Raw genomic sequence first — 112,315 nt, 5'->3', positions numbered from 1 at the left:
GCAAAAAGCCGATTGATCGTTGCTAACAGGGCGGGTGCGGATGGATCTACTTTTGTCTCATAAAAACATAAACGATGAAAAAGCGCGTTTTGGGGAAAAGTGGCCTGGAGGTCTCGGCCATCGGCCTGGGTTGTATGGGGATGAGCTATGCCTATGGTCCCGCGCCGGATAAAAAGGAGATGATCTCGTTGATCCGGGCGGCGGTGGACAAGGGCGTAACCTTTTTTGACACGGCCGAGGTATACGGTCCTTTTATCAATGAGGAACTGGTGGGAGAGGCCTTGGCGCCGGTTCGCGATGGCGTTGTGATCGCCACGAAATTCGGCATGCAAATACAGGAGGGCAAGCCGACGGTAGACAGTCGGCCGGAGGGGATACGAGCATCGGTCGAGGGGTCGTTGAAGCGGCTGAAAACCGACTATATCGACCTGTATTACCAACACCGTGTGGATCCGGCCGTGCCCATTGAAGAAGTGGCCGGCGTGATCCAGGCATTGATCCGCGAAGGCAAGATCCGGCACTGGGGCTTGTCGGAAGCCGGTGTAAACACCATCCGCCGCGCGCATCGTGTGCAGCCGCTGGCGGCGGTGCAAAGCGAGTATTCCCTGTGGTGGCGGCGGCCGGAGGAGGCGGTGCTGCCCGCACTGGAAGAGCTGGGTATCGGCTTTGTGCCGTTCAGCCCGCTGGGGAAAGGCTTTCTGACAGGCACCATCGGCAAGGACGCCACCTTTGGCCATTCAGACTACCGCCGTATCGTGCCTCGCTTTATGCCGGATGCCCTGGAAGCAAACCAGGGGATTGTCGATCTGTTAAGGCAGATCGCTGTTCAACTGCAAGCGACGCCTGCGCAAATTGCGTTGGCCTGGGTGCTGGCGCAAAAGCCATGGATCGTTCCGATACCCGGTACGACGAAGATGCACCGGCTGGAGGAAAATATCGGAGGGGTTGACATTGACCTGGCGGGTATCGGGAGGGCTTTGGAGAAGATAGAAGTGGTGGGGGCGCGGTATCCGGAGGAGTTTGAGAAAAGGACGGGGCTATGATAACATGCCTTTGGGCTTATAGACCGATAGAAGGGTCGCTGTGATCAGGGCCGTCAGGGAGGCGGCTGAGGCGATGACGAGGTGGATACGGTCTCCGTGGAGGGGCGTTGCGGCGGTAGCTACGCGGTGAATCATGCGGGTGTGCAGGACAAGAAGGGGAAGGGAGACGAGGCTGATCCCGAACTTGACAATGATCCAGTAGTGGCGGAACAGCCCCCACCTGGTGCCCAGCGATAGCAAAAGGCCTGTCGCCAGGGAGGTGATGGCAAGGGGGACGATGACCGGCCAAGTGATGGGATCCATGGCGGCGTAGACCACGGGATGGGTCAGTCCGGTGATGGCCAGGGCCAGGAAGGCTGCGACGGCGCCGAGCCAGCCGACGGAACTCAGGATATGGACCAGGAGAACGGGTTTGCGGGGCATTTTTTTTTGCCCTAAAGTTGGACCGTTGTCCGCATTCGGACTTGACAAAACTGGGGAATCTGTTAGCGGATATGCTCGATGGGGATGTGGATGTGTCGTTGGAGCTGGTCGTAGGGATTCTTTGCCGGATGTCGGTCGAAGGTCTCAAAGCCCGCGATGCCGGCGATTTTGAAGCCGCTGTCGGGTAGCCACCGGCGGTAAAAATAATGGGCAGCCTTGTTGGTGGTTCGAAGACCGCCGCTGACGGTAAAACGGGCATAGGTGCCCGCTGGGATCCGGTAGGTGGGCGTTTGCCCTGTAGGAAGGAAGGCCCGGTAGGTGTTGCGCAGGTGCGGGGTGAGGATGCCGTAGAAGGGCGCCTCTCCCTGGGGGAGGGCCTGGAAGGCCTCCGTAATCTTTTGGGGGTCGTTGAAGGGGGCGAGGACGAACACGCCGCTCACGGATTGGTGTCTTATGACGTCGATCTCGGGCGGACTCGCCGGTACGGCCGGACTGTTCCATTCGGAGGGTGTACCCTTGTGCAGCAGTTGCATTTGCCTCGCGTGGGACAGGCAGCGTATTTGTTCGGGGGAATGGCCGAAGTAGGTTTTTACGGCCCTCGAAAACGTCGAAAGGGAGGTGAACCCGCTGTCCAGACCGATGTCCTCCACGGATTTGTGGGGATGGATGACGAGGTTATGGAAGGCGGTTTCCAGGCGGAGCTGGAGGCTGTATTGCTTGGGTGTTTCCCCGGTCATTTGTTTAAAGAGCTTTGGAAGATGTTCCGGGGAATAGCAGGCCAGTCCGGCCAGGGTTTGGCGGGAGAGGTCCTGGTCGGGGTGGGCGAGAATATAATCTATGACCCGGGCTATCCTTTCGTCGCGGTCGCTCATGGCGGTTGATTGACGTATGCTAAGGTAGTGTAACTTTATTCCAAATGAAATTTATGGGATGGATAGGGGTGATGCTCGCGCTGCTGGGTTGTGGAAACCCGGTCGACACCACACACCTGGAAAAAGACCTGCTGCACCTGGAGACAAAAATACCCCTCACAGGGGTCAGCGGCAGGATCGACCACCTGGCCTATGATTCGGTGGGGCGCCGTGTTTTCGTGGCGGCGCTGGGGAATGGTACGGTGGAGGTGGTGGACCTTTCATCCGGGAGGCGGCTGTATTCGATTACGGGGTTGCGGGAGCCGCAAGGGGTGGTGTATGTTTCGTCGCGTTTGGTGGTGGCGGATGGCGGTTCCGGCGATTGTATCGTGTATGATGGTGGGCGTTATTTGGAGTTGGGGCGCGTGGCGCTAGGGGATGACGCGGATAATGTGCGGTATGATGGAGCGCGGGTATATGTGGGATATGGAAGCGGAGGGATTGCGGTGATCGACCCGCTGGCGATACGGAAGGTCGGCGATTTGCCCCTGAAAGGACACCCGGAGTCTTTCCAGTTGGACGATTCCGGGCGGGTATGGATCAATATTCCGGACGAGGGTGAGGTGGTTACAGCGGATATGCGGACGTTGCGGATCACGGGTCAATGGAAGAATCGTGGAGGTGCCGCCAATTTCCCGATGGCGCTGGATAAGGCGCGGCTTTTTGTAGGGTACCGGCACCCGGCGCAGGTGAGGGTATTGGACAATCGGACCGGGTCGATGGGGGCGTCGCTGCCCTGCGTTGGGGATGCGGATGATGTGTTTTATGATAACGGGGTGCTTTTTGTATCTGGTGGGGAGGGGTACCTAGACGTATTCCGAGGGGATACCCTGGTGAATCATATTCCTACGCGTCGGGGCGCACGTACCTGCCTTTGGTTGCCGGGGGAGCGGAAGCTGATATTGGCGGTGCCGGCTAGGGGTGGGGAGGAGGCGGCGTTATGGGTGTATGGGATGTAGAGGGAACTATTTCCTATCCTTTAGTTCGTTCATCATATCCAATATTGGGATGGCAGTGATCTCTTTTGTCACGGGAAAGCGCTCCTTACCCGGATAGACAATAAACCGTTTTGTGGCGTTGAGGTCCTCGCAACCTAAGTGAAAGCCTTTAGAGACGGAAGGCGCTTGTGAGCGTTTTATTTCAATGGCATATTTTTCCCTGCTATTCTTCTCGATGACCAGGTCTACTTCCGCTCCGGCCGACGTTCGGTAAAACCACGGTGTGACTCCTGTAGGGAGGCATGACAAAAGGTTCTCAAGAACAAAACCCTCCCAACTGGCTCCGACGACCGGATGCCCTAGCAGATCATCCATCGATGTCAAATTGAGCAGCGCATGCGTGATACCACTATCCCTTATATAAATTTTAGGCGCTTTGACGAGTCGTTTACCTACGTTCCCGGACCAGGGGCGAAGGGTGCGGATCAAGAGCAGATCTTCCAACAATTCTACATAGCGTTTTGCAGTAGGTGCAGCAACATCGAGGTTATTTCCGAGCTGAGCAATATTCAGCTGGCCCCCTTGACTGTGGGCCAGCATGGTCCAAAGATTGCGTAATGTCACGGCGGGTATACGGGGGCCAAGCTGTGGGACATCTCTTTCCAGGTAAGTACTGATGAAATTCAACCGCCACCTTAGACTGGCTTCGTCACTTTTTGACAGAAAGCTGTCGGGAAACCCTCCTCGAAGCCATAGTCGTTCGAAGTCGGCGGACGTTTTGTGATCGATTTCAGCTACTGTAAGACCCGACAACTCCTTATAAGCTATTCGACCGGCTAGCGATTCCGAGGATTGTTTTAGCAGGTCAAGCGATGCGGAGCCCAGGATTAAGAACTGACCTGTCCTGAATCCCTCACGCCGCCGGCGGTCAATTACACCCCGAAGGATTTGGAACAACTCGGGGACGCGCTGAATCTCATCGAGGATAATCAGTTTTCCCTTATGAATTTCAAAATATTCTTCCGGTTCATTAAGCTTAGCTGCCTCAGAAGGTCTTTCCAGGTCGAGATAGATGGGCTCTGGTTTTTCGGCGGCCGCAATTGTCTCGGCCAGGGTCGTTTTTCCGATCTGACGGGGCCCAAGAACCCCAACAGCAGGGAATTCCTCCAATAACTGGGTTAATTCTGACTGAGCTTGTCTTTTAATCATCCTTGCAATTATAATATAAAATATTCGATTTGCAAGGACTATTTTTGATAAGGGGTATACCCTTCCCACTCCCACGGGATCGTCACGCCCGTGAGGTCGTGAAACAGCTCCTTAAAAATACTTTCCCCGTTGCTGCTGTTGGTCATGACGATGACGGCCTTGCCCTGGTCGGGGAAGCATAGCGCATAGTGCTCCCAGCCGTCGTCGTGGCCCTCTTTGAAAAACGCGCGCCCGTACGGGCTTGTAAACAAACCCCAGCCGAGGCCGTAGGAGAGGTGGATGCCGAGGTTGGCCATGGTCGTGGCGGTATCCAGCGAGGGGAACTGTCTGCGGGAGACAATCGCGATCTGGGGGGACAGCATCTCATTTTTGGCTTTGGCAGAGACGCCGTCTCCGCGGAGCACGGCGGCTACGAAGCGGGTGTAGTCGGCAATGGTCGTTTCCATGGAGCCTGCGGCATTGGCCTTTGTCCGTCTGTTTTTGGGGAGGGCGTTCTCGTTTTCGAGGTGGCCGAGGGCGTAATCGCTTTCAAAAGCGGGCTGCCAGATATAGCTGGTCCGCCGCATGCCGAAGGGCTGGAAAATATATTCTTGCGCGAGGTCTTCCAGGGGGCGGCCGGTGACGGTCTCGACGACCATTTGCAGCAGGTACAGCCCTTCCCCGGAATAGGCGAATCGCTGGCCCGGGGTAAAAAAGAATTCCAGTTTATTGTTGTCTCTTGGGTTGAACCTTCGCCAATTGGGAAAACCGGTGGTGTGATCGAGGCAGTTCCTGGCGGTGATCAGCTTCCAGCGGTCGTCGCCCGCCAGGTCTTTATAGTTGTCGTATTCGGGGATGGGCTTGGGCAGGTAGGTGTATAGCGGTTTGTCGAGGTCGATCTGGCCGCGGTCTACGAGGTGCATGACCAGGTAGGCGAACAGCGCTTTGGACAGGGAGGCGCCATAGAAACAGGTGGCGGTGTCATTTAGCTTGTGTGCGGGTTTGTCTTTGTAGCCGTAGGCATGTATGTAGGCGGGCTGGTTGTTGTCTATGATACCCAGGCAGAGGCCAGTCACTTTGCCGGTTTCCATGAGCGTTGTTACCAGGCTGTCGATGGCGGTGGTCGTCAGTGGCCGGACGTATTGCGCGTTGGCGGCAAAGGAGAACGACGCCGCCAGCAGGACGAAGAGGACGCTTTTCATGTAATGAATATAAGCAAAGCGGGCGGCCCTGCAAAAGGCCGCCCGCTGCAAAAAAACTACGAAGTGCGGAGCTCCCGGGCGGTCTCGACCATGGCGACGAGTGCGGCCCTGGTCTCGGGCCAGGCCCTGGTTTTCAGACCGCAGTCGGGGTTTACCCAGAGTTGGTCGGCGGGCACGACGGACCGGGCTTTATCCATGAGGGCGCGCATTTCGGTTTTGGAAGGCACGCGGGGGGAGTGGATGTCGTAGACGCCGGGGCCGATTTCGTTGGGGTAGCGGAAGTCGGCGAAGGCGTCGAGCAGTTCCATCTGGGAGCGGGAACACTCGATGGTGATGACGTCGGCGTCCATGTCGGCGATGGCCTGGATGATGTCGTTGAATTCCGAATAGCACATGTGGGTGTGTATCTGGGTGGCGTCGGCTACGCCGCTGGCGGAAATGCGGAAGGCGCGGACGGCCCAGTCGAGGTATTCTTTCCAGTTGGCTTTGCGCAGGGGAAGGCCTTCGCGGATGGCGGGCTCGTCGATCTGGATCACGCGGATGCCGGCCTTTTCAAGGTCTGTGACTTCGTCACGGATGGCGAGGGCGATCTGGGTGCAGGTCGTACTGCGGGGCTGGTCGTTGCGGACGAAGGACCATTGCAGAATGGTCACGGGGCCGGTGAGCATGCCTTTGACCCATTTGTCGGTGAGGGACTGGGCGTAGGCGGACCAGCGGACGGTCATGGGTACCGGCCGGGAAACATCTCCGAAGATGATCGGGGGCTTGACGCAGCGGCTGCCATAGCTTTGTACCCAGCCGTTTTCGGTAAAGGCGAAGCCGTCGAGCTGCTCGCCGAAGTATTCGACCATGTCGTTGCGCTCGAACTCGCCGTGGACGAGGACGTCGATGCCGATGGATTCCTGCCAGCGGATGGCTTCCTCGGTTTCTTTTTCGATAAGCACATCATACTCCCGGGCCGTCAGTTCTCCTTTTTTCAGGCGGGCGCGGATGCCCCGTATTTCCGTTGTCTGGGGGAAGGAGCCGATGGTAGTGGTGGGGAACAGGGGCAGACGCAGCGTTTCGCGCTGACGGTCCCGGCGTTCGGGGAAGGCGTGCTGACGGCGGGCGTCTTTCTCGGTGATGAGGTCCACCCGGGACTTTACCTCCGGTTTGTGGATCAGCGGGGAGGCGCGCCGGCTATTGATGGCGTCGATATTTTCCTGTAAGAGCGGGTTGGCGCCACCGGCGGCCAGTGTACGAAGGGTGGCCACCTCCTGTACTTTTTGTTTGGCGAAGGCCAGCCATGGTTTGAGCATCGTGGTTTCCAGGTCCAGGTCGCAAGGGCTGTGGAGCAGGGAGCAGGAAGGCGCGATCCAGATCCGGTCTTTACCGATCTTACCGGCCGCCTTTTGGATGAATTGCAGGCTTTGGCGGAAATCGTTTTTCCAGATATTCCGACCGTCGACGACACCTAAGGAAAGTTTTGTACGGGTGTTGACAAAGGAAGTGGTCAGTATGTCGTCCAGTTGGGAAGGGCAGCGGACCAGGTCCAGGTGGAGTGTTCCTACGGGAAGGGCGAGGGCGGTGGACAGGTTCTCCCCATAGCATTCGAAATAGCTGGCCAGGATGATGTGCAGGTTTGGAAATGTAGCCTTGATCTCCGCATACGTTTTGACGATGGCCTGTTGTTCAGCAGTGGTAAGATCGAGGGAAAGACAGGGCTCGTCGAACTGTACATAGTACGCACCGGCCTCGTCGAGTTTTTCAAGAACGTCGAGGTAGACGGGCAGGAGTTTCTTGAGGAGATCCAGGCGGTGGAAGCCTGCCTCTTTTTCCTTACCTAATAACAGATAAGATACCGGGCCAAGCAACACGGGTTTGGCGTTGATGCCGGCTTCCCTGGCTTCGCGGTATTCATTGATCAGCTTCTGGCTGAAGAGACGGAAGGTCTGGCCGGCCGTAAATTCAGGGACGATGTAGTGGTAGTTGGTGTCGAACCACTTGGTCATTTCCATAGCGGTGACGTCATAACCGTCCTTTTGGTAACCCCGGGCCATGGCGAAAAGAAGGTCGATGTCGGGGAGCTGTTTGTCCACCGTGAGCGCATGATAGCGGTCGGGTATGGCGCCGACCATCAGGCTGGTGTCGAGCACCTGGTCATAGTAGGAGAAGTCACCGACGGGAATAAGGTCGATGCCTGCCTCCTGTTGGAGTTTCCAGTTTTGTTCACGAATCGTCTTGCCCGTGGCCATCAGCTGTGCCGCGGGGATTTTGCCGGCCCAGTATTGCTCGGCGGCTTTTTTGAGTTCACGTCGGCTGCCAATCCTCGGGTAGCCTAGGTTGTGTGTTTGCATGTCTTGCTTTTTAATGTTTTTGTAAACCGTTAAAAAGCGCTTGCTGAACCGCACAATGCTGCCTATGGAATGAAGTAGAGATGACGTTGCATCACACGACAATCGGCTTCTGTCCACGAAAGCATTGTCATACGGTGAAGGCAGGTCTCCTGGCTTGTAACATTTTCGCCGTCCTTCCCACCTCCCGGGGGAGGCAGTGGACTACGCGGGCAAAAACGGTGTCGTTACTTACAGTTGCGGGACAGCTTGTGATTTACACACAATTCCCTATTAACCCCGGTGCGGGACCGGGGACCTTCTCCGTTGATGAGGGATAAAGAAAGAGCTTCGGGCGGCAAAGATACAAAAAAAGCGGTCCGCTTGCTTAGCTGTTTTTAGGAGAGAGGTCGAATGGGACAATGACCTTGAAGGTGATGTTCCGCCCCATGTTGAACATCCCGGGCTGGATACCGGGGGGAACGACGGGGTTGTCGAAATACTTTAACCGGCTCATGTTCGACTGGTAGTTGATGTTGGCCAGGTTGGTGCCCTCGATGAAGAGCTGCACGATATTTTTGCCGGCGGCGTTCACCAGGTTGACGCCGAGACCGGCGCTCAGGAGGTTATAGCCGGCCGTATAGGTTTCCGTACCATAGGCGGCAAAGAAACGGTTCTGGGCGTCATAGTGATCAAAGCCGACGTATATATACCCTTTCTTGAAACGGCCAAAGCCCTTTTTGCTGTCCACGGTGCGCAGTTCCGTGTGGGTATGGAGCGGCGGGATAAAGGGCAGGTATTTCAGGCTGTCGGGGGCATGTCCTCCGTTGGAAAGATTGGTGCCGTAGGTCAGGGTGAGGGCGTTTTCGAAATGGAGCCAGGAGACCGGGTGGATGTCGAGATAGGCCTCGCCCCCGTCGATGCGCGCCTTGCTTTGGACATAGGAGAACTCGCTGTACTGGCCGTTGGGATTGGGCGATCCGTCGGCGTTGACCCGCTTGGGGTTACCGTTCGCGTCGAGCAGTTGTTCCTGGAAGATATAGTTTTGGATATTGTTGTCAAAGAAGCTGACGCTGGCGGTCAGGAAGGGATAGCTCAGCGCGACGCCGAAGTCTCCCTGCACACTGAATTCCGGTTTGAAATTGCTGTTGCCCACGTGGTAGATCTGCGAGCCCGGGTCGGGTCCGTTGGCGGACAGTTCGGCGATGCTGGGCGCGCGGTAGCCACGGGCAATGTTGGCCTTTACCAGGAAGTGGTCGGTGACGTTGTAGGTGGCCCCGATGCTGCCGGTGAGCCCGGAGAACGTCTTGTTCAAGGGACTGAATTGCAGGGCTACGTTAGGCGTCGTGGTGGGGTTTGGTCCTTTGTAAAGGGAAGGGTAGTAGGCTACGGATGTATCGATATAGGCACCCTGCCCGGAGAAGGAACGGGTGTCAAACCGGACACCGCCCAGCAGGTCGAATTTCTCATAGGTTTTCTTTTCCACGAGGAAAGCGCCGATGTCGAATTGGTGGTAAGCAGGGATCGGGAAATCGGTGCTGTAGCCTAAAGCATTGTTCTGGTACATCCCGTTGACACCAACGCTGGTTTCGTAACCACCCAGGTCGAAATTGTACTTGATGTCATAGTTATAGGTAGTGAGCTGGAGGTTAAGACCGGGGATATCCGGCGCGGTGGGGTGGGTAAACTCCCGCCGGTGGCTGTATTGCCAGCCAAGGTTGACATTGAGGTTACCATTGCCCAGGGCGAAGCTGCTGACGTCGTAGATGCGGTACAACTGGACGTGTTGGTGTAGGGTAGGGAGCGAATAGGAATTGAGCATCGAATTGCTGACGATCGGGCGGGTGGTGTCGGCGTCGGTGATCTGGTAGGTGAATTTGCGGGTGGCCGAGTCGCGGCTCCCGTCGGGTATTGCCTGTAGGTCATCGAACAAAGAGGCATTGAGGTAGGAATAGCCCCATTTTTTGTTAAGACCCAACATGACCCGTGCGTCTTTTTCGTTGAAGTTCGTCGCCCAGTTGCGTCCGTCCCGCTCGTTCTGGTAGTCTTTGGCCGCCTTTTGGGAAGCCTGAAGACCCCAGACAAACCCGTTCTCATTGCCTTGCAGGCGGACGGAACTATTGATCATCCCGTTGTTGGTGCCGTAGATGCCGCTGACATAGCCGAGTATTTTGCCTTGGGGCACGGGAGAGGGCGTGATCAGGTTAACGACACCCCCGATGGCGTCGGAGCCATAGCTGAGGCTGGCGGGGCCTTTGATGATCTCGACGCGGTCGATCGAGTTTTGGTCTACTTCGATGCCGTGTTCGTCGCCCCATTGCTGGCCCTCCTGGCGAATACCGTCTTCAGCCGTGACGACCCGGTTATAGCCCAGGCCGTGGATAAAGGGTTTGGAGATGTTGGGGCCCGTAGTGACGGCGCTGACACCCGGTACGTTGGCCACTGCATCGATGATATTGGTGGCGGCCGCGTGTTCCTGGAGGAAAGTTTTACTCAACGCGACAATGGGGATGGGTGTTCTTTTTAATTCCGTGGCCCTGCTGACACCGGTGACGACGACTTCATCCGTTTCGATGTTGGATATGGACATTTGAATATCCAGGGTAGACGTTTTGTTTAGGTCGATGGTCTTATAGACGGTGGCGTAGCCCACAAAGCTGATCTCCACCAGGTGAAGACCCTTGGAATTGAAGTTGAGGGTGAAATTCCCCTCCGCGTCGGTGAAGGTACCTATCTTAAGGTCGGGGATCGAAATGGAAGCACCGGCGATGGGCTTGCCATCGGTTTTTTCCTTGACGGTGCCGGATATGGAGCCGAAGAGGACGGTATTCCCTGCCATCAGGGGTTGGATATAAATTAAGGCAACAAATAGATATATGATCCGGTTCATGTTCCGTTTTGATTGTGCAGTAAAATAGACGTGAGGTCAGACTGGGGGTCTGAGATCGATTGGAATCAGGCGCAAACAGGAGTGACCGGAGGGCCTTTTAGGGAATAAAACACCTTTTCGGTATCAGGAACCGTCGTAGAGGGAATGTCTCCCAGCGCAGTAGCATTTTGGCTGGGGATAGTAAGGGTGAAGACGGTGGATTCCTCCAGCGGTAACATGGTATCGCTGAAGCAATCACAAGCCTGTTGAAGTTGTACGGGGGCTGCGGCAGAAGCGGTATTGTGCTCATGCAGCCAATGGTGCATCCACAAACGCAAGCCTACATGCTGGCTTAGGGCCAGCAGGAGAAGCACTGCAATAATCTTGGGATGCCGTCTGAACATGGGCAAAATTACTCCAAATGCAACAATATTTCAAATTTGGGAGAAAGTCGAACCGTTCATCAAAAAACGCAAGGGACTGAAAATTAATGCCCTTACCTATTTTCGATCCAGCATACTTTCAATTTTCGTTCGGCGAACAGCCAGGCGCCGCCTTGTTTGACCATTGTGTCGTAGTACCGGATACCGGCAATCATCAGCTTTTGCACCCCGTCGGGGACGGTCAGGTGATAGGCCCGGCAATAGGTGATGCCTGTTGCCCGGTCCCCGTCTACCTTGAGCGTACTTTGGCCGTTGAAGTGCATCGTTGAAAAGTATTGGTTCAGATCATTGAACACGGGGTAGAGGTTGTTTCTACCCATGACGACCTGGGTCGGCGTAGGCGATTTTTCGTCATAATATACCTCAAAGTTGGTGTCCTCGGTAAAGAGGGCTATATGTCCCTGGATATTGCGCGTATCGGCGCAATACGTGTAGGCGTCGATGAGTTCCCGGATGGCGATCCGGTCTTCCAGTTGTTGTAGCCTTTGTTCAGTGGTCATGGTTTTGGGGTTTTATTTCTGCGGGGGTCATTCCGTATTTATGCTTGAAGGAGGAGTAAAAGTGGGAGAGGTTTTCAAAACCGAGGTCGAGGTAGAAATCCTGCGGTTTCCGGTTTTTTTGCCTGATCAGGTAATAGGCTTCCGACAGGCGTTTGTCTTTGAGCCATTTTGCCGGTGAGGTCTTGAATGTTTGGGCGAATTCCCTTTTGAAACCGGTCAGGCTCCTGCCGGACAGTCTGGCAAAGTTCTCCAGCGGCGCATTGTACTGGAAATTCTTGAGCATGAATGCTTCGAGGTCTTGTTTGTGCGGGTCCGCAAAGTCAAAAAGAAAGGATTGCAGGCCTGGGCGTAGGTGTACGAGCAATGCTATGGCTTCATGGACCTTTAGGGTCGCCATCCTTGTGCTCACGTTTTTCCACTCCTTGATGTACGGCGTTATGGAATCGAAATAGCTTTTGAAAAAGGAATCGGGTTCGAGTATGATATTTTTCCCCCCACTATATTTTTCGGCACAGACAATGTCATTCTCCGACGCGAATTGTCGCAGGCGTTCGGTGGTCATCACCACGGAAAGGCATTTGTATTCATTGTTGGCGCCGGGGACCTTTTTGCTTTTGGCAAATTGATTCCCCCTGGCAAGCAACAGTTGCCCTTCTTCCAAAACCAGCTCGCCGCGCTGGTGATAAATATGGGTCTGACCCGATAGTTGATACGCCAGGAGGTGCTCAGGGACGAATTGTTCGTAGGCGTACGTTGTATCGAACGTACACGAATAAACGAAGGCGTCGCCTAGGCGCTGGAAAACGGGCCGCATATTGTAAAATTAAAAATTTAACTACGTCTCCATTTGCTGTGCGGGCCAAATTCATTTGCTGTGCGGGCCGCCTGGTCGAGGTACCCGGCGGGCAAACTTGCCGATGGTAAGGCCTTGTACGAGAATCGAAAAAAGAACGACCATGTAGGTGATGGCGACGAGGAATTGTCCCTGCATCGAGGCCGGGACAGACAACGCCAGCGCCACGGAAAGTCCCCCGCGGAGTCCGCCCCAGGTAAGGATACCGATGGCTTTTTTTTCAAAACCGGAGCGAAAGTGCAAGAGGCTTATAGGGATCAGTACGGACAGGTAACGGACGGCCAGGACGATGGGGATGACGCAGCATCCGGTAATAAGAATGGCGGTGGTGAAGGGTATGGCGATCATTTCCAGGCCGATCAGGAGGAAAAGAAGCGCGTTTAAGAGGTTGTCGGCCATGCTCCAGAATTGATCTATATAGTCCCTGGAGGTATCGGTCATGCCTTTCAGACGGGTTTTGTTACCGGTGATGAGGCCGGCCATGACCATGGCAAGGGGGCTGCTGACGTGTAAGTATTCTGCCAGGAGACTGCCACCCATGACAATGGCGATGGTGATGAGCAGTTCTACCTGGTAATAGTCAATGGTGCGCAACAGGTAGAAACCGGCGTAACCGAGGAGGACACCCAGCAGAATGCCGCCGCCCGCTTCCTGGGCGAACAGGCGCAGGACGTCTGTCAGTTGAAGATGGCCCGGCCCCGCTTGTGCGATCTGGTAGATGCATAGAAAGACAACGATGCCTACCCCGTCGTTAAAGAGCGACTCCCCGGTGATCCTGACTTCCATGGAAGGAGGTATGCCGGCTTTCCGGAGAATGCTCAGGACCGCGATGGGGTCGGTGGGCGAAATCAAGGCGCCAAAAAGAAGACAGTAGATGAGCCCGATAGGGTGGTGTAAAAGGCTACAAACGAAATATAAAAGCAGGGCGACCAGCGCGGTGGAAATTAAAACACTGATGGTCGAGAAGGTGAGTACGTAGCCGCTTTCTTTTTTTAATTGGTGGCCGTCGATGTGAATGGCGCCTGCGAAGAGCAGCAGGCCAAGCATATACCTCACGAGGATCTTATAGAAATCGATCCCGCGGATGAGGTCGGTGGCCTGCCGGAACAGGACGGGTTTTATGCCTCCCAGGATGATGATGCCCAGCGAAACGACGAGTGAGATAAGCATGACGCCGATGGTGTCGGGCAGGCGTAGGAAACGGTAGTTCAAATAGCCGAAAAGAGCGGCCAGGACGGTGAGGAGGGCGAAAACGTCGTAGAGTTGCATATAGATGACTAAAGGTATCCGATATTTCATTTATTTTAGCTGCACCTGCGTCAAATGAATTATTGGAAACATAGCCTTTTGTCAAGGAAAAAATTCCTGGGAACCCCGGAAGACTACTTGCCTATCCATAAGTTCTTGGATTCGAGCAAATTGTTTTACTTCGATATCAGGCATAGGATCCTTCTGCACCATACGTATGGGATAGATTTATGCATCGAAAAGTTTGGCGAATTTGTTTGTAATTCCGATGGGCGAAGAGTGCTCGTTCGCGATATTGCCGCGGAGCATTGTAAAGAAGATTTGCTGGGGGTTGTCCCCACTTTAAATAACTGGTTTAAATATGTAGATGATGACCTGCTTGGACATATTAAGCCGGTTCAGACGGCAGATGCCAAATTGAAGGAATTTATGTTGCGCCCGCTGTTGATGTCCGGGCTGAAGTCCACGTTGATGATCACGCACAGCAACTTTGGGATTTATCTTGCAAAGGAGTTCCTGGGAATCGATTATGCCTTGGAACTTGCATACCATCTTCAACCAACCGGTATTAATGAATTGCTGCCGTATATTAAGTTGGTCGACAGATGGCAGTATACCCCCGATATTAAACAATTGAAAGACCTTGACAATGAATCCAATTAAACAATTTTTTGCGCGGTTGTTTGGACAAGATCGTGTCGAAAAACAGGACCCGGCGAGGGCGCAGCCGGTGATCGTTCCAAACCGGACCGGGATAAATGTATTGATGGCGGGACGGGAAAAAGAGCGTATGGAAAGAATCGCAACGGGCGAAAGGGAACTTAAGGATTGGATTGTAAAGCGCGTAAGCGATAAGACCAGCCTGGTTTTTTCCTGGGAGAGCGGTGGTGATGAAGCTTTTGTTCATTTTGATGATGACATCACGGAAGAGGATGTTTCCGAGGATTTGGAGGAATATATCGTGAACAAATTGGATATACCCGATGCCGGAGAATTTAAAATGAATGGAAATGGGGTGATCTATATCGCCGATAATTTTGTCAGGGCGAAGTATAGCTCTACCATGAAAGAAATCATTGACTATAACGAGGACACAGACGAGGAGGTTTTTGGGGAAGTCGAAGTGGACAGCAATGATATTGCGTTGTTTGCTCTTTAGTTAACTTATAAACCCGGGTGGCTCTGGACTCCAGGGCCACCCGGAACGTTTACCGGGCAAGGTTGGCCTTGACGTAGGAAAAGCTGTTGGAGATGGCATCGTACACCGGGCGGCTGACCTGGTCTTGCTCGACGTAGAAGTATTCCATACCGGATTCTTTCTTGTAGCGGAATATTTCTTTATAGTCGATGACGCCGGTGCCGACTTCGGCGAAGTATTGCTGTCCGCCGGTGGTGTAGCTGGGGTCTGCTTTTACGGACATGTCTTTTACGTGCCACATTTTGAAGCGGCCGGGATGGTCTTTGATGAGCTGTATGGGGCTGAGACCGGCCCGGGTGACCCAGTACATGTCCATTTCAAAGAAAACCTGGGCCGGATCGGTTTGGTGTAGAAAGACGTCGAAGCCGGTTTTGCCACCGCCCCAGTCTTTGAATTCAAAGTTGTGGTTGTGGTAGGCGAGTTTCATGCCCGCTTTTCGGGCTTCCGTCGCTGCGACGTTGAACTTGTCGGCCAGTCGTTTGTAGTCGTCGAGGCTGGTGCGCATATTGTCCAGTAAGAAGGGGATGACGAAATAGCGGTGTCCCATGGCGGCGGCGGCGGCGATGTTATCCTTTAGTTCGTCCATGTCCCCTTTTGTCAGGTAGTTGACCATCATATAGTGACCGCTGGGGGTGGCGAGCTTGTATTTTTTGAGCAACCCGAAGAATTGTGCCGGGGTCTGGCCAAAGAATTTGCCGTTGCCATAGCCAAAAAGCTCCACCGAAGTATAGCCGATCTGGGCTATTTTGGCGAGGGTTTCTTCGGGGTCCTTTGCAATTTGGTCGCGAACGGTGAACAATTGAAGACCTATAAGCGAGGAAGGGGGAAACAGAATTTTCGGGGTGAAGAGGAGCCCGGTGGTGGCCAGACTGGCTTGTTTTATAAACGTGCGTCGGGTTTGCATAGTCAATCGTTTTGAATTTGGGTAAATGTAAAATTATTTTCTATGAAATCCTGACAGTTGTCCCTGGCGGAAAGGTAAAGTTGGTGATAATCACAGAAACCGTCCTGATCCCGTACGGACGCAAAACCCGAGCTCAGGGACGTGAGCCCCGGATAGGCCTTTTCGATCAGCGCCGGATCGTTTTGGAAATGGGCGCAGTGTTGGCAGGCGGGCGTTTTCATACATCAATGGGTGGCAACCGCCGCCCAATAGTGGCCAAAAATGAGGACCGAGAGGACATAGCCCAAGGCCACGTTTACAATAACCCCGATCGTGAACGCAATAATGGGTTTGGCCCCGGCGCCCGCCAATTCCCGGAACCGGGTCGTCAACCCGATACTCAGGAAGCTGAAGGTGAACGCCCAGGTTCGCAGTGACGTGATGGGCGTGATCAGGGAGGGTTTTACTATTTTATTGTATTCGGAGAGCGTATTTCCATGGACGATAACGGTCGTTAGTATCGAGGCTATTAGGAATCCGATGACGAATTTGGGAAAGCGCCACCATATCTGACCGGCATCGGCCTTCGCGTTGGTCTCCGTGCGTTCCCAAACGGTAACAGAAATGAACGCCAGGACAAACGCCCAGATGCCGATCCAGATGTCTCTGCCGATGACTTTGATCAGAGTGTAGGAGGCCAGCGCCTGGTCGGCCGTACCCGAAATACCCAAACCCTTACCGGCCAGGTTTCCATAAGATTGGGCCGCGGCCAGGCCGGCTGCGTCCGCGAATTCCGATGTTCCGATCCAGGCGCCGCCTACGCCTGTCGGCAGGTGGAGCACCCGTGATACCAGCGGCAACGCGAAAATGAAGATGATCGCCCAAAAGACGACAAGGCTTATGGCAATAGGGGGATGCTCTTTCTTAGCCCGCACGGCGCCGGCAACGGCAATCGAAGCGGACACGCCGCAGACAGCGCCACCCGCGCCCAGCACTGCCGCCAGGCGGTGATCCAGCCCCAGCTTCCGGGCCGTGAAGAAGATGGTCAAAAAGGTGATGATGGACACGACGGAGGCTTGTAAAATTGCCACCGGCCCGGCCCAGATGATGAGCGTGAAAGGCAGGGTGGCGCCCAGCAGGACAATGCCCAGTTTTATATAAAACTCGACCCGGAAACCGGCATCGAGCCAGCGGGGTAACCCGATGACGTTTGACAGGAGAAGTCCTAGCAAGAGGGCCACCAGCGGAGGTTCCAGGTTATAACGACTGGCCTGGTCCCAGGCACCCACGAAATAGATAATCGTCGAAAGAACAAAAACAAGGATAAATGACGGGATGAATTCCTTTGGTTTTTGCCCGATAAAGGACGTCACGATCGTGAAAAGGATCAGGCAGGCGCCGAGCAAAGCGAGGTACCGGGGTGCTGTTGCCGAAAGTTGCGTCCCCAGTTGTGACAGGGTCGACCATTTGGCCGGTGCCACCGCGATCCAGGAAATGCTGGAGCCGCCCAGATAAAAGATATAGGCCAGGATAATGATCCCCAGACCAAGCCAAACAGCCCACCAGTCTTCCTTTGACCAGGATTTCATAAGCGTGGTTTCATTTGTTTACCGAAAGATACAGGAAAAATAATAAGTCTACAAAATCAGTGGGGTATTATTTTCTGAGGCCGTACCAAAGCTCCACCATTCCGTTTTTGTAGGCGTTCACGTCTTTCAGGTGTAAGGCTTGTTCTTGTTCCAGGTGGTCAAAAAGCGGGGTCCCGTCCCCCAATATAACGGGCACAACGGTCAACCTGATGTCGTCGGCGAGCTTTGCACGGATGAAATCCCTGACCAGCATAGCCCCGCCGACGACCCAGACGTTCTTGTATCTGGGTTGTAATCGTTCGTGGACAAGTTTTTTTAAGTCACCCGAATAGATGTCGATGTGTGGTCTGTCCATAGGAAGGTTCCTATGCGTCAGGACAATGACCGGTACGTTGCCATAAGCCCAACCGTAAGATTTTGAAAGCTCCAGGGCGTGTTCATAGGTCCGGGCGCCCATGACATAGCAATCGATCGTTTTGAGAAAGGCTGCCGCCTCCTCCTGGCTGACGGTTGTTCCTTTTTCATAGTGTTCCGGTGTGTCGAACCAGGACACACTGTTGTCTCTTTTGGCAATGATGCCGTCAAGGCTGGAGACGATATGTATCGTTATTTTTATAACGGCCTTTTATAATGTGTGAGATCGCATTCAAGGCTCTCGTCCCAGTGCCCGGTGACGGCAGCCGCGCGGTACGTCGCCTTCAGAAACCGCATCAGCGTGGCTTCGGGGTCGGTGGATTGCCGCACGGCTTCATAAGGAAGAAAGAATTCGCCCATGGCCTCGCTGTAATAAGCCTCCGAAGGCTCGACGGGCTGGCGGCCAAAGTCGGGGGGCGTCGGATAACAATAGGAATAAAAGACCGGCGTCGGAAAATCGCCGGAGCCCGGCCAGAAACCGCAACTGCTGACTTCATGGGAGTAGGCTTCCTGCATGACATCGTCCGGTATATTGGGCATCCCGCCCGGGTGTATGGGCGCCTTTCGGCCTGAGAAGCGGGTGACCGCCAGATCGAAGGCGCCCCAGAAGAAGTGGATCGGGCTTACCTTGCCCCTGAACCCGGCCCGGAACCGGTTGAAGACAACATCCGTCTTTGCGAGCGCCTGGAAAAGAAGATGCATCTCCTGCTTGTCATAGCTGGCATGCAGATGGTCTTCGGCGAAAGGGATGGCGCCGGCAATTTCATTCGGCTTTCCAAATATCCTGACATCAATGCCCAGGTTGTGGAGCATATCCAAAAGCGACGCGTAGAAGTCGGCCACTGAACGTGGATATAAGGGTATGCTGCGGGTGGCGCCATCATTAGTGGCGACTTTCACTTCGTGACCGACAAAATCCATGAGGATCTCGAAGGTGCCGCCCGTATAGGGCATGGTGCCGGTCGTGAGACCGCGGGGGTTTACGTACAAGGTGACATGCCAGGAGTGGTTCAGCCAGGGCATTTGCCGGAGCCGTATCTTGCCTACGATCTGTGTCCAGAGATGGACTGTCTCCAGTGTATCTCTATACCGGTCGAAATTCAGAAGAGGCCAGGGCGTCATATTTTTCGTTTTGTTACATTATCGATCCAGCCAGTCTTTAAATTCGGCTGCTTTGTTCTTACTGATGATGATCTCCTCGGGCGCCTGGGGATGCATGACCAGTTGCAGTTGGTTCTTGCCGTAGACCAGGATGGTCTTGATGGCATTGACGTTCACGATACACTGTCGGTTGGCGCGGTAAAAAATGTCGTTGTCCAGTTGTTTCATCAATTCATCGAGGCTGGTGTTCACGGTGTGGCGCTGGTTCAGGAACGTTTGCACAAAGACGCTGTTTTCCGATAAGAAGATAAACGCAATGTCGCCGACTTCTAAAGATACCATTTCATCCCGTTGGTAGGTCACCAGCCGTTTGCGGGTGCTTTCGGCGACTTTTTTTGCCGCAAGGTCTTTATTGAGCCGGAGGATTTCCTGGTCCATTTGCCGTTCGTATTTCCCATAGATCAGCCTTATCAGCAAAAAACAACTGCCCGAGATCAGTAATACCATCAAAATGATGCCGACCATAAACTGGTGGTAGAGGTTGTCCAGTTGTGCCTGCAATACTGTCACATTGGCGTGCGCGGCCACCATCCAATCGCTGCCTTTCACGGGATAGACGGTTACGATTTCCGAGCTGCGGTGTTTTGCCACCGGGAAGCTCCGCAGCCCCGTGCCGGCTTTCCCCAGATGCAGGATGTCGCTGAAGGGCGCCGGGCTGCCGTTCCGGATAAACAGCGAGTTACCCGCGTCGATCTTTTGCCCGACGAGGGCCGGATCGGGATGGCAAAGCTCGATGCCGTTGGTGTCGTACATGCATACAAACTCGCTTTGCGCATCGGTATTGACGATACTCTGCTGGAGGTTGTCAATGACTTTTTGAGGAGGTTGTCCATTGTCAAGTTGTTCTTCCAACAGCCGGCCGATTTCGCGGGTTTCACGCCGGCCCGATTCCATTTTATGGTTCCAGATTGCTTCCCGGGCTGTATGGTAACAATAACTACACGCACCGATCCCTGCTACAAGCGTGACTATGCTTATGCCGACAAATAATAATATGTATAGCCTGACTTTTTCCATATCTTTTACGATGGGCTAAATTAAGCACTTCCCTTTCGCGGCCCGATATTCTTCTTCGGGAGCAATTTTATCCCTTTCACGACTATCGGATCTAGTAACCCAATGATTATGAGCAATTTTGAAGTATGAAAAAAGTCCTCATTATCGCCGCTGTCGTCGGCGGATTTTTCGGGTTGATGCAGTTGGTTCGTCCGGAAAAAATAGCCAGTGCACCGGTGGGTGACCTGGCAGGGGTTCCCAAAGAGGTCGATGACATCCTCCGGAAATCCTGTTTCGACTGCCATTCGTCCCAAACCAACCTGCGCTGGTACGACCAGATAAGCCCGGTCAATTTTTTGGTATACCGGGATGTCCGGGATGGACGCAAAGCCCTTGATTTCTCCAATTGGGATTCCATGGCGACCCCCGCACAAAACAGCACCTTATATTATGCACTGAACAAGGTGTTGGAGAAGGGGATGCCGCTGCCGGCCTATACGTTTGTGCACGGCCCCGCCCGGTTAAGCCCGGAGGAGGTAGATATACTAAAGAAATATACCTTGTCACGAACGCCGCGAATATTAACCGATACCGCGGAAGTGGTGACACCGGTCTCCCTTGCCGCGGCAAAACCGGCGCCCAATGGCATTGCCTATGTTCCCGGCTATCGCAGCTGGCAGGTATTGAATACTTCCGACCGGTTTGACAATGGGACCCTGCGGATCATTTTTGCCAATGATATTGCTGTGAAAGCCATACAAGCGCATCAAACAAACGTCTGGCCGGATGGGACCATTTTTGCCAAAACCGCGTGGAAAGAACAGGTACACGCGGATGGCCGTGTGACAGCGGGGGCCTTCTTCCAGGTGGAGTTTATGATAAAAGACGCCAAAAAATATGCAAAAACGGCGGGTTGGGGCTGGGCGCGCTGGCGGGGGGACAGTCTGAAACCTTATGGCGCCAACCGGCTTTTTGCCACGGAATGCGTCACTTGTCACCAGCCCATGCATGACAATGATTTTGTATTTACAAGGCCTTTGGACCGTAGCTTTGCGGACGAGCTGCCGGAAAACCCTTTGTTGCTGCACACCATCACCGGCATGGTCCACTCCAACGACAGCACGATGTCCATGTTGTATGGCAACGACGCGGCATTTGCGTATGCCGGCAGCCACAGCGACGGTCATTACCCCGGGGGCGCCCTTTTGTATGAGGTGACCTGGAGGCAGCAGCCTGATGAACGGTGGACCGGTGCCAATATTCCGGAAAGAATCCTTTCTGTCGAGCGGCTGGCGTTTTGGGTAGACGGTCAACCGGTGTATACAATGTATAAAGGTACACCTTTGAGGGGGGGAAACCGGGTTTCGGCTATTGCCGGGGAAAGGATGGCGGTGGCGCCGTGATTGCCGTCATCTCAAATCATCCTACTTTTTCACTTCTTCTCTCTAACAAAACGGTATCGCGCCAGCGGTCGCCCATCTTGCCGATGCGCTGCCGGATGCCGACCTGGCGGAACCCGGCGCCCTCATGTAACCGGAGGCTGGGGGTGTTTTCGGGGAAGATGCCGGCCTGGAGGGTCCAGATGCCGTGGGCTTCGCTTTCTTCTACCAGCGCTTCCAGCAGCGTCTTGCCAATGCCCAGGCCCCGATGGCCGGCGGCAATATAGATGCTTACCTCGGCCACCCCTGCATATACGCAACGCCCGGAAACCGGGCTAAGCGCGACCCACCCGACAATGGTGCCGCTATTTTTTGCAACGAGACGGCTATGGATCAGGTGGGATTTGTCCCATTCCTCCCAGCCGGGGGCGCTGGTTTGGAAGCTGGCCTGTCCGGTGGCCAAACCGTCCTCATAGATGGCTTTGACGACGGGCCAGTGTTCGGGGAGGAGGGGGGTGATGGTCATCATTTAATGTGCTTGGCGTAAGGCGTCGGCGTATGCGTTGGGAAGGGGGCTGTCTTCCACGGCTTTTGCGGCTTTTTCGATGTCGTAGGTGAAGCGGACGAATTCCACCTGGATGTCGTTGTCTATGTGCAGCAGGACGTAGCCGCCTCGTGGATCGCCGTCTTTAGGCTTGCCTACGGAACCGATGTTGATGGCGTGGCGGTAGTGGCCGGCGTCATTCAGCACACGGTGGTAGGGTTTGTGGGTGTGGCCGAAGCACATGATGTCGGCGCCGGCGTCATGCATGATGCGCAGGAGGCTTTTTTCGTCCCGGTCTTCGAAGAGGTATTCGTTAATCTTTCGGGGGCTGCCGTGGACGAGGAGGAGGTTGAGCTTGTCGTGGTTGAGCTGGAATTCTACTTTGATGTGGGCCGGCAGCGTGCGCAGGTATGCGCGTTCCTCGACCTTGACAATCTGGTTGGTAAAAGATATGGATACGGCACCATTGGCCTTTTCTTCAACGGTTTTGTAGGCACAACCACAGTCGTCACTGGTGCGGCCGATGCCGAAGTCATAGTTACCGGCAATCGTGGGGATGCCGCGGCGGCGGACTTCATTGATGACTTCATTGGGCCAGATGTTATAACCCACAAGGTCACCCAGGCAATAGATGGCGTCGGGCCTTCTTGCTTCTACGTCATTGAAAAAGGCTTCGAGGGCGGGGAGGTTGGCATGTATGTCGGAGAAGAGCGCGATGGTCATTATTTTGTGTTTAAATATTTCCAGATAGGTATGGCGATGGCTGCACCTGCGACGGGGGCGGTAAGGTAGACCCATAGATATTCCAAATGGCCGGATACAACGGCGGGAGCCAGCGATCGGGCCGGATTCATCGAAGCGCCGCAGATCGGTCCGGCAAACATTGCCTCCAGTAACACCACGGAGCCTATGGCGATGCCCGCAAATAAGCCCTGTTCCTTTGGACCGGTGGATACCCCCATGATCACCAGCATCAGGAAGAAGGTGAGGATGACTTCCAGGATGAAGGATTGCAGGGCTGTCCCGGCCGGCATTGTCGCGCCCAGGAGTGCGTTCGAAGGGAAGAGGAGGCGAAGCGTCAGGCTTGCCAGCAGCGCGCCTGTCAATTGGCTGGCTATGTAAGGCCATAATGCTTTCATGGGTAACCTGCCGGCAAGGGTAAAGGCAATACTAACGGCAGGGTTCAGGTGTGCGCCGGATATTTCCCCCAGGCCATAGATCATGGCCATGACCACCAGCCCGAAGGTAATGGCGACACCGGCATGCGTTACCGCGCCTCCGGTTTGCTTGTCAATGACGATGGCACCTGTTCCGCAAAAGACTAACGCGAATGTTCCTATTATTTCCGAGAGGGATTTTCGTAGCATTAAACGGGTTTTTCCGCGTAGACGGTGACGCTGTATATACCGGAGACGTCGGGGATGATGATGGGCTTTTCCTTCTGGAGGTTGATCCCGGTAAAGCCGGCGGCCTCGATCAGACCCAGGTACTCGGTCTTCTGGATGGCCCCTGCCACGCACCCGGCATACATTTCGGCGGATTCGCGGATCTCGCCGGGTAGTTCGCCCGAAAGGACAATGTCGGATATGCTGAAATGGCCGCCGGGTTTCAGGACGCGAAAGATTTCCTGTAAGACACCATATTTATTGGGGACCAGATTCAGGACGCAGTTGGAGACGATGACGTCGGCGACATTTGAGGTGACGGGCATTTTTTCAATATCCCCCTGGCGGAACTCGACATTGTTGAAACCGAGTTTTTCAGCATTGGCCCGGGCTTTCTCAATCATGGCGGGTGTGAAGTCGATGCCGATGACCTTGCCGGTCTCCCCGGTCTCCGCACGGGCGACAAAACAGTCGTTGCCGGCACCGGAGCCGAGGTCGATCACCACGTCGCCCTTTTTGATCCGGGCGAATTGAGTGGGCAGGCCGCACCCCAGGCCCAGGTCGGCGTCGGGGTTGTAGCCTTCCAGGGTGCTGTAATCGTCGCTCATGATGTTGGCGGTCTCGATGGAGCAACAGCCGGAGCCGCAGCAGGAGGCTATCGCGCTGTATTTCTCGCGGACCAGGTCCTTTATTTCTTCTGTTGTCTGCATGATGAATTATTTAATCCAATAGCTGACGTGCCGGGCTTCCTCGGCGAAGTTTTTTACGCTTTCTTCGATCTCATCCCGGACTTTCCGGGTTTGTTCGAGGACCTCCTCGTGTTCCCCTTGAAAGGCCGAAGGATCGGGGAAGGTCCAGGTAAGGCGTTTGGTCATGCCGGGAAACATGAGGCTGCGTTCGGCGATGGCCTGGTCGCAGACCGTGATAAGGGCATTATAAATCCGGCCTTTCCGGAGCAGGTCGTAAACGTCCTGGGTGATCCTTTGGCTGAGGTCGATACCCACCTCATTCATGACCTCGACAACATTGGGATTGATGCTTCCGGGTGTGAGGCCGGCACTCTCCACCTCAAAGAGGTCGTCGCCGTATTTTTTCAGGAAGGCCTCCGCCATCTGACTCCGGGCGGAGTTGTGTACACAGACGAAAAGGATTCGGTAATGGCTTGCCATAAAGGTGTTTTTAACAGTTACAGCTTTCTTCACAGGTATAGGCGGCGAACAGGGCGCCGATTTCCTTTTGGTAGATGGCCCAGGTTTTGGGTTCGATGCAGTAGCAGACGCTCGTACCTTCGATGGTACCCTGGATGAGGCCCGCGTTTTTTAGCTCTTTCAGGTGTTGTGAAATGGTGGGTTGCGCAAGGCCCAGGACCTCGACCAGGTCGCCATTGATACAGGCACTGGTCTTGATCAGGTGTTGAATGATGGCGATGCGCGCGGGGTGAGCCAACGCCTTCATCATGGAGGCGAGTTTGTTTTGTTTGTCGGTGAAAATTTCGGATTTTGTCAGGCCCATGATTATCGTTTCATTGCAATGTTACGATAAAAAGGGCTAAGCACAAAATTTATTTAAAGACCCCAGCGTGAGGCGGCAGCGGAGGCATGCCGGAGGCTGGGGGCGGTATCGGCCGCCCAGGCGACAATGCCATCGGGGCGTACAAGGAGCGCCGCCATGCCCAACTGGTCTTTTGCCGGACGATGGACATAATGAAGGCGGCCCCCGGCCAATGGTTGCAGGGGCCTGTCCGGACTAAAGTCCAGGAGTAGCCCCCGGCCATCGTACATGAGCTCACCTATCTTCGTTCCATCTTCCCACTCAAGGTTTGGAACGCTATGGCCTACCAAAGGATGATCGCCGCCGAGGTCGTAGTGTGTGTATATGCCCCACACCCGTCCGGCAAAATAGGTAGCGCCATCGCGCGTATCTATCAGATCGCGGAAAATTGCATGCAACGCGCGGGCCTCGGGGTTTGGTTTCATAATGGCGGCCTGGGCGCGCGACCAATCCAGCACCTGGGCGCCGATGGGGTGCCGTTCGGTATGATAACTGTCCAGCAGGCCTTCCGGCGCTTTGTGGTGGATGGTGGCGGCGAGCTTCCAACCCAGGTTCATGGCATCACCCAGCCCAAGGTTGAGTCCCTGGCCGCCCAAGGGCGCATGAATGTGTGCGGCATCCCCGGCCAACAATACCCGTCCATTGCGGTAGGTCGTCGCCTGCCGGGCCCTGTCCGTCCATGTGGTGGCGATATGCAGGGCGCTAAGCGTAACATCGGTGTTCGAGACGCGGCGCAGTACCTCTTGAACGTGTTCGAGCGTGAGGGGCGCTCCTTCTTTATGAAATGCCCCTCCATCAAAATCTTGCAGGACCAGGTACCCTGGTTGTGATTGCAGGTACATGCCTTGGGCTGTAACGTTTCGGCCTGGTCTGAGTTTCTCCGGGTCAACGATGTCCACCTGGGTGGAATAGCCGGTGAATGCCGGTTCCGTACCGGCGAAGTCAAAACCGCCGGCTTTGCGGACAGTGCTACGACTTCCATCACAGCCTACGAGCCAACTGCTTTGAAATATCTGGTCGGTTGTCTGAACGGTTACCCCGTTCCTGGTCTGGTGAAAGCCGGTTACGGCAATCCCTCGCTTTATGGCTACGCCCAGGGCTTCTGCACGGCGGGTCAGCACCGTTTCCAACTCTTTCATTTCAGCTATTATACTGGTGTCGGTGTCGCCGGGCAGGCGATACTTCCACTGTGTGGTGTCGATATTGCCTTCGTGAAACGGAATGCCGGCGAAGTGTCCCACTTGACGACGCGGCCCTTGCACGGCGCCGGAGTGGGGGTTTTTGAGGCGTTTGGGTACCTCCAGCTCGTGGAGCAACCCCCGGCGGTAAAGCGCTTCAATCGTAGGCGCCGAGAGCCCCCGTATCCCGAAAGGAAGCTGCTTTAAGGGGGAGTGCGGATGCTCCGCCTTTTCCAGTATCAGGACGGAGCAGCCCGCCAGGGCCAGTTCGCAGGCAAGGAAAAGACCCACCGGGCCGGCCCCGGAGATAATAACGTCGTGTTTCATACCGCAAAATTCCGGGGTGCCGCTGTGTCAGGCTAGTATAAATGCGACAAAATCATGGTTTCTTTTTCCGCGCGAAGGCCGCCGGCGTCGTGCCGCTGTAGCGTTTGAATTCCCTGCCGAGGTGGGATTGATCCGTATAGCCCAGCTCATGGGCCAGGCCGGCAAGGTTGGAATCCGGATAATGCCATAATCGATTCCGCACCTGCTCAAAGCGCATCAGGCCGGACACGTCTTTCACCGTATGGCCGGAGGATTCCTTGAATTTCCTTTCCAAGGTACGAACCGTCGCATGAGCGGCCTCCGCGACTCCGCTGACCGGAAGGGTACCGTTTGCTTCCCGCATAGCGGCGCCCGCTTTGAATAACATACTTTCCATGGTCACCTGCGACTGTGCCTGCAGGAAAAACTGTTTTACCCGGGCCAGCGCTTCGTCTATCTTGCCGGCCTGAATCCAGTTGTTCAGCGCGGGTTGAAGCTGGGCAATAGGATGCTCAAATATGCGCACCCCGTCTTTGCCAGCCGGTAATCCGAGTAAATCGAGCACCGTCCACGGAAAGCACCTGATGCCAATGATCTCTATATGGTTTTGGGTGTAAAAAACAACGGGCTGATGGAGCAGCCCCATCATAAATGGAGATGGCAATGGTTCTCGGTCAGAAGACATACTACAGGGACCGCCGAAATAAAAGATAATTTCGGCATAGCTGTCCGGCACTACCTCAAAATTCGATGGTTGTTCTCCGAAGTCTTTTCTGTTGTACCAGAAGCACTTTATGGTGTTGCGGAGCGCTTCGGGAGGGTCAAATTCTTCGTGGTGCATTTTAGGCTGTTGTCGGTAATTGAAACCAAAACACGGTGCCGGAGCCCGGAAGGCTGCGGATATTGATCACCGAATGGTGAAGTTCGATGATTTTCTTTACAATGGCCAGACCCAGGCCCATCCCCTCCTTGTTTTGCAATTCATGGGCGGGGAATTGTTTGTATCGCTCAAATATGTAGGGCTGGTCTTTGAGGGGAATACCGGTTCCCGTGTCCGCTATCGCTATTTCCACTCCTTTGGTTTTGGCCAGGAGGGTGATGGTGATCTTGCCCTTGGGCGGTGTGAATTTCAACGCATTGTCCAGCAGATTCTGGATGGCACGTTCCACCAGCGCGATGTCGGCCAGTACGGGGGGGAGGTCCCGGGGGGCTTCAAGGCGGAGTGTCACGTCTTTGCCCCTGGCGATTATATCGTAGTGCTGGACCATGTCGGATACCAGGTCGGTCATGAGGAAGGGTTCTTTATTGGGACGGATTTGGTTGGCTTCCAGTTTGGAATATTCAAAGAGCTGTCCGACAAGATGCGAGAGTTTTTTCAGGCTGTTCAGGATGATGGCCAGGTAACGGTCTTTTTCGATCCCGGTGATGTCGTTGCCCTTAATCATAAGGGTTTCTACGTAGCCCTGCGTGATGGCCAGGGGGCTGCGGAGGTCATGGGAGACGTTGGCGATGAGCTCCTGCCGGAGTTTGTCCATGGAAGACAGTTGTTGCATGTTGTCCACGATGGTATCGGCCATTTCATTAAAGGTGGTGGCGAGGATGCCAAGGTCGCCTTCGATTCGTGCCGTATGGTCACCGTCCTTAAAACGGTTGACGATGGCGGACATGCGGCGGATGCTGCCGGTGATCAGGTAGAAGATAACGACACCGACCAGGAAGGCCCCGACAAGGGTGCAGAAAAAAAGGACGGTGCCCAGGCTGTAGAAGAAATTGTGGTTCAGGGCGGCAGCGATCTGAGACTGTTTCTCGCTGGCGAGGATGGCATAGACATAGCCTTTCAGGAGGGGGCCGTCGAAGATGGGTGCGGCGGAGAAAATGCTTTTTTGCTGAGGGTTTTTGGGGTTGTCGCCGGTGAGGTACTTCCTGCCTTGTTCGCTGATATATTGTTGGATGGGGTGGAGGTCGACCCGGGGGATCCTGACGGACCGGTCCGGGACGACAAAATCTATGATCCTGCCCGTGGTATCCAGCAGGTAGACTTCCACGCTGGGGTTGATGACCATAATGGAGTGGATGATGTCGTGGGTGACGGCGGTGTCGGGTTTGCCGTCTTTCAGCGGATGGGTGGAACTGGCCAGGTGGGGGGCGATATCGCCGTATAGTTGTTCGTTGATGGCATTGAAATTCCGTTTCGCCATCCAGGAAGCGACGACGATGTAGGTGACGCCCAGGATGACCAGCAGGGAGGTAAAGACACCCGTTATTTTCCAGAAAAGGAGGTTGCTCTTCATCTTTTAATATTCTTCGTTAAACCGGTAACCGACACCCCAGGTGGTGAGGATGTATTGGGGATGGGAGATGTCTGCCTCTATTTTGCCCCGCAAGCGGTTGATGTGTGAGTTGACCGTGTGTTCATATCCATCGAAGTCGTATCCCCAGATAAGCGTCAGCAATTGTTTCCGGCTATAACTTTTGCCGGGGGATGACGCCATCAGGGTAAGGAGTTCGAATTCTTTTGGGGAGAGTTCTACCCGCGTGTTGTTGAGGGTTACTTTTCGCTTGTCCATATCGATCTCCAGTTTGCCGAATTTCATTTGGATCTTGCCAGGCCGGTCGGCTTCTTCAGGCCAGTCGTCTTTTCTTCTGAAGATGACCTTTACCCGTGCCGTCAGCTCCCGTATGCTGAAGGGTTTTGTCAAATAGTCGTCGGCGCCGGTTTCGAGCCCCAGTACCTTGTCGAATTCTTCCGATTTGGCCGACAGAATAAGGATCGGGGTGGTGTTACCGGCTTGCCGGATGCGTCTGCATATATCCATACCGTTTAGCCCCGGCAGCATGATGTCCAGCACGACGAGGTCGAAGGTTGTTTTCAGGGCGAGGGCCAACCCTTCGTTGCCGTCACGAACACCGGTGACGGTACAGGACAGGTCAGTGAGGTGAATGTCAAGTAATTCGATGATCTGCGGATCGTCTTCGATGATGAGTACCTTCTTCATGGAACAGTTCTTCCAAAAGGTCAAAATTCCGGAAATTAATCATACGGCGGCCGGTGTGATACAATTGTTATAACTCGGCAATCTTTGCGGGATGAGGGGGTTCTAGTTTTGCGGTATCAAAATAATCACCTCATGAAAAGATCGTTTTTTTTCTCCGGGCTTTTATTTCTTGCGCTGGCTTCCTGCAAAAAGAGCAATTCGAATACAGCTGAGGCGAAAGACCCCAATACGGCCCCACAGGCTTCTATCGACAGGTTTAGCAGTGCTGCGGGTCATTTGCAGGTAAGGACCGCTACAAACGGCCTGCCCGCTGCCAACGCACCCGTGAATTTTGACCAGGGCCCCTTTATTACGCAGGGGTTTACGCCTTCCGGACAGGTGGTCCAATATTATAATTTCGATGTCCAGCCGTTGACACCGGCGCCGATCTATGTATTTTATAAGGCCGGGGAAAGCACCTCGGTTCCGGGGCAGTTGAATGTCATAGACGTGATCCCCGGGGATACGGGGTACAATGATTTCTGGCAGATTTATAAGGTGACCGTTCCGTCCGACTATGTGGCCAATTCGGTGACCAGTTACCAGGAGATCATGGCCAAAGGGTACGCGGTCAGCATGACCACTCAGCTGGTGAATTGCCCGGTGGTTCCCAAGGGTTCTACGGCGTCGAAAAGGTTACCTGCGGGCAGTGATACGTCGTTGACGACAGGCTGGTACCGGGATATGGTGGTGTTTTACTTTAATTTCTTTGAAAAAACGCTTTCGGTGACCGCCAATGGCCAGGTGCCCCTGGCGCCCATTTATGTTACTTTTAATATCAATCCCAACCAGCCGGGTGGCGGACCTGCTTCCGGATTTAAAATGGAGACGGGTTCGGTACAAACCCATAATGTCATCAGCGCGATTCCGACCGATCCGGGGTATTCTCCCCTGTGGGCGGTGTCGGTGTATGACAACAGCAGCTTTGCCAGCGTAAATAACCTTTCCACGGCTACGGCAGCGCCCTTGTTGGGAGCTGATGTTGCTAATGTGAATTGTCCGGTGGTGAGCATTCAGTAGACGGCCGGGTGGTCGAATTTTGCAATTTTTTCCCATTAAAGTATAACAGGGATTCGGGGAAAGTGTATAGCTTTGGAGGAACATCCATGAAGAAGGTTGTCGCATCCATATTAGCTGTTCTTTACCTGTCGACCTCGATGGGGGCTACGGTGCACCTGCATTATTGCATGGGGCACCTTGTGGCTTGGGGGTTGATGGACCGGGAGAGCAAGGATTGCATGACCTGCGGCATGGCGATGAAGACCGAGATGCCGGGTTGCACGGTGGGGATGAAGCACTGCTGTCATGACAAACACGTGCACCTGCAAAGCGACCAGGCGCAAAAGCCCGCCCAGACCTGGGTGGAGTGGTCTCTTGCACCGGCGCTGGTTCCACTGTCTTTTTCCGGGTTGAGTTTGCCGGTGGTGATCGATCCTGCGATTGCCCGGCCGGTGGCCAATGGGCCGCCGTTAGCGCAAGGGGTTTCCATTTTCCTGCGCAATTGTAATTTCCGTATTTGATTTTTATCTCCTGATGCCTGGCGTCCTGCCGGGCTTTGTCGTTTGCGATGGTCTGCAGACGGCTGATAACTATTACATATACACTCCAAAATTTAAAAAAATGAAAAAGTTATTGATGATAACGATGGCCCTGTTGTTGGCTGTCGGTGGGGTTTTTGCACAAACCGTACATGCGGACCGGAAAGGCTCGAAGAGCGCAGCGGTCGTTTATACTTGTCCGATGCACCCGGAGGTCGTGAGTGATAAGCCAGGCAAGTGTCCGAAGTGTGGAATGACGCTGGTGGTGAAGAAGCCGAAGAGTGCGAAAAAGGATACGACCTCGATGAAAGGAATGAAAATGTAACCTTACCAATATGGTGCAAAAATTAATCGGGTGGTCGCTGCAAAACCGGGTAATGGTATTGCTGGCTGCCGCGGGGCTGCTGGGCTGGGGTATTTACTCGGTCCGGCAGAACCCCATCGATGCGATCCCGGACTTGTCGGAGAACCAGGTGATTGTATTTACGGAGTGGCAGGGGCGGAGCCCGCAGATCATGGAGGACCAGGTGACGTATCCGTTGGTGAGCAACCTCCAGGGGATCCCCAAGGTGAAGAACGTGCGGGGGGCTTCGATGTTCGGGATGAGTTTCGTATACATCATTTTCGATGACGACGTGGATGTATACTGGGCCAGGAGCCGGGTGCTGGAGCGGTTGAGCTATGCGCAGCGGCTGCTGCCTCCGGATGTGGTGCCGACGCTGGGGCCTGACGGGACGGGCGTGGGGCATGTGCTGTGGTATACGCTGCAGGCGAAAGGGATGGACCTGGGGGATCAGCGGGCGTTGCAGGACTGGTACGTAAAACTGGCCTTGCAAACGGTGCCGGGGGTGGCCGAGGTGGCTTCCTTTGGAGGGTTTGAAAAACAGTATCAGCTGGTGGTGGACCCTATAAAACTGCAATATTACGGGTTGTCGATGGGGGATGTGGCGCGGGCGGTCCGCGCGGGAAATAACGACGTGGGGGGACGGAAGATGGACCTGGGGGATGCGGCGTATATCATCCGTGGACTGGGCTACGTAAAGGATCAAACAGATTTGGAAAATATCGCCGTGGGCAACAACAAAGGCATCCCCATACGGGTAAAGGATATTGCCGCGGTACAAATGGGGGGCGATTTACGGTTGGGGATATTCGACGAGAATGGCCGCGGAGAGGTCGTGGGGGGTATCGTGGTGATGCGTTACGGGGAGAACGCGGATAAGGTGGTGGAAGCAGTGAAGCAAAAAATGGCGGATGTGCAGCGGGGGCTGCCGGCGGGGGTGACCTTTAAGGTGGCGTATGACCGGTCTGAACTGATCAAGGGCGCGATCGGGAATGTGAAGGGGAAGCTGGTGGAGGAGATGATGATCGTGTCGCTGGTCGTGCTGCTCTTCCTGCTGGACTGGCGGAGCGCATTGAGTATTATTATCCAGATACCGGTCACGATTGCGACAAGCTTTATCCTGCTGAATGCTTTCGGGTTGTCCTCGAACATCATGTCGCTGACGGGGATCGCACTGGCCATAGGGGTGATCGTGGACAACGGGATCATTATGTCTGAAAATGCATACCGGCACCTGGCGGAGGGGCAGGCGGCACTGGGTCCGGGGGACCGGCTGGCCGGAGCGACACGGATGGAGCTGATCCGGAAGGCCTGTGTCCAGGTATCGAGAGGGGTGTTTTTCTCGACGGTGATTATTATCGTCTCCTTTCTGCCGGTGTTTCTGCTGACGGGGCAGGAGGGGAAGCTGTTTCACCCGCTGGCGTACACAAAGACGTTTATCCTGGCCGTGGATGCGTTGCTGGTCGTGACGCTGGCGCCGGTGCTGATCTCGCTGTTTATGCGGGGGCGGTTTCGCGGAGAGGGCGCCAACCCGGTGAACCGCCTGCTGGAGCGGGGTTACGAATGGGTGATCCGGGGTTGTCTGCGCCTGCGCTGGGCGACGCTGGGGATCAACGTGCTGGCGCTGGCGGTTTGTGTACCGCTGGTATTGAGCCTGGGGCGGGAGTTTATGCCGCCGCTGGATGAAGGGACGATCCTGTTTATGCCGGTGACGCAGCCGGATGTGTCGAATGCGGAGATGAAGAGGCTGCTAGTGGTACAGGACCGGATTATTGCCTCGCAGCCGGAAGTGGCCAATGTTTTGGGCAAGGCGGGGCGGGCCAATACGGCGACGGATAATTCGCCGATCAATATGGTGGAGACGATTGTGTTGTTGAAACCGAAGTCGGAATGGCGGCCGGGTGTAACCAAGGATAGCATTATCCGGGAATTGAACGCGAAGCTGCAGATCCCGGGGGTGACGAATGGGTGGACACAGCCGATCATCAACCGGATCAATATGTTGTCTACCGGGATACGGACGGATGTGGGGGTGAAGGTGTACGGGCAAAACCTGGACACGATCGATGCGTTGTCGCAGCGGATACGGGCTGCGTTGAATGGCATACCCGGGGTAAAGGATTTGTATGTGGATCCGATCACCGGGGGCAAGTATATCGACATTGCGGTAAAGCGGGAGGAGATCGGCCGCTACGGGCTGACCGTGGATGACGTGAACGCCGTGGTGGAAAGCGCGCTGGGAGGAATGAAATTGACGACGACGATAGAGGGCAGGGAGCGGTTTTCGGTGAACGCGCGGTACGGGCAGGATTTCAGGGATAACCTGACGGCGCTCAGGCGGCTATCGGTGGCGACAAACGGTTTTGGGCCGGTGCCGCTGGAGGCCGTTGCGGATATAAAGATCACCGAAGGGCCGCCGATGATCAATTCGGAGAACGCGGCGCTACGGGGGACGGTGTTGTTCAATGTGCGGGACAGGGACCTGGCGGGAACGGTGAAGGAGGCGCAGGAACGGCTGGACAACGCACTGACGGGTCTGCCGAAGGGTTATTATATCGAGTGGAGCGGGCAGTATGAGAACCTGATACGGAGTGAGCGGACGTTGACGTGGATCCTGCCGGTGGTCTTGCTGGTCATCTTCGGGGCCATGTACTTCGCTTTTCACTCGGCAAGGGAGGCGTTTCTGTCGCTGGTATCGATCCCGTTTGCGCTGATCGGGGGAGCGGTAATGATTTATGTATGGCACGTGAACCTTTCGGTAGCGGTGGCGGTGGGCTTTATCGCGCTGTTTGGACTGGCGGTGGAGACGGGGATCGTGATGGTGATTTACCTGAATGACGCGATGACCCAGCTGGTGGCGGCAAAGGGTAATTCACGGGAGACGATCACGCGGGCGGACTTGCGGGAGGCGGTGATCGCCGGAGCGGCCCGGCGGCTGCGGCCAAAGCTCATGACGGTATCGGTGGCGTTGTTTGCCCTGCTGCCGATCCTGTGGAGCAACGGGGTAGGGAGCGATGTCATGAAACCGATCGTACTGCCGATGGTGGGCGGGGTGCTGACATCGGCTACGCATATCCTGCTGGTGACACCGCTGATCTTTCTCATGACAAAAGAATACGAATTACGAAAATTTGGACACATACTATGAAATCACTATTGATTTGTATAGGGCTGCTTTCGGCGGGGGTTGCCCGGGGTCAGGAAGCGATGGGGCTGGATAGTATTGTGGCGGAGATCGGGCGGAGCCATCCTTCGCTTCGGTCCTCGGATGCCTTGGCGCGATCGCTGGACGAGGGGGCGAAAGGCGCGCGGAGTTGGGACGCGCCGCAGGTGAGCACCGGGTGGTGGATGACGCCGTATGATCCTTCGCTGTGGAAGCAGCAGGGGCAGTATATGGTATCGGCGGAGCAAATGTTTCCGAACCGCCGGACACAGGAAGCGGAAGAAGCCTATTTGCAGGGGATGTCGGCGGTAGAGCGGGCAAAAAAGGGCACGACGGCGAACGAACTGTATGCGGCGGCCGGCCGGGCGTATGATCAGTGGGTTGTGGCGGTGCATCGCATGGGTGTATTGGACGAAGACGCGAAGCTGCTGGACTTTATGATCCGGGACGCGGAGCTGCGGTATAAGAATAACCTGGGGAAAATAGGCGCCTATTATAAGGCAAAGGCGGCGCTGGGACGGTTGGAGGACCGGCGGATTGGACTGGAGAATACCGTGGAACAGGCACGGATCGTGTTGAATACGCTCATGAACCGGGATAAGGGGACGGTGTTCGAGGTGGATACGGCGGTGACGCCTTTGGGGCCGGTGGTTCCTGTCGATAGCGCGGGGCTGTTGGCGACGCGCAGCGATATACGGGCGGTGAATGAAAGTATCCGGCTGAACGGGTTGGAGGCGGCCGCGGAAAGGTCGAAGCTGCGTCCGGAGTTCGGGTTGCGGTATGATCATATGTTCAGTTTTGGAGGGATGCCCATGGAATACACGTTGATGGCAACGGTACGGCTCCCGATGGCTTCCTGGTCGTCGAGGGGAACGAAGGCGAACGTGGAGCGCCTGAAATGGCAGACGGAGTCTTTGGAGGAGGAGCGGGAGGCCATGGTGAACGAGGCGACGGGAGCGGCGTATGGCTTGCAGCGGGCGCTGGACGCAAAGCGGCGGCAGGTGGAGGTGTTGAAGGAGCAGGTGCTGCCGGCGTTGCGGAAGAACTTCGAGACCCTGGAGCTGGCGTACGAGCAGAATACGGAGGAGCTGTTGAGCGTGTACGATGCCTGGGATACACTGGATAGCACTCAGTTGGAGTATTGGGATGACGTGGAGCAGTTGTTGCTGATGGAGGTGGAATTAAAACGGGTATTGGAGCTAAAATAAATGCGTATGAAAAAGAGCTGGTTTTTGGGTACGGCCTTGTTGTTGATGGGTTGTGCCCAGGGAGGACATGAAGACGCTGCGGTGGTTTCATCGATACCGGTCACCACCATGCACCGGGACACGGTGCAGCCGGAACTGGCGGTGCTGGGCACAGTGGCGTATGATACGCGACGGGTAAGTACGATGGCCGCCCGGGTGTCGGGCCGGATCGAAAGACTGTATGTGCATTACCGTTATCAGCATGTTCATGAAGGAGAGCGGATCATGGACCTGTATAGCCCGGAGCTGGAGACGGCGGAGCGGGACCTGTTGTTCCTGTTGAAAAATGATCCGCAGAATGGGGTGCTGATCGGCGCGGCGCGGCAACGGCTGTTGTTGTTGGGGGTAAGCGGGGAGCAACTGGCGGAGGTAGCGCGGACGGGGCGGCCTTCGGCAACGCTGGGTGTTTATAGTCCGTATACGGGTCATATCCACGAGGCGGGGAACACCATGCCCGACGCTCAGGCTACTGCCGGCGCGTCCGGTATGACAGAGGAACTGCCGGTAAAGGAGGGTATGTATGTGGAGAAGGGGCAGACGATTTTCCAGGTGTTTAACATGGACCGGAGCTGGGCGGTGCTACAAGTGTTTCCGGGGGACGGAGCGCTGGTGCGGAAGGGGGACAGGGTACAGGTGGTCCCGGAAACGGCGCCGGATAAGGGTTTTGAGGGTATGGTGGATGAAGTGCTGCCGTTGTATGGAAAGGCGGACAAGACGCTGACGGTACGGGTGTATTTTGACAATAGTGTTCGGGATATTCCTATCGGGAGCCAGGTGAAGGCGACGATCTGGCCGGGTACGGTGACGGGGAACTGGCTGCCTTCGTCGGCGGTGGTGTCCCTGGGAACGGACAGGGTCGTCTTTTTGAAGGGAGACAGTGGGTTCCGGGCACAGAAAGTGGTGCCGGGGATAACCTATAAAGACCAGGTGCAGGTGCTGTCGGGTCTGGGGGCTGCGGACCCGGTGGCGGAGAATGGGCAGTTTTTGGCGGACAGCGAAGATTTCATAAAAGTTAAAAAGTAAAGTATGCGGTATATTATTGTTCTGACGGCGGCCGCTTTGTTGTTTGGTGCGTGCCGGGAGGTGAAGAAAGAGGCAGTAGTCGTTCATTCGGACACGGTGTATACTTGCTCGATGCACCCACAGATCATGCAGGACCGTCCGGGGAAATGCCCCATTTGCGGAATGGAGTTGATACCGGTGAAGAAGTCGATGGACATGGGGGACGGATCGGTACAGTTGAGTGACCAGCAGATGCGGTTGGGCGGTGTCCGGCTGGATACGGTGGGGGGCTCGGTGATTGGGGACGGGATGGTGCTGACGGGAACGGTGACGGTGAACGAGACGGGAAGCACGGCGGTGAGTGCGCGGCTGGCGGGAAGGATCGAGCGGCTGTATGTCAAGACCACGGGAGAGGCGGTACACAAGGGACAGAAGTTATACGATCTGTACAGTGAGGAGCTGAACAATGCGGAGCAGGAGTACCTGCTGGCGCTGGAACGGCAGGAAACGCTGCACAGCAACGTGGTCGATTTGAAACAACTCATGGAAGCGGCCCGTAGTAAATTATTGTTGTGGGGGTTGAGTGAGGCACAGGTGGCGGAGCTCGCGCGGGTGCGGAAGCCGGAGCCGGTGACTTCTTTTTATAGTCCTTCGGAGGGCGTGGTCACGTCCGTGGAGGGGCATGAGGGAGATGAGGTGGCGGCTGGAACGGTGGTGGTCCGGCTGGTGGACTTATCGACCGTATGGGTGGAAGCGCAGGTCTATACTTCACAGTTGCCGGACATCGGCAAGGAGGCGCCGGTGGTGGTCCGGTTGCCCGAAGTGCCGGGCAGGGAATGGCCGGGGCGGATTTCGTTTATGAATCCGGAAGTGGACCCGGACGCCCGGATCAACGGGGTACGGATCGTGCTGAGGAATGGGGACGGCGTGTTAAAACCAGGGATGGCGGCAGAAGTAAGGGTAACGAACGGTGAACGGCATTCGCTGACGCTGCCGGAAACGGCGGTGATCCGCGGCGCGACGGGAAACCTGGTATGGGTGGCCGCAGGGCATAACCTGTTCCGGCCGGTGATGGTGGATACGGGCGTGGAAGAAGGGGACCGGGTCGAAATCCGGTCAGGGCTGACAGCAGGGGACGTAGTGGTAACGGAAGGCGCCTATTGGGTGAACAGCGCGTATGGGTTTATGCACGGGGGAGATGCGATGGCGGGGATGAAAATGTAATGTTACTGTGCAATACTGAGCAGCTCAACAATGCTGTCTCCCGGAGCGCATTGGCCGCAGTCGCTGATCTTGTTCCCTATGGACACAAGACAGCTGTCCTTTTCCCCCTTTTTCAGGTAAACCTGTTTCATGGCGATGTCAGGGCAGGTCGTGCCGTTACATTTGAAACAGAGGTTTTGGATGTCTTTTGAAATGTCGCACCTGTTGCTTCGAAGGACAAAGGTGCAGTAGGTGGTTTTTGTTTCGCATCCATTGAAAATGAATGCACAGCACCATACGGTACTTAAGAGCAAGGTCGTTTTGATGTTTTTCATCCTAATAGATTTAGGTGACCAGGTAAAATAAGTAACTTCCATGGAAATTGCAAGTCGCCATGATCAGAAGCTACCTCCTTATCGCCTGGAGAAACCTGGCCAAACAAAAGGTCCTTTCCTTTATCAACATATTCGGATTGTCCATAGGCGTGGCCTGCTTTAGCCTCTTTTTGCTGTATGCGCTGAATGAGTTCGGCTTCGATAGTTTCCACCGGAATGCCAAAAATATCTACCGGGCTTATGATGACAATGCGATCTATCATAAGCATTTGGCTGGAGGGAGCCTGTTTACGCCCATGCCCCTGGGACCTGCCATGAAGCAAGACCTGTCCGGGGTGGTGGATTACACCCGCTTCGTGCAGTCTTTTGAAACCTTCCTACACCAGGGAGACGTGGCCAAACGGGAGAATATCGCCTTCGCGGACCCTTCTTTTTTCCATATATTTTCATTCCACCTTAAGGAAGGGAACCCGGCTTCGGCACTGAACGGTCTGCACAGCCTGGTCGTAACGGAGGAAACGGCGAAACGCCTTTTCGGGAATGAGGATGCCATGGGCAAGACGATTCAGATGCAGGTCCTGGGGAATGCATTCGAGCCTTTTACGGTTACGGGCGTGGCGGAGGACATTCCGGCGAACTCGTCGATCTCGTTTAATATGCTGGCCAACTTCCAGGTGATCGAAACCACAGCGGAAGGCAAAGGAGATATCGGTAACTGGGATAGGAGTTCATTTCTGACGTTTGTACAATTGCAACCAGGAAGCAACCTGGCCTCCGATGAAAAACTGCTGACTGCATTCAGATTGAAGTATCTCCCTTACAAAGGCCATGCAAAGCCGGATTTTTTTGCGCTGGAGCCACTGACGGAAATGCATACGGATACGGGTTTTGGTTTCACTGCACGCTTTTTAAGAATCCCACCCGTCGACCCTTCCTTTATTTGGATCCTGCTAGGTATTGCGTCGGGGGTTCTTTTGATCTCTTGTATCAATTTCACCACGCTGTCCGTTGGCCGCAGCGCCCATCGGGCCCGGGAGGTGGGTGTTCGTAAAGCCATCGGCGGCAGGGTGGGGAATTTGCGTCGCCAATTTCTCACGGAGGCCTTCCTGATGACCCTGGTGGCGTTTGTGTTGGGCTATGCGCTTGCCTTCTTCCTGCTTCCCTTTTTCAATGACTATACCGGCAGGAACCTGAGTTTTTCCTTTGAGAGATATCCTGTATTGCCTTGGATGACTATTGGGCTGATCGGGGTAGTGACGGTACTCTCGGGCGGTTATCCCGCCTGGATGCTTTCCAGGTTCCGGGCGGTCGATGTATTGAAATCCAAGCTGCGCTTCGGAGGCGCCAATGGGTTCACCAAATCGCTGGTCACCCTACAGTTCGTACTATCTACAGGGTTGATCATCGGGGCTATGGTGATGGTGCAGCAAGTGCACTTTATGCAATCCAAGGACCCCGGGTTCGCCAAGGAAAACGTGGTGGTCATCGAGGCTAGGAACATACCGGGTATAAACAATATTTACGCACGCTTCAAACAGGGCCTGACAGCGTATCCTTCGATTGCCGGGACGGCAAGTGCGGACAATGGTCTGGGTGATCGCGAGGGGATCGCCATCCGGGGTTATGACTACGAGGACAAATCGTTTGAGTACCACCCATTTTTTGTCGACCCGGACTTTGTACCGGTATTGGGTATGCAGATCACGGCAGGAAGGAACCTGTCAGGGGCGTTCAGCGCCGACACGGTACACTCGGTCCTGATCAATGAAGCGATGGTCAAGGCCCTCGGCTGGACCCCCGCCACTGCCATCGGGCGGCAGTTAAAAAGCCTGCAAAGTGGTGATACCGCCGCACCGCCCACGGTGGTCGGCGTGGTGAAGGACTTTCACTTCCAGGCCATGGATCAAGCCATACAGCCCCAATTGTTCCATGCTTTTACCGGGGGAATGCCGTATCATTTTTTCGTCCGGATCCATCCCGGGGATCCGTCAAAGGCCTTGGCCGCCATCCAAACGGAATGGGACAAGGCGGCACCCGGGTATTCGCTCCGGTACACCTTCCTGGACGAGGACCTCGATCGCTATTATATCGCTGACGTCCGTCTGAGCCATATCATAGGCTGGGCAGGGGGTATATCCATCTTCCTGGCTTGCCTGGGACTTCTGGGACTGGCAATGCTTTCGGCCCTAAACCGGACCAAGGAAATCGGCATCCGGAAAGTCCTGGGTGCTTCGTTACAGGTCATCGTCGGTCTCATCTCCAGGGATTTTCTCCGTCTTGTCGCCCTGGCGTTTCTCATCGCCACCCCTTTGGCCTGGTATGTCATGCACCGCTGGCTGGAGGGGTATTATTACCGCATCCAATTGTCGTGGTGGGTATTCGCCCTGACAGGGGCAGGTATTCTTGGCGTCGCATGGATCACGGTTGCCCTCCAGGCATTCAAGGCGGCGAGGGCCAATCCTGTGAAAAGTTTGAGGGTCGAATAAATGCGTTCTCCGGAAAAAGAGCAGGAGCTGACCGGCTTGTCCGGCGTATTGGTGACAAAACTCGATGTGACGGACGAAACCTCCATCACTGCTGCCGTCAAAGCGGCGCTGGATGCCTTTGGTCAGATCGATGTGCTGGTCAACAATGCCGGATACGGGGCGCTGGGCGCCCTTGAAGCTGCATCCGACGAAGAGGTCCGCCGGCAACTGGAGGTCAACTTCTTTGGGTTGATAGCTGTTACCAAGGCCGTGCTGCCCTCGATGCGGGCGCACCGGACGGGTGCGATCGTCAATATTTCTTCCGTGGGCGGAAGGATCACCTTCCCTTTTTCCACCTTGTACCACGCCACAAAATTTGCGGTGGAAGGACTGACCGAGTCGCTCCAATACGAACTCAATCCCCTCGGTATCCGGACCAAGATCGTAGAGCCGGGTGGCTATAGGACCGAATTTGCGGGCAGGTCGCTGGCCCCCTTTGGTGCTGGGAACCTGGCCGACTACCAACAACCTTGGGCGCTCTTCACCACGAAACTTGCGGAATGGACTTTTTCCGAAAATATCCGGGAGGTCGCCGACGTGATCTACCAGGCGGCAACCGACGGGTCTGAGCAATTGCGATACCCGGTGGGACAAGACGCAGTGCAGCTATTGCAGGTGCGCCAACAGGTAGATGACGCCACTTTTAAAAAGGTGATCGTAGAGCAGACCGGTATAGCGTAAATTTATAGCATCATGGAGAAAGAATTGTTTGTCGAGGTGGAATCGATCGGGGATTTGCACGATTTTGTGCAATATCCCCGGCCGAAACATCCGCTTGTGAGCGTGATCGACCATACCGAGTTCTACGCCCGGCGGCCCAAAGAAGCCATCCGGTACCGGTTTGGATTTTATACCATTTCGGCCAAGAAATTTGACGGGCTGATGTATTATGGCAAAAGCCATTACGATTTCAAAGACGGATCATTGATCTTTACCGCACCCGGGCAGATCATCGGTGCCGGACCCGACATACAGGTGGACGAGGGTTGGGTTTTGCTCGTTCATCCCGACTTGCTGTATGGAACACCGCTCGGGAAAAGGATGCATGAGTACACCTTCTTTCACTACGAGGCCAACGAAGCGCTGCACATCTCCGATGAGGAGAATGCGTTGATCAAAGATTGTCTCCGGAAGATCGAGCGGGAATACCAGGGCACCATTGATAAGCATACCCAGGGACTGATCGTGAACAACATTGAATTGTTGTTGAATTACTGTAACCGTTTCTATGACCGGCAATTTTACACCCGCGCCCGTGTCAATACGGATATCGTGCAGCGGTTCGAATCGCTCCTAAAGGAGTACTTTGGCAAGTCCACGCTGATCGAAACGGGATTACCTCCCGTGACATACTTTTCCTCGAAACTACATCTATCGCCAACGTACTTGTCCGATTTGTTGCAGAAGGCAACGGGCAAGAGCACGCTCGAACACATCCACCTGGAATTGGTCGACCGGGCAAAGACGCTTTTGTGGGGTTCGGGACATTCGATCAGTGAGATTGCCTACGAACTGGGTTTTGAGCATCCCTCCCACTTCACAAAGATTTTCAAGGCGAAGACCGGGAAATCGCCCAGCGAGTACCGCGGGTTACAATAAATAGCTCCCGTCTTGTACGGTGGGGTAAATTTCCTCGTATGATTTGACAAGATTCATGGAGACGCGTCTGCATATATAGGAGCGGTCCAATTTAGAAGGATGATCGATCCCGGCCGCACCGATGAGCTCAACGAAACTCTCTATGGTATGCTTGTGGAAATTGGCCACACGTTGTTTTTTGTCCCCGACGACCAGGCCTTTCATGAGCATAGGGTCCTGCGTGGCCACCCCTGTCGGACAGGTGTTTTTGTTGCACTGGAGGGCCTGGATACAGCCAAGGGCAATCATCATGGCACGGGCGCTGTTGCAACTGTCTGCGCCCAGTGCGATGGCCCTTACCATGTGAAAGCCTGTGAGGATTTTCCCGGATGCGATCAGCCTTACGCGGTCGCGGATACCGAAACCGCGGAGACTGTTGTCTGCAAAGGCCAGGGCATCCAGCAGGGGCATCCCTACTGAATTCGAAAACTCGGGTGGCGCGGCGCCGGTGCCGCCTTCCCCCCCGTCAATGGTGATGAAATCCGGATAACTGTCCAGTTGTTTCATGGCCTTGCAAATGGCTATGAATTCGCTTTTGATCCCGATGCAGAGCTTGAATCCAACTGGTTTGCCGCCCGATAAAGCACGCAGCTTTTCAATAAAACCAATCAATTCCTCCGGAGTGGAGAAGGCGCTATGCGCTGGAGGTGAAAACACGGTAGTCCCGGCCGTCACCTGGCGAATAGCCGCGATTTCGGGGGTATTTTTTATCGCCGGCAGGATGCCTCCGTGTCCTGGTTTGGCGCCCTGGGATAATTTTATTTCGATCATCTTTACCACCGGCGATGTCGCATTGGCGGCAAATGCCTCCTCCGAGAATTTACCTTCCGGGGTTCGCGCCCCGAAATACCCCGTGCCGATCTGCCAAATAAGATCCCCACCCTGTTTCAGGTGATAAGGGCTGATCCCGCCTTCCCCGGTGTTGTGGGCAAACCCGCCAATTTTTGCGCCTCCGTTCAAGGCTTCAATGGCATTCTGGCTAAGCGAACCGAAGCTCATGGCCGAGACATTCAGTATGCTCATACTGTAGGGTTGCGTGCATTGATGCCCGCCGAAAGGAATTCGCGGGTGATGATCCAATTGTTGAAAGGCGATCGGCTGAAGAGAATGGGTCATCCATTCATAGCCTTCCTGGTACACATTAAGCTGGGTCCCAAAAGGCGTCGTGTCGATCTGCTGTTTGGCCCGCTGATAAATGACGGATCTGTCATTTCGGGTAATGGGCGTCCCGTCAATATCAGACTCAATAAAATATTGATATATCTCCGGGCGTATCTTTTCCAGCATATAACGAAGCCGGCCGACCAACGGGAAATTGCGTTTGATCGATTGCTTATGCTGCAACATGTCTTTCACGCCCATAAAAGCCAACGGTCCTACCAAGAGGAATGCCAGCAAAGCATAGGTCCAGTAAAATGACCACCAGAGGATAAGTGCGGTTACCAGTAACGTAACCAATATGAATGTTCTGCGCATAGTTTAGGCTAAAAATCCAGGAAGTCGTTTGAACGGCTCCCTGGACACTTGCGGTGAGGTGAGTAAATTATTTCTCACCATGATGCTCCGCATGAAGTTTCGCGGCATGCTTCGCATGATCTTCGGCGTGGAGATGATGGGCATGCGCGGCGTGTGCATGGTGGGCTCCCGCTTCATGGTCGCCGGCTTCATAGTGTTTTGCCGCTTCGTGATGATGTTCTGCGGCTTTCTCGCTATGCGAGGCGGCCTTCTTGTGGTGTTCTGCGTGTTCTTTTGACATAGGTGAGTTGTTTATACCAGGAAGGTAAATTTTTAGTTCGTTGGGGCGTATTAAATATACATTAAGTTAATTGATCGGCTGATATTCGAGGATAATAACGCCGTTATTGATCGTGCGGGAGTATTTAAGTTCGAATTTCTTTAATTCACGATGGTCATCGAATATGCGCAACCCACCGCCGATCGAGACGGGAAATACCATCAGCCGCAACTCGTCGACAAGGTCATGGTGAAGCAGACCTTTGACGAGCGTGGCGCTCCCATAGACGAGAATATCACCGCCATCGGACTTTTTCAGTGCCGGGACATCTTTGGTTATATCGCGGAGGATATGGCTGTTGTTCCAGTCCGCCTTTTGCAGGCTTCCGGATACGACATATTTCGGCATACGGTTGATGGGATCGGCGAATCCGGCGCCGGTTTGAGTGGGCCAGTATGCGGCGAAATTTTCGTACGTGGTTCTACCCAACAGCAAGGCATCCACGCTGGCAAGTTCGTCCACCTTGTACTTCCCGGTTTCCGGGTGGTTGAATTTGAACTGCCAGCCACCGTGGGGGTGAGGGGTTTCATTGCCGCCGGGGGCTTCGACGACACCGTCCAGGGTGGTGAATTCGGTGACGATGATTTTTCGCATGGGGGACATTTGAATTTGAAAGGTATTGCTTACCTTGACTATCTCCAAATGCATTTACGGGTATGGAAAAAGACTTCCAAAAAGGCGGCGGCGGCTTTGGGCGGTTGTACCAGGGGCTCGTTGACCATATTCTGAAAGGCAAGGGCGTCAGCCCGGAAGCGCAAAGGCGGGCGGCCTTTGACAATTCCAGCCTAATGGAGCCGCTGAAAACGCTGATCGACAAAGTGGCCAATGATGCCTATCGGATTTCGGATGGCGACGTGGATGCCGTGAAGCGATCCGGGAAAAGCGAGGACGAGATTTTTGAATTGGTGATTTGCGGGGCGGTGGGCCAGGCGTCACGGCAGTACAACAATGCCTTGTCTGCTTTACGCCAGGCGATCACAGATGAAACAGGAGGCCGTCATGCGTCTTGACATACTCAATAAAGGATATTCATTCGGCACCAAAGCGCTGTTTGCCGTTATCAAGGCGGTTTCGGGGTACCCGCTGCCGGATGCCGCCAAATTGGTGTTTTATCGTCCCGGTTATTATGGGGCGCCGGCGAAAAAGTTTACCCATGCGGCCATGCGGGGGCCGTCAGCATGGTCTGTTGGGGATAGGGAGCTGATGGCGGCGTATGTGTCGAGCTTGAACCGGTGTTCGTTCTGCATCAAGGCGCACGGTGCCGTTGCGGCCGGGGCATATAATGACCGGGCAAAGGTTGACGCGGTTCTTGCCGATCCGGCCACTGCTGCCATTGAGGAGCCGCTGCGGGCGACTTTGCTGTTGCTGGGAAAGCTGACGCGGGAGAATACGATCGCCGCGGACGACATCCGCGTAACCATGACTGCGGGGGTCTCGGCGTCGCAAATCGAGGACGCGCTGGCAGTGTGTTTCGCTTTCAACGTTACCAATCGGCTGGCAGATGCCTTTAGCTTTTTTGTGCCTTCTCCCGATGCCTTCGAGGCCGGGGCGAAGTACTTGCTTAAGCGGGGCTATCAATAGGCTTTCATTGTAAACTCTTATACAAGGATTCGATAAGCCCTGACTTATTCTTTTCCATTTGTTTTGCGAACGCCACAGCCTGTGGATGAACCTTATGGTATTTTTCACTCCAGCCAATCATTTCAACCAGTACGGGGATCAGGTCAATGCCTTTTGGTGTCAGTTTATAGAGGATCTTGGCCCGGCTTTCCGGGTGTTTTTGCCTGGAAATTATATTGGCGCATTCCAGCGTGGCGAGCCTGTCGGCCAGGATATTCGTGGCGATGCCTTCGCCTCCGTGTAGAAAGTCTCCATAGGTATTTTGCCCTTTGAACATCATGTCCCTGATGATCAAAAGCAAAATACAAGTAGGATGGTATATTTGTACTTGTAAAAGACAAGTAAATTAAAATTCATGCATTCATGAGCAAATTGCAGGTAAGGACGGAGGCTGTTATCCACGCGCCTATCGCTGATATATGGTCTGTGATCACCGATATTAACGTGCTTCACAAAGTAAACCCGGGCGTTGTCAAGGCAACGGGTACAATGGACTGTCTTTACGGCACGCGAACCTGCGAGATCAATAACGGGGGAAGGAAGGGTACAATGACCGAAAAACTCATCGAATTGGTCCCTGGAGCAAAGACTGTCTGGACCATCGAGCATGATACGATGGGAATGGGCAGCATGCTAAAGGATACCCGGTTTTGCTTTGACCTCGAAAGAATAGGGGATACCGAGACCCGGGTTACCAGTGAAACCTGGTACAGGCCAGCCAATATGATGGCGAAAGTTATGAATGGAGTGATGATGAAAAGGATGATTCAAAAAGCCCAGGAAACCATATTGGACAATATAAGATCGCTCACTGAAAAATAACGGTTGATGACAACGCTATACAACGAGATCATCATTGATGCGCCCATTGACAAAATCTGGGACGCTCTTTCCAGTATTGAAGAACTGGAAAAGTACGACCCCACTGTAAAAAGCGCCCGGGCCCTCTCCGCGGCGGGGAGCGGTATCGGTGCGACTAGAAAGGTGGGCATGAAGGACGGCAAAAACTGGTTTGAAGAGAAGGTAACGGTTTGGAAAAAAAATGAAGCATTGGCGTATGAATTGACTGCCTGTTCCTTTCCAATTCAGCAACTAAAGCATAGCTATGGGTTTGAGCAGATCGGCCATCAAACCAAAGTAAAGCAGGTGATGGAATACAAAGTAAAATATGGTTTGATCGGTAAAGTTTTGGATGCTTTGATGATACGAAGACAGTCGGATACAGGGATAAAGAAGTTTTTCGTGGGGCTAAAATCTTATACGGATAGGCAATAGTCGGCTTTCACTCCCCGTCATGCCCGTTTGAAGGAGCAGAACAGAAAGTTTTGCAGCGTATTGAACGGGGTGTGATGATCTTCTGTAATGCACTTGATTTTGCTAAAGCCGTTGGTGAGGGCTTCGGTTAGCTCTTGTTCGCTGTATTGATGGATGGGCAGGCCGCTGCATTTTTCGGGGCCGTTGTCGGAGAAGGTGCCAATCACGAAATAGCCACCGGAAGGGAGGGCGCCGCGGGCGGTAGAAAGGTAGTTCGAGACCTGGGGGGACGTGGTAAGGAAGTGAAAGGTTGCCCGGTCGTGCCACAAGTCGTAGGTCTCGGTGGGATGGAATAGCGTGATGTCTTGTTCGATCCATTTGACTTGGTGGGCGCGGTGGCCTAATCGTTGTTGGGTCTTCCGGAGGGCAGCGCCAGATATATCGAGCACGGTAAGATCGGTGTAGCCCTCATCGAGCAGGCAGTCTACGAGCCGGCTGTCTCCGCCACCTATGTCGATGATCCGGGCGGTACGAGGCAGGTGGAAGCTATGGATGAAGTCTAGCGAAATGGCGGGTTGGGCCTGGGTCCAACTGAGGTCAGCCGGCCCCTTGGTCCTGTAGATATTTTCCCAATGTTTTTTGCCGGGTTCCATGCTGTGTGGTTTTGAGGCTAAAAAGCTTTAGCGTTGGCGTCTTTGACGAGTAGGGCTTCCAGCTCGGGGGGACGCCTTCGATATTGACACCTTTGGGGCGCATAGCGTTGAATGTTCACACAAGGTAAGGAAAATGGACATTCAGTTATCAGTCGTATTAGTTCATTATTCTATACGCATTCGGGGTAACCCCCACCTTAAGCTTAAACAGCCGGGTGAAATGTTGGGGGTACCTGAACCCCAGATCGTAGGCGATTTCGCTAAGGGATTTGTCCATATCGAAGATGCGCTCTTTGGCGACGTCGATTACCTTGGACTGGATGTATTCCTGGGCGGAGGTACCTGTTTCCTTCTTGATGAGGTCCCCGAAATATTTGGCGGACAGATGCAGTTGCTCCGCGCACCAGGCGACCGAGGGGAGGCCGATTTGCTGGGGCTTGTCCGTGGCGTAGTAGTTGTTGAGGAGGTCTTCGAACTTCTCCAGGATGCCCTTGTTTGCGTTGTCCCTGGTAATAAACTGCCGGTCGTAGAAACGGGTGCAATAGTTCAGGAACAGTTCGATGTTGGAGGCGATCAGCGTTTTGCTGTGCTTGTCGATGGATTGGTCCAGCTCTATCTGGATTTTTTCGAAGCAGTCGAGAACAATCTGTCTTTCTTTTTCGGAGAGGTGAAGGGCTTCGTTCACATCATAGGAAAAGAACGAGTAGTCATGGATATGTTTTCCCAAATGGGTGCCGGTGAGTAAGTCTGGGTGGAAAAGGAGTACCCAGCCTTTCGGGTCAGCGGCGGCGGCGTTTGGCTGTACGCCCAATATTTGACCAGGCGCCACAAATACCAGTGTCCCTTCCTGGTAGTCGTAGAGGTTACGGCCATATTTTAGCTCGCCGCATTTTAATTCCTTAAGATAGACAACGTATAAGCCGAAATTGAAAGTCTCGACGGGCATCGGCTTTTTCCCCGACAGGTTAAAGACACTGACCAGGGGATGTTGGGTTTCTACGCCACGCAGCTTATTGTAGGCATCTACGCTGGCGATTTTTATGATCTCGTTCATTGCTTTCCTGTTTCGCTCCTTCAAAATTACGCACCGGACGCGAAGAACGGCTGGGGCTAGTGGCTATTTGGGAAAAATGGTAAGAGAAGCAGGAATTGGTATAAGTGTGGTGTGGTGGTTTGGATGGAACTTTGCAACATGAAAATGAGACAATTGACAATTATTGTTGTGCTCGCTCTTCGGTGCGTGGTGGGATACGGCCAAAATGCACAAGAGGTTTCAACGGCCATATTCCGGTTGGAGGTATCGGGTAGGCTCGATTCGCTGGACGCCCTGCTCGACCCCCGGATGGTGTTTTCCGCGTTGGATGGGCGGATAGAATCCAGGGACCAATACTTGCAGCGCTTGAAAGGGGGCAATTTTATGCACAATAGTATCGAGGTGGAGGAAAGCAACGAGGTGGTAGCGGAGAATACAGCGATCGTCACCGGCAAGGGGACATTTGTCGTTACGGTCTCGGGCACCAAAACGTCGCTGCATCTCTCTTATATAGAGGTATTTGTAAGACCTGAACCGGCGGGTGCCTGGAAGCTGATCGCATTGAAGGCAACGCCGCTAAATAAATAATCACTTATGAAGAAGAGAATATTGGGAAAAAGCGGGCTTGAAGTTTCCGCGTTAGGACTGGGTTGCATGGGCTTGAGCTTTGGTCTTGGCCCGGCTACGGAAAGGAAGACGGCCATCGAATTGATTCGAAAGGCTTATGAGCTGGGTGTGACATTTTTCGATACGGCTGAGGCTTATGGCCCCTTTGTCAACGAGGAAATTCTTGGTGAGGCGTTGCAGCCGTTCCGCGACCAGGTGGTCATCGCTACAAAGTTTGGGTTTCCGGGGGGAGAAGTGGCCAAGGGGGTAGACAGCCGGCCTGAAAATATCCGGGCAGTGGCGGAAGCGTCGTTGAAACGGCTGCGTACGGACAGGATCGATCTCTTCTATCAACACCGTGTCGATCCGGGCGTACCCATGGAGGACGTGGCTGGTACGGTCAGGGACTTGATACGTGAGGGCAAGGTGAAGCACTTTGGGATGTCCGAAGCGGGTGTCCAGAGCATCCGCCGGGCACATGCGGTCCAGCCGGTAGCGGCGTTGCAAAGTGAATATTCCCTTTGGTGGCGTGAGCCGGAGCAGGAAATCCTGCCGCTCCTGGAAGAGCTGGGGATTGGGTTTGTTCCATTTAGTCCGCTGGGTAAAGGTTTTTTGACCGGCGTGATCAATGAGAACACCCGGTTTGATACATCGGATTTTAGAAGTATTGTTCCGCGCTTTACGGAAGAGAACCGGAAAGCCAACCAGGGGATGGTTGACCTTCTTAAAAGTATCGCGGCGGACAAGGGTGCCACGCCGGCACAGATCGCCTTGGCCTGGCTGCTGGCACAAAAACCCTGGATCGCGCCGATACCTGGTACAACGAAGGTGCAACGTCTGGAAGAGAACCTGGGTGCCGCAAATGTCGAGTTGTCGGCTGATGACCTTCGGGAGATCGAGGAGGCAGCCGCCAAGGTCCAAATTCACGGGGCGCGGTATCCGCAACATTTACAAGAAAGGGTAGGAAAATAATACGTATGACTACAGATAAAAATGAGGGGATTTTCCCCCGTGGGCAACAGGCGCCATCCGAGTATTTTACCGGTGCTGCCTGGGTTTTAAGCCTTGTCCCGACAGACGAGACGGGCACCTTTACCATAGGCAACGTGGAATTTGAACCGGGTTGCCGCAACAACTGGCATACCCATCCGCGGGGACAAATTTTGCTGGTTACCGATGGGGCCGGGTGGTATCAGGAGCGGGGAAAAACTGCCCACGCCCTGACAAAGGGCGATGTCGTGGTGATTCCTTCGGGAGTCGAACACTGGCACGGAGCCACCCGCGACAGCGCACTCACACACATTGCCATTACGAACCTGGGCGAAAAGGGTCCTGTGACCTGGTTGGAGCCCGTAACAGACGAAGAATATGGAAACTAAACAAGTACAAGCATTTGGCACGGCTGCCGCCACGGAGCCGTTGAAGGGTATCAGCATAAAGCGTCGCGTGGTACAGGCGCATGACGTAGAAATAGAGATATTATATTGCGGCATTTGCCATTCCGATCTGCATCAGATCAAAAATGACTTTGGCGGTACAACGTACCCGATCGTACCGGGCCACGAGATTGTCGGCCGGGTAACCGCGGTAGGGGAGCATGTCCAATCGTTTAAGGTGGGTGACCTGGCGGCCGTTGGCTGTATCGTTGACAGCTGCGGGCATTGCGAGTCCTGCAAGGACGGGATCGAGCAATTTTGCGAGAACGGAGTGACGTACTCGTTCAACAGCCCGGATAAGGAGCTCGGTGGCGTTACCTATGGCGGTTTCTCCAAAGTCTATGTCTGCAACGAAAAGTACGTGCTGCACATGCCGGATTTTAAAGACCTGGCGGCCGCTGCGCCGCTGTTGTGCGCCGGAATTACCGTATATTCTCCGTTAAAGCATTGGGGCGCGGGCCCTGGTAAAAAGGTCGGCATTCTTGGTATTGGCGGCCTGGGGCACCTGGCCATTAAAATAGCCAAGGCGATGGGTGCGCATGTAGTGGTATTCACGACATCCGCTTCCAAGGTGGCCGATGCAAAGCGGCTGGGTGCCGATGAGGCTGTGTTGTCGAGCGATGCGGGACAGATGGCGAAGTATGCGCGCAGCCTGCATTTTATCATCGACACGGTGTCGGCGAAGCACGATGTGAATACCTATCTGAATTTGTTGCGGCATGACGGAGCTGTTGTATTGGTGGGGCTGCCGCCCGCTCCCCTGGAAATCGGGGCTTTTAATGTCGTCATGGGGAATCGGAGCTTTGCCGGTTCCAATATCGGCGGGATTGCTGAAACCCAGGAAATGCTGGACTTTTGCGCAAAACATACGATCGTGGCGGAGATCGAGAAGATCGATATGGGGTATGTCAACAAGGCTTTCGAGCGATTGGAAAAGGGGGATGTTCACTACCGGTTTGTCATAGATATGAATTCATTAAATGAGATACCATGACCAATGTTGTCGTACTTATTGGTATGGGGATTTAGCACGTGGAGGCGTTTTGGCAATGGGAAAAGGCGTTTTGACCACCTAAGATGGCTGGTTCTCCATGAGCTTTGCGGTATAAAATATACCGAAATGAATATCGTATTAACGGGCTCACTGGGCAATATCAGCAAACCCCTTGCTACAGAATTGGTACGAAAAGGCCACCGCGTAACCGTCATTAGCAGTAAGGCCGAGCGGCAAAAGGACATTGACGCCTTGGGCGCAAAAGCGGCCATCGGTTCCATAAAAGACCTTGATTTCCTGGTGAATACATTCCATGGAGCAGACATTGTGTACCTTATGGAGCCAAGCGCCCAGGACAGGATGTTTGACAAGACGTATGACCCCTACAAGGCGGTCGCGGAAATAGTAAACACATACAAATCGGCCGTGGAAAGATCGGGTATTAAAAAAGTGGTGCATTTGAGCAGTATCGGGGCGCATACCGATACGGGTGTGGGGCTTTTAAAGTTTCACTTTATGGCGGAAACTATTTTGAAAACACTGCCGGCCGACGTCTCTATCAAATTTATGCGGCCGGTGGGGTTTTATTATAACCTGCTGGCCAATATCGAAGTGATTAAATCATTAAGCAAAGGGTTTGTCGGAGCGATCATGGCTCTACAGCACTATGGCCTATCGGGCTTGTTGCGTGGCAAACGGGGACTGATTATGGCTAATTATGGAGGCGATATTGTGAACTTGTTGGTGTCGCCGATCGACATTGCCGCGGTTATCGCCGAGGAAATGGATAAGCCGTTTGAAGGCTACACGGTACGATACATAGCCAGCGAAGAACGTACCTGCAATGAGGTGGCCGGGATATTGGGGGCGGCTATCGGAAAACCCTATTTGAAATGGGGGAGTATCTCTGATAAAATGTTGACAAACACGATGCTCAAAAGGGGGATGAACGAAATGCTGGTACACGGATTGGTGGAAATGGGCGCCTCCGGCCGTTCGGGGAGGGTATATGAAGATTATTATAAGCATCGTCCTGTGCTGGGTAAAACAAAACTCAGTGAATATGCACCTATCTTTGCCAAAGCCTATGCATCATATAAAGACCATCAGTGAATATCATCAGATGGCGGGCTTGCCCCTGCCGGACCATCCCCATATCAGTGTCATCAATTTGGAGACGCTGAGGGGGACGGAGATTAAGGAGCCCATCAAATTGATGTGCGATTTTTATTGGATTTCACTGAAGGCGCACGAGAACGGCCGTTTTCAATACACATACGGGAGCCATGCCACGATCCCCCATAAGTTAAAGGAAGGTGGTGATTTTGAAGCCAGCACCTTGTTTTTTATGTCTCCCGGGCAGGTCTTTGGTATTGCGCCGTTAGGAAAACGGTTATCCAAAATGTCCGGCTGGTTTATATTGATACATCCGGATTTTTTATGGCGGACGAAGCTGGCGAAGACGATTAAACAGTATGGTTTTTTCGATTATTCCGCCAATGAGGCCTTGCATCTGGCGCCAAAAGAGGAAAAGAAAATCGTCAGTATCATTAAGAACATTCAGCAGGAGTACAAGACAAATATTGATGCATTCAGCCAGAATATCATTGTTGCCGAACTGGAATTGTTGTTTACTTATGCGGAAAGGTTTTACAATCGTCAGTTTATCACGCGTAAAATAACCCATAGTGGCGTATTGGAAAAGTTGGAGGACCTGCTCAACGACTATGTAGACAGCAACAAACTGGCAACGGAAGGGTTGCCCACCGTACAATACATTTCTGAAAGTCTGCACATTTCACCCAATTATCTCCGGGGCCTGCTCAAGTCATTGACGGGGTTGAATACGCAGGAGCACATTCATAAAGTGATTATTGAGAAAGCCAAGGAAAAACTCTCCACCACGGAGCTGTCCATCAGCGAAATCGCCTATGAATTGGGCTTTGAGCATCCGGCCTCGTTTAGCAAGCTGTTTAAGAGTAAGACCCGCCAAAGTCCGTTGGAATTCAGGGCGTCGTTTAACTGATCCCGAGCCTGGAGCGCAACGATTCGCGATAGGTGGCGCCGATAGGTATCTTTTTGCCATTGACCGTCAGTTGGTAGGCCTCTATCATGGCAATATGTTTTATGGCCACGACATACGACTTGTGGACACGGACAAAGTCCGAAGCAGGTACCAGGTCGAATATATCCCCCATGCTTTCGCGGATGAGGATCGTTCTGTCTTTCAGGTACAGATTGATGTAATTCCCATCCTTTTCGAGGTACAGGATTTCCCTGAGGCTGACCTGGTATGTTTGCGGGCCGCTTTTTATAAAAATATTCCGGTCGTAATCCCTGGCGGGAAGGGCTGTGATCGCCTTGTTGACCGAGGCGAGGAATCGTTCGAAGGTGATCGGTTTTAAAAGATAGTCGACGGCGTTCAGGTTATAGCTTTCCACGGCATAGTGGCTATAGGCGGTGGTAAAGATGATCATTGGTCTTGGTGACAGGGTTTGTACCAGTTGCATCCCGCTGATATCCGGCATGTTGATGTCCAGAAAGACCAGGTCCGTTTTTTCCCGGCCAAGGTATTCGACTGCTTTTATGGGCTCGCGAAATACAGCCTTCAGGTCTACCAGTTCGCTTTTGGCGCAGTAGCGTTCGATCACCTCCAGCGCCATCGGCTCGTCATCCACGGCGATACACGTGATCATGAGTATGCGATTTGAAGGTGTACAAGATATTTCCCGTCTTTTGGCCCGGCGTATAGCGCATATCGGCCGGGATAGACCAGTTCCAGGCGGCGACGCACATTGGCCAGCCCGATACCGGTCTTCTCTTCTTCCAGCCGCCTGACATGGCTATGGTCGGTATTTTCGCAGGTGAAGTTCAGCTTTCCGGCGCCGGCGGTGATGGTCACGGTGATGCAGGAGCGTTCGCCGATCGCGATGCCATGCTTAAAAGCGTTTTCGAGAAACGGGATGAAAAGCATGGGTGCAATCTGCACTTCTCCGATCGCCCCCGGCGGGGGATAGCTAAAGGCGACTTCCACCTCACCGCCGGCATAGCGAAGTTTATGTAACGCAATACAATTCTTCAGGTATTCGATCTCTTTTTGGAGGTAGACCTGCTCGGTGTTGCTTTCATAGATCATATAGCGCATCATACCGGACAACTTTGAAATGCCGTCGGCCAGCTCGTCGTTGCCTTTTTTCTGGGCCATGGAAAAAAGGTTGTTGAGCGTGTTAAACAGGAAATGGGGGTTTACCTGTGACCGGAGGAACTTGATTTCGGTACTGAGCTGCTGGGCCTCGGCCTGGGTTCGTGTCAGATCGTTCCGTATCCATTCCTTTATAAAGAACTGCGCTATGGCAACCGCCAGCACCGAAAGAAAAATCAGGGCAATAACGAGCTGCATGTGCAGCCAGTTGTCTACCGGAGACACGGGTACGTCCGGGGGAGAAGGGAGGTCCGGAAGTTTGGCCGATGGTAGGGCCGAGTTGAATGTCATTTTGGGCAGGGAGTCTTTCCCGCCCGAAAATTGCTGATGGCTGATGATATAGGGGGCATTGTCAACGTTGATGCGCCAACGGATCACCAGGAAGTTTATGGTAAAGAGCAGGATACACCAGCTGGCGATGACTGCTACCCGGCCCGCGGCGCTTTTATACCTGAGCACCTGTTTAAACAACCAAAGGGTGTTGGTATAAAACAGGACTATAAGGAACCCGAGCACTATCCATGAATAAGGGAATGATAACTGGATATCCACTTTTTGAGTGCCCCTGTCTCCGTTCCTGAGCACCATACCAAAAGAAGTGGTCGTCAGTGCCTTCAGGGTATAATATACCCCCGTCCAAAATAGGACATGAATGATGACCTGGATGATATATCTGACCGGGTTGCGGCGCATATTGACGAAGTTAATGGAAGTACCGGTCCCCCGGGGGAGGATTGTTATGAACACGCCATTTTTGAGATCCGATGGCGGACATCACAAATCCCACTTGTTCATCACACCGCTTTTGCCGTGGGCGCCCCGTGTTATAAAATTGTCCGAAAATCATAACAGCTATGAAATGGTCAATCTTATTGAGCGCGGGGATCATCCTTTCAGCCCCTGGCGCCCGGGCTCAGCAGCCGGACACTGCACTGTTGTTCCTTCACTACAAGTTTTCTCATGTACGGGATACGTCGGACCGCGCGAATCCCTATAAAGAGGACATGGTGTTGGCCATTGGTAAAAATGCCAGTGTGTACAGGAGCTATGACAGGCAACGGTGGATTGCCCAGACAAAAAAGGAGTACCGGACAGCGGCTGCGGCCGCGGCGGGCGGACCCATCATGTTCAATATACATGTCGCCGGTACCGGAAGCGAGTACTTTCAATTCCCGAATACCGGGCAATTGGTGCGGAAAGAGGAGCTGTTTGGCAGCTTCCTGGTGACCGATCCCTTGCCTGTTATTGCCTGGCAGGTGACCGGTGATACGGCCACCTTTGGCCGTCTTCACTGCCAAAAGGCAACGGGTCATTTCAAAGGAAGGGATTATATCGCCTGGTTTTGCCCTGATTTGCCTTTGCACACCGGTCCCTGGGAATTGGGCGGCCTGCCGGGGGTGATCGTCGAAGCCTATGATACAAAGAGGGATGTCCAGTTTCTTTTCGACGGGATTGAAAAGGCAGCGGCAATAGCTAACGATAGTGATCAAAGCGGCCCGCCCCCCATGCCTGGAATTGACTTTAACGGAGACCCCGATCTCATCAGTCTTCCCGAAAATGCGACAAAGACCACCGACAAGGAATTTGCCAAACTGCAGGCAGCGTACAAAAAGGACCCCAATGCCTTTGCACAATCGGCGATGGCGGCGCACAACGGCGGTATGGCCGGGGATAATGGCCCGAGGATGAGCGTCGATATTAAGGCACGTCCGGCGGGTCCGGTGATCAATAACCCGATCGAATTACCGGAAAAGCCATGAAACCGGTCATTCTGCTTGCGGTTATCCTGTTGTCGCTGTCCGCGGATGCCCAGGTGTTAAAAGGCACGGTCATGGACAGCACGGGTAGCCCCGTGTCTTACGCCAGCGTTAACCTCAGGAACGCGGAAGGCAGTGTCATCATGGCGTTTACAACCGCAGATGCCAGGGGAAATTATGCCTTGCGGCTTCCGTCCGGGCTCCGGGCAGACACGCTGTACCTGGAAGCTCGTTGCATTGGATACAGTACGCAGCGTCGGGCGGTTTCCTGGTCGACCGGGGTCGCTGATTTTACGCTTGCGGTCTCGGCGAGTCGGTTACCGTCGGTCATCATTCATGCCAAGGGGCCAAGACTACGCACCAGCGGGGACACGCTGAGCTATAAAGTAAGCGATTTTAGCAGCGCCCAAGACCGGGTGATTGGGGATGTGATCCGGCGGTTGCCGGGAATTTCGGTTGCTTCCGATGGAACGATCCGCTATAACAACAAGCCGGTCTCCGGTGTATACCTGGGGGGCGACAACCTGCTCGACGACAAGTATACGATTGCCACGAATACCATTCCCCAGGGGGTGGTCGACCAGGTGCAGGTGATCGACAATCACCAGCCGGTGAAGGTATTGCAAAACAAGGTCAAGAGTGACGACGTAGCCCTCAACCTGACGTTCAAAAAGGGCGCCAAGGCCCGCTTGCTGGGACAGGAGACGGCTGGTACGGGCTTGCCCGGTAACTATGATGCGGACCTGAATGCCCTTTTGGTAAAAGACAAGTATAAGGCCATCGACTATCTGAAAGGGAACAATACGGGGGAGGACCTGCAACAGGAGCTGGTGTCGCATAATGTTGCCGACTATAAGCTGCGCATCGGCAATGATCCGCCGGCAGCCCTGCTTTCCCTTGGATCGGTAAACGATCCGGCCCTGGCGCGTAACCGGTATTTTTTTAACCAGTCCGGCTTATTGAACCTCAATAACCTTGTCAACCTGAAGAACGGGTTGCAACTGCGCGTCAACGCATCTTATCTGCATGACATAGAAAAGCGGGATTACAGTCAGCGGACAAGCGTCTTCCTCCCGGGGGATACCCTGCAGTATGCCGAAACGCAGCAGAACCGCTTTCATCCAAATTTGCTTCATGCGCAGTTGACCCTCAACGTCAATAAGGATAAAAGATACGTGAATGACGCGCTGTTGTTGGAGGACAACCGGTGGGCGGATTATTCGGATCTGAACACCAACGGCCCGACCGTTCACCAGGTCCTCAGGGATCAGCCCCGTACCTTTTCCAATGAATTGTACCTGATGGCCCCGCTGGGATCGAAGGATCTTGTCCAGGCCTATTCCTATATCAGCCGTACGTCAGAGCCGGAAAGCCGGTCGATCGGGCCTTCGTATAGTGACTCGCTGTTGATCCAGACGGTGAATGTTCCCACCTGGTATACCAATAATTATGTTTCGTGGTTGATCCCGGGTAATATCGGCACGAAAAGCTTTATGGCCGGGGGCAGTATTCAGTCCCAAATGCTGACATCGAACTTAAGCCCGGCCATTGACAGCTCGACCAATCATGTTGCATGGGACAAAAAAAGGTTGTATGGCCAGGCTGCCTACGATATACCGGGTGACAACCTCAACGCCAACCTGACCTTGCCGCTGATCTTTCAACAGATTGACTATTCGGATGCCGGATATGCGCTGGATAAGCGCCAGGCAAAACTCTTCTTCGATCCACAAGTGCGTATAAAATATAAGACCGGTAGGGAGGATTTCGTGACTTTACTTTACCACTATCGCCATCAGACCGGGACTGTCGAAGACATTTATCATGGCTATATCCTGAAGGATTACCGGACGCTCTTTGCCAACAATGCCGACCTGACGCTTAAGCAGGATCAACTGATGGCGGCGGGGTATAGTCACCGTAAAGCGCTGACGCTGTTTTTCTATAGTTTGGCTGTCTCCTACGAGCGCATCCACGCCAACAATATCACATCGGGCGTCATCACCGATAGCTTTCAACAACAGGTTGTCCTGCCTTATGCCAACACCACCGGCTCCTGGACGGCAGATGGAAGTATCAGCAAGTATTCTTTTCCCTTGCGTACCACCTTCACCGGAGAAGTAAAATGGCAGAATAGCCACTCCGTCCAGGTACAAAACGGCGCGTTCCTGCCGTTTAATACTACTGTCTGGACGCTGGTCTTTGCTGCAACAACAAAATTGAGCGACCAGGTGAATGTCAGCTATCAGCTCACGGGGACTCAGACCGCGGCCGCCCTGGCGCCTGAAATCGACCAGTTGCAGCAGCAGGGTGCTATTTATTATAACCTTTTGTCTGGTATGCAGTTCAAGCTGTCCGGCGAGCACTATTTTACGCGTAGCCAGGGCAATCCGGACCTCCAATATTTCTTTGCGGATGCGTCGGTTAAATACCGCCTCAAAAAGTGGAAGGTGGACTTGCAACTGGATGCGGTCAATTTCCTGAATGTACGGAGCTACCGGGCGTTGTATCTGTCGGGTAATATGCTGACGGCCAGTTCGTATGGGCTGCCGGGGAGGATTGTGCTGGGGAAAATAATGTTTGATTTGTAATAAATATTTATTGCTTATCAATAAATATTTATTACTTTAGTGCTATCAAACCCCATTGATATGACAATAAGCACTACAAAAACGCTAAAAGTCCTATATGTCCTTGCCTGGATCATATTCGTAGGTGTCAGTATCGAAGCCGGTGGGTTCATCTTCAGCACCATTTATACGCTGGAGATAAACCCGGTCAACGCGCATCGATCCTGGCCCGGGCTCGATCTTTCGAGTCTTTATGATTACGACCGCGGATACTTTCTCGCGGAGATGGTACAAATAAGCCTTGTATCCGTTATGAGAGCCGTTTTGTTTTATTTGATCATTGACATCCTGCACAATAATAAGCTGGACATCGCCCGGCCATTTAGCAAAAACGTGGGCCGATTCCTTTTCAGGGTGTCCTACCTGTCCCTACTGATTGGCCTGTTCTCGTGGTTTGGCACCAAATATACCGAGTGGCTTGTGTCAAAAGGTGTAAAGTTACCCGATCTACAAGACCTGCGCCTGGGCGGAGCCGATGTATGGCTGTTCATGGGCGTGACCATTTACGTGATCGCACAGATCTTTAAAAGAGGGATTGACCTCCAAACCGAAAACGAATTAACCGTCTAAGTCATGCCGATTATCGTAAACCTTGACGTCATGATGGCGAAGCGGAAAATATCGCTCAACGAACTTTCAGGAAAAGTCGGCCTGACGCTATCCAACCTTTCCATCCTGAAGACCGGCAAAGCAAAAGCCATTCGTTTCAGCACCCTTGAAGCCATTTGCAAGGTGTTGGAGTGTCAGCCGGCGGACATTCTTGAATATAAAGTTTCGTAATTTACGCAAATGAATACTCATCCCTTAAATCTTGTGCTGCGCTTCCTGCTGGAGTTGGTCATGCTGGCCGTCATAGCATATTGGGGCTACCATGGTTTTACGGGTTGGCAGGGTATCGCTGCCTCTATTGCTTTCCCGGTCATGGCAGCGATACTTTGGGGTGTCTTCCGCATTCCAAATGACCCGCGTCCGGCGCCGGTGGCCATTCCGGGACCGCTTCGCTTACTGCTCGAATGGGCATTATTTGCCTGGGCGGTCTGGGCACTGGAAGACCTGGGATATAATACCGGGGCTTGGTTTCTGGCGGGAATACTGGTGGGTCATTACCTTTTCAGTTATGACCGGACGGTGGCGATGCTGCGGAATAGACCGTATACGGGGTTTGTCAAATCCAAGTTATGATCGATAGAAATCATCCGGCCTTCAAAAAGGAAGCCGAACCGTTCTACAGTATTATTATGAAGGGGCTTGAGGGAGAGGTCGATGGGGCGCATTTTTGGGATGCAGTTGCAGAAGATGCCGACTTTGAATTCTTATACCGTTTTCCGGGATTCCCTGAAATCATCAAGGGCCGGAAGAAGTATATGGATTGGTTTGGCGGATACAGCATGAAGCTTACGTCTGCGGACGGTCTTGTGGTGCATAAGTGCGCCACCCCCGGGGTTATCGTTTTGGAATACGCGGTTCATGGGATTACCCCGGCAGGCAAGCCTTATAACAACAGGTTTTGTTCTATAATTACCATCAAGGACAGGAAGATTGTGCATTGGCGTGACTATATGGACTCGCTCGCTGTGACGCTTGCATTGTCCGAAGAATAAGGTAAAGAATGTCACGATGACAGCCTGGCCCCGGTCGGCATGGAATGTGTGCTACTTCCAGGCCAACCAAAGCTATATGCAGAAAATTCCCTTTTTCAAGAAATTCATCACCTGCCTGCTTGCGGGTCTGGTCGTTGGTGCTTTTTTACTTCGGCAGGGCGTTACATTTTTTCGACAATGGGTGCCCATCAGGACAATGTCCTTAATCGAATTCCTTATCGTGCTTGTTGCAGTTATTTACGCTTTTATATGGCAGGCGCGAAAGAAGAATAGCCCGGGTACGCTCGCTTTTTGGCAAGGATTGATCCGGTACGGGGTGGCGTATGATCTGGCATCGTTTGGTTGGGAAAAGATCTGTCACCTGCAGTTGGTCATACCGGGGAACTGGGCGGATCGTCCGTATCGAAGTTTTACGCCTTCCGAGTTGTTCTGGAGCTTTTTTAGTCATTCCTATCTTTTTGGCTGTATCATTGCCGGTTTGCAGATAGCCGGCGCCATGCTATTGCTTTTCCGGCGGACCACGTTGGTGGGGGTGTTTATCCTTTTGCCGGTGCTGGCGAATATTTTGCTGATGGATATTTTTTATGACATTGGCCAGAGTGTGGTGGTACACGCGTCTATCATGATGTTGGGGGCGTTGTATTTTCTATTCCTGGAATTCAATCGATTGAAAGCGTTTTTCTTTGCGGCGTCAAATAATATTGCTTCTTTGCAGATGCCGGGGTATATGAAGGCCGCCATCCGGCTTTCCATTATTTTTATACCGCTGCTGTTGATTGCAATGCATGGCAACCCCAATAGACATCCGGCGCTGACCGGTAAATACGAGGTGAAACAGCTCAAGGTTAACCAGCATTTTCTTGCCCCAACTGGCTGTTCGGATAGCCTTTTGACCGTCGTCTATTTTGAAGTTAACGATGGCTGCGTGTTTGAGTTCAACACGCCGCAGCGGAGATGGAGCGGTACCTATAAGATGGATAAAGACCATCTTGGCATAAGCTGGCGTAACCCGGGGGGCAAGCCGGATTTTAAAGGCGTGCTTTCGCGGGATCCTGCCACGGGAATGGTGGTGATGACGGGGGTTCTTGGGGGTGATTCGACTGAGGTGACGTTGCAGAAAGTGATGAATTGAGCAACAATTATATTTCGCCAGTCGGCCAGCGGCGTATAGCATGCCGTATCTGCCGCATCAACTGATCCAGCTTCCCGCCGAAGACAACTTCATGGGACCATGTATTCACGATCATGGACCAACAAAAGCCATCGCGTGTCCTGACCAGTAGGGAATTGACCCCCGGAAAGCCGCCACCATGAAAATATTCATCGTTTTTGTTTACTTGCCAGCCCTTGGCGTAGTCGGGGCTAAGCGCGGGCGCCGAGAACATCGTATCCAGTGTGGCCGGTTCCAATATATCCGCCTTTTGCGGAAATTTATCTACCCGCATAATGAATTTAACCAGGTCTGTCGGCGTGGCTATCCATCCTCCGTTCGAATACAATCTGCGTGCGTCAAACAAGGTGTAGGGATCATTCTGACTGTCATAATAGCGGACTTCCCCTGGCAACCGATCAGCAAGGGTATTGCCACCCATCTGCATATCGGCTATTCCGCAAGGCTGCAATACGGTTCTGCGAACATATTCTTCGTATGTCATCCCTGTTGCCTTTTCGATCACCCGCCCCAGCAGGTCAAACCCGAAATTAGAGTATTGAAAGTGTGTGCCTGGTTTGTGCTGAAGGGGCTGATGATCGACTGCCCAACTGATCAACGCATCCAGGTCCAACTCTGGGTGCAGGAACACGGGATCCCGATCATTAGACTGGTCCCCAATCTTATGAAAGCCGGCATCGGCCCATCCCCCACCTAAATGCTCCAGTAAATCCTCCACCGTGATTTCCTCTACCCATCTTTTATAAGGATAGGTTCCATAAGTAGTTCCAAGAACTCCGCCTATTCCGAAGACCTTATCCTGCAGGTGCAACTTTCCTTGTTCGACTAGTTTCATGATGGCCGTAGCCGTAAAGGTTTTGCCGATGCTGGCAACCCGGAAACGGTTGTCTGGATTCATCAATTCTTTTGTGTCTTTGTCAGCATAGCCATAACACCGCTTGATTTTAATGCTGTCGTCTCTGGCAATGGTGAACGACAACCCTGGAATGTTATACTTGTTCATAAAAGCGGCCACGAGACTATCCACCGCTCTGATATTCTCCGGTAAAAAACCAGCCGGGATAGGTTCGTTTGCTTTTGGCGGTGTGCATGAACTTATCACCATTGTTACTGTGCATAAGAGCTCGAACTTCATCTCTCGGATTATTGTGTCTGCTCCAAAATAGCATTAAGTTGACAATCCAAGAAACCATTGTTTGATTTCCTTTCTAAAGGCTTCCGGGCCAATCTCCAGCCGCCTGCCGTAGGCCTTTTCTGCGTTTGGACCGGCAAGGTAGCGTAGTTGATCCTTGTTATCGGTTGCCGCTTCGTATATGACCTCCGCGACCTGTGCGGGAGTAAAGTTAAGCGTGATGCTATTCAGCATTTTTTTTATGGAGTCATCATAAGCTGGATGAGAGGCCAGGGTGGCATCAGATATATGAAAGAAATTTGTAGCTGTTCCACTCGGCTCCACGGTTTTAACGCTGATGTTAAAAGGCGCTAGTTCTATGGACAAGCTTTCACTCCATCCCTCGATACCCCATTTGGTGGCATGGTACACATTGCTGTATGGGTGTGCCATCAATCCTGCTATGGAAGTCACGTTAATGAACAATCCACTTTTTCTCACCCTGAAAAAGGGAATGAAGGCCTGGGTAACACGAATCGTTCCCAGAAGGTTCGTGTTTATCTGCTGCAATAGCTGTTCCTCGCTAAAGACTTCCATTGGGCCAAAAAGCGGAATGCCCGCGTTGTTCATTACGACGTCAATGTTGTATACATTCAGGGCTTTTTCAGCCGTCGACCTGATCTGTTCGATGTTGGTGACATCCAAAGGCAGTAGCGTTATATTGTCCAAATGCGAAAGCTCTGGTTCGTTCTGGGGAGTTCGCATCGTCGCTATAACATGCCAGCCTTTGGATTGAAACAATTTTGCTGTGGCTTTTCCGATACCGGCCGAGGCGCCGGTGATGAATATTGTTTTCATTTTTACTCCAAATCTAAGCGGAGTAAGGTATATATTTGATACCTGTATACAAAAGGATACCTGATATGACAGACAAGGAAGAAAAGCGATTTCGGGAGAAGGTAAAGGCGATACAGGATACGATGTTCGTCATCGGCGGCAAATGGAAGTTGCCGGTTGTTCTCTCAATATACAACGGCAATAAGCGGTTTAATGACATATTAAATTCCATTCCCAAAATAACCAATAGGGTATTGTCGAAGGAGCTGAAGCACCTGGAGGAAAATTTATTGATTCGAAGAGAAGTGGTGGATGGCTATTCCGTGAAGATTGAGTATACCATCACGGAGTATTGTTTAAGCCTTAACGATGTTGTAAAGCCCATGGAGAAGTGGGGTAAGATGCATAGGAATAAGTTAAGGGGACTTAGTTGAGGGTCCGGTACTCGCTCGGGGTATGACCAACGCGTTGCTTGAATACGCGGACGAAATGCTGAGGATATTTGAACCCATTATTACCCCGTCGGAGATGCGGGCATTAACGATCAGCAAAAATGGTATCAGGATCCGGAATCCATCTACCTAATCGGCCACCCAGTTGACGGACCTTTGTAGAACAAAAAGAATGAGTATGCAAAAAGTAGTACTAAATAACGGTGTTGACATGCCTGTCCTTGGATTTGGCGTATTCCAGGTGACCGACCTGGCGGAATGTGAACGGAGCGTGGTAGACGCCATCAACGTGGGCTACCGGCTCATCGATACCGGGCAGTCTTACTTGAATGAGGAGGCGGTAGGCAGGGCTATCAAGCGCAGCGGAGTACCGAGGGCGGAACTGTTCATCACCACCAAATTATGGATTCAATCCAACGGATATGACGGGACCAGGGCCGCCTTTGATCGGTCGCTTAAGCGACTTCAATTGGACTACCTTGATCTTTTCCTCATTCACCAGCCGTATGGCGATGTGTATGGAGAATGGCGGGCGATGCAGGACCTGTATAAAGAAGGAAGGGTAAAGGCCATCGGTGTAAGTAATTTTCATCCTGACCGGCTTATGGATCTGATGATTCACAATGACATCGTTTGCGGCAAAGTATCACAAATCCATCGCGCAGGTTGTTTTGCGCTGGCTTATCCAGCGGGGCGTCGTGGCCATTCCCAAATCCGTGCGCAAGGAACGGATGAAGGAAAATTTTGAGGTGTTTGATTTTGAGCTGGCTATGGACGACGTGGACGCTATTGGCACACTGGACTCGAAGACGAGCAGCTTTTTCGATCACCGGGATCCGGCCATGGTGAAATGGTTGGGTGAGCGGAAACTGGATGTTTAAAAGCTAAGTCATCTGGGGTTGCGGTATGAATCGCGCCAATATATCGGGGATGCGGACATCGGGGAGCCCCCCGAGGCTTTTTAGCTCTGACGCGTAGAACATAATTCTTCCATTGGTCAGCGTGACGGCATAGTCCCCGTCGTTCGTGAGTTTGTGGCTGACATAGACGCCCAAGCGATTTGATGGTTTGGCGATCATGGCTAGCCTGGCCAGCACGGCTTCGACCGCCTGCTGCCTGTTGTCGGTGTTTATCATTCGGTAAAGGTACAGGTTATTAAGTATCCGGCCAATAAACCTTAGTGCAACAGTTCATGCACCTGGTTCGCCACCTGCACATTGCCGAGACGCCTGTAGGATAATTCCAGCGCATTCAGCCAATCCGGATTGAAGTCGTATGCGGCTACGCTGTCCCTCTTCAATTGGAAGTAGGTTTGGCGGGCTTTCCCGAAACCCTCTGTGCAAATGAGGGGCGCTATGACGGAGGTGATGGGCTTCCTGAGCTCCGGGGAAGGATAATTGTATATGGTGTTGATCAAAAGATAGGTCAGGGTTTCATAGGGCACGAACCGGTGCAGGTTGCTCATAAAGACAATACCCACGGAATCTTCGGGGATCATGCCCACGTAGGACGAGTAACCGACGTCGCCCCCGGAATGGCTCACCAGCTTTTTGTGGTTCCAGGTATCTATGAAAAAGCCCAGGCCGTCTGCGCTATTGCTGTCAAACTTATACTGGGGGGTGAGCATCATGGTCAGGCTCCCCGGTGACAGGACTCCCTCGCCGCCCCGGAGGATCATCAGCTCCCAGGCAAGCATATCTTCTACGTTGGAATGCAGCGTCGAGCTCCCGGCGTGGCAGCGATTGTACGGGTAGATGTCGCTGACCTCGAAATGGCAGCTGTTCCCCAATACGTGAGGGCTGGTGGCCAGGCCGGGCGGAATGTCCTTCACCGTAAAGGTGCTGTTGCGCATCTTGCAAGGATCGAATAAATGCGTTTTCATGTAGGTTTCGAAGGTGGTCCCGCTGACTGCGGCGACCACGCCCGCCAGGACGTCGTACGCCATATTGCTGTATGCGAATTGTGTCCCGGGATCGGAGAGCAGCGTACAACGAGACACACTGTCCTTGATATACCGTTCCAGCGCACCGTCATCGTATTGGGGTTTGTCCCAGCCATAATCCTTTACATCCGGGAAGCCGGAGGTATGCGTCAGCATTTGCCTGATGGTGACCTTCGTATACCTTGGATCGGCCATCGTGAAATAGGGTATATACCGGATCAGGGGAGCGTCCAGGGACACTTGCCCTTTTTCCACCAATTGCAGTATGGCCATGGCGACAAAGGGCTTGGACACCGAAGCCATGTGAAAGGAGGATTGCGTATTGACCGGGTCCGGGGTACCCAATTTTCTAAGACCAAACCCTCGGGCGTAGACGACCTGATCTCCCTTGATGACCCCTACCGCCAGCCCGGGAAGGTCATAGACCTCGCATACATGGGTCAGCACGGAGTCCAATCTCACCCGCAAAGCCTCCTCCGGCGTGGGACGGGAGGCCTGGCAGGCGCTCAAAAGGAGCAAAATCAATGGAAAATACGTCCATTTCATGTAGCGTTTTTTGCCGAGGTCATCGTGATCGACCAGCCCAAAAATAATCCAAATAAAATGTCGGGAAACGGCTGTTCCAAACGTCTTATTTGTACAGCGTGAGGTATTCACGTGTATTTCTAAACGCTTAAAATGATAATAATGAATGAATTGAAAGGAAAAATTGCGGTAATTTATGGAGCAGGCGGTGCCATTGGCGGCGCTGTCGCCCGGGCTTTCGCACGCGAAGGCGCGAAGCTTTTTTTAACCGGGCACCGATTGGCGCCTGTGGAAGCGGTGGCCAGGGATATTGTGTCTGCCGGTGGCGATGCTGAGGCAGCGCAGATTGATGCCCTTGATGAGCAGGCAATAGATAAGCATCTTGAGTCTGTAATGGCTAGTGCTGATCGTATCGATATTTCGTTTAATGCGATGGGGATCCTGCCGACCCCGGATCTGGAGGCATCGCTGGTCGATATGGATCTTAAGCAATTCTGGACGCCGATCATGAGTTATATTACATCGTACTTTCTGACTGCGCGTTTAGCGGCAAGACGTATGCTCGCCAATAAATCCGGGGTGATCATGACCGTTACTGCCCCTCCGCCGAGAATAGGCACGCCAAACGGAGGTTATGGTCCGTCACAGGCTGTCAAAGAGGCGCTTACCCGATACCTCTCGGTTGAGCTCTCACCTCAGGGCATCCGTGTGGTCGGTCTGCAAGCCCACGCCATGCCGGAGACAAAGACAATAACGGAAATATACGAAGGTAGGGCCGGGATGATGGGCTTAACCTGGGAACAGTTCACCGGTTATCTTGCAGGTACGAACCATCCCAAACGCTTCCTGACACTGGCAGAGTTGGCAAATGTGGCGGTCTTCGTGGCTTCCGACAAGGCAAGCGCCATGATGGGAACGACCGTCAATGTGACCATGGGCGCCATGGATTAGTAATTTAAACATCAACATAAAAAAAGCGCTATGACTGAATTTGTATATTTCTATCGAGGGTACGAACAACCTGCATCTCCTGATGAAATGCAGAAGAAAACGGCCAAATGGATGACCTGGTTAAAGGATCTTAGTGACAAAGGCCATGTGAAATCTCTCGGAGAGCCTTTGCAGCCTTTTGGTAAGGTGGTGAAAGGTGCAAAAAAGCAGGTCATCGACGGACCCTATGCCGAAGCTAAAGACGTGGTCGGAGGGTATAGCATCATAGTGGCCAAGGATATCGAGCAGGCCGTGGCGTTTTCCCTGGGATGCCCTATTTTTGAGGATGGCGGTTCTGTGGAGGTACGTCCAATCGCACCGCTGGAATTAGGCGATGGAAATTGAGGAACATTTTTTCCGGCATGAATCCGGAAGAATTGTTGCCGCGTTAACCCGGCTTTTCGGAGTCGGTAACCTGGCATTGGCAGAAGACGTCACGCAGGACGCCTTTTGCCGTGCTATGGAGACATGGAAATTGCGCGGTCTGCCAAAAAATCCTTCCGCATGGCTGATGACCGTTGCCAAGAACCGGGCCTTGGATATCTTGCGCCGGAAACACACGGCTAGAGCGGCCGAGCCGGAACTAACGCGCTTTCTTGAATCGGAATGGACGCTGGTCCCGACAGTTGAGGAGGCGTTTAGCGCGCGCGCTGTGAAAGATTCCCAGCTACGTATGATGTTCTCCTGCTGCCATCCGCGTATCTCTGAAGAGGCTCAAATTGCGCTGATATTGCACATATTATGCGGATTCAATGTAATGGAGATTGCACAGGCCTTCATGAGCAGTCATGCCGCTATTGAACAACGCATCACCCGGGCAAAGAAGATACTGGCGGAATCCACGACGCTTTTTGATCTTGACGATACGGAATTCCCCTCCAGGCTTTCCGCCGTGCTGCAAGCGTTATATCTGCTTTTTAACGAAGGGTATCATGGCTCCTCTCCCGAGGCGGCAGTGCGCATGGAGCTTTGTCAGGAGGCCATTCTGCTCATAAATTTACTCATCGAGCAACCTGTTTTGGTAACCCCCCGATCTTATGCGCTTGCCGCGTTGATGTATCTGAACGCGGCCCGTTTGCCGGCTCGTTTGGATGGTTCGGATAATCTTGTTTCCTTCTTTGAGCAGGACCGGTCTTTATGGGATCATAACCTCATAGCGGAAGGACAAGCGCTTCTTGACCTTTCTGCCTCCGGTACAGAACTGACAAGATATCATATTGAAGCGGCTATTGCTGCAATGCATACCAGTGCCGCCAGGAGCGAAGATACTGATTGGAAACAGATTGTGTCGCTTTATGACATGCTTATGGCTATCCATCCCTCACCGGTGATTGCACTGAACCGGGCGATTGCGATAGCGCAGCTGGATGGCCCAGAGCAGGGTTTACGGGAGATAGGCGTTATCCATGACCTTCATCGCCTTTCTTCTTACCCGTTTTACCCGGCTGCGCTTGGTGAACTTGAATTCCGTCGGGGGAATTATCCGGTTGCGAAAGCGCATTTCTCTTCAGCGCTTGCGCTTGCGCGGAGTACGATGGAACGTAATTTCTTGCAAAGGCGTATAGATACGTGCAAAAAAAGCTAGTGTTATCCGGGGAGTAGCCACCCCGTCTCCCGACATAATATTTAGTTCACATAGGTTACCTATTTTGCAGGGCGAATCCCATGTTACATGGAGGACATTCACCAACTAATCAAACGCTGGCTGCAAAAGGACGAGAAAGCCTTCGAACAGGTATTTTATTATTATTACCCGCGGCTGTATCGCTACGCCTTCCGCTATCTAAAGAACGAATTTTGGGCGGAGGAACTCTCCATGGAGGTCCTGACCAGGGTTTGGGAGCGGAGATCGGCTATTACCCACGCCGAAACGTTTGAGAATTATCTTTTTACAGCGGCCCGCAACCATTTGATCAATCACTGGCAACGGAAGATCGACAGCCTGCTTTCGCTGGAAACCCTGCCGGCCGATGCAGCGGATGCTCCGGGTAGATACGATCCGATCTTGTCAAAGGAACTTGAGACCTTCTATCACAACAGCCTCTCCGACCTGCCGCCGCAACGCCGCCTGATATTTCTGCTCCACAGAAACGACCATCTCAGTTACAATGAGATCGCTCTAAAACTGAAGATCTCTCCCAAAACAGTGGAAAACCACATCGGGGCGGCGCTGAAACAGCTCCGCGTGGCGATGCTTCAATATCTCGCCTCTGTTATCTTATAGCCCCATATTAAATAATTGTTACCGCTGAGGGTTTGGCTCCCAGCCGGTGTATGTCTATAAAGAAAAGTATATCTATGGTCTCGAAGGAAGTCGACCGGCAATTATTGTTCAAGTATCTCGAAGGGAATTGTTCCCGGGACCAGTTAGTCCAAATAAGGGAATATCTCCGTGATGAAGCCTACCGGGATAGTCTGAACCAGTTTATGGAAGAGGAATGGGCGGTACTTGGCCGGCAAGAATTCCCAGCGCTGCCTGGTCTTGAGGAGAAATATGCGAGATTCCGCGCCGCTCACGCAATACCTGTAGACAACAAAAAAACCGTCCTTCGGATCACCCGCCGGATGGTGACCATAGCTGCGGCCCTGGTCTTAGGTGCCGTCGGCGTTTGGCAGTTCCCGCGATTCGCCGGGCGGCAGTCCCATGGCGCGGCCGTCCAATGGCTATCCTGGCACAATGAGCCCGGCCACCGCCGGGAGATCCTCCTGCCCGACAGCACCCGCGTCTATTTGGGTCCGGCAGGCACGCTCCGTTATGGGCAGAACGACGACCAAAGCCGCCTCGTGCAACTGGAAGGAGAAGCCTACTTCGTTGTGAGACACGATCAGCGCCGGCCATTTACCGTTATCACCGGCGCGCTCTCCACCCGGGATATCGGCACCGAGTTCAACATCCGCTATTACCCGGGCGAATCTTCCATCGCAATAGCAGTAGCCAGCGGTAAGGTCCAGGTGCTGAACACGCCCGCCGCCACACCCCTGGCCGCGCTCGCCCCGGGCCAGCTCCTCCAATACGACTCGCTTACCCGGCAATCCGAAATAACCGATCTCCCCAACCCATCGGCGATCGGCGCCTGGCGCAAAGGCATCCTCTTCTTCCGTCGCCAGCGCCTGAAAGAAGTCACCAGCGAATTGGAGCGCTACTATAGGGTCCGTTTTCAATACAGCGACCCCGCAAAAGAAGAGATCCTGATCACCACCCTGCTCGACAACAAAAACCTCGGGGATGCCCTGGATATCCTCGCCCTCACGGCGGGTGTTCACTTTACCCGCGAGGGAACATCCATAATGGTAAAATAAGTGGAAGTATGAAAAATTTTCTACTCCTGTTCATTGCTCTGTCTGCAATACCGGGCCTCTTACAGGCCCAGGACGCCGGCAAAAAAGCAACGGTGCACTTCGGACATGCCAGCCTGCGTCAGGCGTTTGCAGAAATCGAAAAACAATATGGCCTGAACTTCTCCTACAACGAGGCGAATATCGCGTTGTATACAAAAGATATCGATTTCCAGTTGAAAGAGGCCACGGCCAGCCAGGTCCTCGACAAGATCTTTACGGGCAGTCCACTCACCTGGTCGTTCAAAGGGAACCTGGTCGTGCTTACCGCTGATCCCAATTATCACAAGAAACCTGGCGCCGCCCATGCCAGCTCCGAGCTCCTGACAGGTACCATCACCGATGCGGAGACGGCCGAGCCCTTGCCCGGCGTCACGATCAAAGCCGGCGACCAGGCAGTACAGACCGACAAAGAAGGCGGGTACACCCTCCCATTGACTGCCGGCTCCTATTCCGTGATGGTCTCTTATGTCGGTTATGCTTCAAAGGAAGTGCACGGCGTCGAGATCTCGCTGGCGGCTCCCACCGTGATCAACCTCACCCTGAACAAGGTGGGGACCGATCTGAGCGAAGTGGTCGTCGTCGGGTATGGCCGGCAGTCCCGGAAATTGCTCACCAGCGCCATCAGCACCGTCCAAAAATCGGAGTTTAACCAGGGCAATTTCAACAGTCCCGAGCAGCTGCTCCAGGGGAAGGTGGCGGGCCTCACCATTGCCCGCTCGGGCGACCCCAATGGCGTTCCGTCGATCATCCTTCGCGGCCCTGCCACCCTGCGTCCGGGCGCCGCCCAGGAACCCTTTTATGTTGTCGATGAGATCCCCGGCGCGGATATCCGCCTCATATCGCCGGACGACATCGTCACCATCGAAGTGCTGAAAGATGCGTCGGCAACTGCCATCTATGGCACAAGGGCTTCCAACGGGGTGATCATTCTCACGACAAAAAAAGGCCGCCTGGCGCAGACCCTGGTCAATTACAACACGTATGTATCGGTGGAAAATGTCGCCCGAAAGATCCATATGATGAACGCCGCCCAGCTTAAGGCTTATCTGTCAAAGAACAATCTTGCCCTCGACCCTTCCGACGACCAGGGGGCCAACACCGATTGGCAGAAAGCCGTTACCCAAACGGCCGTATCCCAGAATCAGCATGTCTCCCTCAGTGGAGGCTCGGGTAACCTCACCTATAATGCCTCGGTCAACTACTTCGACAGCAAAGGAATACTAAGAAATACCGGCCTGAACCGCCTCATCGGCCGGGTCGGCATCGAACAACGCGCCCTGAAGAATCATCTGAAGCTGGGGATGTCCGTTAGCACTTCCACCAGCAATTCCGACCTGCTGCCTGACCAGAGCATCATTCTGTACAATATGTTGCGCTATCTTCCTACCGTGCCCGTGAAAAAGGCCGATGGGACGTATACAGAGAATTTGCAGCGGGTGCAATACTATAACCCTGTTTCGCTTCAAAACAACGCCTGGCAGAATCTGGAGAACAAGACCACCCTGCTCAACGGAACGGCACAGGTGATTCTCCCCTTTGGCTTTAAATACGACCTGAACCTGACCTCCCAAAGCGGCCAGGATAACAGCGGGACCTATTATACGAGCCAGTATACGCTAAAGACGGGCCTCAATGGTCAGGCCTATCGCTCTTCGTACGAGAGCTCGAAAAAAATGCTCGAAACCTTCGGCACGTTCGCCAGGCGGGTTGGTGACTACGACATCAACGTGCTGGGCGGATACAGCTGGCAGGAAGATGTCACCGGCAATGGCTTTCAGGCGAGCAACCAGAATTTCCCTACCGACACGCTCGGCTACACCAACATCGGTTTGGGCAGCCCCATCGGCAACTACCGTAATGACTGGGGGACCGATCAATACGAGAAACTGCGGCTCATCTCTTTCTACACCCGCGCAAAGTATAGCTTTAAGGATAGATACCTGCTGCAGCTGTCGCTCCGCCGGGATGCCTCCTCCGCCTTCGGCGTCAACCACCGCTGGGCTACCTTCCCCTCTGCCTCCTTCGCCTGGCGCGCCATCGACGAATCCTTTCTCAAGTCCCAGAAACTGTTCAGCGATCTGAAAGGACGGATCAGCTACGGGATCACCGGAAACTCCCTCGGATTCGACCCGCTTATTTCGAAAGTTCAATATAGTTCCGTCGGGGCGTTCTACTACAACGGGACCTTCGTCAATGCGATCGGCCCTTCCCAGAATGCAAACCCCGATCTCAAATGGGAGAAGACGGCCATGTTCAATATCGGCGTCGATCTCGCCCTGCTGAAAGACCGCGTCAAAGCCAGCATCGAATACTATGACAAAGAGACCAGCGATCTTATCTGGTACTACCCCGTCTCCACGATCCAATATTTTGTGTCTACCTATACGGCCAACGTTGGGGCCATCTCCAACAAAGGCTTCGAACTGACCGTCGATGCCACGCCGGTGAAGAGCGCTTCCTTCCAGTGGACTACATCCTTCAATCTCGCGCATAATGCCAACAAGCTGGTCTCTCTCTCCAATAACATCTTCAAGCTCGATTCCATCTTCGAGGCCTCTCCGGACGGACAGGGGCAAACGGGTTCTTATGTACAGATTCTCAAGTCGGGAAAACCCGTAGGCCAGTTCTTCACCTTCAGGTATGCGGGTAAGAATGCGTCCGGTGTCACCCAGTTCTATGATGCGAACGGCAGGATCACCCTGGCGCCACAGAACTTCGTGGATTACCACTACGCCGGTAACGCCCAGCCGAAATTTTTGATCGGCTGGGGCAATACCCTTACCTGGAAGGGGTTTGATCTGAATGTCTTCGTAAGGGCCTCCCTGGGGGCAAAGGTTATGGATGCCACCCTCGCCGATCTCAATCGCCCGGACGAGGTCACTAATTACAACCTCCCGGTGTTTTCCACCCACGAGTCGCCAAATGATATCAGCGCTTACATCTACTCGAACCGGTATGTGGAAAACGCTTCCTATCTGCGCCTCGACAACGTGACGCTGGGATACAGCTTTCCGGCCTTATTCAAAGGGATGCGCGGTCTTCGTCTCTATGTGTCCGGGAATAACCTGGCCATCCTCACGGGCTATCGCGGGATCGATCCCGAAGTATTCCTCAGTGGCCTTACCCCCGGCGTCGACAACAAAGACTACTATCCCCGGACCAGGGGCTTCCTGTTCGGACTAAACCTTGATCTATGAAACAATTCCGCATTCTGGCAGCCATCCTTCTGCTCAGCGCCTGCACCAAGATAGACGTACCGGTAGAAGATCAACTGACCCCTGCCACCTTCCCCACGACCGACGCCCAATTCATCCTTGCCGCCGGCCCGGCCTATATCGGCCTTCGGGGTAACTACTGCCTTTCTTACTGGGAGCAACAGACCCTGAGCACCGACGAAGCCATCCTGCCCAGCCGTGCGGGTGGCTGGTATGACGGCGGCCGCTACCAACAGATGCACTACCACAACTGGACGCCTGATAATCCCATCATGTCCGATACCTGGACCTGGGGCTTCTCCACCATCAGCACTTGTAACCAGATACTGGCCCTCTTCGCCTCTTCCCCGAACAGCCCGGTCAAAACCAAATACGCGGCCGAGATCAGGACCCTGCGGGCGCTGATGTTCTTCTTCATGATGGACGCCTATGGGAACATCCCCGTTTACACCACGTTCGGCGATACGACAACGCCGGTTCAGAAAAGCCGGTCCGAAGTGTTCGACTTTATCGAATCCGAAGTCAAAGCCGCATTACCCGCTTTGGGTACGGCTACGGACGCGACCCAATACGGCCGGCCCAACACCTACACCGCGTATGCCCTGCTGGCAAAATTGTATCTCAACGCCGAAGTCTATACCGGCAAGCCCCGGTACAACGACGTGGTGACGTACTGCGACAGCGTCATCATGTCCGGTAAATACAGCCTGGCCACGGACTACGCAAAAATGTTCTACCCCGACAATGGCCCACAGATGACGGAATTCATCTTCGCTATCCCCTATGACCATGCGAGCGCACAGGGCGAACAATACAACTGGTATTCACTGCATCCTGCCCTACAACAGAAGTATGGTCTTTCCTATCGTTTGAGCAATCCGGTCAGCACCATCCCGTCCTACTATGCCCAGTTCAGTGATACCAACGATGTGCGAACCGCCCTCTGGCTCACCGGCAAACAGTACGATTTCTCCGGTAACCCGATCATCATCAACACCACCAAGGTCGGCCTGGACGACACCTACACCGGGACTGACGGTAGCACGCCGGTGGCCTATCAGCTTACCTTCACACCGGACCTTACCCTCCGCGACTCCGCTAAGTTCGAAGTGGGCGGGGATGAGCTCGGCAAGGCCAAAGGCATCCGGAATCTGAAATATTATCCGGACGTGACAGCCACCGATCGCAATCAAAGTAACGACGTTCCCGTATTCCGTTATGCGGACATTTTATTGATGAAGGCGGAAGCCATTCTCCGCGGTGCCGCACCCACTTACGGCGTTACCGCCCTTAGCCTCGTCAATCAGCTGAGGACCACACGCAACGCAGCCCCTCTGTCAGCGCTGAGTCTCGACGACATGCTGAAGGAGCGGGCCCTCGAACTCAACTGGGAAAATACCCGCCGCATCGATCTCATTCGGTTTGGAAAATACGAGAATTCCTGGGGCTACAAAACGGATGCCGACCCTAACAAACGCATTTTCCCCATTCCTTCCGGCGAACTGATCCTCAATCCGACCTTGATCCAGAATCCGGGCTATTAACAAATTGTTACGCACTAGGGGTTTGAATGCCGTTTTGTGTATGCGCATATAAATACACAATTACGCATGAACATTCGATCTCTATTTATGGTAGGCGTATGCTTGTCGTGTATTAGCCTTTCCCGGGCTAATATGGTAAGCCATACTATGTATTACCAGGTTACCCCAAGGGAGCCCGTTAAAGGAACAGTGATCGGCGCAGATGGCGCACCTATTGCCGGCGCCACCGTTAGATCGCTTTCCTCCAAGAAAACGACGACGACCAACGAAAAGGGAGAATTTTCCCTGCCTGCGGCCGAGGGCGAAAAATTCCTGATCACTGTTGTGGGCTACAACGACCAGGAGGTAACCGTCAGCGGTACATCCTTGCGGGTGACCATGACCATTGGTAACAGCCAGCTTGGAGAGGTGGTAGTGGTCGGTTATGGGAGTCGTAAAAAGGCCGATTTAACCGGTTCGTTAACTCAGTTAAAGGCCGATAATATAAGACAAGGGGTTACCATTTCTGCAGACAACATGCTTCAGGGTAAGGTGGCGGGTGTACGCATCGCGCAATCAAGCGGCGAACCCGGTGCCGGCGTTGACGTATTCATCCGTGGCGTAGGCTCTATCCGCAGCGGTAGCACACCGCTTTTTGTGATCGATGGCGTGCCCCTGAGCAACGATAACGTGAGCGCCGGCAGCCCTGATCTGGGTATGGGTAGCACCGATGCCAAGAATCCGTTGAACTTTCTGAATACAGGCGATATCGAAACCATCACGGTATTAAAAGACGCTTCTGCTGCGGCCATCTATGGCGCCAGGGGTTCTAACGGCGTGGTGCTCATTACCACTAAACGTAGTAAAAAGGGCGACCCCTCGTTAACCTACGATACGTATGTGGGTACCTCTTCCGTTATCAGGAAGATACGGGTGCTTTCCGCTTCGGAATACCGGAAGGCAATAACCAGTCCGGCTTTCGATCACGGCGGCAATACCGATTGGCAGGATGCGATCTTCCGCCACGGCTTTGTAGAAAACCACAACCTGTCGTTTGCGAAAACCTCCGCTACAGGCAGCTATACGGCATCGATTTCCCGCCTCGATCAAGATGGTGTTGTAAAGAATAGCGACTTCCATAGGACGACCGGCAGGTTGAATGCCGAAGAGTCCTTCTTCGACAACAAGCGGTTGGTCGTTAAAATGAACCTGACCGCCAGCAATATCGATGAAAGTGGCATACCCAACGGAAATACCGCCGGGTCAGACGGACAGTTTATGATGTATGCCCTGATGGCCAATCCCACCTGGAATGTACATGATTCTACCGGCAATTTTACCAATTTCAACATCATCCAGTTGTTCAATCCCCTCTACGTGCTCAGCGTTTATGACGACAGAACCAATACTTTCCGGGTATTGGGCAATGTGGAAGCCTCATTGCGTTTGTTGCCAGGATTGAACTACCGTTTCAATTTGGGGCTCGATAAAACAGCTTCAGAGCGTAATACGACCATCTACCCCAACGTTACCGACAGAACCCCCCAGGGTGCCTATGTACAAAACGACCTGAAATCTTTGTCAACGTTGCTGGAACATTACCTCACCTATGATCTGGATATCCAAAAACACCAGGTGGAGGTATTGGGTGGGTTTTCCTATCAAAAGTTCGACTTCTCGGGTACGGCTTTCGGTACGCAGAACATTGCTGCACTGGGTGCAGGCGTACCACCCATGTACAATCCGGGTTATTCCGGAATACCTAGTGCTCCCAGCGGGTACGCCCAGGAGAACGAGCTGCAATCATTCTTCGGACGCTTGAACTATAATTATGACAACCGGTTCCTGGTTACTGCATCTCTTCGCGCAGACGGTTCTACCCGTTTTGGCGCCAATAACAAATATGGTTACTTCCCCTCTTTTGCAGCGGGGTGGAACCTTACCAAAGAATCGTTTCTTAAAAATGTCTCGGCGATCAGAAGTCTGAAACTGCGCGCCAGCTGGGGACAAACCGGCAACCAGGAAGTGCCCAACAAAATTACCCAGGCCAGCTATTCATTGTCAGCGGCCTCTGGATATTACCTGGATGGCACCAACCTGGTGAATGGACTTGTAGTGAACCGTACCGCCAACCCCGATCTTAAATGGGAACTGGTTGAACAATACAACTTTGGCGTTGACTTCGAGCTCTTTAAGAACAAACTGTACGGTACATTGGAGTATTATAACAAAGCCACAAAAGATCCTATCCTGAATATCCCTTCGCCCCCATTAAGCCCCACCAGTACCGTATGGGCGAATGTGGGTGGCGAGATCGTGAATAAGGGCTTTGAGATTACACTGGGTTCTCAAGTCATCAGCAAGAAAGACCTCTCATGGAATGTCGATGTAAACGGTTCTACCCTGAAAAACGTCGTCGAGGGCCTTCCTGTTTCCGAATTGTATTCCGGTAGCATCTCTGGTCCGGGGCTTTCCGGTGTAACCGCCAACATCTATAAAAATGGCTATGCCGCAGGTTCATTCTATATGTTAAAGCACCTGGGCTACGACCAAAATGGGAAGGATATATTCTCGACGGACAGGGAGATCTTTCAGGGGGCTATTCCCAAATTCAACTTCGGCTTTAATAGCCTTTTACGGTATAAGACCCTTGACCTGGGTGTTTCCTTCATTGGCCAAACCGGGGGGTACCTGTTTAACAACACCGCGCTTGAGCTGAACATCAACAACCTGTCTACAGATCGCAACGTGCTGAAAAAGTATGTCGATGATCACGCAAACCTTGGCAACCAGGTAACCGTGTCGTCCCTGTACCTGGAGAAATCGGATTTCCTCCGGCTCAACAATCTCCGTTTGGGAAATACCTTTTCTTTCAAACAATTGCCCTGGATACAATCGCTCAACGTATATGTAAGCGCTCAGAACCTGTTCACCATCACCAAATATTCCGGCTACGATCCTTTGGTGAATACCGACAAGAATGTAAATGGCAACCAGTCGCTGGGCGTTGATTATGCGACCTATCCCGCGGCAAAAACCTTTCTGTTAGGCGCAACCATCAAATTTTAAATCATTTGTATATGAATAAGAAATTATTTACACTCTGCGGTTTTTTGATAGTGGCTATGGCAGGCTGTACCAAACTCCATGAGCAGGTCATTGATGAGGTGCTGGGCTCCAGTAGCGCAAGTCCTCAAAATGCACTGGCCGCAGCATACGGACAAATGGACAATGGTACTTTTGTAAACCATGCCCAGACATTTGCCCTACAGGAATATTCAACAAACGAAGCCATATTGCCTACACGCGGCAGCGACTGGGGTGACGGGGGGATTTATCGCGCTATTCATGAATTCACCTGGGATGGGACTAATTCTATGATTACCAACACATGGAACAGCCTTAATCTCGGTATCACCGAATCGCTCACTGCCATCAACAGCGTTGCCCAATCGAATGATCCCAACAAGGCCCAACTGCTGGCGGAATCCAAAGCCCTGCTGGATTTATATACTTTTCATGCGTTAGACCTGTTTGGCCAGGCGCCTTACCGCGACCCCAGCAACCCCAATGCTCCGGTGCAGGTAAGAAAGGCAGCAACCGCCATCGACAGTCTGATTACCGATGTGGAGTCATTGATACCAAATCTGGCGAACATAGGCCAGAACAATACGGGTAACGGGCGTTTTACCAAACAAGCAGCGTATGCCCTGCTGGCAGACATGTATCTTAACCGTGCGGTGTTCAAGGACCGTTACAATACCACCGGTTTTAATTTTACTGAAGCGGCGGTGGATGGCAACGGAACCGACATGGATAAAGTGATCACTTATACGTCCAATATCATTGGGTCAGGACAATTTAAGCTGGAAAGCAACTTTTTCCACAATTTTGACATCCAGAACGCAAACGGAACCGAACTGATCTTTGTCATCACCCAGTATGTAAACACCCTGACCAGCAGCAGCAATAATTTTGCGTACATGCCTATGGAAAGGAATCAGAAGCCTACTCCGGCAAACCGGGGTACCAATGCCTCCTGCATTACCCCTGAATTTTATCATACCTGGGATAACAATCAAAACGATCCGCGCTTTCAAAGGCATTATCAATACCCCGATGGCACCTGGTTTATGAACGACGGTACGGACGTCAGCGTTCCCGTTACCACTGTTGTAGTGGCAGGTGTTACATTGCCCTGGTTCCATTACAACCGCGGTTTGCAGGTTGGTCAACAGTATGGGCCAACCCTCTCGGGAACTACTGACTATCAACACACGCCCGACGGACGTATTAAAGTAAATATGCTGTATTGCGAAAAGGCGCCTACCCAACCGATGAATTTTACGCCCGATCTTAATTTTGACGATCCCACCCAGGGTGTATTCACCCAGCAGGAGATCAATCGCGGTGTCCGGCCATTCAAATTCGAGTTTGACCCGACCGGCCTTAACAGCAGAAGCAATAGCGCCATTCCGATGTACCGTTTGGGTGGGATGTATTGTATGCGCGCAGAAGCTTATTTACGCAAAGGGCTGACTGCACAGGCTTTGGCTGATGTGAATGCGCTGCGTACGAGCAGAACGCGCGAAGCCCTCTATGGAAATGCTCCCGGAGTAGCACTTACTTCTATTGACTTGCCAACGCTTTACAATGAGACCGGGTTTGAAATGTATTGGGAACAGTACAGGAGAAAGGCCTCGATCCGCTTCGGCACCTTCGAGGCAGCAGGTACGACGAAACCGGTATCTCAACCCTTCCGGCGCATTTACCCTATTCCCCAGTCGACAATGGATGCGTCGAAGTTATTTACGCAGAATCAGGGCTATTAGAAATAGGAGTCTTTAAAATCCTTTATGAGGCCGTCTCCTTTGGAGGCGGCCTTTTTTGCCATTAGTGGGTGACGTTGCCTTGTTGTGTTGTTTGGCCTCCATGGTCGTTTAACCAACCTTCGCTATTGCCAGATACAATGTTCCCGTTTAGTACTGTATTTTGAACACCGGCATCGGTTAGATTTATGCCATAGCCCTTATACCCGGAGATGATAGATCCTGTAATGATATTCTGGGTGCTTTTGCCACTGATATTGATGCCGTCGGCATTGCTTGTATCGCCTTTGAATAGGATGGTGTTGGCGGTAATGGTATTCTGCAGGGCATTTTTCATGATAAAGGCGCCGGAAGGGTTTTGGCTAAACCAGGAATTCGTAACCTGGACCAAATGGGAACCGTTGAGCATGATGCCTACCTTGTTGCCATCGCTGTGAAAGTTGGAGATGGCTACGTCACCCCAGTCGATCCAAAACCCATAGTCGAATTCATAGGAATGGATGTTGGAGAATTGTGTTCCGGCTCCGCCACCTCCTTCGCAATAGACGGCGTACGTGGTAGGGGCGGTTAGACCATGCCGGGTACGCATAATGACATTTTCAATTTCGAAATCGGTGGCGTTACGCCCCAGGTGGATGGCGCACCGATAGGCGTCATAGATCGTGAGGTCGGTCCATCTTGCTTCTACAATGCCTTTTGTGCCCTGCTCGGCGTGCGTGTAGATGCCATCCCCGTGCACATCATGGATGAATAGGTCCCTTAGGTTCGCATTCCAGATCCTGTATAACTCGATGCCATGTTCATCGGTGGAGGTATTGTTCGCCTTGTTGCCATCGATCTGAAAATCCTGCAAAGAGATATACCCCTTGGACCAGTCCCCCGACGCATAGATGACGGAGGCATTAAGACCGGCCGCCGCCTTCAGGATGGTGCTGTTGCCGCCCCCTTGTACGTTGATCCATTTGTTGGGTATGTTTAAGGACTTGTCCACGGTAAAGGTAGTATTGCCTGCCAGACGTATGTCCCCGCCCTGAGGGAGAGAGGAAACGGTCGCATTGAAGACGGTGCTGAAGGAGGGGTCAGTGAAGGCTATCGAGCCGTCCTGCTTACGGGCGGAGTAGGCGCCATTGTCTTGTTTATAGAGGAAAAAGTTGCTTTCCTGGAGCTTGGGCGGCTGCTGGGCATAAGAAGAGAAGACAAAATGGGAAAGGAGAACGGACTGTAGGATAAGCGAACGAGTTAGTGTTTTTATATACATAGTTGTAGGCTGAGGGCGTTAGGACCGACAGGATAGTCCGATGTTTAATGAGGCAGCAGCTATTTTGGGAATATTTGGCGAATTATGAGGAAATTGATGACTTTGCGGTCCGGCTGGTGGTGGTGGGCCTACTTCTACCGATTTCCTGCAGTTCGGGAACGTGCGGTTGAAGGGTAACGTTCGCATCGAAATGGACCAGAGCCGGAGAAATTATTTGCAGTTGGCGGATGGGTCGGATGGAGTGGAGATAAGGGCTGGGCTCTTTAAGGTACATTGACAATTTCATTTAAAAACCTGCTCCTTCTTTATCCCCAGTTTCCGCATCTTCGAATTCAACGTCGACACATGTACATCCAAAAGCTCAGCCGCACCCCCATGCCCAAACACCTTCCCATTGCACTTACGCAGCGCCCACAAAATGTGCTCCCGCTCATTTTCCACCAGGGTCCGCACCGGCTTTTCCACCTTCTCCACACCTTTGCGCTCACCCAAAGGGATATGCATATCTTTAATAACCGACCCCTTGGCTAATATGACACTACGCTCGACCAAATGCTCCAGTTCCCGGATATTACCAGGCCAGTCATACCCCATCAGCTCCTCCATAACCTTCTTGGACACACTGGTAACCTGTTTGCCGGTATTCCTCGCGTAACGCTGGATGAAGTGTCCGACCAGTGCCGGAATATCCTCCTTCCGCTCCCGTAACGGCGGTATGGTCATCGGAAATACATGCAGCCGGTAGTACAGGTCGCTCCTGAACCTCCCCTCCTGCACCTCCCTATACAAATCCCTATTCGTCGCAGTGACAATCCTCACATTAACCTTGATGGTCGTCTTGCCCCCGATCCGCTCGATTTCCTTCTCCTGTATCGCACGCAGCAGCTTCACCTGCAGATCGGCAGACAATTCCCCGATCTCGTCGAGAAACAGCGTACCGTTATTGGCCAGCTCGAACTTGCCGATCCGCTGTTCCGTTGCACCGGTAAAACTGCCCCGCTCGTGCCCGAATAACTCGCTCTCGATTAGACTGACCGGCAACGCCGAGCAGTTGACCTTGACCATCCGCTTATCCTTGCGTGGACTGGCCTGATGAATGGCCCGCGCTACTAATTCCTTGCCAGTGCCGGTCTCACCCAGGATCAATACGGTGCTGCTGGTGAAGGCGACCTCGGAGATCAATTGATAGATCTGCTGCATGCCCGGACTGGTCCCGATCAATTCCTGATAGCGGTCATGGGTCTTGATCTGCTCCTGAAGATAATAGTTCTCCTCTTCCAGTTGCCGTTTATACCGCTCCAATAACTGATTCTTTCTTTCAATCGTCTCCCAGGCAAGGATATTCGATAACGTAACCGATATCTCCCTGGCAATCCCCTCCAACAATACCCGCTCTTCGGCAACGAACGTCCCCGCTGCCATAGAAACCAGCGTAAAAATGCCGATCGCATCCGCACCTTTATAGATCGGCAGAAATAAAAACTCCCGCACCCCCACTTCCCGCTGAAAATCCGTTACCCCCCGCACACTACTCAAACTGACCGCCTCTTCGAAAGAACAGACAATACCCTCGGGCGTGGAAAAGATCTTTTTGATCAGCTCTTCACTGAAGCTGTATGCCGGCCGGAGCAAATGCTCATAGTCAGGATGCTCCGTAATAGGCGAATCCGCAACCAATCCATACGGCACAAAACTGTCCGTATCAGCCTGATAGAGGCTGATGAACACACCATGCTCACCAAAAAGCCCTGCAAGCCTCCGCCGCATGATCTGTAGGAACACTTCCTTCTCCCGGACAAACCGTAGATCGTCGTGCAAAAATTGCGTTACTGCTTCCAGTGTCGACATATCACTATGAATATCGATAATTATCGAAATAAAAACAATATTAAGTCGAAAAAAATCACTCAAGTAAATATAAATCAATCACTTATTTAATGGCACACCATTGGAATAATAAGAATACAAAACCAAATTGTATGACACATTTACCTTCCATCATCAAAGACTTCATCAAAGCCGCTAATGCCCACGACAGCCAGGCTTTCATCGACACTTTTGCCGAGGATGCCCTGGTCAACGATTTTGCCAGGAATTTCCGGGGGAAAGAGCAGATCAGGAATTGGAGCGATAAAGAAATGATCGCACCGAAAGTGACTTTCGAAGCGGATAAGATCATCGAGCATTATGGTGATTTTCTCATTACCGCTCTGACAGACGGGAATTACGATAAATCGAAAGCGCCGGACCCAACCTATTTGGACTATTTCTTTACTGTTAAGGATGACAAGATTGTCAAATTGATTGTGATCAAGAACAAGGAAAAAAGCGCGAATCAGGAGACGATCCTGGAGAACAACAAGCAAAGCGTGCGGCAGTTCCTCAGTTGCTTCTCGGTGGGTGACGTAGCCGGAGCCGTTGCGCTATTCCATGATGACGCAACGTACTGGTTTCCAACGTTACGGGAAACGACGGAAATGCCCGCTTTTGCTGAGGGGCTCAAATGGATCCTATCGCGTCTCGACGGCCCGATCAAATTCAAGATCGGTCAGATGGTCGCTGAAAATAACAAGGTCACCGTCCAGCTCGAATGTTTCGCCAGGACGGTCGAGGGGATACCTTATAACAATCTTTACCATATATACTTCGAATTCGAAGGTGCGAAGGTCAAACTTGCTCGCGAATACAACGACACCGCTCACGTCTTCAAGACACTGCGCGCCGGCCAAGGGGAGCCTGTACGTCACCGGTAGTTTCGAAGTCCCCAACCATGTATACGGGTCTATCAGGAAAATCAAAGCTTTTAGGAAGGATTTGATGAAACCGGCCATCTTTTGCTGTAACATGGCCAATGTACGATATGGGCTTGTGGTTGGGTGAATTGGAGGGTAATTTTGGGTTGTGAATAGGCGCCGGAGGGATGTCAAACAACCACCGGCAGTGTGGAGCAGACGATCCAAAATTGTTCTTTGAACGAGTAACGTGATCTGCGGGACATGGCCGGGTAAGAGCGGGGAAAAAATAAAGGATAAAAATGTCTTTTATTCCTGAATGGCGATTATCTTTGCTGGGATGTTTTCGAGAACTTGTGAATACGGCATCCGGGCTATGATCTTTATTGCGCAGCATTCTAAGAACGGCGCAAGGGTAGGGATCAGGGAGATTGCCGCGGGGATTGATTCGCCCGAGCATTTTATCGCGAAGATCATGCAGGAGCTTGGCCGCAAAGGGGTGGTGCAGTCGGTCAAGGGACCGAATGGCGGTTTCTACCTGGACGACAAGGGCCGGGAATGTACCCTGGCGAAGATTGTACGGATGTTGGACGGCGACCAATTGTTCACCGGCTGCGGGTTGGGTCTACGGCAATGTTCCGAGGCGCATCCCTGCCCGATCCACGAGGAGTTTAAGAAGATCCGGCAGGAGATCGGGGCAATGCTGGAAAACTCGCGGATCGGGGAGTTCACTGCGAAGCTGGATGAACACCAGTTGTTCCTCAAACGGAAGTAGGGCAGAAGCCGTGCAGGGAAAAGAGCGGATCGGCGAAGTTCGGATTGATCGGTGGCTTTCAATAAAAGATAAAAAGGTATTAATATCTTCAAATATGTCTCCAAAAACTATTTTCAGAAGGGTGGGTTTCGTGCTGGCGGGTTTGCTGCCGGCGTTGGCCTGTCTGGCGGACGATATTCCCTCCGATGGGCGGCCCTATTCTTTTCGGTTCGGGTCGTGGGAGTCCTGGGTATTGCTGGTTATGCTGATCCTTGTTGCAATGCTCGCGGGTTCGCTGATCCTGAAGTACCAGGTCGGCCGGCTGCGGGAAAGCTGGCAGGAGCATAAGTCAAAGGACAAAGGATTAAGGATAAGGGAGCTGATGACGGGTTTGTCAAAGGAACAGATCGGGCGGATTTTAAAGGCGAGACAGGTGAGGGAACACCGCCGGTCGAGGCTGCCGATGTATCTGTTGATCCTGGTACTGATGATGCGGGGAAGGGAAGCATTTGGGCAGGATTCGAAGCCGGGCGCCGGGACGTTGCTGAGTCACACAGGCGTCCTGGTTACCGTGATCCTGCTGATGGTGCCCGTGCTCCTGGGTATCCTGGTCCTGGCTTTCAAGGCGCGCCGTACCGCCCGGGCGCAACAGGATGCCGACAAGTTGGATTCAGCCGAAGACCTCGCGGAATTTTTGGAGACATCGGCTTCGGACGATATGGATTCGGAACTCGCGGCGAGAAAAGCGGCGCTGGAATACCAACTGTCACCAAGCGAGCTCGCCGGGGATAGGGCCGCGGTTGATGACCGTGGGCTGCTGCGGGTAGACCCGAGGGTGATCACACCGGTGGTTGCGCGGAAACGAAAGGCGCCCCTCCGGCCCGAGGTAGATGCGGGATTGTCGCGGATGATCCTGTGGTACCTTGGTTCCGCGGCTTTTTGGCTGTTGCTGGGGACGTCGGTCGGCGAATACCTCGGGATCAAGTTTGTGGCGCCGGATGCGGATCATTTGAGCTGGCTTAGTTTCGGGCGACTGCGGCCGGTCCATACGAATATGGTTTTTTGGGGATGGGCGTCGCTGGGGATGTTAGGGCTCGGTAATTATATCGTCCCGCGGGTGAGCAATACACCGCTGGCGAGTTTGAAGCTAGGGTGGTGGTCCCTGTGGTTGATCAACGCGCAGGTGCTGCTGGGGACGCTCTGTCTGATGGGCGGCATCAACAACGGCGGCGGGGAATACCGGGAGTATATCTGGCCGGTGCAATTGTTGTTCGCCATAGCGCTGACACTGACGCTCACGAATTTCCTGCGCACGATTGCCAAACGGAAAACGGGAGAGATTTATCTGTCGAACTGGTATATCGTCTCGGCACTGATGTACCTGATCGTGATCTCGCTGGTGGCTTATCTTCCCTTCTGGCAGGATGGCCTGGGCGAGACGATCGTGCAGGGCTATTATATGCACCAGGCGGTGGGGATGTGGTTTATGTTGTTTACACTGGGGATCGTGTATTATTTCCTGCCGCAACAGCTGAACAGGCCGATCTACTCCTATAGCCTGGGTATCCTCGCCTTCTGGACACAGATCCTTTTTTATACGACGATAGGGACGCACCACTTTGTTTTTAGCGCTATCCCCTGGTGGTTGCAGACCATTGCCATCGTGGGCAGCGTGGGCATGATCATACCGGTGGTGGCGGGGACGACGAATTTTCTGATGACGTTCCGAGGCGGCTGGTATAAGCTGCGGGATAGCTATACCCTACCGTTCTTCTTGACGGGGGTGATCTTCTACTTCACGGGGTCGATGCAGGGTACGGCGGAGGCTTTTCGGGGGACTAACCTAATGTGGCATTTTACGGACTTTACGGTTGCGCACTCGCACCTGACGATGTACGGCATTATCTCCTTCTTAATATGGGCAGCATCTTATGCGCTGGTGCCCAGGTTGACGCGCCAGGAGGCGCCACAGCTGACCATCGGCGCGCATTTTTGGCTGGCGTTACTCGGCTTGCTGTTCTATACGGTGCCGCTGATGTATGGGGCGACACTGAAAGGGTTTTTGTGGATGTCGGGAAAACCGTTCATCGAGGGCGTGGTATTCATGGGTCCCTATTGGTTATGGCGGGCGATCGGCGGGAGCATGATGTGGCTGTCTCATTTGTTCTTTGCCTACAACATGTACCGGATGATCAGGCCGGTGAAGGAGGTGGATGTACGGGAGGAGGCGATCCGCAGGCTGGAGAAGGCGGCGGGCATTTCTGTGGCCGAATAAAACAATATTGGAATATGGAATGGTTCGATAATCATAAGAAACTTTTTACGACGGCCTTTTTGTTCTTTGGCATCTTGACGCTGGTAGTGGCGGTCCTGCCTGCCTTGTATAACCAAAAAAATAATAAGCCCCTGCCGGGATGGTACGGATTATCGCCTGAAGCGGCGCGGGGAAAGCAGCTCTTCATCGCCAATGGATGTGTGGCCTGTCATACACAGCAGGTACGGGAAGTAGAAATGGACAAGGTTTGGGGAAACCGGCCGAGCCTGGCTGCCGATTATGCGGTGAACAAACGTACCGATTTCTGGCGGAACACGGCGACCCTCATGGGGACGGAACGGACGGGCCCGGACCTCACGGACATCGGCGATCGGCAGCCGAGCATTGACTGGCACCTGGCGCATTTGTATAATCCGCGCATTGTAGTGAAGGAGTCGATCATGCCGGCGTATCCGTGGCTGTTCATGACAAAGACAAACCCAACTGCGGGTGATAAGGTTGTAAACGTGCCCGCGGAGTTTCGGGACGACCAGGGCGGCAAGGTCGTGGCGACACAGGACGCGTTATGTCTGGTGGCCTACCTGCAATCGTTGAAGCAGATCAAACTGCCGGACGGCACGACGGCGCCAGCCTTCTTGTATAAGCGGGAAGCATCCGCGGCCAGAGGCGGCGGCTCGGGAGGTTCGCAGGAACCGGATGGCAAAGAGCTATTCACCGCAAATTGCCAGAGCTGCCACCAGGCGAATGGTGAGGGTTTACCGGGCGCGTTCCCGCCACTCAAAGGCAGTTCGGTGGTGAATGGCACCGATTTGCAGAAGTATGCGGATATTATCATGCACGGGTACAATGGCCGGCCGGGATTCGGGACGATGCCCCCGGTGGGTACCAATGCCGGATTTACCGAGCACGAGGTGACCGCGATCATGAACTATGAGCGGTCCAGCTGGGGCAACAATGCGCCCAAGGTTACGCCGGAGCAGATCAAGGCTATATTGAGCGTGGTCAATTTGAACAACAATAAATGATTTATCATGAGAAAGATTATTCTATTCGGGATCGCGGTCTTTAACGCAGCTGCGTCTGTGGCCTGCCCGCTGTGTGAGCGGAATCAGCCCAAAATTTTGCGGGGTATCGTACACGGCGGTGGGCCTGAAAGCAAGTGGGATTACTGGATCGTATGTTCGATGCTTATCGTAGTAGTATTAACCTTGTTCTACAGCGTGAAATGGTTGATCCGCCCCGGGGAAAAAAGCGAAGGGCATATTAAACGCGCCATCTTAAACCCTGCTTTTCTATGAGCACCAGCACGATTTACCTGTTTCTGGACGACGGCGACCGGCCGATTGCGGAGCTACCTTCGCCGGTTAGCTTCGAGCTGGATACCCGGAAGCTGACGGATGGGGAGCATGTGCTGAAGATTGTAAGCCGGGATCCGGGTGGCAAGGAAGGTATTCGGAAGATTCCATTTACCGTGCGGAATGGTCCGGCGATCCTGGTGGAAGGGATAAAGGAAAATGCGGTTGTGGACGGGGTGGTGCCATTGATGGTAAACGCCTATGGCAAGGGTGATCAGCGGGAGTTTATCATCACCGGCAGCGAGACGCCGCAGAGTATTCCTGGCTGGGTATGGATCATCATAGTAGGGTTCGCGGGATGGGCACTTTATTATTTGCTACGTTATTTTACTTTAAAACAATAGTACATGGACATCTCATCGATTGAAGACGTTCGACGATTGGTGGATACATTTTACGGGAAGGTGGGGGTAGACGGTTTGATCGGTCCGATCTTCATCGGCGTGATCCGGGACGACTGGCCTGCCCACCTGGACAAGATGGTGAAGTTTTGGCAGACTGTGTTGTTGGAGGAGCATACTTACTTTGGGAGCCCGTTCGTGCCGCATGCGCGGATGCCACTGGAGGCCAGGCATTTTGAGGTGTGGCTGGGGCTTTGGAACGCCACGGTGGACGAGTTGTTCGAAGGGGTTAAGGCAACGGAGGCGAAATGGCGCGCGGCGAAGATGGCGGAGATGTTCTTATCCAAGATTGTCTATTATCGGAATCATTCGGAAAAGCCTATTTTATGACAACATCGAATTTGTATGCGGCGGCAGCGGCTATCGTCTTCTTTTGGAGCGGCGCGGTGGTATCGATCAGTTTTCTGGAGGCCTGGTTGAAATTTACGGCGCCGGGTGTGACGCTGCCCATCGGTCTCAGTATTGGGCGACTGGTGTTCTCAGCGCTCAATAAAGTGGAGTGGGTCTTGTTGGTCGGGTGCATGACCTGCGGGCTTGCAGGGGTGGCTGGATGGTGGAAGGGGGCGATATGGCTCTGGATGGCTGCGTCTGTCCTGGTGGTTGAGACGTTTTGGTTACTGCCGGCGCTCGACGCGCGGGCGCTGGCCTATATGTCGGGTCAGGAACCCAAGCCGTCGTCGATGCACCTGGTATTCGTCGCTGCGGAAGTCGTCAAAGTGGGATGCTTGATTACCGGTGGAATTGAACTTTTTAAACTTATATAACATGAACATACAACAATGTACGGTAGGTGAGCTCGTCGCACAGGATGCGCGGGCGGCGGCGATCTTTGAAAATTACCAGATCGACTTTTGTTGCAACGGGCAAAAGACATTGCGCGAGGCTTGTGCCGATGAAGAGAAGGTGCAGGCCGTAGAGATCGCGCTCGCAAATTTGCTGGAAGCGCCCGCGGCATCGGGCGGCTCGGCGTTAGATTACCGGGGATGGCCGATCGACCTGCTGGCGGATTATATTGAAAAGAAATATCATCGGGAGACGACCAGAAAAAGCGATACTATCCGCGGCCATCTGGATAAGATTTGCCGGGTGCATGGAGAGAACCATCCGGAATTATTCGAGATCAAGGATTTATTCGAAGAGAGCGCCGGTGAGCTGGCCATGCACATGCAGCGGGAGGAGTTGGTACTGTTCCCCTATATCCGCAAGATGGTGCTTAATGGCAAGCCTCCGGTGGCGGCCTTTGGATCGGTGGAGAACCCTATTCGCGCACTGAGCCATGAACACGAGGAAGAGGGGGCGCGATTCAGAAAGATTGCCGCGTTAAGCAATGACTACACAGTTCCGGCCGATGGTTGCCAGACCTACCGGCTGACATTCCAGCAGTTAAAGGAATTTGAATTGATGCTGCATTTTCATATTCACCTGGAAAATAACCTGCTATTCCCGCAGGCATTGCAAATGGCCGAAAATAATTAGTCATGAGACGAGATCCGAATATCATTGCTTTGTCGAGAGAGCACCATTATGGGCTGTTGTTCTGCTGGAAGATCAGGCAGGGCCTGGCGAAGCACGTCGATCTGGAGCGGATTCGCAAATATGTGCTCCATTTTTGGAAATTCAATTTACAGGATCATTTTGCGGAGGAGGAGTTATTGTTGTTTCGCGACCGGTTTGATAGTCTGTGTCTGGAGGCAAAACAGCAGCACGGACTGATACGGAATCTGATCCAGGCCATAAATGATAGCGGCGTCCAGGCGGAGATAAATTACCGAGAACTGGCGGACCAAGTGGATGAACATATTCGTTTTGAGGAACGCCAGGTGTTTCCCTTTTTGGAGCAGAAAATGACCAAGGAACAACTGTCGGCAGTGGGTGAGCACCTGGGCCGGTTGCACACGACGCCGGCGGACGATAACTATCAAGATGAATTCTGGGGTTAAGACTATTCATTTACGGGTAATGGTTGGGAGCGAGGAGTTCCTGCTGGAGACAAGGCCGGGCGAATATCGAAGTTTGATGGCATTGTTGTACGACAGGGTATATATTGATGGTTTCGGGGAATGTAGAGGAATGGGTCGCTGCGGCACCTGTCGCGTCTTCATTGATGGAGATCCGGCGACCCTTACCGGGATGGATAGAAATGAGGTGTCAACACTTACAAAGGCGGGCACGGAAGGGGAGGGTGTTCGTTTGTCCTGCCAGATCCTTGTGGACGAACACCTGGATGGGCGGACGGTTACGGTGCTGGGGGAGGAGTGATCTTACCCCTTTTTGTCTGAATAATCTGGTCGAGGCTTGATGTACATCATGAGCCATACATTTGATGATTCCGGCCAAGTAACTGTTTTTGCGGTATGAGCCTGCTGTCGTCCCTCGCGGACATCGACAAATCTCCGAAGTCCGTCTTCGTGATGCACGAGCGGTCGGAGAAACATTTTCCTTTTCACACCCATCTGAAAGGGCAGCTGTCTTACGTAGAAGGTGGCCTTGCTTATTTGGGCGTGCTGGACCGGACCTACGTGATCCCGGCCTTGCATTATTTTTGGGTGCCTCCGGGCGTCGGGCATATTTTGAAGTTGGGCCACTCAGGAACAGTGTTGCGGTCAATCTTTTACTACTCGACCGACGACAAAAAAAATGAATTCTACGTTCATACGGGGATCTATCCGGTGAACGATCTACTGCTGCAAATGATCAGGTACACCGCGGGCTGGGAGAGACATATCCCGCCGGCAGATAACAGGTTCGGCTTTTTGAAAGCGATCAAGGATATTTTGCCCTCCATCAGCGAAAAAGTGGTTCCGGTGGTGCTTCCCTTCACCGAAGATGAAGAGATGACCCGTATAATCAATTACATGGGCAAAAACCTCCACGAGCAACATACGCTTCATAGTATTGCGCGCCAGTTCAACATGAGCAGCCGATCCCTGTCACGGACTTTCCAACGGACGGTGCAGATGTCTTTTTTGCAATACCTGAAAGCGATGCGGATGGCAAAGGCGTTCGAACTGATCGTGAAAGACAGGATGTCGCTGAGCGAGATCGCCTATGCCGTGGGGTATAATAGTTTGTCGGCCTTTAGCAATACTTTTCATCAGTACACGGATTTCCGGCCATCGGACTTTGCGAGACGACCTGTGTGATGTAATCTGCCGCCCTTTATGTGCGGATTAGTGGATCGATTTACGGAACTCGGTGGGGGAGACCTCCGCGTGTTTCTTGAAATATTTGACAAAGTAAGACGGGTCGTCGAAACCTAGCCGGTAGGCGATCTGGCTGACATTTAGATTGGAATGAAGCAGAAGCCGCTGGGCTTCGAGGATGATCCGCTCCTGGATCATCAAGGAGGGGGTCTTGTTGAGTGTTTGGTGGGTAAGATCGGATAAGGTTCGGGAGGAGATATGCATTAGGCCGGCATATTCCGCCACAGATAAGCCCTTGGTATAGTTGGCGTCAATCAGGTGGATGAATTCGAGTAGTTGGAGGCGCTTTTCATCGACCGTGAAAGACTGTTTTCCCTGTTTTTCTTCAAATTCATTTTTCTTGCGCTGGACCTGTATGAGAAATGCTTTCAGGTAAGACTTGAGCAGCTCGTCTTGGCCGAACGACCTGGCGTTGACAAGTTCGCGCTGAATTTGCTGAATATATTCTTCAAGAATGGGCTCGATGCCCCGTCCAATGCAGCAGGATGGCTGCTGGTAGGGATTGTTGAACATGCCGCATTTTAGGAAGAAATCTACCTCGTTGTCGCGCTGGACGAGGAAGGACTCGTTGAAGTGGATCAGGATGCCGTCGTAGTCGCGGTTGTCATCAAAGTAATGCACCTGGTCTTTGGCAATAAAGAAAACTGCGTTGTCGAAGACGTCGTATTCCTTAAAGTCGACATAATGCTTTCCCCGGCCGGACTTGAACCAGATGATCTGGTAGTAGCTGTGGGTGTGGGCGTGGTTGGTCTTCCCATCGTCATTTGCGAGGTAATCCCGCAGGTCAAAAAGGGCAAATTGCAGCTTTTCCGGCTGAAGCCGGTTGAGGTGGTACTCCACGAGTATCTCGGACACTACGGTTTTTCCCATAGGACAAAGTTAGGTTTTCCGCCGTAGATGGCGGGTCTTAGGGATTGATGTACCGCATCGGCGATCAAGCAATTGCCGAAAAGTACCGACTTTTTTCCGATATGTACTGTAGCGGATTTGCCCTGAGACCGCAACTTGCGGGGATGAAATCGACTAAAAGAGTAGTAATCGTAGGGGGTGGGTTGAGCGGGATGACGCTGGCGTATCGGTTAAGGAAAGAGAAATTAAATGTGACGATACTGGAGGCTGCCTCCCGGCTCGGGGGAAGAATCCAGACGATTGCCGGCAAGCTGGGCACACCGTTGGAGCTGGGCGCCACCTGGTTTGCTGACCAGCACAGTCAATTGACGGGACTGCTCGACGAGCTGGGTCTGGAAAAATATCCTCAATTTTCGGAGGGAATTTCATTGTTCCAGACGAAATCCTTTGAGCCGGCGCAGCAATTCCATGTGCCTGCAGGGGATATTCCGTCGTACCGGGTCGCGGGGGGAACCGAAGCGTTGATCGATGCCCTGGCCGGTCGGTTAGGAAGTGCGACGGTCTTGATAAATAGGAGGGTGAATGCTATCAAGGATGCCGAGGAGGGGTTGATCGTGGAAACTTGTGGCGGGGAGGTATTCGGCGCGCACCTGGTGGTGGTGTGCATACCGCCGCAGCTGGCGGCGGCGACTATCGCCTTTTCGCCGGAACTTCCGTCTTCCGTGCGGGATGTTTTACCGCAGGTGCAGACGTGGATGGCGGGGGCGGTTAAGTTTGTCTTGGAATACGCTACGCCCTTTTGGCGGGAAAAGGGATATTCGGGTATGCTTTATAGCCATGCGGGAATCATCACAGAGATGTATGATCATACGAACAAGCAAGAGGATCGCTTTGGTTTTACGGGATTTCTGGCCGGCAGCGCGGCGGGATATTCGCCGGCGGTGCGACAGGAGCTGGTGTTGCACCAGTTGACCGTACTGTTGGGGGAGGAAGCCGGCAAGCCGACCGCGTATTTTGATAGGGTCTGGAATGATGACCTGGTGGTATCGGGGCACCATGTGGTGGTTCGGCCGCATCAAAACCAGGGGCATCCGTCATTGCAGTTGCCTTATATGAATGGAAAACTTTTTCTCTGCAGCACGGAAGTCGCCCAGAGAGATCCGGGGTATATGGAAGGGGCGGTCTATGCCGCCACTTCGGTCGCCGAACGGATCGCTTTTGCTTAAATGTACCAATCCTTCTCCCATTTGCCCATTTTTCGAGGCCCTTGTCTATCGGACCTTTGCCTTGTCACTTTTAAATCTTAATACAATGGCAAAAGCTTTTTTGGAAATCACCTTGAAGGTGGACAATGCGGATCGCGGCAATGCGGCCGGTGTGTACAATAAATACAAAGCCCCATTCCTGGAGCAGATAAAAGGCGCGGAAAGCAAAGAACTGCTGGTGCGCGACGAGGATGTGCAGGTATTACATGGTTTTGAAACCGTTCAGGATGCACAGGCATATTTGTCCAGCGGCCTGTTCACCAATGACGTCGTCGTAGCGCTAAAGCCCTACCTTAAGGCCAACCCGGATGTCCGGATTTACGATGTTGCCTAAATAAAAAACAAATGATTACAACAAAAGGCTATGCCGCCCAGGCGCCATCGGCACCTTTGAGCCCGTACACGTTTGATCGGAAAGATCCCGGCGTGAATGACGTGACGATCGATATTCTTTACTGTGGCGTTTGCCATGCCGATATTCACCAGGCAAAGAACGAATACGGCGGGACGGCATATCCTTTCGTGCCGGGACATGAGATTATAGGACGCGTACATTCCATCGGAAAGGAGGTGGCCAGACATAGCGTCGGCGATTTGGTGGGGGTGGGTTATTTTCTCGACTCGTGCAGACATTGCAGCAGTTGCGAAGAAGGGGAGGAACAATACTGTGAGAAGGGGATAACGCCGACGCAAAACGCGAGACTGAAAGACGGAACCGTGACGAAAGGGGGGTATTCCAATACAATCGTGGTGGACGAACGATATGTGTTGAAGGTCTCGGAGTCTTTGGCTCCGGCAGGGGTGGCCCCGCTGCTTTGCGCGGGTATTACGACCTATTCGCCCCTGCGTCACTGGAATGTTGGTAAAGGCCACAAGGTCGCTGTATTGGGCCTGGGTGGAGTCGGACACATGGCGGTAAAGTTTGCCGCATCGTTTGGGGCGGAGGTGACGGTACTGAGCGGATCGCCATCAAAAAGAGAAAGTGCCTTGGCGTTGGGCGCTACCCATTTCGTAGTCACGTCTGACGTGGCTGAGCTGAAGGCGGTGGCCGGCCGGTTCGATTTTCTCATTGATGCTGTGTCTGCAAAGCATGACTATAACGCGTATTTGGGGCTGTTGAAGAAGGACGGTACGATGATCCTATTGGGAGTGCCGCCCGAAGCCCCTCAACTGGCGGCCTTTCAGTTGATCGCCCGGCGGAGAAAGATTGCAGGGTCTTTTATCGGCGGAATCGCAGAAACTCAGGAAATGCTCGATTATTGCGCCGACCATAATATTACGGCGGATGTAGAGGTGATAGCACCCGACTATATCAACGATGCGTTTGAGCGGACATTAAAGGGGGACGTTCAATATCGGTTTGTCATCGATATGACTCGTCTTGGATAAAATTTAAATAATAAAAAATGGCAAAGACAATTGAAACGATGTACGAAGGCGGGTACACGTCTAAGACGACAACACCGCTGAATAATGAGCCGGTAACAGTGAGCGCAACGCGGTTTACCCCGGTGGACTTGCTGGTATCGGCCTATGGTAGCTGTTTACTGGGTACGATCGACTATGCGGCGAATCAGGGGCAGTTTAAAACCACGTTGACGCGAAGCGCGATCACGCTGGAGATGAGCGAGGACAAAAGCAGGGTGGGAAAGATGCAGATCGACATCTTCCTTGAGGGGCAATATTCCCCGGAACAGAAGGACATCATGGAGGAGGCGGCGAAGACCAGGTGTCACGTAGGAAATAGCCTGGATAGCCGGATCGAAAGGACTTATCACTTTCACTATTCCTGATTTTTGTATACGCCGCATGGACCTCGGCCGCATTAGCTTCGTGTCATTCTTTTTAAATCAGTGGCATAAGCTAGTGCGGCCCTTTACAATACGGTCCACTGTACGTTCTGCCGCTATCACAGCGCCCTCCATGTAACCACCATACAACGGCGAAGTTTCTGATCCGCTAAAAAACAACCGGCCATCCATATAGGCCTGCTGAAAGCAGGGATGCCCATTGTTTTGGTGTGGTTGCTTGATCGCGGGATTATCTGACAGTACATATTCATCATCCCACACCTTATCGTAGTACGCGACTGCGTCCAGAACGTCGTTGCCGAACGCCTCCTGCAGTTGACGGAGGACGTGCGCTCTTCTTATTTCTTGTGTGTAGGTCCTGGTGTCAGCATTAAGGAACCCGGTGAATCCAAAACGATCTCCGTCATAGTTGGTATGGTCGTACATTTCCACCACTGTTCCCGCGTGACTGTACAACATGCCGGACAACTGCCGGTCCCTCCAAAAATGTGCCTTATACTCAATAGTAAACTTTACTGATCCTGCCATCCAGGTTTGCACAGTAGGCAATATTTCACGGATGCTGGCGGGCAACGCCGGGATAAACACTATTTTGGAAGCAACTAACTGCGGTGGCAGGCATGTGACAATAGCGTCGGACAAAAATGATTTGCCATTGCTGGAATAAGCGGTCAGCCCATCGGCTGTGGCAACAACTTGAGTCACCGGACAATGTAGCACAACCGTTTCTATGCCTACGGCGGCAATAAGCGCTTCAATAAGCGCCTGCGTACCACCGGCAATCCGGTAGGACGGTCGGTTCGTGGCAGGTACATGAATTTGCTGGGCCGGTTCAAATGACCTGGCTGTCTGTAAGAATGAAACCCCTTCGCTGAATTGCGGAAATTTTGCCAGGCCGAGCCCTGCCACCAGGGCTGTTAATCGAACGTGCTGATCTGAAAACCATGTTGCGCCCAGTTCAAGGGGCGTGCCCAGCTTTCCTTCCTGGGTGTGGACGCGGCCGCCGATACGGCCCGATGCTTCCAATATCCTAACGGTAAGGCCTGCCTTTTTCAGCAGGTAGGCCGTCATTAGACCGCTTAGACCTGCACCAATTATTGTAATCTGCTTCGCTTTTTCCATAGTGCGAATTTGCGGATGGCAGACAAGGAAATTGATGTGCGTTTTTGAAAATTGCTGGTAATTTTCAGAGGCGACATAACGCGGTCGGCAAGTTGGGTGTTCGAACTTGGAGACCGACCTTGAGATATAGCTTTGACTGGAATTGCGATTTACAGAGATGCGTAATTGACAGTAGGCGAAATAAATAAGGGTCATCGCTGGAGGTGATGACCCTTTAAAGTAGAAGTACCCTGTCGGGGAACTGGTTCGAACATTTCGAGCGGTTCGTGGCACAGATTCTCTATATCAGCGGTTTCACTATCACTTGATTAATAGTACCGTAGGCTTAGGCAGGGCGGCATAAACGTGCCACATTGTGCCACGAGGCTGTTATTTCGGTCATTTTGCCTATTTTTGTATGAAATAACGGACATTTGAGGCCAAAGAAAACAATATTATTGCCTTCGACAACGCGCATCCTATCCGAACTTGGTGAGAATATAAAGCTTGCCCGAAAGCGGCGTGCCCTGACACTTATCCAGTTAGCGGAAAGGGCGGGTATAGCCCGTTCTACGCTTGGCCTTATTGAGAAAGGGGCACCTGGTGTGTCTATGAGTGCTTACCTGCAAGTGCTTTTCGTGCTTGGCCTGGAGAAGGATTTATTAACTGTGGCAGCGAATGATCCGCTAGGCCGAAAATTACAAGACGCCGGTCTTTTATCCGGGAAAAGTAAGACGTAAATGGCGAATCAAAAGCAAATACAGGTTTATTTGGACTGGCTTGACCTGGGAGGACTTCAAAAATTGGGGATTCTTCAAGCCGAGCAGTTAAGAGGAAAGGAAGTCTTTTCGTTTTCTTATAATAGGGAGTGGCTTGAATCCGGATTTGCTCTGTTATTAGACCCGGACCTCGGTTTATATGGAGGTCCGCAATACCTAAGAGACGACAAACCCAATTTTGGCCTATTCATGGATTCATCCCCAGATCGATGGGGGAGGGTATTGATGCAGCGTAGAGAAGCCGTTAGTGCCAGAATTGAGGATCGTAAGGTGCGTCCGTTATTTGAAAGCGATTATCTGTTGGGAGTATACGATCTCTATAGGATGGGGGCATTACGCTTTAGATTGTCCGAAGACGGTCCATTCTTGCACGACGAAAAGGATATGACAGTTCCTCCTTTTACCTCGCTACGGACATTGGAAGAGGCTAGCTTAAGACTGGAAGACAATGATAATCTTGAAGATCCCAACTTTGCACATTGGCTTAATTTACTTATTTCGCCCGGGTCTTCTCTTGGTGGCGCCAGACCCAAGGCTAGTGTTAAAGACCCCGGCGGCAACCTTTGGATTGCAAAATTTCCCAGCAGGAATGATGATCGGGACGTCGGCGCTTGGGAGGCGGTGGTTAATGAGTTGGCTTTAAAAGCGGGCCTTTCAATAGCAGAGGGAAATGCAAAACGTTTTTCACGATCCTATCACACCTTCCTGACCAGACGCTTTGATCGCGTGGGAGACAAACGTATCCATTTTGCGTCGGCGATGACGCTATTGGGATATTCTGATGGTATGGACGCCGGGGTGGGCATCTCCTATTTGCATCTGGTAGAATTCATCGTACGTCACGGAGCGGCTCCTGATCGGGATCTGGAAGAGCTTTGGAGGAGGATTGTTTTCTATATTCTTGTTAGTAATACCGATGATCACTTACGGAATCATGGATTTTTGCTTACATCGAAAGGATGGAGGCTTTCTCCGGCTTTTGACATTAATCCGGTACCAAGGTCAACTGGTCTTACATTGAATATCTCCGAGCATAGTAATGACCTGGACATAAACTTGGTGCGTGAAGTCGCTGAGCAATTTAGGGTAAGCGTTGGACGGCGGGAAGAAATTATCGCCGCGGCAACCGACGCGGTAAGCTGTTGGCAAAATACTGCCCAAGGATTGGGAATTTCCAGGGCGGAAATAGAAAATATGAGGGATGCGTTCAAACAATAAGTAGCCGGTGAGTCTTATCTGGAAATGGCAGCCAGGGCCTGATCAAAAAATACAGCCATCTGCACATAAGCTTCCGACCAGCCATTAGATATCGAATGTTCCTGAAATGCGCCGGTTGGCGCAAAAAGGAGGCTGATATTGTTAAGGCAACCCAGATCTCCCTTTTTCAGCGATTCCAGATAGGAGGCAATTTCCTGCCGCATTTCTTTTGGTGTATTGAATCTCGTCCAGACAATATCTGAGTCATCGGTTATTTTTTCCATTACCTGTTCAAGAATATTGATTATAGACGACAGCGCAGGCGATTGAAGGTTATTCATGCAAGATGCTATGCGACAAATATAATAGCAAAAAAGGCTATCTCTTTAGAGATAACCTTTTTTGTTTTCGTGACACGATGTGCCATATTTTGTACCGCGTAGGGGAATCGAACCCCTCATTCCTCCGTGAAAGGGAGGCGTCTTAACCGATTGACCAACGCGGCGAAAGAACGACCGAACGAATTTCGTTTGGGAGTGCAAAGATAGGGGCTGTTTTTATTCGGCCCAAAAAAAATATAAAAGATGGAAGGGGTCTCAATTCCTTGGTATAATGTAACTTCGCACCGCATCATCGGAAAAACCTAAGTTTTATCTCATCCAATAACTAAATTTTTACACAAATGAGCACAGTTAAAGTTGCTATTAACGGGTTTGGTAGGATCGGTCGCCTGGTTTTCCGCCAGATCTACAATATGCAAGGGATTGATGTAGTAGCAATCAATGATTTGACCAGCCCGAAGGTGCTGGCGCACCTGCTGAAGTATGATACGGCGCATGGCCGGTTCGAGCAGGAGGTTAAACATACCGATAATGCGATTGTAGTTGCAGGTCACGAGATCAAAATATATGCGCAGAAGGACCCGGCGCAGATTCCCTGGGGTCAGCATGACGTGGACGTGGTGATTGAAAGCACCGGGTTCTTTACGGATAAGGAAAAGGCAGAATTGCACCTGAAAGCAGGCGCCAAAAGGGTGGTCATTTCCGCCCCCGCAACCGGGGAAATGAAGACGGTCGTATTTAATGTCAACCATAACATCCTGGACGGCAGCGAGACGGTGATCTCCTGCGCCAGCTGTACCACGAACTGCCTGGCCCCGATGGCCAAGGCGTTGAATGATGCTTTCACCATCGAAGTGGGGAGCATGACGACGGTTCACGCCTATACGAATGACCAGAATACCCTGGACGCTCCGCACCCGAAAGGGGACTTGCGCCGGGCAAGGGCTGCGGCCGCTAATATCGTTCCGAACAGCACGGGTGCCGCAAAGGCGATCGGGCTGGTTTTGCCGGAATTGAAGGGGAAACTGGACGGCGGTGCACAGCGTATCCCGGTGATCACGGGGTCGCTGACGGAACTGACGGCGGTGGTGGCCAAGAAGGTTACCCTGGAGTCGGTGAATGCGGCCATGAAGGCGGCTTCGAACGAATCTTTCGGGTACACGGAGGATGAAATCGTGAGCAGCGACATCATCGGGATGCACTTTGGCTCTTTGTTTGACTCGACCCAGACGAAGGTGGTCACGGTGGGTGACAAGCAACTGGTGAAGGTGGTGAGCTGGTATGACAACGAAATGAGCTATGTGTCGCAACTGGTGCGCACGGTTAAGTATTTTGCCGGTCTCATCAAAAAATAAGGCCTATGTCGACTTTCGCTCAACATAACTTTAAAGGAGAGCGTGCATTGGTCCGGGTGGATTTTAACGTTCCCCTGGATGATGCTTTCCATATCACCGACGACACGCGGATGCGGGCGGCGGTACCTACGATCAAAAAGATCCTGGGAGATGGGGGTAGCGTAATCCTGATGTCTCACCTGGGCCGGCCGAAGGGTGGTCCGGAGGATAAGTTCTCGCTGAAACACCTGTTGCCTCACCTGAAGGAATTGCTTCCGGGTACGGACGTCCAGTTTGCGGACGACTGTATCGGGGCGTCTGCGGTGAATGCGGCGGCGGCCTTGAAACCGGGTAGCGTGCTGTTGCTGGAGAACCTGCGTTTCTATAAAGAAGAGGAAAAAGGGGATAAGGCTTTCGCAGAAAAGCTGAGCAAGCTGGGGGACGTGTATGTGAACGACGCGTTTGGAACAGCGCACCGGGCGCATGCGTCGACGGCTGTGATCGCGCAGTTTTTCCCGAAGGACAAGAGGATGTTTGGCTTGCTCATGGAAGCCGAGGTGTCTAGCGCGAACAAGGTGATGAATGACACCCAGCGGCCTTTTACTGCGATCTTAGGTGGCGCGAAGGTGAGCGACAAAATCCTCATCATCGAAAACCTGCTGGAGAAGGCGAACAATATCATCATCGGTGGGGGTATGGCGTATACTTTCCTCAAAGCGCAGGGCAAATCCATCGGGAAGAGCCTTTGCGAAGAGGATAAGCTGGACCTGGCCAATGAGATCCTGGCCAAAGCAAAAGCCAAGGGGGTTCAATTCCTGATCCCCGTGGACAGCATTGCAGCGGATAAGTTTGCCCCGGATGCGGCTACCCAAAAGGTGTCGAACGATCATATACCGGACGGCTGGATGGGGTTGGACATTTCGGACGAGAGCATCGCTTTGTTTGGGAAAGTGATCCTGGCTTCTAAGACCATCCTTTGGAACGGACCCATGGGTGTTTTCGAGATGGAAAAGTTCCAGCATGGGACGAAGGCCATCGCGGAATTTGTCGCACAGGCGACGGCCCAGGGCGCCTTTAGCCTGGTGGGCGGGGGCGACTCGGTGGCGGCGGTGAACCAGTTCGGCCTGGCCGACAAGGTGAGCTATGTGTCCACCGGTGGCGGCGCGCTGCTGGAGCTTTTTGAGGGCAAGGTTCTTCCGGGGATCGCAGCGATCAACGAATAAACGCACAACAGATAAAAAAAGTAGGGCCCCCCGCAGACGCAGGGGGCCTTCTTCGTCTTACTACTCGTGTTGCCCAATTATTGGTTTTTCCGAAACATTATCTGGGTTTGAGATAGCCCCCGCTGGTGAGGGTATAGGTCTTTCCTCCAAGAGAGCTGTTGCCACTAAGGCTGGCGTCGTAATAGATCGTGTAGCCGTTGCCGGTAATATTGGTGATCGAGGTGCCGGAAATGCCGGAGGCGTCGGTCAGGCCGGTCACGACGGAATTGGCGGTAACCGTCCAGGTGCTGGTGGCGTCGAGGCTGAGGGTGACGTATTGCACGGCGCCTTTTAAGGTGCTGCTGTTGGTGAGTTTGACGGTGGCGGTACTGGTGGCGGAGTCGGCTTCGAGCGACCCGGTCAGGGTTTCTCCACTGGCGGTGAGGGTGACGGTGGCGGTGTCCAGGGCGTGGAGGAGGTACCCGGTGCTGGCGGTGAGGGTGGTACCGTTGGTTAGGCTGATGACGGCCGTTTCGTTGGTGACGTACAAACAATCTCCGTCGGTGGCGGTGATGGAGCCCCCGCTGGTGGTGAGGGTTCCGGTGAAGCCGCTGGCGTCACCGGATTCGCTGTGGTAGAATTTTACGCCGTCGGTATACCCGGAAAGGGTGGTGTTGGTGAGGGTAATGTTGTTGCTGCCCTCGATGACGGCGCCGTCGGCGGCGCTGGACGTGAGGGTTGCGCTGGATACGGTGATGGTTCCGGTGGAGTAGATGGCGGCGGAAAGGGCGCCGGAGGCGCTGCCGGAGCCACCGGATACAGTGACGGTACCCCCGCCGCGGTCGGTGGCGATGACGCTGCTGTGGTCGCCGGTCGTCGTCATGATGACATTGGTAGCGGTGATGGTGGCGGCGTAGGTGGCGTCTATGCCGTGGGCGCCGCCCCCGGTGGTTTTGATGGTATCGCCGGACATGGTGACCTGTGTGGCCGAACCGGTGGCCAGCACGCCGTTGGCGCCGGAGCCGGTGGAAGTCAGGGAGCAGTCATCCAGCGTCACGGTGCTACCCCCGTCTACCCGGACGATGGCGTTCAAGCCGTAGAAACTGCTGGAATCGCTGGACGTGGTGTTGCCGGTGGTGCTCACGCTGGAATTGACCAGGCTGAATATGCCGGTGTTGGTAACGTATACGCCGGAGGTGTCGGTGATGGCCGAGCTGTAGGCTTTGCCGGTTTCCGAGGCGGTGCCCCCGCTTTGATAGTAGTAGGTGCTGGTCGTGGTAGTGCTGGACGTAGCGACCAGGCCGGACTTGGTGCAACCGGCACCAAGGAAGAACAAACTTAGGGGGCAAAGGATTCGTTTCATGTCACAAGGTTTATATGTCTTGTGGACGGCGGATGGAAGCCCGGGATTAACCGGCTGAGGTGAATGCCCGGAATGTTGAGGTGAATGCAAATACGGAAAAAATGTATATTGGGTTACCAAATCAAATTTCACCGATATGAAACATCTTGGGTTGTACATTACACTGGGTATCCTGTTGATCCTTTTTATGGTCGGGTGCAACGGCTATAACGGACTCGCGACACAGGACCAGGACGTGAAGCAGAAGTGGTCCGTGGTAGAGGCCCAGTACCAGCGGAAAAAGAATTTGTACGAGAACGTGGTGGCGACCATTAAGGGTTCCGCCAGGAATGAGGATACCACGCTGATCAAGATCACGCAGATGCGGTCGAGGATCCCGACGATAGACCCGAACAATCCCCAAACGCTGAATGAGGCCAACCGGGCGTATGACCAGATGAAAAGCAGCATCCTGAACATCAATTTCGAGAACTACCCTAATATCCAGACGACGCAGGCCTTCCGGGACTTCCAGGCACAAATCGAGGGGACGGAAAACCGGGTGACGACGGCCATCCGGGACTGGTCGGGGTCGGTTCAGGACTTCAATACAAGGGTGGTCCGTTTCCCGGGCAGCATCATCGCGTCGCTCTTCGGGTTTAAACAAAAACCCTATTTCCAGGCGGATGAGGGTGCGAAAGACACCAAGGTGGATTTTGGAAGCTAAAAATCAGCGCATGTCCCTTTTACGAAGAAAGCCGGTCGACTATTTCTCCCAGGAGGAGAAGGACCTGATGCTGGACGCTGTGCGTTCAGCCGAGCATGCCACCAGCGGGGAAATACGGGTATTTATAGAAAGCCATTGCCGGTTCGTGGATGCCGTGGACCGGGCCAAGGAAATCTTTGATGCCTTAAAAATGGACGCTACCCGGGACCGGAATGCCGTGCTTTTGTACGTGGCGATGAAGGACAGGCAACTGGCGCTCTGGGGGGATAAAGGGGTCCACGAACGGGTAGGGGATGAATTTTGGAAGACCCAGGTCAGGGAAATCCTGGGGCATTTCAAAAAAGACAACTACGCCCAGGGGATCGCCACCATCGTGCGCGAAGTGGGCACCATGCTGGGCCGCTTTTTCCCACACGTCGACGGCGGCAAGAATGAACTACCGGATGATATTGTTTTTGGAAAATGAAACGCATGAAGTACCTATTGACCATCCTGCTGGGGCTGTCCCTGTTTACCGGGCTGCGGGCACAGGATATTCCACCCAGGCCAAACCCGCCCAAACTGGTCAACGACCTGGCAGGTATACTGAACCCGGGTCTTGTACAGGACCTTGAAACAAGGCTGGATGCGTATGACGACAGTACGAGCGTTCAGATTGCCGTTGTGACCATCCCGAGCACCAACGGGTATGACCCGGTGGACTATGCGGTCAAGCTGGGCCGTACGTGGGGCGTGGGGAACAAGCAAACCAACAACGGCGTCGTTTTCCTGATCGCCCGGGACGATCACAAAGTATTTATCGCACCGGGGTATGGCCTGGAGGGCGCACTTCCGGATATCACCTGTAAAGAAATCGTCGATAACCAGGTGCTCCCGTATTTCAAACAGGGGGACTATAATACGGGGGTTGATTCGGGGGTCAATGCCATCATCCTGGCAGCCAAAGGTGAGTATAAGGCGCCGGCGGGCTATCATGAGCAGGGTAAAGGCGCGGGCGCCGCGGTTGTTTTCCTGGTGATTGCTTTTATCGTGTTGATCATTATTATCCGCAGCCGGGGAAGTGGTCCAGGTGGGGGCTTTATCAGTCGCAGGGGATATGGCGTGGGGCCGTTCTTGTGGGGAGCTGCTGCGGGTAGCATATTTGGCGGCGGCGGTAGCGGTGGCAGCAGCAGCGGCGGCGGTGGTGGTGGATTTGGTGGTTTTGGCGGGGGTAGTTTTGGTGGAGGTGGAGCCGGCGGCAGTTGGTAATTCTTTTTTCTAAAATTAGGAATAAGTACTATATTTAGTCAAAGCACCACAAATGAAAAAAATCGCACTTGATTCCAAGAAATTGAAACTAAAAAAGGAGTTGATCTCCAAACTTACGGACACGCAACTGCGCCAAATCAAAGGTGGCGCGGAACCTACTTCCAACCTGCCGGGGTGTATCACGTACACTTGCAAACCGACTACTCAGGCGTAAGAGGTTAACACATTAAAAAGGGAGCCATTGATCAACATCAATGGCTCCCTTTTTTACACGCTGCCGGTTGAATTACTGCGCCAATAGTTTATCTACATAGTCCGCCATGGCCTGATCACCGGCTGTGCGCTTCTTGGTACCCACGGATTTGAGTTTGCTCGTGATCATGTTTCTGGCAAATGCATAGTTCTCATTGTCGGGAATCACGTTTCTGAATTTCAGGACGTCGTCCACGCCCCTTTGAAAGAGCGCCGTGTCTTTGACTTGTGCCAGGAATTCACAGAACTTGTCGGTTGATTCGAATTTGGCCTGACCCGGTTCGAGTTGCTCGTAGGTTTCGATAATAAAAGGGAAATCCTCCGGCCGGGCATTGATGAGCAGGATCTTTGCGATCGTTTCAGAAAGTTTGCCCCTGGCGTCGCTGCGTTGTTGCTGGGCGAGGGCAAGGCCTTTGGCCTGGTCCAGGTTATAGATGCCTTCCAGGGCTTGCCCTGCAACACTGTAGGAGGAGTCTTTGACGGACTTGTCGAAAAGGGGCATATACGAAGGATCTTTTACCTGGGCCAGGATCTCCAGCGCTTTGGCGCGGACCGTGGGTTCCTTGTCGTTCGAAGCGATGGTCGCCAGCTCCGGCAGTGCGGCGGTCACCATCTCCGCGTTTTCCGGGTTGATGGCATCGATGGCGTCTATGCGGAGACCTTTGTACCGGTCATGGAAAGCGGTCAGCAGGAAGGCGCGGACGGAGGGATCGTCCTGATGCCTGGAGGCGTACTCGATGGCCTCTTTGCGGTCTACGTACTTACCGGCATTCTTATATTGGAAGATATAGTTGGCGGCGGTCTTTTTGTCGTTTTTTGTCCAAAGAAGGATCTTATCGCCGTCTACGTTGACAAGGTCCGGATGGGTTGTGTAGGAAAAGGTATACGTCTCGTCCTTGCTGCGCATCCAGACCTGGTGGCGTTCCTTGTTGTTTCCGCTGTATACGTCGATGGCAAAGGGCAGGATAAAAGCGTGCCCCGCTTGCGTCTGCTGGATATGAACGGTGACCTTGCCCGCCGCGTCGTCATAGTTATAGTCGATCGTTACATTCGGCTGACCGCTGCCGTAATACCATTGGTTCCAGTACCAGTTGAGGTCCTGGCCGGTGATGTCTTCAAACGCCAGCCGCAGTTGGTGGGCTTCCCCGGTCTTGAATTTGTTTTCCGTCAGGTAAAGGTGGAGGGCCTGGAAAAAGGCGCTGTCGCCTACATAATACCGGAGCATGTTCAGAATCCGGCCGCCTTTGTTGTAGGTCACTGCGTCAAGGACGTCTTCCCTGTCCTGGTAGTAGAATCGGACCAGGTTTTTGTCCGATTCTCCGGAACGGATATAGTCCTGCATGTCCGAATAGTTGTGTTCGTCCCCGGCATCCTTGCCCCATTTGTGTTCGGCCCAAAGCGTCTCGCTGAAGTTGGCAAAAGATTCGTTGACGGTCAGGTTGCTCCAGCTTTCACACGTGACCAGGTCCCCAAACCATTGGTGGAAAAGCTCGTGGGCGATGGTGCCTTCCCATTGGTTGCCGTCGGTCAGCTGACGGGCGTTTTGCTGGGCGTGTTCCTCGTGAAGGGTAGAGGTCGTGTTCTCCATCGCGCCGCTGACATAGTCACGCCCGACGATCTGGTCGTATTTAGCCCAGGGGAAATCGATCCCCAGGACTTTGGAGTAGAAGGCGATCATTTCGGGAGTCAACCCAAAGATGCGGCGGGCGACGGGCGCGTATTCTTTTTCGACATAATAGGCTACCTCTTTCCCTTTGTAACTGTCCTTGATGATGGCGTAATCCCCTACACCCATAAAAAACAGGTAGGGCGCGTGGGGCAGGTCCATCTTCCAGGTATCGGTCCGGGTGCCGTCCGCGTTCTTACGCTGGTTGACGAGCAGCCCGTTGGAGAGGGTGACGTATTTGGAGGGGACAGTCATTTCGATCTCCTCCGTGGTCTTTTGATCCGGTTTGTCGATCGTCGGGAACCAGGCGCTGTTGGATTCGGTCTCTCCCTGGGTCCAGATTTGGGTGGGCTTTTTCTTGTCCGTGCCCTTGGGGTTGATGAAGTATAATCCCTTGGCGTCGGTGATGGCGGCGCTGCCGGTGGGTTTGAGTTCATTGGGCCTGGAAACGTAGTCGATCCATATCGTATACCGTTCTTTGCCCATATATGTTTTGCCCAGCCCGATGTGCAGTTGGGTGCTGTCGTACGTATATTTCAGGGGCTTGTTGCCGGATTCTTCGACCATGGCCACTTTCCGTATATCCATGCCTTTGGCGTCAAGGGTCAGGGAGTCGGTCGGGTAGAAGTGGGGTTCCAGGGTGATCCAGGCCTTCCCATACATATAGCTTTTGTCGTAGTCAAAGGAGACGGCCAGCTTGGTATGGACCAGGTCGTTGATCTTGGTGGCACTGGCCCGGTATTCGTGTTTCCAGCTGGTGTCGTTTTTTGCCTGGCCCCATGCGGGTGCGGTGTACGCCATCGATGCCAGGAGGCAGCCGGTGGCCATTTTTTTCAAAGGGATCTCCATCAATTGCATGTATAAAATTTGATACTTCGAAATAGCGAAATGTCTTAAAGGTAGCACTATGCCCGGTACGGTATTTGGAAAATGATAAATGGCCGATACGGCTGACAGGGCGCCGGGGCGCCAATTTGGCAAAAAAACATAGCTTTGTCCGAAGTAAGGGCCTATGAAGTTTATCAGATTTATTGGTTTTTGGCTGATCATGGGATGCAGCGTCCACGCCTGGGCGCAGCAGGCGGATCATTTCATCTATCTGCAAAGCGACACGAAGCAACCCTTCTATGTCAAGCTGGGCGCTACTGCCAGCCCGATGGCCTCGTCGGGTTCGGGGTATCTCATCCTCCCGAAGATCCCCCAGGGGACACTGTCTTTCTGGGTGGGCTTCCCGGATAATTCTTTTCCCGAGCAACACTTCAAGTGTACCATCACCGCGGACAAGGGCTTTTTGTTAAAACGTTTCCCGGACAAGGGGTGGGCGCTCTATGACCTCCAGGAGCTGACCCTTACCTATGCCAACCAGCCGGACAATGCGGTGGCGCCCGCCCAGGATACGGTTAAAAAGCCTGATCCGGCACCAGCGTCTGCCGAGGCGGCGCAGCCTCCGGCAGTTGGGGCGCATGATTCCGCGAGCGCCGCGGGGCAGACGGCGGCCATGACCGTGGCGCCTTCGGCGGCGACGGCACCGGAGACTACCGCGGTTCAGCCGCCTACGAATGCGGTGAATGGGGCCGCAGTAAGCGGGACCCCTACCGGGACCCCGGCGACCGGTCCGGATACGGTGACGCCTACCGCCCCGAAGGGGGATGCGTTCGAGTCGGCGCTTGCGGCAGTGACCAAGGATTCTACCCTCACGGACATAAAATATGTAAAAAAAACGGCGCCCGCGCCCGTGGTGCCTTCTCCCGGTACCGATGCCTCTATCGTCCTGGTCTCCAGACAGGTGACGGACTCGGGGGTTGAGCTGGTCTATGCGGACCACCTGCGCTCGGGGGCGGTGGATACCGTTCAGATGCTGGTGCCCCAAAAGGGGGCGGGTGTGCCCGCTACTAGCCAGGCGCCTGCAGGAGCGGCTCCTGCGACGGCAGATACGGCGGCCGCAACGGCGCAGGCGAACGCGCCCGCGACGGTCCAGGCGAACGCACCCGCGGCGGTCCAGGCGAACGCACCCGCGGCGGTCCAGGCGAACGCACCCGCGGCGGTCCAGGCAAACCTGCCTGCGACGGTGCCCGCGACCAACCCGGCGCCCACCACCGCTGCTCCCGCCGGTATCCCCCAGGACAGCGCCTCCCGGGCGTTGGCCGCCGGTTTTGGTGTACAGCCGGGGACGACCTCCCCCAGCAACGCGCCTGCAACGACCACTCCTGACAGCACGCACGCGGCCACGAAAGATACTACGTCTAAAACCGGTGTAAACCAGTCGGTTACGCCTGTCGATACGACCCATGCGTTTAACCCGGCCACGCTGGTCCGTACCGGTAAGACAAAAGATACCAGCAATCTTGTGGTCCCTGTGTTCAAACAACAGGATGGAGGCGGGGCTCAGGACAGCGCCTCCCGGGCGTTGGCCTCCGGTTTTGGCGTACAGCCGGGGACGACCGCCCCCGACAACGCACACGCGGCGACGACGGACAGCGGCAAGACCCAGGGAGCGGACAACAAACCCGCGGACAACAAACCCCAGGGCCTGGTCCTGGCGAACTCCAACTGTACCCGTGTCGCGGGGGACGAGGACTATACGAAGCTGCGCAAGCGTATGGCCTCAGAGAGCGACGTGGACCGGATGATCGAGCTGGCCAGAAAATCCTTTAAGAAAGCCTGTTTTACCACGGATCAGGTACGAAACCTGAGTTTTCTTTTCCTCCAGGAGGACGGACGTTATAAATTCATAGAGGAAGCCTATCCCTTTGTCTCCGACAGCTGGAATTTCAAATCCCTTCAGTCCCTGTTCTCCAGCGCGTATTTCATCAACCGCTTCAAGGCCCTGGTGGAACGCTGATATGACGCGTTTCTTTTTACAAGTTGCTTATAAGGGAACCCGGTTCAGCGGTTCCCAGATACAGGAAAACGCCCTCACGGTTCAGTTTGAGCTGGAGAAGGCGCTACAGGTATTTTTCCGGACCCCCATCGGGTTGACGGGATCTTCGCGGACCGATGCCGGGGTACACGCCCTGGAGAATTTTTACCACTTCGACCTGGACGCTGAAGCGCTGGGGGAGGGTCATCCCTGGCTGCAACCGGGCGGGCGCGAGCGGAGCTTGTACAACCTGAACGCCATTCTTCCCCCGGACGTCGTTGCCAGGGGGGTATACCCGGTCGCCGGGGACGCCCATTCCCGGTTTCATGCCCTGTCCCGGGAATATCACTATTATGTATACCGGGCCAAAGACCCTTTTTTGGACGACCGGGGCTATTATTATCCTTACCAGATGGACCCCGATGGCCTTCGGGCGGCGGCGGCCATTGTATTGGAGCATACCGATTTCAGCAGTTTTTCCAAACGGGGTGCCCAGCACAGGACGCCCTTGTGCGTAATCGAGGAGAGCCGGTGGGAAACGGTGGGGGCTACCTGGTGTTATACGGTGCGGGCCAACCGCTTCCTTAGGGGGATGGTCCGGGGATTGGTGGCGACCATGCTGCAGGTGGGGCGGGGAAAGCTGTCGGTGGACGGTTTTAGAGAGGTCATCCTGGCAGCGGACCCCCGGCGCGCGGATTTTACCGCCCCGGGCCATGGCCTTTTTTTGGCAAGGGTGCGCTATCCCGAAGGCTTACTGGACGGGGGTAGTAGCCACATAGATCCATAACGTAAGGATACCTTACATGTCATTTTTTTTGAGAAAAATTTGGTGGCAAACAAACTATCCCTATCTTTGCGCCCCGCTCAGGTAAAAAAGCCTTTTCGGTTCGCTCTTTCAGGTTGTCGACGATGCGTATGTGCATAAAAAGTTTTGATCGGAAAGCATAAGGTTGTATCTTTGCAGTCCGCCCAAAAAAAATCGCTCTTTACAGTCGAAAAAGTCGCCAAAAAAAGTCAAAAAAATCTGACTGGAAATTTGGTAGAAAGAAAAAAGATTCTACCTTTGCAACCCCAATCGGATAGAACGGGGCGGTGAGAGAAAGAAAGCGAGGCTAAGAGTTTAATTAACAGTTCTTTAGATAAGATGTTTGTTTAGCAAAAGGGATCGAATCCCTAACATCTACAAGACGGAGACCTTAGGGTTGAAGTTGAAGTTCTTTGAAAGATTGGAACAGCAGGACGTACTAAATAGTGATGTTTAGTATGTCGTCAGGTAAGAGTATATCAATGAATTAAGATTAAGAT

116 protein-coding genes, 1 tRNA gene and 1 riboswitch are annotated in these 112,315 nt (G+C 53.3%); of the genes, 71 read left to right on the top strand and 46 right to left on the bottom strand.

Going from position 1 to position 112,315, the window contains the following annotated elements; translation table 11 throughout:
* Window positions 1-74: 74 nt before the first annotated feature.
* On the top strand, window positions 75-1,043 hold the full coding sequence (locus EDB95_RS00580; protein WP_133989549.1) for an aldo/keto reductase: 969 nt from the start codon (window positions 75-77) through the stop codon (window positions 1,041-1,043).
* Here the strand turns inward: EDB95_RS00580 and EDB95_RS00575 are convergent.
* Window positions 1,038-1,466, bottom strand: coding sequence for a hypothetical protein (locus EDB95_RS00575; protein WP_133989547.1), 429 nt, complete (start codon window positions 1,464-1,466; stop codon window positions 1,038-1,040). The two genes, EDB95_RS00580 and EDB95_RS00575, sit on opposite strands and share 6 nt — an antisense overlap.
* Window positions 1,467-1,528: 62 nt before the next feature.
* Window positions 1,529-2,338 carry a helix-turn-helix domain-containing protein gene (locus EDB95_RS00570; RefSeq protein WP_133989546.1) on the bottom strand — a complete coding sequence of 270 codons (810 nt, stop codon included), beginning with the start codon at window positions 2,336-2,338 and terminating at the stop codon, window positions 1,529-1,531.
* Window positions 2,339-2,382: 44 nt separating this feature from the next.
* Between EDB95_RS00570 and EDB95_RS00565 the strand changes: the two genes are divergently transcribed.
* Window positions 2,383-3,336: a YncE family protein gene (locus EDB95_RS00565; protein WP_133989544.1), complete on the top strand. Its 954-nt coding sequence runs from the start codon at window positions 2,383-2,385 to the stop codon at window positions 3,334-3,336.
* 6 nt (window positions 3,337-3,342) lie between these two features.
* On the opposite strand, the gene EDB95_RS00560 is transcribed toward EDB95_RS00565, so the two are convergent.
* The 8 genes from EDB95_RS00560 to EDB95_RS00525 all read right to left on the bottom strand — a co-directional run bounded on the left by EDB95_RS00560 (window position 3,343) and on the right by EDB95_RS00525 (window position 13,951).
* Window positions 3,343-4,524, bottom strand: a complete 1,182-nt coding sequence (locus tag EDB95_RS00560; RefSeq protein ID WP_133989542.1) for an ATP-binding protein — start codon at window positions 4,522-4,524, stop codon at window positions 3,343-3,345.
* Between the two features lie 38 nt (window positions 4,525-4,562).
* Window positions 4,563-5,705 (bottom strand): serine hydrolase domain-containing protein, encoded by a 1,143-nt coding sequence (locus EDB95_RS00555; protein ID WP_133989540.1) that lies wholly within the window; start codon window positions 5,703-5,705, stop codon window positions 4,563-4,565.
* Window positions 5,706-5,761: 56 nt separating this feature from the next.
* On the bottom strand, window positions 5,762-8,041 hold the full coding sequence (gene metE, locus EDB95_RS00550) for a 5-methyltetrahydropteroyltriglutamate--homocysteine S-methyltransferase (protein WP_133989538.1): 2,280 nt from the start codon (window positions 8,039-8,041) through the stop codon (window positions 5,762-5,764).
* Window positions 8,042-8,163: 122 nt separating this feature from the next.
* Window positions 8,164-8,355: riboswitch (cobalamin riboswitch) on the bottom strand.
* A 50-nt stretch (window positions 8,356-8,405) separates the two neighbouring features.
* Window positions 8,406-10,907 (bottom strand): TonB-dependent receptor, encoded by a 2,502-nt coding sequence (locus EDB95_RS00545; protein WP_133989536.1) that lies wholly within the window; start codon window positions 10,905-10,907, stop codon window positions 8,406-8,408.
* 65 nt (window positions 10,908-10,972) lie between these two features.
* Window positions 10,973-11,290 carry a hypothetical protein gene (locus EDB95_RS00540; protein WP_133989534.1) on the bottom strand — a complete coding sequence of 106 codons (318 nt, stop codon included), beginning with the start codon at window positions 11,288-11,290 and terminating at the stop codon, window positions 10,973-10,975.
* Window positions 11,291-11,382: 92 nt separating this feature from the next.
* Complete coding sequence (locus EDB95_RS00535; protein ID WP_133989532.1) at window positions 11,383-11,829, bottom strand: nuclear transport factor 2 family protein; 447 nt, start codon at window positions 11,827-11,829, stop codon at window positions 11,383-11,385.
* The gene (locus tag EDB95_RS00530) at window positions 11,819-12,643 is read right to left on the bottom strand and encodes a helix-turn-helix domain-containing protein (RefSeq protein ID WP_133989530.1); all 825 of its coding nucleotides are present in this window, start codon (window positions 12,641-12,643) and stop codon (window positions 11,819-11,821) included. The genes EDB95_RS00535 and EDB95_RS00530 overlap by 11 nt, the downstream gene beginning before the upstream one ends.
* A gap of 51 nt (window positions 12,644-12,694) precedes the next feature.
* Window positions 12,695-13,951 (bottom strand): cation:proton antiporter, encoded by a 1,257-nt coding sequence (locus EDB95_RS00525; RefSeq protein ID WP_133989528.1) that lies wholly within the window; start codon window positions 13,949-13,951, stop codon window positions 12,695-12,697.
* A 54-nt stretch (window positions 13,952-14,005) separates the two neighbouring features.
* Here EDB95_RS00525 and EDB95_RS00520 point away from each other — a divergent pair, with 54 nt between their 5' ends.
* Window positions 14,006-14,593 carry a DUF6915 family protein gene (locus EDB95_RS00520; RefSeq protein WP_394346378.1) on the top strand — a complete coding sequence of 196 codons (588 nt, stop codon included), beginning with the start codon at window positions 14,006-14,008 and terminating at the stop codon, window positions 14,591-14,593.
* Window positions 14,580-15,089, top strand: coding sequence for a hypothetical protein (locus tag EDB95_RS00515; RefSeq protein WP_133989524.1), 510 nt, complete (start codon window positions 14,580-14,582; stop codon window positions 15,087-15,089). Before EDB95_RS00520 ends, EDB95_RS00515 begins: the two co-directional genes overlap by 14 nt.
* 49 nt (window positions 15,090-15,138) lie before the next feature.
* On the opposite strand, the gene EDB95_RS00510 is transcribed toward EDB95_RS00515, so the two are convergent.
* The 6 genes from EDB95_RS00510 to EDB95_RS00485 all read right to left on the bottom strand — a co-directional run bounded on the left by EDB95_RS00510 (window position 15,139) and on the right by EDB95_RS00485 (window position 20,069).
* Entirely contained in the window at window positions 15,139-16,032 is an 894-nt protein-coding gene (locus EDB95_RS00510; protein ID WP_133989522.1) for a sugar phosphate isomerase/epimerase family protein, read from the bottom strand.
* A 2-nt stretch (window positions 16,033-16,034) separates the two neighbouring features.
* Entirely contained in the window at window positions 16,035-16,253 is a 219-nt protein-coding gene (locus EDB95_RS00505; protein ID WP_133989520.1) for a hypothetical protein, read from the bottom strand.
* 3 nt (window positions 16,254-16,256) lie between these two features.
* Window positions 16,257-17,600 (bottom strand): YeiH family protein, encoded by a 1,344-nt coding sequence (locus EDB95_RS00500; RefSeq protein ID WP_133989519.1) that lies wholly within the window; start codon window positions 17,598-17,600, stop codon window positions 16,257-16,259.
* Between the two features lie 67 nt (window positions 17,601-17,667).
* Window positions 17,668-18,204 carry a dihydrofolate reductase family protein gene (locus tag EDB95_RS00495; RefSeq protein WP_262710530.1) on the bottom strand — a complete coding sequence of 179 codons (537 nt, stop codon included), beginning with the start codon at window positions 18,202-18,204 and terminating at the stop codon, window positions 17,668-17,670.
* An 8-nt stretch (window positions 18,205-18,212) separates the two neighbouring features.
* The gene (locus EDB95_RS00490; protein WP_133989515.1) at window positions 18,213-19,136 is read right to left on the bottom strand and encodes a DUF5996 family protein; all 924 of its coding nucleotides are present in this window, start codon (window positions 19,134-19,136) and stop codon (window positions 18,213-18,215) included.
* Window positions 19,137-19,154: 18 nt separating this feature from the next.
* Window positions 19,155-20,069, bottom strand: coding sequence for a LytR/AlgR family response regulator transcription factor (locus tag EDB95_RS00485; protein WP_246073419.1), 915 nt, complete (start codon window positions 20,067-20,069; stop codon window positions 19,155-19,157).
* Between the two features lie 248 nt (window positions 20,070-20,317).
* Here EDB95_RS00485 and EDB95_RS00480 point away from each other — a divergent pair, with 248 nt between their 5' ends.
* Entirely contained in the window at window positions 20,318-21,574 is a 1,257-nt protein-coding gene (locus EDB95_RS00480) for a cytochrome P460 family protein (protein WP_133989511.1), read from the top strand.
* Window positions 21,575-21,590: 16 nt separating this feature from the next.
* On the opposite strand, the gene EDB95_RS00475 is transcribed toward EDB95_RS00480, so the two are convergent.
* From EDB95_RS00475 to EDB95_RS00430, 10 genes are read right to left on the bottom strand one after another with little or no spacing between them, the layout of a single operon-like run.
* A complete protein-coding gene (locus EDB95_RS00475) occupies window positions 21,591-22,079 on the bottom strand; it encodes a GNAT family N-acetyltransferase (RefSeq protein WP_133989509.1) in 489 nt (162 codons plus the stop codon).
* Complete coding sequence (locus EDB95_RS00470) at window positions 22,080-22,817, bottom strand: metallophosphoesterase family protein (RefSeq protein ID WP_133989508.1); 738 nt, start codon at window positions 22,815-22,817, stop codon at window positions 22,080-22,082.
* The gene (locus EDB95_RS00465) at window positions 22,817-23,461 is read right to left on the bottom strand and encodes an aquaporin (RefSeq protein ID WP_133989506.1); all 645 of its coding nucleotides are present in this window, start codon (window positions 23,459-23,461) and stop codon (window positions 22,817-22,819) included. The genes EDB95_RS00470 and EDB95_RS00465 overlap by 1 nt, the downstream gene beginning before the upstream one ends.
* Window positions 23,461-24,189, bottom strand: coding sequence for an arsenite methyltransferase (locus tag EDB95_RS00460; protein WP_133989504.1), 729 nt, complete (start codon window positions 24,187-24,189; stop codon window positions 23,461-23,463). The genes EDB95_RS00465 and EDB95_RS00460 overlap by 1 nt, the downstream gene beginning before the upstream one ends.
* Before the next feature lie 6 nt (window positions 24,190-24,195).
* Window positions 24,196-24,648, bottom strand: coding sequence for an arsenate reductase ArsC (locus tag EDB95_RS00455; RefSeq protein ID WP_133989502.1), 453 nt, complete (start codon window positions 24,646-24,648; stop codon window positions 24,196-24,198).
* 10 nt (window positions 24,649-24,658) lie between these two features.
* Complete coding sequence (locus EDB95_RS00450; protein ID WP_133989500.1) at window positions 24,659-24,991, bottom strand: ArsR/SmtB family transcription factor; 333 nt, start codon at window positions 24,989-24,991, stop codon at window positions 24,659-24,661.
* A 53-nt stretch (window positions 24,992-25,044) separates the two neighbouring features.
* Window positions 25,045-26,535, bottom strand: a complete 1,491-nt coding sequence (locus tag EDB95_RS00445) for an FAD-dependent monooxygenase (RefSeq protein WP_133989498.1) — start codon at window positions 26,533-26,535, stop codon at window positions 25,045-25,047.
* Between the two features lie 52 nt (window positions 26,536-26,587).
* A complete protein-coding gene (locus EDB95_RS00440; RefSeq protein WP_133989496.1) occupies window positions 26,588-27,355 on the bottom strand; it encodes a helix-turn-helix domain-containing protein in 768 nt (255 codons plus the stop codon).
* A 1-nt stretch (window position 27,356) separates the two neighbouring features.
* On the bottom strand, window positions 27,357-28,805 hold the full coding sequence (locus EDB95_RS00435; RefSeq protein WP_133989494.1) for a HAMP domain-containing sensor histidine kinase: 1,449 nt from the start codon (window positions 28,803-28,805) through the stop codon (window positions 27,357-27,359).
* Window positions 28,806-28,808: 3 nt separating this feature from the next.
* Window positions 28,809-29,510 carry a response regulator transcription factor gene (locus EDB95_RS00430; RefSeq protein ID WP_133989492.1) on the bottom strand — a complete coding sequence of 234 codons (702 nt, stop codon included), beginning with the start codon at window positions 29,508-29,510 and terminating at the stop codon, window positions 28,809-28,811.
* Window positions 29,511-29,642: 132 nt separating this feature from the next.
* Between EDB95_RS00430 and EDB95_RS00425 the strand changes: the two genes are divergently transcribed.
* The 7 genes from EDB95_RS00425 to EDB95_RS00395 all read left to right on the top strand — a co-directional run bounded on the left by EDB95_RS00425 (window position 29,643) and on the right by EDB95_RS00395 (window position 38,066).
* Complete coding sequence (locus EDB95_RS00425; protein ID WP_133989490.1) at window positions 29,643-30,569, top strand: hypothetical protein; 927 nt, start codon at window positions 29,643-29,645, stop codon at window positions 30,567-30,569.
* Between the two features lie 86 nt (window positions 30,570-30,655).
* Complete coding sequence (locus tag EDB95_RS00420) at window positions 30,656-31,069, top strand: HYC_CC_PP family protein (protein ID WP_133989488.1); 414 nt, start codon at window positions 30,656-30,658, stop codon at window positions 31,067-31,069.
* Window positions 31,070-31,184: 115 nt separating this feature from the next.
* On the top strand, window positions 31,185-31,412 hold the full coding sequence (locus EDB95_RS00415) for a heavy metal-binding domain-containing protein (protein WP_133989487.1): 228 nt from the start codon (window positions 31,185-31,187) through the stop codon (window positions 31,410-31,412).
* A gap of 10 nt (window positions 31,413-31,422) precedes the next feature.
* The gene (locus EDB95_RS00410) at window positions 31,423-34,578 is read left to right on the top strand and encodes an efflux RND transporter permease subunit (RefSeq protein WP_133989485.1); all 3,156 of its coding nucleotides are present in this window, start codon (window positions 31,423-31,425) and stop codon (window positions 34,576-34,578) included.
* Window positions 34,575-35,801 (top strand): TolC family protein, encoded by a 1,227-nt coding sequence (locus tag EDB95_RS00405; RefSeq protein WP_133989483.1) that lies wholly within the window; start codon window positions 34,575-34,577, stop codon window positions 35,799-35,801. The genes EDB95_RS00410 and EDB95_RS00405 overlap by 4 nt, the downstream gene beginning before the upstream one ends.
* Before the next feature lie 6 nt (window positions 35,802-35,807).
* Window positions 35,808-36,863 (top strand): efflux RND transporter periplasmic adaptor subunit, encoded by a 1,056-nt coding sequence (locus tag EDB95_RS00400; protein ID WP_162852436.1) that lies wholly within the window; start codon window positions 35,808-35,810, stop codon window positions 36,861-36,863.
* A 3-nt stretch (window positions 36,864-36,866) separates the two neighbouring features.
* A complete protein-coding gene (locus tag EDB95_RS00395) occupies window positions 36,867-38,066 on the top strand; it encodes an efflux RND transporter periplasmic adaptor subunit (protein WP_133989479.1) in 1,200 nt (399 codons plus the stop codon).
* 2 nt (window positions 38,067-38,068) lie between these two features.
* Here the strand turns inward: EDB95_RS00395 and EDB95_RS00390 are convergent, their stop codons facing one another.
* Window positions 38,069-38,380 carry a hypothetical protein gene (locus EDB95_RS00390; protein WP_133989477.1) on the bottom strand — a complete coding sequence of 104 codons (312 nt, stop codon included), beginning with the start codon at window positions 38,378-38,380 and terminating at the stop codon, window positions 38,069-38,071.
* A 59-nt stretch (window positions 38,381-38,439) separates the two neighbouring features.
* Between EDB95_RS00390 and EDB95_RS00385 the strand changes: the two genes are divergently transcribed.
* The 3 genes from EDB95_RS00385 to EDB95_RS00375 are packed head-to-tail and all read left to right on the top strand — an operon-like array spanning window position 38,440 to window position 42,504.
* Window positions 38,440-40,866 carry an ABC transporter permease gene (locus EDB95_RS00385; RefSeq protein WP_133989475.1) on the top strand — a complete coding sequence of 809 codons (2,427 nt, stop codon included), beginning with the start codon at window positions 38,440-38,442 and terminating at the stop codon, window positions 40,864-40,866.
* Window positions 40,867-41,586 (top strand): SDR family oxidoreductase, encoded by a 720-nt coding sequence (locus tag EDB95_RS00380; protein ID WP_133989473.1) that lies wholly within the window; start codon window positions 40,867-40,869, stop codon window positions 41,584-41,586.
* Window positions 41,587-41,598: 12 nt separating this feature from the next.
* Window positions 41,599-42,504, top strand: coding sequence for a helix-turn-helix domain-containing protein (locus EDB95_RS00375; protein ID WP_133989471.1), 906 nt, complete (start codon window positions 41,599-41,601; stop codon window positions 42,502-42,504).
* Here the strand turns inward: EDB95_RS00375 and EDB95_RS00370 are convergent.
* Window positions 42,496-44,019, bottom strand: coding sequence for an FMN-binding glutamate synthase family protein (locus EDB95_RS00370; RefSeq protein ID WP_133989469.1), 1,524 nt, complete (start codon window positions 44,017-44,019; stop codon window positions 42,496-42,498). The genes EDB95_RS00375 and EDB95_RS00370 overlap by 9 nt on opposite strands.
* A 79-nt stretch (window positions 44,020-44,098) precedes the next feature.
* Between EDB95_RS00370 and EDB95_RS27190 the strand changes: the two genes are divergently transcribed.
* On the top strand, window positions 44,099-44,296 hold the full coding sequence (locus EDB95_RS27190; RefSeq protein ID WP_162852435.1) for a hypothetical protein: 198 nt from the start codon (window positions 44,099-44,101) through the stop codon (window positions 44,294-44,296).
* Window positions 44,297-44,365: 69 nt separating this feature from the next.
* Here the strand turns inward: EDB95_RS27190 and EDB95_RS00360 are convergent, their stop codons facing one another.
* Entirely contained in the window at window positions 44,366-44,932 is a 567-nt protein-coding gene (locus EDB95_RS00360) for a dihydrofolate reductase family protein (RefSeq protein WP_133989465.1), read from the bottom strand.
* 62 nt (window positions 44,933-44,994) lie between these two features.
* Here EDB95_RS00360 and EDB95_RS00355 point away from each other — a divergent pair, with 62 nt between their 5' ends.
* Entirely contained in the window at window positions 44,995-45,348 is a 354-nt protein-coding gene (locus tag EDB95_RS00355) for a hypothetical protein (RefSeq protein ID WP_211352026.1), read from the top strand.
* Window positions 45,338-45,919 (top strand): carboxymuconolactone decarboxylase family protein, encoded by a 582-nt coding sequence (locus tag EDB95_RS00350; protein ID WP_133989463.1) that lies wholly within the window; start codon window positions 45,338-45,340, stop codon window positions 45,917-45,919. The genes EDB95_RS00355 and EDB95_RS00350 overlap by 11 nt, the downstream gene beginning before the upstream one ends.
* A gap of 4 nt (window positions 45,920-45,923) precedes the next feature.
* On the opposite strand, the gene EDB95_RS00345 is transcribed toward EDB95_RS00350, so the two are convergent.
* Window positions 45,924-46,253 (bottom strand): winged helix-turn-helix transcriptional regulator, encoded by a 330-nt coding sequence (locus EDB95_RS00345; protein WP_262710529.1) that lies wholly within the window; start codon window positions 46,251-46,253, stop codon window positions 45,924-45,926.
* Window positions 46,254-46,321: 68 nt separating this feature from the next.
* Here EDB95_RS00345 and EDB95_RS00340 point away from each other — a divergent pair, with 68 nt between their 5' ends.
* Together EDB95_RS00340 and EDB95_RS00335 are read left to right on the top strand one after the other, a co-directional pair.
* On the top strand, window positions 46,322-46,780 hold the full coding sequence (locus tag EDB95_RS00340) for an SRPBCC family protein (protein WP_133989459.1): 459 nt from the start codon (window positions 46,322-46,324) through the stop codon (window positions 46,778-46,780).
* A gap of 6 nt (window positions 46,781-46,786) precedes the next feature.
* Entirely contained in the window at window positions 46,787-47,233 is a 447-nt protein-coding gene (locus tag EDB95_RS00335; protein WP_133989457.1) for an SRPBCC family protein, read from the top strand.
* Between the two features lie 17 nt (window positions 47,234-47,250).
* On the opposite strand, the gene EDB95_RS00330 is transcribed toward EDB95_RS00335, so the two are convergent.
* Together EDB95_RS00330 and EDB95_RS00325 are read right to left on the bottom strand one after the other, a co-directional pair.
* Complete coding sequence (locus EDB95_RS00330) at window positions 47,251-47,865, bottom strand: class I SAM-dependent methyltransferase (RefSeq protein WP_133989455.1); 615 nt, start codon at window positions 47,863-47,865, stop codon at window positions 47,251-47,253.
* A 157-nt stretch (window positions 47,866-48,022) separates the two neighbouring features.
* Entirely contained in the window at window positions 48,023-48,919 is an 897-nt protein-coding gene (locus EDB95_RS00325) for a helix-turn-helix domain-containing protein (RefSeq protein ID WP_133989453.1), read from the bottom strand.
* A 153-nt stretch (window positions 48,920-49,072) separates the two neighbouring features.
* Here EDB95_RS00325 and EDB95_RS00320 point away from each other — a divergent pair, with 153 nt between their 5' ends.
* The 6 genes from EDB95_RS00320 (at window position 49,073) to EDB95_RS00295 (ending at window position 53,960) form a co-directional block, all read left to right on the top strand.
* Entirely contained in the window at window positions 49,073-49,486 is a 414-nt protein-coding gene (locus EDB95_RS00320; protein WP_162852434.1) for a nuclear transport factor 2 family protein, read from the top strand.
* A 6-nt stretch (window positions 49,487-49,492) separates the two neighbouring features.
* Entirely contained in the window at window positions 49,493-50,476 is a 984-nt protein-coding gene (locus EDB95_RS00315) for an aldo/keto reductase (protein ID WP_133989449.1), read from the top strand.
* A gap of 5 nt (window positions 50,477-50,481) precedes the next feature.
* Complete coding sequence (locus EDB95_RS00310) at window positions 50,482-50,883, top strand: (R)-mandelonitrile lyase (RefSeq protein WP_133989447.1); 402 nt, start codon at window positions 50,482-50,484, stop codon at window positions 50,881-50,883.
* Window positions 50,873-51,934 carry an NAD(P)-dependent alcohol dehydrogenase gene (locus tag EDB95_RS00305; RefSeq protein ID WP_133989445.1) on the top strand — a complete coding sequence of 354 codons (1,062 nt, stop codon included), beginning with the start codon at window positions 50,873-50,875 and terminating at the stop codon, window positions 51,932-51,934. The genes EDB95_RS00310 and EDB95_RS00305 overlap by 11 nt, the downstream gene beginning before the upstream one ends.
* A 126-nt stretch (window positions 51,935-52,060) precedes the next feature.
* The gene (locus EDB95_RS00300) at window positions 52,061-53,047 is read left to right on the top strand and encodes an SDR family oxidoreductase (protein ID WP_133989443.1); all 987 of its coding nucleotides are present in this window, start codon (window positions 52,061-52,063) and stop codon (window positions 53,045-53,047) included.
* Complete coding sequence (locus EDB95_RS00295) at window positions 53,022-53,960, top strand: helix-turn-helix domain-containing protein (protein WP_211352025.1); 939 nt, start codon at window positions 53,022-53,024, stop codon at window positions 53,958-53,960. Before EDB95_RS00300 ends, EDB95_RS00295 begins: the two co-directional genes overlap by 26 nt.
* On the opposite strand, the gene EDB95_RS00290 is transcribed toward EDB95_RS00295, so the two are convergent.
* Both EDB95_RS00290 and EDB95_RS00285 read right to left on the bottom strand, forming a co-directional pair.
* Window positions 53,953-54,630, bottom strand: coding sequence for a LytR/AlgR family response regulator transcription factor (locus tag EDB95_RS00290; RefSeq protein ID WP_133989439.1), 678 nt, complete (start codon window positions 54,628-54,630; stop codon window positions 53,953-53,955). The two genes, EDB95_RS00295 and EDB95_RS00290, sit on opposite strands and share 8 nt — an antisense overlap.
* On the bottom strand, window positions 54,627-55,829 hold the full coding sequence (locus tag EDB95_RS00285) for a sensor histidine kinase (protein ID WP_133989437.1): 1,203 nt from the start codon (window positions 55,827-55,829) through the stop codon (window positions 54,627-54,629). Before EDB95_RS00285 ends, EDB95_RS00290 begins: the two co-directional genes overlap by 4 nt.
* 161 nt (window positions 55,830-55,990) lie before the next feature.
* Between EDB95_RS00285 and EDB95_RS00280 the strand changes: the two genes are divergently transcribed.
* The 7 genes from EDB95_RS00280 to EDB95_RS00250 all read left to right on the top strand — a co-directional run bounded on the left by EDB95_RS00280 (window position 55,991) and on the right by EDB95_RS00250 (window position 62,256).
* Entirely contained in the window at window positions 55,991-56,896 is a 906-nt protein-coding gene (locus EDB95_RS00280) for a GLPGLI family protein (RefSeq protein WP_133989435.1), read from the top strand.
* Window positions 56,893-59,484: a carboxypeptidase-like regulatory domain-containing protein gene (locus tag EDB95_RS00275; protein ID WP_133989433.1), complete on the top strand. Its 2,592-nt coding sequence runs from the start codon at window positions 56,893-56,895 to the stop codon at window positions 59,482-59,484. Before EDB95_RS00280 ends, EDB95_RS00275 begins: the two co-directional genes overlap by 4 nt.
* A 60-nt stretch (window positions 59,485-59,544) precedes the next feature.
* Window positions 59,545-60,093: a DUF2975 domain-containing protein gene (locus tag EDB95_RS00270; protein ID WP_133989431.1), complete on the top strand. Its 549-nt coding sequence runs from the start codon at window positions 59,545-59,547 to the stop codon at window positions 60,091-60,093.
* A 3-nt stretch (window positions 60,094-60,096) separates the two neighbouring features.
* Complete coding sequence (locus EDB95_RS00265; RefSeq protein WP_133989429.1) at window positions 60,097-60,303, top strand: helix-turn-helix domain-containing protein; 207 nt, start codon at window positions 60,097-60,099, stop codon at window positions 60,301-60,303.
* Window positions 60,304-60,312: 9 nt separating this feature from the next.
* A complete protein-coding gene (locus EDB95_RS00260; protein WP_133989427.1) occupies window positions 60,313-60,705 on the top strand; it encodes a YrdB family protein in 393 nt (130 codons plus the stop codon).
* Window positions 60,702-61,124, top strand: coding sequence for a nuclear transport factor 2 family protein (locus tag EDB95_RS00255; RefSeq protein ID WP_162852433.1), 423 nt, complete (start codon window positions 60,702-60,704; stop codon window positions 61,122-61,124). The genes EDB95_RS00260 and EDB95_RS00255 overlap by 4 nt, the downstream gene beginning before the upstream one ends.
* 76 nt (window positions 61,125-61,200) lie before the next feature.
* Entirely contained in the window at window positions 61,201-62,256 is a 1,056-nt protein-coding gene (locus EDB95_RS00250) for a hypothetical protein (RefSeq protein ID WP_133989426.1), read from the top strand.
* A gap of 7 nt (window positions 62,257-62,263) precedes the next feature.
* Here the strand turns inward: EDB95_RS00250 and EDB95_RS00245 are convergent, their stop codons facing one another.
* Window positions 62,264-63,430: a serine hydrolase domain-containing protein gene (locus tag EDB95_RS00245; protein ID WP_133989424.1), complete on the bottom strand. Its 1,167-nt coding sequence runs from the start codon at window positions 63,428-63,430 to the stop codon at window positions 62,264-62,266.
* Between the two features lie 33 nt (window positions 63,431-63,463).
* Window positions 63,464-64,264, bottom strand: coding sequence for an SDR family oxidoreductase (locus tag EDB95_RS00240; protein WP_133989422.1), 801 nt, complete (start codon window positions 64,262-64,264; stop codon window positions 63,464-63,466).
* 65 nt (window positions 64,265-64,329) lie between these two features.
* On the opposite strand from EDB95_RS00240, the gene EDB95_RS00235 reads away from it, so the two are divergent.
* The 3 genes from EDB95_RS00235 to EDB95_RS27935 all read left to right on the top strand — a co-directional run bounded on the left by EDB95_RS00235 (window position 64,330) and on the right by EDB95_RS27935 (window position 65,576).
* Window positions 64,330-64,677, top strand: coding sequence for a winged helix-turn-helix transcriptional regulator (locus EDB95_RS00235; protein WP_133989420.1), 348 nt, complete (start codon window positions 64,330-64,332; stop codon window positions 64,675-64,677).
* Window positions 64,678-64,873: 196 nt separating this feature from the next.
* Window positions 64,874-65,443: an aldo/keto reductase gene (locus EDB95_RS00225; RefSeq protein ID WP_317128942.1), complete on the top strand. Its 570-nt coding sequence runs from the start codon at window positions 64,874-64,876 to the stop codon at window positions 65,441-65,443.
* Window positions 65,367-65,576 carry a hypothetical protein gene (locus EDB95_RS27935; protein ID WP_317128941.1) on the top strand — a complete coding sequence of 70 codons (210 nt, stop codon included), beginning with the start codon at window positions 65,367-65,369 and terminating at the stop codon, window positions 65,574-65,576. Before EDB95_RS00225 ends, EDB95_RS27935 begins: the two co-directional genes overlap by 77 nt.
* Before the next feature lie 3 nt (window positions 65,577-65,579).
* Here EDB95_RS27935 and EDB95_RS00220 read toward each other — a convergent pair whose 3' ends face one another.
* A complete protein-coding gene (locus EDB95_RS00220) occupies window positions 65,580-65,831 on the bottom strand; it encodes a hypothetical protein (protein WP_133989418.1) in 252 nt (83 codons plus the stop codon).
* A 41-nt stretch (window positions 65,832-65,872) separates the two neighbouring features.
* Window positions 65,873-67,183 carry a serine hydrolase domain-containing protein gene (locus tag EDB95_RS00215; RefSeq protein WP_133989416.1) on the bottom strand — a complete coding sequence of 437 codons (1,311 nt, stop codon included), beginning with the start codon at window positions 67,181-67,183 and terminating at the stop codon, window positions 65,873-65,875.
* Between the two features lie 141 nt (window positions 67,184-67,324).
* Here EDB95_RS00215 and EDB95_RS00210 point away from each other — a divergent pair, with 141 nt between their 5' ends.
* The 9 genes from EDB95_RS00210 (at window position 67,325) to EDB95_RS00170 (ending at window position 81,061) form a co-directional block, all read left to right on the top strand.
* Window positions 67,325-68,113: an SDR family NAD(P)-dependent oxidoreductase gene (locus EDB95_RS00210; protein ID WP_133989414.1), complete on the top strand. Its 789-nt coding sequence runs from the start codon at window positions 67,325-67,327 to the stop codon at window positions 68,111-68,113.
* A 30-nt stretch (window positions 68,114-68,143) separates the two neighbouring features.
* A complete protein-coding gene (locus tag EDB95_RS00205) occupies window positions 68,144-68,497 on the top strand; it encodes a YciI family protein (RefSeq protein ID WP_133989412.1) in 354 nt (117 codons plus the stop codon).
* Window positions 68,487-69,737: an RNA polymerase sigma factor gene (locus tag EDB95_RS00200; protein WP_133989410.1), complete on the top strand. Its 1,251-nt coding sequence runs from the start codon at window positions 68,487-68,489 to the stop codon at window positions 69,735-69,737. Before EDB95_RS00205 ends, EDB95_RS00200 begins: the two co-directional genes overlap by 11 nt.
* An 87-nt stretch (window positions 69,738-69,824) precedes the next feature.
* The gene (locus tag EDB95_RS00195; RefSeq protein ID WP_133989408.1) at window positions 69,825-70,376 is read left to right on the top strand and encodes an RNA polymerase sigma-70 factor; all 552 of its coding nucleotides are present in this window, start codon (window positions 69,825-69,827) and stop codon (window positions 70,374-70,376) included.
* A 74-nt stretch (window positions 70,377-70,450) separates the two neighbouring features.
* Window positions 70,451-71,452 (top strand): FecR family protein, encoded by a 1,002-nt coding sequence (locus EDB95_RS00190; RefSeq protein WP_162852432.1) that lies wholly within the window; start codon window positions 70,451-70,453, stop codon window positions 71,450-71,452.
* Between the two features lie 8 nt (window positions 71,453-71,460).
* Window positions 71,461-74,688: a SusC/RagA family TonB-linked outer membrane protein gene (locus EDB95_RS00185; protein WP_133989404.1), complete on the top strand. Its 3,228-nt coding sequence runs from the start codon at window positions 71,461-71,463 to the stop codon at window positions 74,686-74,688.
* Window positions 74,685-76,250: a RagB/SusD family nutrient uptake outer membrane protein gene (locus EDB95_RS00180; RefSeq protein ID WP_133989402.1), complete on the top strand. Its 1,566-nt coding sequence runs from the start codon at window positions 74,685-74,687 to the stop codon at window positions 76,248-76,250. Before EDB95_RS00185 ends, EDB95_RS00180 begins: the two co-directional genes overlap by 4 nt.
* 147 nt (window positions 76,251-76,397) lie before the next feature.
* Window positions 76,398-79,298: a SusC/RagA family TonB-linked outer membrane protein gene (locus EDB95_RS00175; protein WP_246073417.1), complete on the top strand. Its 2,901-nt coding sequence runs from the start codon at window positions 76,398-76,400 to the stop codon at window positions 79,296-79,298.
* A gap of 11 nt (window positions 79,299-79,309) precedes the next feature.
* The gene (locus EDB95_RS00170) at window positions 79,310-81,061 is read left to right on the top strand and encodes a RagB/SusD family nutrient uptake outer membrane protein (protein WP_133989398.1); all 1,752 of its coding nucleotides are present in this window, start codon (window positions 79,310-79,312) and stop codon (window positions 81,059-81,061) included.
* A gap of 61 nt (window positions 81,062-81,122) precedes the next feature.
* Here the strand turns inward: EDB95_RS00170 and EDB95_RS00165 are convergent, their stop codons facing one another.
* The gene (locus EDB95_RS00165) at window positions 81,123-82,316 is read right to left on the bottom strand and encodes a right-handed parallel beta-helix repeat-containing protein (protein ID WP_133989396.1); all 1,194 of its coding nucleotides are present in this window, start codon (window positions 82,314-82,316) and stop codon (window positions 81,123-81,125) included.
* Window positions 82,317-82,598: 282 nt separating this feature from the next.
* Complete coding sequence (locus EDB95_RS00160) at window positions 82,599-84,005, bottom strand: sigma-54-dependent Fis family transcriptional regulator (RefSeq protein WP_246073416.1); 1,407 nt, start codon at window positions 84,003-84,005, stop codon at window positions 82,599-82,601.
* A 290-nt stretch (window positions 84,006-84,295) separates the two neighbouring features.
* Between EDB95_RS00160 and EDB95_RS00155 the strand changes: the two genes are divergently transcribed.
* From EDB95_RS00155 to EDB95_RS00100, 12 genes are all read left to right on the top strand, one after another.
* On the top strand, window positions 84,296-85,069 hold the full coding sequence (locus EDB95_RS00155) for a nuclear transport factor 2 family protein (protein ID WP_162852431.1): 774 nt from the start codon (window positions 84,296-84,298) through the stop codon (window positions 85,067-85,069).
* Between the two features lie 319 nt (window positions 85,070-85,388).
* Window positions 85,389-85,823 carry an RrF2 family transcriptional regulator gene (locus tag EDB95_RS00150; protein WP_133989390.1) on the top strand — a complete coding sequence of 145 codons (435 nt, stop codon included), beginning with the start codon at window positions 85,389-85,391 and terminating at the stop codon, window positions 85,821-85,823.
* 94 nt (window positions 85,824-85,917) lie between these two features.
* Window positions 85,918-88,077, top strand: coding sequence for a cbb3-type cytochrome c oxidase subunit I (locus EDB95_RS00145; protein ID WP_246073415.1), 2,160 nt, complete (start codon window positions 85,918-85,920; stop codon window positions 88,075-88,077).
* A 14-nt stretch (window positions 88,078-88,091) separates the two neighbouring features.
* Window positions 88,092-89,102, top strand: coding sequence for a cytochrome c (locus EDB95_RS00140; protein ID WP_133989388.1), 1,011 nt, complete (start codon window positions 88,092-88,094; stop codon window positions 89,100-89,102).
* A gap of 6 nt (window positions 89,103-89,108) precedes the next feature.
* A complete protein-coding gene (locus EDB95_RS00135; protein ID WP_133989386.1) occupies window positions 89,109-89,375 on the top strand; it encodes a hypothetical protein in 267 nt (88 codons plus the stop codon).
* Window positions 89,372-89,776, top strand: a complete 405-nt coding sequence (locus EDB95_RS00130; protein ID WP_133989384.1) for a cytochrome C — start codon at window positions 89,372-89,374, stop codon at window positions 89,774-89,776. Before EDB95_RS00135 ends, EDB95_RS00130 begins: the two co-directional genes overlap by 4 nt.
* 3 nt (window positions 89,777-89,779) lie before the next feature.
* Entirely contained in the window at window positions 89,780-90,163 is a 384-nt protein-coding gene (locus EDB95_RS00125; RefSeq protein WP_133989382.1) for a group III truncated hemoglobin, read from the top strand.
* Complete coding sequence (locus EDB95_RS00120; protein WP_133989380.1) at window positions 90,160-90,597, top strand: hypothetical protein; 438 nt, start codon at window positions 90,160-90,162, stop codon at window positions 90,595-90,597. Before EDB95_RS00125 ends, EDB95_RS00120 begins: the two co-directional genes overlap by 4 nt.
* A 1-nt stretch (window position 90,598) precedes the next feature.
* Window positions 90,599-91,309, top strand: a complete 711-nt coding sequence (gene ric, locus EDB95_RS00115) for an iron-sulfur cluster repair di-iron protein (RefSeq protein WP_133989378.1) — start codon at window positions 90,599-90,601, stop codon at window positions 91,307-91,309.
* Between the two features lie 2 nt (window positions 91,310-91,311).
* On the top strand, window positions 91,312-91,773 hold the full coding sequence (locus EDB95_RS00110; RefSeq protein ID WP_133989376.1) for a hemerythrin domain-containing protein: 462 nt from the start codon (window positions 91,312-91,314) through the stop codon (window positions 91,771-91,773).
* A gap of 76 nt (window positions 91,774-91,849) precedes the next feature.
* Window positions 91,850-92,092, top strand: a complete 243-nt coding sequence (locus EDB95_RS00105; protein WP_246073414.1) for a 2Fe-2S iron-sulfur cluster-binding protein — start codon at window positions 91,850-91,852, stop codon at window positions 92,090-92,092.
* Window positions 92,093-92,187: 95 nt separating this feature from the next.
* Complete coding sequence (locus EDB95_RS00100) at window positions 92,188-92,976, top strand: AraC family transcriptional regulator (protein ID WP_133989372.1); 789 nt, start codon at window positions 92,188-92,190, stop codon at window positions 92,974-92,976.
* 27 nt (window positions 92,977-93,003) lie between these two features.
* Here EDB95_RS00100 and EDB95_RS00095 read toward each other — a convergent pair whose 3' ends face one another.
* Window positions 93,004-93,906, bottom strand: coding sequence for a helix-turn-helix domain-containing protein (locus tag EDB95_RS00095; RefSeq protein ID WP_133989370.1), 903 nt, complete (start codon window positions 93,904-93,906; stop codon window positions 93,004-93,006).
* A gap of 143 nt (window positions 93,907-94,049) precedes the next feature.
* On the opposite strand from EDB95_RS00095, the gene EDB95_RS00090 reads away from it, so the two are divergent.
* The 4 genes from EDB95_RS00090 to EDB95_RS00075 all read left to right on the top strand — a co-directional run bounded on the left by EDB95_RS00090 (window position 94,050) and on the right by EDB95_RS00075 (window position 96,943).
* Window positions 94,050-95,111 (top strand): flavin monoamine oxidase family protein, encoded by a 1,062-nt coding sequence (locus EDB95_RS00090; protein WP_133989368.1) that lies wholly within the window; start codon window positions 94,050-94,052, stop codon window positions 95,109-95,111.
* Between the two features lie 85 nt (window positions 95,112-95,196).
* Entirely contained in the window at window positions 95,197-95,484 is a 288-nt protein-coding gene (locus EDB95_RS00085; protein ID WP_133989366.1) for a hypothetical protein, read from the top strand.
* A gap of 11 nt (window positions 95,485-95,495) precedes the next feature.
* Entirely contained in the window at window positions 95,496-96,539 is a 1,044-nt protein-coding gene (locus EDB95_RS00080; RefSeq protein WP_133989364.1) for an NAD(P)-dependent alcohol dehydrogenase, read from the top strand.
* Between the two features lie 17 nt (window positions 96,540-96,556).
* The gene (locus tag EDB95_RS00075) at window positions 96,557-96,943 is read left to right on the top strand and encodes an OsmC family protein (protein ID WP_133989362.1); all 387 of its coding nucleotides are present in this window, start codon (window positions 96,557-96,559) and stop codon (window positions 96,941-96,943) included.
* A 57-nt stretch (window positions 96,944-97,000) separates the two neighbouring features.
* On the opposite strand, the gene EDB95_RS00070 is transcribed toward EDB95_RS00075, so the two are convergent.
* On the bottom strand, window positions 97,001-98,083 hold the full coding sequence (locus EDB95_RS00070; protein ID WP_133989360.1) for a flavin monoamine oxidase family protein: 1,083 nt from the start codon (window positions 98,081-98,083) through the stop codon (window positions 97,001-97,003).
* A 413-nt stretch (window positions 98,084-98,496) separates the two neighbouring features.
* Between EDB95_RS00070 and EDB95_RS00065 the strand changes: the two genes are divergently transcribed.
* On the top strand, window positions 98,497-98,802 hold the full coding sequence (locus tag EDB95_RS00065) for a helix-turn-helix domain-containing protein (protein ID WP_133989358.1): 306 nt from the start codon (window positions 98,497-98,499) through the stop codon (window positions 98,800-98,802).
* Window positions 98,803-100,059, top strand: coding sequence for a type II toxin-antitoxin system HipA family toxin (locus EDB95_RS00060; protein ID WP_133989356.1), 1,257 nt, complete (start codon window positions 98,803-98,805; stop codon window positions 100,057-100,059). It begins immediately after the preceding gene.
* Window positions 100,060-100,073: 14 nt separating this feature from the next.
* Here EDB95_RS00060 and EDB95_RS00055 read toward each other — a convergent pair whose 3' ends face one another.
* Together EDB95_RS00055 and EDB95_RS00050 are read right to left on the bottom strand one after the other, a co-directional pair.
* Window positions 100,074-100,379, bottom strand: coding sequence for a hypothetical protein (locus tag EDB95_RS00055; RefSeq protein WP_133989354.1), 306 nt, complete (start codon window positions 100,377-100,379; stop codon window positions 100,074-100,076).
* Between the two features lie 92 nt (window positions 100,380-100,471).
* Window positions 100,472-100,543 (bottom strand) — tRNA-Glu (locus EDB95_RS00050).
* Between the two features lie 177 nt (window positions 100,544-100,720).
* On the opposite strand from EDB95_RS00050, the gene gap reads away from it, so the two are divergent.
* Both gap and EDB95_RS00040 read left to right on the top strand, forming a co-directional pair.
* Window positions 100,721-101,734 carry a type I glyceraldehyde-3-phosphate dehydrogenase gene (gene gap, locus EDB95_RS00045; protein WP_133989352.1) on the top strand — a complete coding sequence of 338 codons (1,014 nt, stop codon included), beginning with the start codon at window positions 100,721-100,723 and terminating at the stop codon, window positions 101,732-101,734.
* Window positions 101,735-101,739: 5 nt separating this feature from the next.
* Window positions 101,740-102,936, top strand: coding sequence for a phosphoglycerate kinase (locus EDB95_RS00040; RefSeq protein WP_133989350.1), 1,197 nt, complete (start codon window positions 101,740-101,742; stop codon window positions 102,934-102,936).
* 97 nt (window positions 102,937-103,033) lie between these two features.
* On the opposite strand, the gene EDB95_RS00035 is transcribed toward EDB95_RS00040, so the two are convergent.
* A complete protein-coding gene (locus EDB95_RS00035; RefSeq protein WP_133989348.1) occupies window positions 103,034-104,278 on the bottom strand; it encodes an autotransporter outer membrane beta-barrel domain-containing protein in 1,245 nt (414 codons plus the stop codon).
* A 136-nt stretch (window positions 104,279-104,414) separates the two neighbouring features.
* Here EDB95_RS00035 and EDB95_RS00030 point away from each other — a divergent pair, with 136 nt between their 5' ends.
* Genes EDB95_RS00030 through EDB95_RS27960 form a run of 4 tightly spaced genes read left to right on the top strand, consistent with a single transcriptional unit; the run spans window position 104,415 to window position 106,446 of the window.
* Window positions 104,415-104,984, top strand: a complete 570-nt coding sequence (locus tag EDB95_RS00030) for a LemA family protein (protein WP_133989346.1) — start codon at window positions 104,415-104,417, stop codon at window positions 104,982-104,984.
* Between the two features lie 10 nt (window positions 104,985-104,994).
* Window positions 104,995-105,450: a TPM domain-containing protein gene (locus EDB95_RS00025; RefSeq protein WP_133989344.1), complete on the top strand. Its 456-nt coding sequence runs from the start codon at window positions 104,995-104,997 to the stop codon at window positions 105,448-105,450.
* A gap of 5 nt (window positions 105,451-105,455) precedes the next feature.
* The gene (locus tag EDB95_RS00020; RefSeq protein WP_246073412.1) at window positions 105,456-106,232 is read left to right on the top strand and encodes a TPM domain-containing protein; all 777 of its coding nucleotides are present in this window, start codon (window positions 105,456-105,458) and stop codon (window positions 106,230-106,232) included.
* Window positions 106,233-106,284: 52 nt separating this feature from the next.
* Window positions 106,285-106,446 carry a class I lanthipeptide gene (locus tag EDB95_RS27960; protein ID WP_211352024.1) on the top strand — a complete coding sequence of 54 codons (162 nt, stop codon included), beginning with the start codon at window positions 106,285-106,287 and terminating at the stop codon, window positions 106,444-106,446.
* A gap of 72 nt (window positions 106,447-106,518) precedes the next feature.
* Here EDB95_RS27960 and EDB95_RS00015 read toward each other — a convergent pair whose 3' ends face one another.
* Entirely contained in the window at window positions 106,519-109,008 is a 2,490-nt protein-coding gene (locus tag EDB95_RS00015) for a M1 family metallopeptidase (protein WP_246073411.1), read from the bottom strand.
* 154 nt (window positions 109,009-109,162) lie between these two features.
* Here EDB95_RS00015 and EDB95_RS00010 point away from each other — a divergent pair, with 154 nt between their 5' ends.
* Together EDB95_RS00010 and EDB95_RS00005 are read left to right on the top strand one after the other, a co-directional pair.
* Complete coding sequence (locus tag EDB95_RS00010) at window positions 109,163-110,992, top strand: DUF4476 domain-containing protein (protein ID WP_133989340.1); 1,830 nt, start codon at window positions 109,163-109,165, stop codon at window positions 110,990-110,992.
* A gap of 1 nt (window position 110,993) precedes the next feature.
* On the top strand, window positions 110,994-111,797 hold the full coding sequence (locus EDB95_RS00005) for a tRNA pseudouridine synthase A (RefSeq protein WP_133989338.1): 804 nt from the start codon (window positions 110,994-110,996) through the stop codon (window positions 111,795-111,797).
* Window positions 111,798-112,315: the final 518 nt, after the last annotated feature.

This window comes from Dinghuibacter silviterrae, from assembly GCF_004366355.1.
GTDB classification, from domain to species: domain Bacteria; phylum Bacteroidota; class Bacteroidia; order Chitinophagales; family Chitinophagaceae; genus Dinghuibacter; species Dinghuibacter silviterrae.
The sequence above is the reverse complement of the archived record's forward strand: the minus strand, read 5'-3'. Positions and strand labels throughout refer to the sequence as shown.

Bases quoted from the DNA above. Each gene is read 5' to 3' on its own strand.
- EDB95_RS00580 (WP_133989549.1), top strand. From the start codon at position 75: ATGAAAAAGCGCGTTTTGGGGAAAAGTGGCCTGGAGGTCTCGGCCATC.
- EDB95_RS00575 (WP_133989547.1), bottom strand. From the start codon at position 1,466: ATGCCCCGCAAACCCGTTCTCCTGGTCCATATCCTGAGTTCCGTCGGC.
- EDB95_RS00570 (WP_133989546.1), bottom strand. From the start codon at position 2,338: ATGAGCGACCGCGACGAAAGGATAGCCCGGGTCATAGATTATATTCTC.
- EDB95_RS00565 (WP_133989544.1), top strand. From the start codon at position 2,383: ATGAAATTTATGGGATGGATAGGGGTGATGCTCGCGCTGCTGGGTTGT.
- EDB95_RS00560 (WP_133989542.1), bottom strand. From the start codon at position 4,524: ATGATTAAAAGACAAGCTCAGTCAGAATTAACCCAGTTATTGGAGGAA.
- EDB95_RS00555 (WP_133989540.1), bottom strand. From the start codon at position 5,705: ATGAAAAGCGTCCTCTTCGTCCTGCTGGCGGCGTCGTTCTCCTTTGCC.
- metE (WP_133989538.1), bottom strand. From the start codon at position 8,041: ATGCAAACACACAACCTAGGCTACCCGAGGATTGGCAGCCGACGTGAA.
- EDB95_RS00545 (WP_133989536.1), bottom strand. From the start codon at position 10,907: ATGAACCGGATCATATATCTATTTGTTGCCTTAATTTATATCCAACCC.
- EDB95_RS00540 (WP_133989534.1), bottom strand. From the start codon at position 11,290: ATGTTCAGACGGCATCCCAAGATTATTGCAGTGCTTCTCCTGCTGGCC.
- EDB95_RS00535 (WP_133989532.1), bottom strand. From the start codon at position 11,829: ATGACCACTGAACAAAGGCTACAACAACTGGAAGACCGGATCGCCATC.
- EDB95_RS00530 (WP_133989530.1), bottom strand. From the start codon at position 12,643: ATGCGGCCCGTTTTCCAGCGCCTAGGCGACGCCTTCGTTTATTCGTGT.
- EDB95_RS00525 (WP_133989528.1), bottom strand. From the start codon at position 13,951: ATGCAACTCTACGACGTTTTCGCCCTCCTCACCGTCCTGGCCGCTCTT.
- EDB95_RS00520 (WP_394346378.1), top strand. From the start codon at position 14,006: ATGAATTATTGGAAACATAGCCTTTTGTCAAGGAAAAAATTCCTGGGA.
- EDB95_RS00515 (WP_133989524.1), top strand. From the start codon at position 14,580: ATGAATCCAATTAAACAATTTTTTGCGCGGTTGTTTGGACAAGATCGT.
- EDB95_RS00510 (WP_133989522.1), bottom strand. From the start codon at position 16,032: ATGCAAACCCGACGCACGTTTATAAAACAAGCCAGTCTGGCCACCACC.
- EDB95_RS00505 (WP_133989520.1), bottom strand. From the start codon at position 16,253: ATGAAAACGCCCGCCTGCCAACACTGCGCCCATTTCCAAAACGATCCG.
- EDB95_RS00500 (WP_133989519.1), bottom strand. From the start codon at position 17,600: ATGAAATCCTGGTCAAAGGAAGACTGGTGGGCTGTTTGGCTTGGTCTG.
- EDB95_RS00490 (WP_133989515.1), bottom strand. From the start codon at position 19,136: ATGACGCCCTGGCCTCTTCTGAATTTCGACCGGTATAGAGATACACTG.
- EDB95_RS00485 (WP_246073419.1), bottom strand. From the start codon at position 20,069: ATGGAATCGGGCCGGCGTGAAACCCGCGAAATCGGCCGGCTGTTGGAA.
- EDB95_RS00480 (WP_133989511.1), top strand. From the start codon at position 20,318: ATGAAAAAAGTCCTCATTATCGCCGCTGTCGTCGGCGGATTTTTCGGG.
- EDB95_RS00475 (WP_133989509.1), bottom strand. From the start codon at position 22,079: ATGATGACCATCACCCCCCTCCTCCCCGAACACTGGCCCGTCGTCAAA.
- EDB95_RS00470 (WP_133989508.1), bottom strand. From the start codon at position 22,817: ATGACCATCGCGCTCTTCTCCGACATACATGCCAACCTCCCCGCCCTC.
- EDB95_RS00465 (WP_133989506.1), bottom strand. From the start codon at position 23,461: ATGCTACGAAAATCCCTCTCGGAAATAATAGGAACATTCGCGTTAGTC.
- EDB95_RS00460 (WP_133989504.1), bottom strand. From the start codon at position 24,189: ATGCAGACAACAGAAGAAATAAAGGACCTGGTCCGCGAGAAATACAGC.
- EDB95_RS00455 (WP_133989502.1), bottom strand. From the start codon at position 24,648: ATGGCAAGCCATTACCGAATCCTTTTCGTCTGTGTACACAACTCCGCC.
- EDB95_RS00450 (WP_133989500.1), bottom strand. From the start codon at position 24,991: ATGGGCCTGACAAAATCCGAAATTTTCACCGACAAACAAAACAAACTC.
- EDB95_RS00445 (WP_133989498.1), bottom strand. From the start codon at position 26,535: ATGAAACACGACGTTATTATCTCCGGGGCCGGCCCGGTGGGTCTTTTC.
- EDB95_RS00440 (WP_133989496.1), bottom strand. From the start codon at position 27,355: ATGCACCACGAAGAATTTGACCCTCCCGAAGCGCTCCGCAACACCATA.
- EDB95_RS00435 (WP_133989494.1), bottom strand. From the start codon at position 28,805: ATGAAGAGCAACCTCCTTTTCTGGAAAATAACGGGTGTCTTTACCTCC.
- EDB95_RS00430 (WP_133989492.1), bottom strand. From the start codon at position 29,510: ATGAAGAAGGTACTCATCATCGAAGACGATCCGCAGATCATCGAATTA.
- EDB95_RS00425 (WP_133989490.1), top strand. From the start codon at position 29,643: ATGAAAAGATCGTTTTTTTTCTCCGGGCTTTTATTTCTTGCGCTGGCT.
- EDB95_RS00420 (WP_133989488.1), top strand. From the start codon at position 30,656: ATGAAGAAGGTTGTCGCATCCATATTAGCTGTTCTTTACCTGTCGACC.
- EDB95_RS00415 (WP_133989487.1), top strand. From the start codon at position 31,185: ATGATAACGATGGCCCTGTTGTTGGCTGTCGGTGGGGTTTTTGCACAA.
- EDB95_RS00410 (WP_133989485.1), top strand. From the start codon at position 31,423: ATGGTGCAAAAATTAATCGGGTGGTCGCTGCAAAACCGGGTAATGGTA.
- EDB95_RS00405 (WP_133989483.1), top strand. From the start codon at position 34,575: ATGAAATCACTATTGATTTGTATAGGGCTGCTTTCGGCGGGGGTTGCC.
- EDB95_RS00400 (WP_162852436.1), top strand. From the start codon at position 35,808: ATGAAAAAGAGCTGGTTTTTGGGTACGGCCTTGTTGTTGATGGGTTGT.
- EDB95_RS00395 (WP_133989479.1), top strand. From the start codon at position 36,867: ATGCGGTATATTATTGTTCTGACGGCGGCCGCTTTGTTGTTTGGTGCG.
- EDB95_RS00390 (WP_133989477.1), bottom strand. From the start codon at position 38,380: ATGAAAAACATCAAAACGACCTTGCTCTTAAGTACCGTATGGTGCTGT.
- EDB95_RS00385 (WP_133989475.1), top strand. From the start codon at position 38,440: ATGATCAGAAGCTACCTCCTTATCGCCTGGAGAAACCTGGCCAAACAA.
- EDB95_RS00380 (WP_133989473.1), top strand. From the start codon at position 40,867: ATGCGTTCTCCGGAAAAAGAGCAGGAGCTGACCGGCTTGTCCGGCGTA.
- EDB95_RS00375 (WP_133989471.1), top strand. From the start codon at position 41,599: ATGGAGAAAGAATTGTTTGTCGAGGTGGAATCGATCGGGGATTTGCAC.
- EDB95_RS00370 (WP_133989469.1), bottom strand. From the start codon at position 44,019: ATGCGCAGAACATTCATATTGGTTACGTTACTGGTAACCGCACTTATC.
- EDB95_RS27190 (WP_162852435.1), top strand. From the start codon at position 44,099: ATGATGCTCCGCATGAAGTTTCGCGGCATGCTTCGCATGATCTTCGGC.
- EDB95_RS00360 (WP_133989465.1), bottom strand. From the start codon at position 44,932: ATGCGAAAAATCATCGTCACCGAATTCACCACCCTGGACGGTGTCGTC.
- EDB95_RS00355 (WP_211352026.1), top strand. From the start codon at position 44,995: ATGGAAAAAGACTTCCAAAAAGGCGGCGGCGGCTTTGGGCGGTTGTAC.
- EDB95_RS00350 (WP_133989463.1), top strand. From the start codon at position 45,338: ATGCGTCTTGACATACTCAATAAAGGATATTCATTCGGCACCAAAGCG.
- EDB95_RS00340 (WP_133989459.1), top strand. From the start codon at position 46,322: ATGAGCAAATTGCAGGTAAGGACGGAGGCTGTTATCCACGCGCCTATC.
- EDB95_RS00335 (WP_133989457.1), top strand. From the start codon at position 46,787: ATGACAACGCTATACAACGAGATCATCATTGATGCGCCCATTGACAAA.
- EDB95_RS00330 (WP_133989455.1), bottom strand. From the start codon at position 47,865: ATGGAACCCGGCAAAAAACATTGGGAAAATATCTACAGGACCAAGGGG.
- EDB95_RS00325 (WP_133989453.1), bottom strand. From the start codon at position 48,919: ATGAACGAGATCATAAAAATCGCCAGCGTAGATGCCTACAATAAGCTG.
- EDB95_RS00315 (WP_133989449.1), top strand. From the start codon at position 49,493: ATGAAGAAGAGAATATTGGGAAAAAGCGGGCTTGAAGTTTCCGCGTTA.
- EDB95_RS00310 (WP_133989447.1), top strand. From the start codon at position 50,482: ATGACTACAGATAAAAATGAGGGGATTTTCCCCCGTGGGCAACAGGCG.
- EDB95_RS00305 (WP_133989445.1), top strand. From the start codon at position 50,873: ATGGAAACTAAACAAGTACAAGCATTTGGCACGGCTGCCGCCACGGAG.
- EDB95_RS00300 (WP_133989443.1), top strand. From the start codon at position 52,061: ATGAATATCGTATTAACGGGCTCACTGGGCAATATCAGCAAACCCCTT.
- EDB95_RS00295 (WP_211352025.1), top strand. From the start codon at position 53,022: ATGCATCATATAAAGACCATCAGTGAATATCATCAGATGGCGGGCTTG.
- EDB95_RS00290 (WP_133989439.1), bottom strand. From the start codon at position 54,630: ATGATCACGTGTATCGCCGTGGATGACGAGCCGATGGCGCTGGAGGTG.
- EDB95_RS00285 (WP_133989437.1), bottom strand. From the start codon at position 55,829: ATGCGCCGCAACCCGGTCAGATATATCATCCAGGTCATCATTCATGTC.
- EDB95_RS00280 (WP_133989435.1), top strand. From the start codon at position 55,991: ATGAAATGGTCAATCTTATTGAGCGCGGGGATCATCCTTTCAGCCCCT.
- EDB95_RS00275 (WP_133989433.1), top strand. From the start codon at position 56,893: ATGAAACCGGTCATTCTGCTTGCGGTTATCCTGTTGTCGCTGTCCGCG.
- EDB95_RS00270 (WP_133989431.1), top strand. From the start codon at position 59,545: ATGACAATAAGCACTACAAAAACGCTAAAAGTCCTATATGTCCTTGCC.
- EDB95_RS00265 (WP_133989429.1), top strand. From the start codon at position 60,097: ATGCCGATTATCGTAAACCTTGACGTCATGATGGCGAAGCGGAAAATA.
- EDB95_RS00260 (WP_133989427.1), top strand. From the start codon at position 60,313: ATGAATACTCATCCCTTAAATCTTGTGCTGCGCTTCCTGCTGGAGTTG.
- EDB95_RS00255 (WP_162852433.1), top strand. From the start codon at position 60,702: ATGATCGATAGAAATCATCCGGCCTTCAAAAAGGAAGCCGAACCGTTC.
- EDB95_RS00250 (WP_133989426.1), top strand. From the start codon at position 61,201: ATGCAGAAAATTCCCTTTTTCAAGAAATTCATCACCTGCCTGCTTGCG.
- EDB95_RS00245 (WP_133989424.1), bottom strand. From the start codon at position 63,430: ATGAAGTTCGAGCTCTTATGCACAGTAACAATGGTGATAAGTTCATGC.
- EDB95_RS00240 (WP_133989422.1), bottom strand. From the start codon at position 64,264: ATGAAAACAATATTCATCACCGGCGCCTCGGCCGGTATCGGAAAAGCC.
- EDB95_RS00235 (WP_133989420.1), top strand. From the start codon at position 64,330: ATGACAGACAAGGAAGAAAAGCGATTTCGGGAGAAGGTAAAGGCGATA.
- EDB95_RS00225 (WP_317128942.1), top strand. From the start codon at position 64,874: ATGCAAAAAGTAGTACTAAATAACGGTGTTGACATGCCTGTCCTTGGA.
- EDB95_RS00220 (WP_133989418.1), bottom strand. From the start codon at position 65,831: ATGATAAACACCGACAACAGGCAGCAGGCGGTCGAAGCCGTGCTGGCC.
- EDB95_RS00215 (WP_133989416.1), bottom strand. From the start codon at position 67,183: ATGAAATGGACGTATTTTCCATTGATTTTGCTCCTTTTGAGCGCCTGC.
- EDB95_RS00210 (WP_133989414.1), top strand. From the start codon at position 67,325: ATGAATGAATTGAAAGGAAAAATTGCGGTAATTTATGGAGCAGGCGGT.
- EDB95_RS00205 (WP_133989412.1), top strand. From the start codon at position 68,144: ATGACTGAATTTGTATATTTCTATCGAGGGTACGAACAACCTGCATCT.
- EDB95_RS00200 (WP_133989410.1), top strand. From the start codon at position 68,487: ATGGAAATTGAGGAACATTTTTTCCGGCATGAATCCGGAAGAATTGTT.
- EDB95_RS00195 (WP_133989408.1), top strand. From the start codon at position 69,825: ATGGAGGACATTCACCAACTAATCAAACGCTGGCTGCAAAAGGACGAG.
- EDB95_RS00190 (WP_162852432.1), top strand. From the start codon at position 70,451: ATGGTCTCGAAGGAAGTCGACCGGCAATTATTGTTCAAGTATCTCGAA.
- EDB95_RS00185 (WP_133989404.1), top strand. From the start codon at position 71,461: ATGAAAAATTTTCTACTCCTGTTCATTGCTCTGTCTGCAATACCGGGC.
- EDB95_RS00180 (WP_133989402.1), top strand. From the start codon at position 74,685: ATGAAACAATTCCGCATTCTGGCAGCCATCCTTCTGCTCAGCGCCTGC.
- EDB95_RS00175 (WP_246073417.1), top strand. From the start codon at position 76,398: ATGTATTACCAGGTTACCCCAAGGGAGCCCGTTAAAGGAACAGTGATC.
- EDB95_RS00170 (WP_133989398.1), top strand. From the start codon at position 79,310: ATGAATAAGAAATTATTTACACTCTGCGGTTTTTTGATAGTGGCTATG.
- EDB95_RS00165 (WP_133989396.1), bottom strand. From the start codon at position 82,316: ATGTATATAAAAACACTAACTCGTTCGCTTATCCTACAGTCCGTTCTC.
- EDB95_RS00155 (WP_162852431.1), top strand. From the start codon at position 84,296: ATGACACATTTACCTTCCATCATCAAAGACTTCATCAAAGCCGCTAAT.
- EDB95_RS00150 (WP_133989390.1), top strand. From the start codon at position 85,389: ATGTTTTCGAGAACTTGTGAATACGGCATCCGGGCTATGATCTTTATT.
- EDB95_RS00145 (WP_246073415.1), top strand. From the start codon at position 85,918: ATGTCTCCAAAAACTATTTTCAGAAGGGTGGGTTTCGTGCTGGCGGGT.
- EDB95_RS00140 (WP_133989388.1), top strand. From the start codon at position 88,092: ATGGAATGGTTCGATAATCATAAGAAACTTTTTACGACGGCCTTTTTG.
- EDB95_RS00135 (WP_133989386.1), top strand. From the start codon at position 89,109: ATGAGAAAGATTATTCTATTCGGGATCGCGGTCTTTAACGCAGCTGCG.
- EDB95_RS00130 (WP_133989384.1), top strand. From the start codon at position 89,372: ATGAGCACCAGCACGATTTACCTGTTTCTGGACGACGGCGACCGGCCG.
- EDB95_RS00125 (WP_133989382.1), top strand. From the start codon at position 89,780: ATGGACATCTCATCGATTGAAGACGTTCGACGATTGGTGGATACATTT.
- EDB95_RS00120 (WP_133989380.1), top strand. From the start codon at position 90,160: ATGACAACATCGAATTTGTATGCGGCGGCAGCGGCTATCGTCTTCTTT.
- ric (WP_133989378.1), top strand. From the start codon at position 90,599: ATGAACATACAACAATGTACGGTAGGTGAGCTCGTCGCACAGGATGCG.
- EDB95_RS00110 (WP_133989376.1), top strand. From the start codon at position 91,312: ATGAGACGAGATCCGAATATCATTGCTTTGTCGAGAGAGCACCATTAT.
- EDB95_RS00105 (WP_246073414.1), top strand. From the start codon at position 91,850: ATGGCATTGTTGTACGACAGGGTATATATTGATGGTTTCGGGGAATGT.
- EDB95_RS00100 (WP_133989372.1), top strand. From the start codon at position 92,188: ATGAGCCTGCTGTCGTCCCTCGCGGACATCGACAAATCTCCGAAGTCC.
- EDB95_RS00095 (WP_133989370.1), bottom strand. From the start codon at position 93,906: ATGGGAAAAACCGTAGTGTCCGAGATACTCGTGGAGTACCACCTCAAC.
- EDB95_RS00090 (WP_133989368.1), top strand. From the start codon at position 94,050: ATGAAATCGACTAAAAGAGTAGTAATCGTAGGGGGTGGGTTGAGCGGG.
- EDB95_RS00085 (WP_133989366.1), top strand. From the start codon at position 95,197: ATGGCAAAAGCTTTTTTGGAAATCACCTTGAAGGTGGACAATGCGGAT.
- EDB95_RS00080 (WP_133989364.1), top strand. From the start codon at position 95,496: ATGATTACAACAAAAGGCTATGCCGCCCAGGCGCCATCGGCACCTTTG.
- EDB95_RS00075 (WP_133989362.1), top strand. From the start codon at position 96,557: ATGGCAAAGACAATTGAAACGATGTACGAAGGCGGGTACACGTCTAAG.
- EDB95_RS00070 (WP_133989360.1), bottom strand. From the start codon at position 98,083: ATGGAAAAAGCGAAGCAGATTACAATAATTGGTGCAGGTCTAAGCGGT.
- EDB95_RS00060 (WP_133989356.1), top strand. From the start codon at position 98,803: ATGGCGAATCAAAAGCAAATACAGGTTTATTTGGACTGGCTTGACCTG.
- EDB95_RS00055 (WP_133989354.1), bottom strand. From the start codon at position 100,379: ATGAATAACCTTCAATCGCCTGCGCTGTCGTCTATAATCAATATTCTT.
- gap (WP_133989352.1), top strand. From the start codon at position 100,721: ATGAGCACAGTTAAAGTTGCTATTAACGGGTTTGGTAGGATCGGTCGC.
- EDB95_RS00040 (WP_133989350.1), top strand. From the start codon at position 101,740: ATGTCGACTTTCGCTCAACATAACTTTAAAGGAGAGCGTGCATTGGTC.
- EDB95_RS00035 (WP_133989348.1), bottom strand. From the start codon at position 104,278: ATGAAACGAATCCTTTGCCCCCTAAGTTTGTTCTTCCTTGGTGCCGGT.
- EDB95_RS00030 (WP_133989346.1), top strand. From the start codon at position 104,415: ATGAAACATCTTGGGTTGTACATTACACTGGGTATCCTGTTGATCCTT.
- EDB95_RS00025 (WP_133989344.1), top strand. From the start codon at position 104,995: ATGTCCCTTTTACGAAGAAAGCCGGTCGACTATTTCTCCCAGGAGGAG.
- EDB95_RS00020 (WP_246073412.1), top strand. From the start codon at position 105,456: ATGAAGTACCTATTGACCATCCTGCTGGGGCTGTCCCTGTTTACCGGG.
- EDB95_RS27960 (WP_211352024.1), top strand. From the start codon at position 106,285: ATGAAAAAAATCGCACTTGATTCCAAGAAATTGAAACTAAAAAAGGAG.
- EDB95_RS00015 (WP_246073411.1), bottom strand. From the start codon at position 109,008: ATGCAATTGATGGAGATCCCTTTGAAAAAAATGGCCACCGGCTGCCTC.
- EDB95_RS00010 (WP_133989340.1), top strand. From the start codon at position 109,163: ATGAAGTTTATCAGATTTATTGGTTTTTGGCTGATCATGGGATGCAGC.
- EDB95_RS00005 (WP_133989338.1), top strand. From the start codon at position 110,994: ATGACGCGTTTCTTTTTACAAGTTGCTTATAAGGGAACCCGGTTCAGC.